General features: G+C 62.6%; 93 protein-coding genes, 1 pseudogene and 1 riboswitch (1 of these 95 cut by a window edge). Of the genes and pseudogenes, 38 read left to right on the top strand and 56 right to left on the bottom strand.

From position 1 onward, the window contains the following. Both A4A58_RS21660 and A4A58_RS21655 read left to right on the top strand, forming a co-directional pair. On the top strand, positions 1–497 hold the 3' end of the coding sequence (locus tag A4A58_RS21660; RefSeq protein WP_068735964.1) for an acyltransferase family protein. The gene continues 676 nt to the left of window position 1, outside the view; only the last 497 of its 1,173 coding nucleotides appear in the window; its start codon lies off the left edge, out of view; it ends in the stop codon at positions 495–497. A 58-nt stretch (positions 498–555) separates the two neighbouring features. Further along, positions 556–1,515, top strand: coding sequence for a 2-hydroxyacid dehydrogenase (locus tag A4A58_RS21655; protein WP_068736309.1), 960 nt, complete (start codon positions 556–558; stop codon positions 1,513–1,515). A gap of 224 nt (positions 1,516–1,739) precedes the next feature. On the opposite strand, the gene purL is transcribed toward A4A58_RS21655, so the two are convergent. Continuing rightward, positions 1,740–3,947 (bottom strand): phosphoribosylformylglycinamidine synthase subunit PurL, encoded by a 2,208-nt coding sequence (gene purL, locus A4A58_RS21650; protein ID WP_433993645.1) that lies wholly within the window; start codon positions 3,945–3,947, stop codon positions 1,740–1,742. A 233-nt stretch (positions 3,948–4,180) separates the two neighbouring features. Between purL and A4A58_RS21645 the strand changes: the two genes are divergently transcribed. The 4 genes from A4A58_RS21645 to A4A58_RS21630 all read left to right on the top strand — a co-directional run bounded on the left by A4A58_RS21645 (position 4,181) and on the right by A4A58_RS21630 (position 7,817). Then, complete coding sequence (locus A4A58_RS21645) at positions 4,181–4,660, top strand: PaaI family thioesterase (protein WP_433993649.1); 480 nt, start codon at positions 4,181–4,183, stop codon at positions 4,658–4,660. Between the two features lie 196 nt (positions 4,661–4,856). Beyond that, on the top strand, positions 4,857–5,603 hold the full coding sequence (locus A4A58_RS21640) for a helix-turn-helix domain-containing protein (RefSeq protein WP_158005719.1): 747 nt from the start codon (positions 4,857–4,859) through the stop codon (positions 5,601–5,603). A 115-nt stretch (positions 5,604–5,718) separates the two neighbouring features. Continuing rightward, positions 5,719–6,624: a PhzF family phenazine biosynthesis protein gene (locus A4A58_RS21635; protein WP_068736304.1), complete on the top strand. Its 906-nt coding sequence runs from the start codon at positions 5,719–5,721 to the stop codon at positions 6,622–6,624. Continuing rightward, positions 6,621–7,817, top strand: coding sequence for a serine hydrolase domain-containing protein (locus A4A58_RS21630; RefSeq protein WP_068735958.1), 1,197 nt, complete (start codon positions 6,621–6,623; stop codon positions 7,815–7,817). The genes A4A58_RS21635 and A4A58_RS21630 overlap by 4 nt, the downstream gene beginning before the upstream one ends. Before the next feature lie 67 nt (positions 7,818–7,884). On the opposite strand, the gene catC is transcribed toward A4A58_RS21630, so the two are convergent. The 4 genes from catC to A4A58_RS21610 all read right to left on the bottom strand — a co-directional run bounded on the left by catC (position 7,885) and on the right by A4A58_RS21610 (position 11,737). Next, on the bottom strand, positions 7,885–8,175 hold the full coding sequence (gene catC, locus A4A58_RS21625; protein WP_068735956.1) for a muconolactone Delta-isomerase: 291 nt from the start codon (positions 8,173–8,175) through the stop codon (positions 7,885–7,887). A 3-nt stretch (positions 8,176–8,178) separates the two neighbouring features. Beyond that, positions 8,179–9,378 carry a muconate/chloromuconate family cycloisomerase gene (locus A4A58_RS21620; RefSeq protein ID WP_283804902.1) on the bottom strand — a complete coding sequence of 400 codons (1,200 nt, stop codon included), beginning with the start codon at positions 9,376–9,378 and terminating at the stop codon, positions 8,179–8,181. Between the two features lie 66 nt (positions 9,379–9,444). Beyond that, complete coding sequence (locus tag A4A58_RS21615) at positions 9,445–10,647, bottom strand: ABC transporter substrate-binding protein (protein ID WP_068736299.1); 1,203 nt, start codon at positions 10,645–10,647, stop codon at positions 9,445–9,447. 91 nt (positions 10,648–10,738) lie between these two features. After that, on the bottom strand, positions 10,739–11,737 hold the full coding sequence (locus tag A4A58_RS21610) for a Bug family tripartite tricarboxylate transporter substrate binding protein (protein WP_081421990.1): 999 nt from the start codon (positions 11,735–11,737) through the stop codon (positions 10,739–10,741). A gap of 146 nt (positions 11,738–11,883) precedes the next feature. On the opposite strand from A4A58_RS21610, the gene A4A58_RS21605 reads away from it, so the two are divergent. Further along, positions 11,884–12,780 carry a LysR substrate-binding domain-containing protein gene (locus tag A4A58_RS21605; RefSeq protein WP_068735952.1) on the top strand — a complete coding sequence of 299 codons (897 nt, stop codon included), beginning with the start codon at positions 11,884–11,886 and terminating at the stop codon, positions 12,778–12,780. A 110-nt stretch (positions 12,781–12,890) separates the two neighbouring features. Here the strand turns inward: A4A58_RS21605 and A4A58_RS21600 are convergent, their stop codons facing one another. The 7 genes from A4A58_RS21600 to purC form a co-directional block, all read right to left on the bottom strand. After that, positions 12,891–14,435, bottom strand: coding sequence for a L,D-transpeptidase (locus A4A58_RS21600; RefSeq protein ID WP_068735950.1), 1,545 nt, complete (start codon positions 14,433–14,435; stop codon positions 12,891–12,893). Between the two features lie 224 nt (positions 14,436–14,659). Further along, positions 14,660–16,114: a GntP family permease gene (locus tag A4A58_RS21595; protein ID WP_068735948.1), complete on the bottom strand. Its 1,455-nt coding sequence runs from the start codon at positions 16,112–16,114 to the stop codon at positions 14,660–14,662. Positions 16,115–16,118: 4 nt separating this feature from the next. Beyond that, positions 16,119–17,138 (bottom strand): patatin-like phospholipase family protein, encoded by a 1,020-nt coding sequence (locus A4A58_RS21590; protein WP_068736297.1) that lies wholly within the window; start codon positions 17,136–17,138, stop codon positions 16,119–16,121. Between the two features lie 337 nt (positions 17,139–17,475). Further along, complete coding sequence (locus A4A58_RS21585) at positions 17,476–18,447, bottom strand: tripartite tricarboxylate transporter substrate-binding protein (RefSeq protein ID WP_068735946.1); 972 nt, start codon at positions 18,445–18,447, stop codon at positions 17,476–17,478. Then, positions 18,444–19,145: a phosphoribosylformylglycinamidine synthase subunit PurQ gene (gene purQ / locus A4A58_RS21580; protein WP_068735944.1), complete on the bottom strand. Its 702-nt coding sequence runs from the start codon at positions 19,143–19,145 to the stop codon at positions 18,444–18,446. The genes A4A58_RS21585 and purQ overlap by 4 nt, the downstream gene beginning before the upstream one ends. Before the next feature lie 15 nt (positions 19,146–19,160). Next, positions 19,161–19,400, bottom strand: a complete 240-nt coding sequence (gene purS, locus A4A58_RS21575) for a phosphoribosylformylglycinamidine synthase subunit PurS (RefSeq protein WP_068735942.1) — start codon at positions 19,398–19,400, stop codon at positions 19,161–19,163. Positions 19,401–19,409: 9 nt separating this feature from the next. Then, positions 19,410–20,177, bottom strand: a complete 768-nt coding sequence (gene purC / locus A4A58_RS21570; RefSeq protein WP_086937119.1) for a phosphoribosylaminoimidazolesuccinocarboxamide synthase — start codon at positions 20,175–20,177, stop codon at positions 19,410–19,412. Positions 20,178–20,519: 342 nt separating this feature from the next. Here purC and A4A58_RS21565 point away from each other — a divergent pair, with 342 nt between their 5' ends. The 3 genes from A4A58_RS21565 (at position 20,520) to A4A58_RS21555 (ending at position 24,606) form a co-directional block, all read left to right on the top strand. After that, entirely contained in the window at positions 20,520–20,843 is a 324-nt protein-coding gene (locus A4A58_RS21565; protein ID WP_068735938.1) for a DUF1476 domain-containing protein, read from the top strand. Between the two features lie 389 nt (positions 20,844–21,232). Then, a complete protein-coding gene (locus A4A58_RS21560; RefSeq protein ID WP_081421989.1) occupies positions 21,233–23,578 on the top strand; it encodes a TonB-dependent siderophore receptor in 2,346 nt (781 codons plus the stop codon). A gap of 2 nt (positions 23,579–23,580) precedes the next feature. Further along, a complete protein-coding gene (locus tag A4A58_RS21555) occupies positions 23,581–24,606 on the top strand; it encodes an extracellular solute-binding protein (protein ID WP_068735936.1) in 1,026 nt (341 codons plus the stop codon). A 189-nt stretch (positions 24,607–24,795) separates the two neighbouring features. Here the strand turns inward: A4A58_RS21555 and A4A58_RS21550 are convergent, their stop codons facing one another. Beyond that, the gene (locus A4A58_RS21550) at positions 24,796–25,818 is read right to left on the bottom strand and encodes an LLM class flavin-dependent oxidoreductase (protein WP_068735934.1); all 1,023 of its coding nucleotides are present in this window, start codon (positions 25,816–25,818) and stop codon (positions 24,796–24,798) included. A 275-nt stretch (positions 25,819–26,093) separates the two neighbouring features. On the opposite strand from A4A58_RS21550, the gene A4A58_RS21545 reads away from it, so the two are divergent. Then, the gene (locus A4A58_RS21545; RefSeq protein ID WP_068735932.1) at positions 26,094–28,094 is read left to right on the top strand and encodes a phospholipase D-like domain-containing protein; all 2,001 of its coding nucleotides are present in this window, start codon (positions 26,094–26,096) and stop codon (positions 28,092–28,094) included. Positions 28,095–28,127: 33 nt separating this feature from the next. Here A4A58_RS21545 and A4A58_RS21540 read toward each other — a convergent pair whose 3' ends face one another. Next, positions 28,128–29,192, bottom strand: coding sequence for an alpha/beta fold hydrolase (locus A4A58_RS21540; RefSeq protein WP_068735930.1), 1,065 nt, complete (start codon positions 29,190–29,192; stop codon positions 28,128–28,130). 219 nt (positions 29,193–29,411) lie between these two features. Between A4A58_RS21540 and A4A58_RS21535 the strand changes: the two genes are divergently transcribed. Further along, the gene (locus tag A4A58_RS21535) at positions 29,412–30,077 is read left to right on the top strand and encodes a hypothetical protein (RefSeq protein ID WP_068735928.1); all 666 of its coding nucleotides are present in this window, start codon (positions 29,412–29,414) and stop codon (positions 30,075–30,077) included. 12 nt (positions 30,078–30,089) lie between these two features. Here the strand turns inward: A4A58_RS21535 and A4A58_RS21530 are convergent, their stop codons facing one another. Further along, entirely contained in the window at positions 30,090–30,968 is an 879-nt protein-coding gene (locus A4A58_RS21530) for an AraC family transcriptional regulator (RefSeq protein ID WP_068735926.1), read from the bottom strand. A 187-nt stretch (positions 30,969–31,155) separates the two neighbouring features. Between A4A58_RS21530 and A4A58_RS21525 the strand changes: the two genes are divergently transcribed. Then, entirely contained in the window at positions 31,156–32,814 is a 1,659-nt protein-coding gene (locus A4A58_RS21525; RefSeq protein ID WP_068735924.1) for a peptidoglycan-binding domain-containing protein, read from the top strand. A gap of 121 nt (positions 32,815–32,935) precedes the next feature. Here A4A58_RS21525 and A4A58_RS29750 read toward each other — a convergent pair. The 6 genes and pseudogenes from A4A58_RS29750 to A4A58_RS21500 all read right to left on the bottom strand — a co-directional run. After that, a pseudogene (locus A4A58_RS29750) lies at positions 32,936–33,034 on the bottom strand (cyanase); the annotation flags it as partial. Between the two features lie 28 nt (positions 33,035–33,062). Next, entirely contained in the window at positions 33,063–34,295 is a 1,233-nt protein-coding gene (locus A4A58_RS21520) for a serine hydrolase domain-containing protein (RefSeq protein WP_158005718.1), read from the bottom strand. Positions 34,296–34,802: 507 nt separating this feature from the next. Continuing rightward, positions 34,803–35,291, bottom strand: coding sequence for a cyanase (gene cynS / locus A4A58_RS21515; protein ID WP_068735920.1), 489 nt, complete (start codon positions 35,289–35,291; stop codon positions 34,803–34,805). Between the two features lie 39 nt (positions 35,292–35,330). Further along, entirely contained in the window at positions 35,331–36,221 is an 891-nt protein-coding gene (locus A4A58_RS21510; protein ID WP_068735918.1) for an ABC transporter ATP-binding protein, read from the bottom strand. A 204-nt stretch (positions 36,222–36,425) separates the two neighbouring features. Beyond that, positions 36,426–37,265: a nitrate ABC transporter permease gene (gene ntrB, locus A4A58_RS21505; RefSeq protein ID WP_086937110.1), complete on the bottom strand. Its 840-nt coding sequence runs from the start codon at positions 37,263–37,265 to the stop codon at positions 36,426–36,428. A 197-nt stretch (positions 37,266–37,462) separates the two neighbouring features. Beyond that, positions 37,463–38,848 carry a CmpA/NrtA family ABC transporter substrate-binding protein gene (locus tag A4A58_RS21500; protein ID WP_068735914.1) on the bottom strand — a complete coding sequence of 462 codons (1,386 nt, stop codon included), beginning with the start codon at positions 38,846–38,848 and terminating at the stop codon, positions 37,463–37,465. Positions 38,849–39,014: 166 nt separating this feature from the next. Here A4A58_RS21500 and A4A58_RS21495 point away from each other — a divergent pair, with 166 nt between their 5' ends. From A4A58_RS21495 to A4A58_RS21475, 5 genes are all read left to right on the top strand, one after another. After that, a complete protein-coding gene (locus A4A58_RS21495; protein WP_068735911.1) occupies positions 39,015–40,916 on the top strand; it encodes a sigma 54-interacting transcriptional regulator in 1,902 nt (633 codons plus the stop codon). A gap of 306 nt (positions 40,917–41,222) precedes the next feature. Continuing rightward, complete coding sequence (locus A4A58_RS21490) at positions 41,223–41,930, top strand: hypothetical protein (protein ID WP_068735909.1); 708 nt, start codon at positions 41,223–41,225, stop codon at positions 41,928–41,930. Between the two features lie 577 nt (positions 41,931–42,507). Further along, entirely contained in the window at positions 42,508–42,687 is a 180-nt protein-coding gene (locus tag A4A58_RS21485) for a hypothetical protein (protein WP_068735907.1), read from the top strand. 32 nt (positions 42,688–42,719) lie between these two features. Next, positions 42,720–43,088, top strand: coding sequence for a helix-turn-helix transcriptional regulator (locus tag A4A58_RS21480; protein WP_204378194.1), 369 nt, complete (start codon positions 42,720–42,722; stop codon positions 43,086–43,088). After that, positions 43,085–44,017 carry a reverse transcriptase family protein gene (locus tag A4A58_RS21475; protein WP_139069899.1) on the top strand — a complete coding sequence of 311 codons (933 nt, stop codon included), beginning with the start codon at positions 43,085–43,087 and terminating at the stop codon, positions 44,015–44,017. Before A4A58_RS21480 ends, A4A58_RS21475 begins: the two co-directional genes overlap by 4 nt. A gap of 127 nt (positions 44,018–44,144) precedes the next feature. Here A4A58_RS21475 and A4A58_RS21470 read toward each other — a convergent pair whose 3' ends face one another. The 4 genes from A4A58_RS21470 to A4A58_RS21455 all read right to left on the bottom strand — a co-directional run bounded on the left by A4A58_RS21470 (position 44,145) and on the right by A4A58_RS21455 (position 47,318). Next, positions 44,145–44,435 carry a helix-turn-helix domain-containing protein gene (locus A4A58_RS21470; RefSeq protein WP_433993644.1) on the bottom strand — a complete coding sequence of 97 codons (291 nt, stop codon included), beginning with the start codon at positions 44,433–44,435 and terminating at the stop codon, positions 44,145–44,147. Positions 44,436–44,475: 40 nt separating this feature from the next. Next, entirely contained in the window at positions 44,476–44,859 is a 384-nt protein-coding gene (locus A4A58_RS21465) for a type II toxin-antitoxin system RelE/ParE family toxin (RefSeq protein WP_086937109.1), read from the bottom strand. A 283-nt stretch (positions 44,860–45,142) separates the two neighbouring features. Next, a complete protein-coding gene (locus A4A58_RS21460) occupies positions 45,143–45,964 on the bottom strand; it encodes an isocitrate lyase/PEP mutase family protein (protein WP_068735900.1) in 822 nt (273 codons plus the stop codon). A gap of 142 nt (positions 45,965–46,106) precedes the next feature. Then, a complete protein-coding gene (locus tag A4A58_RS21455; protein WP_068735898.1) occupies positions 46,107–47,318 on the bottom strand; it encodes a TrmJ/YjtD family RNA methyltransferase in 1,212 nt (403 codons plus the stop codon). Positions 47,319–47,619: 301 nt separating this feature from the next. On the opposite strand from A4A58_RS21455, the gene A4A58_RS30400 reads away from it, so the two are divergent. From A4A58_RS30400 to A4A58_RS21425, 5 genes are all read left to right on the top strand, one after another. After that, entirely contained in the window at positions 47,620–48,177 is a 558-nt protein-coding gene (locus A4A58_RS30400) for a carbamoyltransferase N-terminal domain-containing protein (protein WP_204378193.1), read from the top strand. A gap of 254 nt (positions 48,178–48,431) precedes the next feature. Next, entirely contained in the window at positions 48,432–49,646 is a 1,215-nt protein-coding gene (locus A4A58_RS21440) for an NADP-dependent isocitrate dehydrogenase (RefSeq protein WP_068735892.1), read from the top strand. 94 nt (positions 49,647–49,740) lie between these two features. Further along, complete coding sequence (locus tag A4A58_RS21435) at positions 49,741–51,807, top strand: prolyl oligopeptidase family serine peptidase (RefSeq protein ID WP_068735890.1); 2,067 nt, start codon at positions 49,741–49,743, stop codon at positions 51,805–51,807. 45 nt (positions 51,808–51,852) lie between these two features. Then, positions 51,853–52,380, top strand: a complete 528-nt coding sequence (locus A4A58_RS21430; RefSeq protein ID WP_081421988.1) for a DUF3455 domain-containing protein — start codon at positions 51,853–51,855, stop codon at positions 52,378–52,380. Positions 52,381–52,519: 139 nt separating this feature from the next. Then, positions 52,520–53,224: an SDR family oxidoreductase gene (locus A4A58_RS21425; RefSeq protein WP_068735888.1), complete on the top strand. Its 705-nt coding sequence runs from the start codon at positions 52,520–52,522 to the stop codon at positions 53,222–53,224. 22 nt (positions 53,225–53,246) lie between these two features. Here A4A58_RS21425 and ybaL read toward each other — a convergent pair whose 3' ends face one another. Further along, positions 53,247–54,938 (bottom strand): YbaL family putative K(+) efflux transporter, encoded by a 1,692-nt coding sequence (gene ybaL, locus A4A58_RS21420; protein WP_068735886.1) that lies wholly within the window; start codon positions 54,936–54,938, stop codon positions 53,247–53,249. A gap of 166 nt (positions 54,939–55,104) precedes the next feature. After that, positions 55,105–57,786 (bottom strand): alanine--tRNA ligase, encoded by a 2,682-nt coding sequence (gene alaS, locus A4A58_RS21415; RefSeq protein ID WP_068735884.1) that lies wholly within the window; start codon positions 57,784–57,786, stop codon positions 55,105–55,107. Positions 57,787–58,015: 229 nt separating this feature from the next. Further along, positions 58,016–58,110, top strand: a riboswitch (glycine riboswitch). 141 nt (positions 58,111–58,251) lie between these two features. Here alaS and gcvT point away from each other — a divergent pair. The 3 genes from gcvT to gcvP all read left to right on the top strand — a co-directional run bounded on the left by gcvT (position 58,252) and on the right by gcvP (position 62,704). Further along, on the top strand, positions 58,252–59,400 hold the full coding sequence (gcvT, locus tag A4A58_RS21410; protein ID WP_068735882.1) for a glycine cleavage system aminomethyltransferase GcvT: 1,149 nt from the start codon (positions 58,252–58,254) through the stop codon (positions 59,398–59,400). Positions 59,401–59,411: 11 nt separating this feature from the next. Beyond that, on the top strand, positions 59,412–59,777 hold the full coding sequence (gcvH, locus tag A4A58_RS21405) for a glycine cleavage system protein GcvH (protein WP_068735880.1): 366 nt from the start codon (positions 59,412–59,414) through the stop codon (positions 59,775–59,777). 62 nt (positions 59,778–59,839) lie between these two features. After that, positions 59,840–62,704, top strand: a complete 2,865-nt coding sequence (gene gcvP, locus A4A58_RS21400) for an aminomethyl-transferring glycine dehydrogenase (RefSeq protein WP_068735878.1) — start codon at positions 59,840–59,842, stop codon at positions 62,702–62,704. 159 nt (positions 62,705–62,863) lie between these two features. Here the strand turns inward: gcvP and A4A58_RS21395 are convergent, their stop codons facing one another. Together A4A58_RS21395 and A4A58_RS21390 are read right to left on the bottom strand one after the other, a co-directional pair. Next, the gene (locus A4A58_RS21395) at positions 62,864–63,361 is read right to left on the bottom strand and encodes a ferritin-like domain-containing protein (protein ID WP_068735876.1); all 498 of its coding nucleotides are present in this window, start codon (positions 63,359–63,361) and stop codon (positions 62,864–62,866) included. 115 nt (positions 63,362–63,476) lie between these two features. Continuing rightward, positions 63,477–64,649, bottom strand: coding sequence for a M20 aminoacylase family protein (locus A4A58_RS21390; RefSeq protein WP_068735874.1), 1,173 nt, complete (start codon positions 64,647–64,649; stop codon positions 63,477–63,479). A gap of 165 nt (positions 64,650–64,814) precedes the next feature. Here A4A58_RS21390 and A4A58_RS21385 point away from each other — a divergent pair, with 165 nt between their 5' ends. After that, positions 64,815–66,434: a GMC family oxidoreductase gene (locus tag A4A58_RS21385; RefSeq protein WP_068735872.1), complete on the top strand. Its 1,620-nt coding sequence runs from the start codon at positions 64,815–64,817 to the stop codon at positions 66,432–66,434. A 3-nt stretch (positions 66,435–66,437) separates the two neighbouring features. Here A4A58_RS21385 and hpnO read toward each other — a convergent pair whose 3' ends face one another. Beyond that, positions 66,438–67,829, bottom strand: coding sequence for an aminobacteriohopanetriol synthase HpnO (hpnO, locus tag A4A58_RS21380; protein WP_068735870.1), 1,392 nt, complete (start codon positions 67,827–67,829; stop codon positions 66,438–66,440). Positions 67,830–67,928: 99 nt separating this feature from the next. On the opposite strand from hpnO, the gene A4A58_RS21375 reads away from it, so the two are divergent. Further along, positions 67,929–68,639, top strand: coding sequence for a DUF2147 domain-containing protein (locus A4A58_RS21375; RefSeq protein WP_068735868.1), 711 nt, complete (start codon positions 67,929–67,931; stop codon positions 68,637–68,639). Here the strand turns inward: A4A58_RS21375 and A4A58_RS21370 are convergent. Further along, complete coding sequence (locus A4A58_RS21370; protein WP_068735866.1) at positions 68,629–71,217, bottom strand: MMPL family transporter; 2,589 nt, start codon at positions 71,215–71,217, stop codon at positions 68,629–68,631. The genes A4A58_RS21375 and A4A58_RS21370 overlap by 11 nt on opposite strands. Before the next feature lie 394 nt (positions 71,218–71,611). Here A4A58_RS21370 and ispH point away from each other — a divergent pair, with 394 nt between their 5' ends. Both ispH and hpnH read left to right on the top strand, forming a co-directional pair. Beyond that, complete coding sequence (ispH, locus tag A4A58_RS21365) at positions 71,612–72,556, top strand: 4-hydroxy-3-methylbut-2-enyl diphosphate reductase (RefSeq protein WP_192855923.1); 945 nt, start codon at positions 71,612–71,614, stop codon at positions 72,554–72,556. A gap of 42 nt (positions 72,557–72,598) precedes the next feature. Then, positions 72,599–73,768 (top strand): adenosyl-hopene transferase HpnH, encoded by a 1,170-nt coding sequence (gene hpnH / locus A4A58_RS21360; RefSeq protein ID WP_068735862.1) that lies wholly within the window; start codon positions 72,599–72,601, stop codon positions 73,766–73,768. A gap of 104 nt (positions 73,769–73,872) precedes the next feature. On the opposite strand, the gene A4A58_RS21355 is transcribed toward hpnH, so the two are convergent. The 6 genes from A4A58_RS21355 to A4A58_RS21330 form a co-directional block, all read right to left on the bottom strand. Beyond that, positions 73,873–74,607: a phosphorylase gene (locus tag A4A58_RS21355; RefSeq protein WP_068735860.1), complete on the bottom strand. Its 735-nt coding sequence runs from the start codon at positions 74,605–74,607 to the stop codon at positions 73,873–73,875. Further along, entirely contained in the window at positions 74,604–76,577 is a 1,974-nt protein-coding gene (gene shc / locus A4A58_RS21350; protein WP_433993643.1) for a squalene--hopene cyclase, read from the bottom strand. The genes A4A58_RS21355 and shc overlap by 4 nt, the downstream gene beginning before the upstream one ends. 42 nt (positions 76,578–76,619) lie before the next feature. Beyond that, positions 76,620–77,870, bottom strand: a complete 1,251-nt coding sequence (gene hpnE / locus A4A58_RS21345; protein WP_068735858.1) for a hydroxysqualene dehydroxylase HpnE — start codon at positions 77,868–77,870, stop codon at positions 76,620–76,622. After that, complete coding sequence (hpnD, locus tag A4A58_RS21340) at positions 77,870–78,715, bottom strand: presqualene diphosphate synthase HpnD (protein ID WP_068736287.1); 846 nt, start codon at positions 78,713–78,715, stop codon at positions 77,870–77,872. The genes hpnE and hpnD overlap by 1 nt, the downstream gene beginning before the upstream one ends. A gap of 5 nt (positions 78,716–78,720) precedes the next feature. Next, positions 78,721–79,602, bottom strand: coding sequence for a squalene synthase HpnC (gene hpnC, locus A4A58_RS21335; RefSeq protein ID WP_068735856.1), 882 nt, complete (start codon positions 79,600–79,602; stop codon positions 78,721–78,723). Positions 79,603–79,832: 230 nt separating this feature from the next. Then, positions 79,833–80,075 (bottom strand): cysteine rich repeat-containing protein, encoded by a 243-nt coding sequence (locus A4A58_RS21330; RefSeq protein WP_068735855.1) that lies wholly within the window; start codon positions 80,073–80,075, stop codon positions 79,833–79,835. Between the two features lie 442 nt (positions 80,076–80,517). Between A4A58_RS21330 and A4A58_RS21325 the strand changes: the two genes are divergently transcribed. Further along, positions 80,518–81,018: a hypothetical protein gene (locus A4A58_RS21325; protein ID WP_068735853.1), complete on the top strand. Its 501-nt coding sequence runs from the start codon at positions 80,518–80,520 to the stop codon at positions 81,016–81,018. Between the two features lie 83 nt (positions 81,019–81,101). Here the strand turns inward: A4A58_RS21325 and A4A58_RS21320 are convergent, their stop codons facing one another. From A4A58_RS21320 to A4A58_RS21265, 12 genes are all read right to left on the bottom strand, one after another. After that, positions 81,102–83,441 carry an efflux RND transporter permease subunit gene (locus A4A58_RS21320; RefSeq protein WP_244499826.1) on the bottom strand — a complete coding sequence of 780 codons (2,340 nt, stop codon included), beginning with the start codon at positions 83,439–83,441 and terminating at the stop codon, positions 81,102–81,104. A gap of 247 nt (positions 83,442–83,688) precedes the next feature. Then, entirely contained in the window at positions 83,689–84,456 is a 768-nt protein-coding gene (eutC, locus tag A4A58_RS21315; RefSeq protein WP_086937108.1) for an ethanolamine ammonia-lyase subunit EutC, read from the bottom strand. A gap of 35 nt (positions 84,457–84,491) precedes the next feature. Further along, positions 84,492–86,075 (bottom strand): B12-binding domain-containing radical SAM protein, encoded by a 1,584-nt coding sequence (locus A4A58_RS21310; protein ID WP_068735848.1) that lies wholly within the window; start codon positions 86,073–86,075, stop codon positions 84,492–84,494. A 225-nt stretch (positions 86,076–86,300) separates the two neighbouring features. Beyond that, entirely contained in the window at positions 86,301–87,683 is a 1,383-nt protein-coding gene (locus A4A58_RS21305) for an ethanolamine ammonia-lyase subunit EutB (RefSeq protein WP_068735846.1), read from the bottom strand. A gap of 32 nt (positions 87,684–87,715) precedes the next feature. Then, complete coding sequence (locus A4A58_RS21300; RefSeq protein WP_068735843.1) at positions 87,716–88,915, bottom strand: NAD(P)/FAD-dependent oxidoreductase; 1,200 nt, start codon at positions 88,913–88,915, stop codon at positions 87,716–87,718. After that, positions 88,912–89,790: a transglutaminase family protein gene (locus A4A58_RS21295; RefSeq protein ID WP_068735841.1), complete on the bottom strand. Its 879-nt coding sequence runs from the start codon at positions 89,788–89,790 to the stop codon at positions 88,912–88,914. Before A4A58_RS21295 ends, A4A58_RS21300 begins: the two co-directional genes overlap by 4 nt. Continuing rightward, on the bottom strand, positions 89,787–92,294 hold the full coding sequence (locus A4A58_RS21290) for a circularly permuted type 2 ATP-grasp protein (protein ID WP_068735839.1): 2,508 nt from the start codon (positions 92,292–92,294) through the stop codon (positions 89,787–89,789). The genes A4A58_RS21295 and A4A58_RS21290 overlap by 4 nt, the downstream gene beginning before the upstream one ends. A 31-nt stretch (positions 92,295–92,325) precedes the next feature. Continuing rightward, a complete protein-coding gene (locus A4A58_RS21285; protein ID WP_068735837.1) occupies positions 92,326–95,613 on the bottom strand; it encodes a DUF2126 domain-containing protein in 3,288 nt (1,095 codons plus the stop codon). A 234-nt stretch (positions 95,614–95,847) separates the two neighbouring features. Then, positions 95,848–97,371, bottom strand: coding sequence for a UxaA family hydrolase (locus A4A58_RS21280; RefSeq protein WP_068735835.1), 1,524 nt, complete (start codon positions 97,369–97,371; stop codon positions 95,848–95,850). Positions 97,372–98,220: 849 nt separating this feature from the next. Beyond that, positions 98,221–99,219, bottom strand: a complete 999-nt coding sequence (locus A4A58_RS21275) for a Bug family tripartite tricarboxylate transporter substrate binding protein (protein WP_244499825.1) — start codon at positions 99,217–99,219, stop codon at positions 98,221–98,223. Between the two features lie 175 nt (positions 99,220–99,394). Continuing rightward, complete coding sequence (locus tag A4A58_RS21270; RefSeq protein ID WP_244499824.1) at positions 99,395–100,345, bottom strand: polysaccharide deacetylase family protein; 951 nt, start codon at positions 100,343–100,345, stop codon at positions 99,395–99,397. Continuing rightward, the gene (locus A4A58_RS21265; RefSeq protein ID WP_068735832.1) at positions 100,324–101,484 is read right to left on the bottom strand and encodes an FAD-dependent oxidoreductase; all 1,161 of its coding nucleotides are present in this window, start codon (positions 101,482–101,484) and stop codon (positions 100,324–100,326) included. The genes A4A58_RS21270 and A4A58_RS21265 overlap by 22 nt, the downstream gene beginning before the upstream one ends. A gap of 297 nt (positions 101,485–101,781) precedes the next feature. Between A4A58_RS21265 and A4A58_RS21260 the strand changes: the two genes are divergently transcribed. Genes A4A58_RS21260 through A4A58_RS21245 form a run of 4 tightly spaced genes read left to right on the top strand, consistent with a single transcriptional unit; the run spans position 101,782 to position 104,920 of the window. Then, positions 101,782–102,750 (top strand): ABC transporter substrate-binding protein, encoded by a 969-nt coding sequence (locus A4A58_RS21260; protein WP_068736284.1) that lies wholly within the window; start codon positions 101,782–101,784, stop codon positions 102,748–102,750. Beyond that, on the top strand, positions 102,750–103,571 hold the full coding sequence (locus A4A58_RS21255) for an ABC transporter ATP-binding protein (protein ID WP_068735830.1): 822 nt from the start codon (positions 102,750–102,752) through the stop codon (positions 103,569–103,571). Before A4A58_RS21260 ends, A4A58_RS21255 begins: the two co-directional genes overlap by 1 nt. Position 103,572: 1 nt before the next feature. Continuing rightward, positions 103,573–104,322, top strand: coding sequence for an ABC transporter permease (locus A4A58_RS21250; protein ID WP_068735828.1), 750 nt, complete (start codon positions 103,573–103,575; stop codon positions 104,320–104,322). Positions 104,323–104,326: 4 nt separating this feature from the next. Continuing rightward, positions 104,327–104,920, top strand: coding sequence for a MarR family winged helix-turn-helix transcriptional regulator (locus tag A4A58_RS21245; RefSeq protein WP_081421986.1), 594 nt, complete (start codon positions 104,327–104,329; stop codon positions 104,918–104,920). Between the two features lie 74 nt (positions 104,921–104,994). Here the strand turns inward: A4A58_RS21245 and A4A58_RS21240 are convergent, their stop codons facing one another. From A4A58_RS21240 to hpaR, 7 genes are all read right to left on the bottom strand, one after another. Beyond that, positions 104,995–105,771, bottom strand: coding sequence for an HpcH/HpaI aldolase family protein (locus A4A58_RS21240; RefSeq protein ID WP_068735824.1), 777 nt, complete (start codon positions 105,769–105,771; stop codon positions 104,995–104,997). A 64-nt stretch (positions 105,772–105,835) separates the two neighbouring features. Further along, positions 105,836–106,921, bottom strand: a complete 1,086-nt coding sequence (locus A4A58_RS21235) for a malate/lactate/ureidoglycolate dehydrogenase (RefSeq protein WP_068735822.1) — start codon at positions 106,919–106,921, stop codon at positions 105,836–105,838. 51 nt (positions 106,922–106,972) lie between these two features. Next, entirely contained in the window at positions 106,973–107,716 is a 744-nt protein-coding gene (locus tag A4A58_RS21230; protein WP_068735820.1) for an ABC transporter ATP-binding protein, read from the bottom strand. Then, on the bottom strand, positions 107,716–109,494 hold the full coding sequence (locus A4A58_RS21225; protein ID WP_068735818.1) for a branched-chain amino acid ABC transporter ATP-binding protein/permease: 1,779 nt from the start codon (positions 109,492–109,494) through the stop codon (positions 107,716–107,718). Before A4A58_RS21225 ends, A4A58_RS21230 begins: the two co-directional genes overlap by 1 nt. Next, the gene (locus A4A58_RS21220; RefSeq protein ID WP_068735816.1) at positions 109,491–110,366 is read right to left on the bottom strand and encodes a branched-chain amino acid ABC transporter permease; all 876 of its coding nucleotides are present in this window, start codon (positions 110,364–110,366) and stop codon (positions 109,491–109,493) included. The genes A4A58_RS21225 and A4A58_RS21220 overlap by 4 nt, the downstream gene beginning before the upstream one ends. 244 nt (positions 110,367–110,610) lie before the next feature. Further along, positions 110,611–111,759 (bottom strand): ABC transporter substrate-binding protein, encoded by a 1,149-nt coding sequence (locus A4A58_RS21215; RefSeq protein ID WP_068735814.1) that lies wholly within the window; start codon positions 111,757–111,759, stop codon positions 110,611–110,613. A gap of 159 nt (positions 111,760–111,918) precedes the next feature. Then, positions 111,919–112,440, bottom strand: a complete 522-nt coding sequence (gene hpaR, locus A4A58_RS21210; protein ID WP_068735812.1) for a homoprotocatechuate degradation operon regulator HpaR — start codon at positions 112,438–112,440, stop codon at positions 111,919–111,921. 137 nt (positions 112,441–112,577) lie between these two features. On the opposite strand from hpaR, the gene hpaH reads away from it, so the two are divergent. From hpaH to hpaE, 3 genes are read left to right on the top strand one after another with little or no spacing between them, the layout of a single operon-like run. Next, complete coding sequence (gene hpaH / locus A4A58_RS21205) at positions 112,578–113,384, top strand: 2-oxo-hept-4-ene-1,7-dioate hydratase (RefSeq protein WP_068735810.1); 807 nt, start codon at positions 112,578–112,580, stop codon at positions 113,382–113,384. 17 nt (positions 113,385–113,401) lie between these two features. After that, positions 113,402–113,800: a 5-carboxymethyl-2-hydroxymuconate Delta-isomerase gene (locus A4A58_RS21200; protein WP_068735808.1), complete on the top strand. Its 399-nt coding sequence runs from the start codon at positions 113,402–113,404 to the stop codon at positions 113,798–113,800. Beyond that, positions 113,793–115,334, top strand: a complete 1,542-nt coding sequence (hpaE, locus tag A4A58_RS21195) for a 5-carboxymethyl-2-hydroxymuconate semialdehyde dehydrogenase (protein WP_068735806.1) — start codon at positions 113,793–113,795, stop codon at positions 115,332–115,334. The genes A4A58_RS21200 and hpaE overlap by 8 nt, the downstream gene beginning before the upstream one ends. Positions 115,335–115,343 lie beyond the last annotated feature (9 nt).

Raw genomic sequence — 115,343 nt, 5'->3', positions numbered from 1 at the left:
ATGGCGTGTTCTTCTTCGCCGGCATGGGCATTGGCGCCGCCAATATCGATCAGGGCCTGCTGGCCCGCACCGGCGCACTGGCGCGGCAATGGCTGTGGTGGACCATCGCCGCCGCCGCCTCCTTTGCCTCGCTCGCTTATCTCGTTAACTTCCGCCGCATGAAGCTCGCCAACCTCACCGGCGCGCCGCCGTTCTGGTGGCAGTCGAGCTATGGCGTGATCTACGCGGTCGCCTGCACGCTGATCTGCCTCGCGGTGCTGGCGCTGTTCCTGCGCTTCGGCCAACGCGAGAAGAGCATCTTCGATCCGCTGCGCGGCGATGCCTATGGCATCTTCGTGCTGCACTACATCCCGATGCTGTGGCTGCAATATGCGCTGCTGAACGCGCCGCTCGGCGCCGGATCGAAGGCGCTGATCGCCTTCGCGGGCACGCTGGCGGCGAGCTGGGCGGCGACAAGGGCGCTGCGGGCGATCCCAGGCGTGAAGCGGGTGCTGTAGCTTCGTCACACCGTCTTTTCCGCCTTCCAACATGAACGACGATCTGCAGGACACCAGCATGCGCGCACACAACGGCGACAAGGCGATCAATCTTCTGTTCAACGTCACGCCGGCGCTGTTCGAGGACTATCGCGAACCCATTCTGGATGCGCTCCGGCGCCGGAGCATCGACGCGCGAGCCAGTCTCCTGGGTGACATTGCGCATCAGGACGTGGACTACATCGTCCACGCGACCGGTGGTCCCATCACCGATTTCGCCCCTTTCAGCAATGCGCGCGCCGTATTGAGCCTTTGGGCCGGTGTCGAGAAGATCGTCGGCAACGCGACGCTGCCGCAGCCTTTGTGCCGCATGGTCGATGACGGCCTCCGACAGGGCATGGTCGAATGGGTCGTCGGTCACGCCCTGCGCGCGCATCTCGGGATGGACCGCTATGTCTGTCAAAAGCCGCTGACGTGGGAGCAGCACGTCCCGCCACTCGCCACCGAGCGTTCTGTCACGGTGCTCGGTCTCGGCGAGTTAGGATCGGCCGCGGCAACCGCGCTTGCGCAACTCGGCTTTCGCGTCACCGGCTGGAGCCGTAGCCCGCGCGAGGTTGCGGGCGCTCGTTGTCTTGCGGGATCGGAGAGCCTGCCCAAGGCGCTGGCTTCGGCGGAAATCCTCATCGGCCTCCTGCCTCAAACGCCGGAGACGATCGATCTCCTGAATGCGGAGAGACTGGCGCTGCTGCCGAGGGGCAGCTTCATCATCAATGCCGGACGCGGCACGCTGATCGACGATGACGCGCTGATCGCAGCGCTCGACAGCGGACGCGTGGCGCAGGCGACGCTCGATGTCTTCCGCACAGAGCCCGTACCATCAGGCCATCCGTTCTGGTCGCATCCGGGTGTCACGATCTCACCCCACGTCGCTGCTGCCACGCGCGTTGGAACGGCAGCGGAGAAGATCGCAGAGAATGTGGCACGGTCGGAGAGTGGCGCGCCACTGATGAACTTGGTCGATCGGACGCTGAGCTATTAGCGGTCAGATTGTTGCAGCTAAAACGCAATCGCGCATGGTCTCCCTCCCCCTTGCGGGGAGGGTCGGCCGATAGGCCGGGGTGGGGGTGCCACAGGCGACGGCGCTTGTGGAAGCACCCCACCCGTCTCGAACGCCCGCGCGAAGCGAAGCTTCGCTAGAGCGTTCGATCCACCCTCCCCACTGCGCGCGGCTCCGCCACGCTTGAGGGAGGGAGAAGAAAGATTTTACGACGCCTTGCCGCTCATATAGTTCGGCAACCAGCTTTCATGCGCATGCACGAGCGCCTTGATGTCCACCGCGCGCTCACCGGCAATGGCCACGGCATGGCCGCCGGTCTTGCCGATCTGCACGCAGGGCACGGCAACATTCTTCAGCTTCGACAGCACCGTCAGCAACTGATCTTCCGCGACAGTCACGATATAGCGTGCCTGATCCTCGCCGAACCACCAGGCATGCGGCACCGTCGATGACGGCGCTGCGTCGAGTTTAGCGCCGATGCCCGAAGCCATCGCCATTTCGGTGAGTGCCACCAGGAGACCACCATCGGCGACGTCATGCACAGCGGTCGCGGTGCCGGCATGGATCATACCGCGGACCACGTCGCCATTGCGCTTCTCGGTGGCGAGGTCGACCGGCGGCGGAGCACCCTCTTCCTTGCCGCAGATGTCGCGCAGATAGACCGACTGGCCGAGCCAGCCCCTGGTTTCGCCGATCAACAGGATCGCTTCGCCCGGCGCCTTGAACGCGAGCGTGGCCGACTTGGTGAAATCATCGAGCACGCCGACGCCGCCGATCGACGGGGTCGGCAGGATGCCGCGGCCGTTGGTCTCGTTGTAGAGCGAGACATTGCCGGACACGATCGGGAAGTCGAGCGTGATGCAGGCTTCCGCGATACCCTTCAGGCAGCCGACGAGCTGGCCCATGATCTCGGGCCGCTCCGGATTGCCGAAGTTGAGATTGTCGGTGACTGCCAGCGGCCTGCCGCCGACCGCGGTGATGTTGCGCCAGGCTTCGGCGACGGCCTGCTTACCGCCCTCAACCGGATCCGCCTCGCAATAGCGCGGCGTGACGTCGACGGACATCGCCAGGCCCTTGGGGCCGTCCTCGATGCGCACCACCGCGGCGTCGCCGCCGGGGCGCTGCACGGTGTTGCCGAGAATGACGTGGTCGTACTGCTCCCACACCCAGCGCTTCGAGCACAGCTCCGGCGTGCCGATCAGCTTCTCCAGCGCATCCGGGATCGACGACGGCGCGGCGATATCGCGCGCATGGATCACAGGCAGCGCCGGAGACGGCACATGCGGACGATCGTAGAGCGGCGCTTCGTCGCCGAGCTCCTTGATCGGCAGATCGGCCATCACCTTGCCGCCATGCTTCACAACGAAGCGCAGCGTCGGCGTGGTGTAGCCGACGATCGCGAAGTCGAGGCCCCACTTCCGGAAAATATCCTCGGCCTGCTTTTCCTTCTCGGGCTTCAGCACCATGAGCATGCGCTCCTGGCTCTCCGAGAGCATCATCTCGTACGCCGTCATGCCCTCCTCGCGCGTCGGCACGGCATCGAGGTTGAGTTCGACGCCGAGGTCGCCCTTGGCGCCCATCTCGACGGCAGAGCACGTGAGACCCGCCGCGCCCATGTCCTGGATCGCGATCACGCAATCGGCGGCCATGATTTCGAGGCAGGCTTCCAGCAGCAGCTTTTCGGCGAAGGGATCGCCGACCTGCACGGTGGGGCGCTTCTCCTCGGAATCCTCGTCGAATTCCGCCGACGCCATCGATGCGCCATGGATGCCGTCGCGCCCCGTTTTGGAGCCGAGATAGACGATTGGCATGTTCACGCCGGAAGCGGCAGCGAGGAAGATCTTGTCGGCATCGGCGAGACCGACGGCCATGGCGTTGACGAGATTGTTGCCGTCATAGCGGGTGTGGAAACGTGTCTGGCCGCCGACGGTGGGCACGCCGAACGAATTGCCGTAGCCGCCGACGCCGGCAACGACGCCCGACACGAGATGGCGGGTCTTCGGATGTTCCGGCGCACCGAAGCTCAAAGCGTTGAGGCAGGCGATCGGCCGCGCGCCCATGGTGAACACGTCCCGCAGGATGCCGCCGACACCCGTCGTCGCGCCCTGGTAGGGCTCGATATAGCTCGGGTGGTTGTGGCTCTCCATCTTGAAGACGATGGCCTGATTGTCGCCGATATCGATCACGCCGGCATTTTCGCCCGGCCCCTGCAGCACCCATGGCGCCTTGGTCGGCAGCCCCTTCAGATGAATGCGCGAGGACTTGTACGAGCAGTGCTCGTTCCACATGGCCGAGAAGATGCCGAGCTCGGTGAAAGACGGCTCGCGGCCGATCAATTTCAGGATGCGCTCGTACTCGTCAGGCTTGAGGCCGTGGGAGGCGACGAGTTCGGGAGTGATCTTTGGCTCGGTCATGGGGTCAGTCATCAGTTTCTTGGCTCTGTAAGGCTTCTTCATAAGGAGATCGGAGCATGCGGAAAAGGCCTATTCCGGCCCGTTCCCCGCATGTCCCAAGCTTTGCCCGGGCAATGCCCGAACTGCTCGAAAAACAGCCTGCATAAGGCCCTGCGCCGGCGCCGGATTGCGCCCGCCGGATGGATCGGATTTAACACTTTTCGCAGCCAATCCAAGGAGTTCAGACCGTGAATGTGCCCGCCGATGCCACCATCCCGTTCCATGCCGACGCCTATACCGCGACGGAGGGGGAATTTGCGGGCTGGACCACCTGGAAGCGGGATTCCTTCGAATCGGTCTCCGGCCCGTTCTGGCACAAGGTCGAGGCCGACGGCTCCGTCCGCTGCGCCTTCCGGGTCGAGAAAAAGCACCTCAACGGCATGAAGAACGTTCATGGCGGCTGCTTCATGACCTTCGCCGATTATTGCCTGTTTGCGCTGGCCTCCCGCGAACTGCAGGGCCCCGGCATCACCGTCTCGTTCGGCTGCGAATTCCTTGATGCCGCCCGCGAAGGCGAGCTGGTCGAATGCCACGGCGAAATGACCCGGATCGGCGGCTCATTGATCTTCCTGCGCGGAATCCTGAAGGCCGGCGAACGTTCGCTGTTGACCTTCTCGGGCACCATCAAGCGCGTGAAGAAGCGCCCGAAGCCGGCGGCCATCACGGCGGAGTAGCCCGGCATCGATTGGCGGGCATTGGCGCATCCTGCTAGGTTCGTCGACGACACATGTGGGCCCGAACATGCTGAGTTCATTCGAACGATTACGTCACACGGCAACAGCAGATCTCCTGATCGCGGCGGACGACGAGCATGCGGCTGTCGCCGGTCGCGGCGATTACGCCATGCCGTGGCACTGGCACGATTGCCTGATGTTCATCCTGCCGAGCTGCGGGACGATCGAACTGAAGCACGAAGCCGGACGCGAAGGCAGCTGGCTGTCGCAGGACCGGTTCGCGATCGTTCCGCCGAACCAGGCACATGAGACGCGCGCAGGGATCGGCGCGCACAGCCACGTCGCCATCTACGCAACTGGCTCGATCCTGAAGCGCTTCGAAAGAGAGAACGGCTCGCTGAGCGAATTCCGCCGCAGGACATCAACGACCCGGCTGTTTCGCCGGTCAGACAGACTGCGCGCCCTGCAGGCGCTGCTGGTCGGGGATGGCAGGCACGCCTATGGTAATGCCCATGTCCGGCATGGACTGTCCTCCGCCCTGCTCGTCGAGTGCATTGCTGAAGCCCTTGGCGGCGAAGCCGTGTCCAGTGCCTCACATCGCGAACACGGCATGACGTTGGTCGCGGAGCTGAGGGACTATCTCACCCTTCATGCCGACCGGGATGTTCCGCTCGACGCCTTGCAAGGCCGCTTTGGCGTCTCGCGGCGTCATATCACGCGGTTGTTCCGCGCGGGGACCGGCGCGTCGATTGGCGAATTCCAGCAACGAGTCCGCCTCGACAATGCCAACGAACTGCTGAAGGTAACCGATCTCCCGATCGGCGAGATCGCGCTCCGTGTCGGCTTCGACAGCGGCGCGGCGCTCGCCCATGCGATGCGCCGGGCAGACGGCCAATCGCCAAGCGAAGTCCGCAAGCGAATGGCCCGGCCGATCAAACTCTAGGGCCCGCTGGAACGCGCGCTGCAGCAACATCCTCCGTAGCCTGATGCCGGTGAATTCCGTGCAGCGTTGGCTGACGCGTCTTGCGAACGCGCGAACTGGTTGGAAAGTGCATCACATGGCCACGACGTCCGCCGAACCACAGGTTCGATTTGTCAGCGTCTTTGCGGCAGGCCCGCAGGGCGGCAATCCCGCACCGATCGTGGTCGATGCAGCCAGCATGACGGATGCAGAGATGCAGCAGGTCGCGCGCGCTTACGGTCATGAGAGCGGGTTTGTCTTGCCGCCGCCGCCGGACTCCGACTGCGATTTCGAGTTTCGTTTCTGGGTGCCCAATCATGAGATGTCGATGTGCGGACACGCCACCGTCGGCGCGACATGGCTGCTTCAGCGGCTCGGCCGACTGCAGCGCGATCGGATCACGATCCTGACGAAGAGTGGCCGCGTCCATGCGAGGATCCAATCGACTGGACAGGATATTTCGGTCGAGGTCTCGCAACCTGCGGGTGTCATCGAGCCGCTTCCCGATACGCCCCAAAGCGTCGACGACATTCTCGACGTTCTCGGTATCGGCTTCGACGACCTCGCGCCCTTCCCGATCCAGAATGCACGCACCAGCCGCATCAAGACCCTCATTCCGTTGAAGAGCGTCGCGATCCTCGACGGCTTGAAACCTGATTTCTCGAAGATCGAGCGGCTGTGCAACAGCATCAACTCCACCGGTCTCTACCCCTATGCTGTTTCCGACCAGCAGGCGCAGGTCATAGATGCCCGCCAATTTCCGAGCTCTTCGGGATATCCGGAAGATGCCGCGACGGGCATCGCGGCCTCCGCTTTGTCATTCGGTCTCCTCGCGAACCGGATCGTAGACGCGTCGGAGCGCCAGATCACCATTCGCCAGGGACGCGCCATGAATCGCCCTTCCGCGATCAAGGTGCGCTTCAGCTTCGACGACGGCGATCTCAACGGCTGCTGGCTCGGCGGCGACGTTCAGCCGACCGAATGCGAGAAGATTGCGTCATGACCGGCCCGACACAATCATCGGCTTTCGAAGCCGACTATGGCTTTGCGCGAAGCGACGTTCGTCTCGATAACTGGCGTCAGGCGCCCTGGAATGTCTGGGCATTCCGTCACGTGTCCGAACTCATTCCGGCGGCGCACATCCCTGCAACGCCTGGGCTGATCGAGGATCCGTCCGTCCACGCCGGAGATCTTCTCAAGCAGGCTTTTTCCACCGATGGAGAAACCGCGACGATCGAAGACGTTCTGCGCAGGACCTCGACCGATGCCCTCGTCGTGATGAAATCCGGCCGTGTTGTTGCGGATTACCGTGCGCCGAATTTCACCGGGCGATCGCGCCACATTCTGTTCTCCGCGAGCAAGTCGGTGACATCAGTCGTCGCCGGAATCCTGCATGGCGACGGACTGATCGATCTCGACGAAACCGTCGCGCACTACGTTCCCGAACTCAAATCCTCCGCCTATTCGGACGCCAGCCTGCACGATGTCCTCGACATGCGGGTCAGCCTTGATTTCGAAGAGACCTATCAGGATCCCCGCGGCGATTTCGCGCGGTACCGCCGCGCCGGCCTGCTTGAGCCGTCAGTGCCGGGAGATACTCCGGACTCACTCATTGCCTTCCTCGCTACGCTGCAAAAGGGCCCCGGCGAGCATGGCGGCCCCTTTCACTACTGCTCGCCGAATTCGGATGTGCTGGGTCTGGTGATCGAGCGCGCCTCGGGCCAGCGTTTCGCCGACTTTGCCGCCACGCGTTTGTGGCAGCCGCTCGGGGCGCGGCAGGATGCCTATATCACGGTCGATGCGATCGGCAGCGCCCGGACCGGCGGTGGTTTCTGCATGACACCGCGCGATCTCGCCCGCATCGGCGAGATGATGCGGCTGGGCGGCATCGCCAACGGCCGCCGGATCGTCTCGCAGGACTGGGTGTCGGATACGATCACCAACGGTTCTGCCGAGGCCTGGCGCGCGAGCAAATTCGTCGAATGGTTGCCTGACGGCCGCTATCGCAACAAATGGTATCAGACGGGCGATGCGAGCGGCGCGTTCTTCGCGCTCGGCATTCATGGGCAATATCTCTACGTGAATCCGCGCGCCGAAGTGGTCGTCGCAAAATTCTCGTCGCAGCCGGAGCCGGTGGACAACGACCTGAAACGGCTCAACCTCGCACTGTTCGATACGCTTGCGAGATTGTGCTGAGGAAGCCGTGTGAGCCGTCCATCGCCGCAATGTTGGGATTTGTCGCTGGCGGAGGCCGGCGCCGCGCCTAGCTGTCGTCCGAGCGAACCGACGAAGGATGCCGGCACAAAGGCGTCACGCTGACGCGCATGAAGGGAAAGAGCGGCAATGTCGACAGAATGTCGTGCAGCGCCTCATTGCTCGCCACATCGAAGATGCTGACATTGGCGTAACGTCCGGCGATCCGCCAAAGATGGCGCCATTCGCCTGTCTTTTGCAGCTCCTGCGCGCGTTCACGCTCGGTCTTTTTCAGTTGCTCAACCACCTCGGGGGCGAGACCGAGCGGGATCTGAACGTCCATTTCCACTTGAAAAAGCATCCATCAAACTCCTGTTGTTGCGCCGGCCGGCTGAATGCGCGGCGCGTAGCCATCGCGGCGGAAGAATGCGACGCGGTCCATATCCAGTTCGACGCCGATGCCGGGCGCCGTCGGCACCTGCAACACGAAGTCGCCATAGCGGAGCGGCGTCGCTAGGATTTCCTCGGTCAGAAGCAGCGGGCCGAACAATTCGGTGCCCCATGCGAGTTTTGGCAGCACGGAGAACACCTGGGCCGATGCAGCGGTGCCGACACCGCCTTCCAGCATCGTGCCGCCATACAGGCCGATCCCCGCGGCATCGCCGATCGCAGCCATCTTCACCGCATCGTACAGACCGCCGGCCTGATTGATCTTCAGGGCGAACACGTCGGCAGCGCCCCGCGAAGCAACATCGAACGCATCCGTCGTGCCATGCAGTGCCTCATCGGCCATGATGGGTACGGCATAGCGACCGGCAAGGCGGGCCTGAGCCCCGCGATTGTCGCGCGACAAAGGCTGCTCGATGAGGTCCACGCCGGCCGCCTCCAGCGCGGGAATGCCGCGCCGTGCGTCGGGTTCGCTCCAGGCCTGGTTGACGTCGACCCGCACGCTGGCGCGATCTCCGAGGGCGCGCTTGATGGCCGCCACATGCGCCACGTCATCCTCCACGGACCGCAGGCCGATCTTCAGCTTGAAGATATTGTGGCGGCGCGCATCGAGCATCCGCTCGGCCTCCTCGATGTCGCGCGTGGTATCGCCGCTGGCCAGTGTCCAGGCGACCGGCAAGGTGTCGTGCTGGCGCCCGCCCAGCAACTCCGACACCGGCAGGCCCAGGCGCTTGCCGAGCGCGTCCAGCAGCGCTGTCTCGACCGCGCATTTGGCGAAGCGGTTGCCCTTCACCCGTCGCTTCACGTCGGTCATGAGCGCGGCGACGCGCGACGCATCCATGCCGATGATGGCCGGAGCGATGTAGGTGTCGACGGTCAGCTTGATGCCCTCGGGGCTCTCCTCGCCGTAGCTGAGGCCACCGATGGTCGTGCCCTCCCCGATGCCGACCGTTCCGTCGGAGCAGCGGATCATGACCAGAACCAGGGTCTGGCTGTTCATCGTATGCATCGACAGCCGATGGGGGCGGATCGTCGGCACATCGATCAGGATAGTCTCGACCCCGTCGACGCGGACTGCCACACTGGTGCTCATGAAGGACGTTTTCCTGTTGTCCATGGGTGGGCCTCGAACAGATCGCCGATAGCTTTCCGGCGCCCCGTCGCTTTGCCATCTGCTATCGTGCTACTTCTTGATCAGCGGGCAGCGTGACGCCGAGAGTGGCTGGAACGCGTCGTCGCCGGAGACCGTCGCAAGCAGCTTGTAGTCGTCCCAGCGCGCCTTCGATTCCGACGGCTTCTTCACTTCGAACAGGTACATGTCGTGCACCATGCGGCCGTCCTCGCGGATCCGGCCATTCTTCGCAAACATGTCGTTGATCGGCGTTTCCTTCATGACCTTCATCACGGCCGCTGCATCAGTGGTACCTGCCTTCTTCACCGCGTTCAGGTAGGTCGTGACGGAGGAATAGACGCCGGCCTGCGCCGACGTCGGCGCGCGCTTGGTCCGCTCCATGAAACGCTTCGCGAATGCGCGCGTTTCATCGTTGAGATCCCAATAGAACGCTTCGGCCAGCAACAGGCCCTGCGCGGTTTCAAGTCCGACGCTGTCGATATCGGAAATGAAGGCCAGCAAAGGCGACAGCTTCTGCCCGGACTGGGTCAGGCCGAACTCGGCGGCCTGCTTGATCGCATTGATGGTATCGCCGCCCGCATTGGCGAGGCCGATCACGCTGGCCTTGGTGCTCTGCGCCTGGAGCAAAAATGACGAAAAATCCGAAGTGTTGATCGGGTGCTTCACGCTGCCGACAACCTTGCCGCCCGCCTTGGTGACAACGTTCGAGGTGTCGCGCTCCAGTTCCTGGCCGAACGCGTAGTCGGCCGTGAGGAAGAACCAGCTATTGAGGCCGCGCTTCACCGTGGCGAGGCCGGTGACGCTGGCCAGTGCGTAGGTGTCATAGGTGTAGTGGACGATGTAGGGACCGCACGCCTCGTTGGTCAGCCTCACCGCGCCGGGACCATTGAACATGATGATCTTGCCGCGCGTCCTGGCCATTTCCGCCGCAGCAAGCGCCGTGGCGGAGCCAGCCACATCGACAATGGCCTCGACATTCTGGTTGTCGATCATTTCACGGGTGAAGTTCGCGGCCAGGTCGGATTTGTTGAGATGGTCGGCAACCACGATCTGGACCTTGCGCCCAAGAACCTCGCCGCCGAAATCCTCGACGGCCATCTTCGCTGCAGTCTCGCTGCCCGGCCCCGTAATGTCGGCAAAGAGGCCGGACATGTCGAGGACGGCGCCCAGTTTCAGCGGCCCGGTGTTCTGTGCCATGGCCGAGGTGGCGACGAGCATGACGGATGCCGTCAGGCCTGAGAGTAACTTCTTCACATCATTCTCCATGAGCGCCCTCAGCATGAGCGCTCGTCTATCGCTTGCTATTCGTTAGTGATCGATCGCGGTGTGTGTCAGACGTCCGTCGTCACTGGCTGCCGCGGATGCCTGCGGTGTCGACGATCTGCTTCCATTTGGCGCTCTCCTGCGCCAGATGCGTAGCGAGTTCCTGGGGCGACGACGCGATGACGCGCCCGCTGACATCGGCGAAACGCTTCTGCACATCGGGATCTGCCAGAACCTTGCGGATATCGCCGCTGATGCGCTCCGCCAGCGCCGGTGGCATCTGCCCAGGACCAAAAATGGCCCACCAGTTGGCGAGCTCGAAGCCCGGCAGACCGGATTCGCTGATCGTCGGCACGTCAGGCAGTGCGGCGATGCGCTCCTTCGTGGTGACGGCAATGGCGCGGAGGCTGCCACCCTGCACCTGCGGAAGCGCTGTCGAGGCGTTGTCGAACATCAGGTCGATCCGGCCAGCCATCAGATCCGTCAGGGCCGGCGATGAACCGCGATAGGGAACGTGGGTCATCTCGACATTGGCCTTTTGCCGGAAGACTTCCGCCGCCAGATGCAGGGAGGAACCGACGCCGGCAGAGCCATAGGTGGCGCCACCCGATGCCGCCTTTTCCTTCGCAAAGGCGATCAGATCCTTGACGTTCTTGATCCGCGATGAGGGCGGCACCAGCACCACGTTCGGCGTCTCGAGCGCCAGCGTCAGCGGTGTCAGATCCTTCACCGGATCGTAGGGCATCGACTTGAAAAGCCAAGGATTGACGGCCACGGCGATCGACGCGAGCACCAGCGTATAGCCATCGGGGGCACTCTTGGCGGCAGCGTTGATGCCGATATTCGATCCGGCCCCGCCCCTGTTCTCGACGACGACCTGTTGGCCCCAGGTCTGGCTGAGCTTTTCCGCGATCGTGCGGCCGATGATGTCGGCGGCTCCGCCGGCTGCGAAGGGGACGATCAACTGGACCGGCTTGGTCGGATATTCCTGCGCCGTCGCACGGTTTGCGCCCATGGCGATACAGCAAGCCGCCACCGCGGTGTGGGTCGCCCGGGCAAATAAGGTGCGTCGTGACAGCATGAAAGAGCCTCCCAGTCGGTTCTTATGTTTCGACGGCCACACAAAAAGCGTGCCGGCCAGGTCCGATATTGACAAACACTGGCACGGGACGCGTGATAGGCCAACACAGTCAAAACTATAGATGCGATAGAAGATTGTAATCGGCTATGGACCCCAGACGTCTCGGCTATTTTCTGGCAATCGCGACCCACAAGCGCATGGCGAAGGCTGCGGAAGCCCTCGGCGTCGCCCAGCCGACGCTGTCGCAGCAGATACGCGCCCTCGAGCAGGACCTCGGCACCGTTCTGTTCAACCGAACGCCCCAGGGCATGCAACTGACCGAGACAGGACATGCACTGCGCGAACACGCGCAACGTCTGATGGTTCAGACCGACGCTGCGCGCACCGCGATAGCCGAGCTGGAGGGCGGCATGGCCGGCACACTTCGTGTCGGCGTCATCTACACCTACAGCACGACATTCCTGCCGAAGATCATCGGCAGCTTCGGCGAAAAATACCCTGAGGTTCGGCTCAGCGTGGAGGTCGGCTCCGCAAACGATGTCGAGCGACGCATCCTGTCCGGGGATCTCGATCTCGCGATTGCTTTCGCGCCCCCCCAGCACGCGGAATTGGGCGTCGATCTGTTATTCGAGGAGCGGCTCGTCCTGGTGCTTGCGAAGTCGCAAAATCAGTCACGGCAACAATCGATCACGCTGCAGGCGCTCGCCCAACGTCCGCTGGCACTTTTGACCCCCGCCTTTGCGACCCGCCGCATTCTCGACCAGTCGCTGCCACCGGATACAAAGCTCGACGTGCGCGTGGAGATGAACTCGGTCGAGGCCTTGATCGAACTCGCGAAATCGGGAGGGCTGCCGACGGTTCTTGCCGACCGAAGCCTGAACGCCCGAAAAGACCTTGCGATCATTCCGATCGGACCTCCGTGGATACGCCGTTCCGGAGCCTTGCTGTGGGATGCCCATCGCTACCAGACGGCGGCCGCGCGTGCTTTCATGGCGATCGCCCGCAAGACGACCAAAAGCGCACAGACCACGCGCGCGTCATAGCGAATAACAGTGAACATCGGCATTACCAGAGGAGCGCTGGCTGACGGCGCCGCGCGCGTAGATGCGATCAGGCTGCTCAGCGTCCCAAGCGGGCAATGGCCAGGAACGTCCTACCACCAGCCGGTTTGGGGCTGGCGCTGATACGGCGCGACCCTGCGGCGAGCCTGCACGGGCGCGGGGTCCGCATTCCAGCGCTGGAAGAACGAGCCAAAGCCATCGCCATCCGCATCGTCGCTGCTCGCCATGAGATCGGCAGGTGGCGTCGGCTTGCGCGTGATGAAGCCACCTTGCGGCTGGTTGCTGAGGACCGCGACGAATTCGGTGCGATAGTTGGTTTCGCTGCTGAGCGGCTCGTCGGAGATCACGATCGACGAGCGTGGCAGTGCAGTCGCCGCGATTCGGTCGAGCACCTCCTGCGGAATGGCGATGCGGTCGAGGGCTGCCTTCGCGCTATCGCCTTCGTCGATCGTGACGGCGCTCCAGCGCAAGCCAGCGTCGCTCCGCGCCATTGCGGTGAACACATGCGTGCCGATCGGCCTGCCGGGATCGCGGATCGTGACAGGAACTTCGATGCTTGAATCGAACACCTCGCCGCCGCCGTCCGGCGCCGGCTTGTGCGTATTGCGCCGAACGTAAAGCATCTGCGTCTCGCGGCTGATATAGATCGAGACCGGCTCAAGCGCGAGTTTCGCATCGCTCGCTGCCTTGGCGGTGGCGACCTTTTTGGTCTCGGCCGCCTTGGCAGCGTCCTTTGCGGCGGCGGCAGCATCGAGCTTCGACGCCGTATCGGCCTTTGCGGTTTCGAATTGCGCACCTAGCTCCGCGGCTCTGGCGGCAGCCTTTTGCTTCAATTCCTCAGCCCGTGCGTTGCCCTCGTCGGTCTTTGCCGCAACGACGGCCTTGTCGGCGGATGCAAGCTCGGCATCGGAGCGCGCCTTTAGCGATTGCAGCTTGCGCAGGGCCGCCGGCAGCGGCTTCGTCTCGCGCGCCGAAGTCGCTGCGAGCTTCTTCGCCACGTCGGCAGCCGCAGCGGCCTCCGCAGCCTCACGGGCGACCACCTCGACACGGCCGGGAGCAGCGGCGATGGCTTCCGCCTTTGGCATCAGAAGCGCCGGATGGGAAAACTCGACGGGCGCCGCGTCAATCGGCGAGATGATCACCCGCATCCCGATCCGCGTCTTGTCGAACAACCTGTCCGCGAAGCCGTAGGGCATCCGCACGCAGCCGTGCGATGCGGCATAGCCGGGCAGCGGCCCGCCATGCAATGCAACGCCGTTCCATGTGATCCGCTGCATGTTCGGCATGGCAGCATCGTCATACATGTTGGAGCGATGGTCCTTGTTCTTCTCAAGGACCGCAAAGACGCCTGCCGGCGTCTCGCGACCGGACACCCCGGTCGAGACCGGTGCGCGCGTGATCCAGCCATCGGCGTCGTAGAACGTGACCTGCTGGCTCTTGATCGACACGATCGCCATCATCGGCTCGCCTGCTTCGCGCGGCGCAGTCGCCTCGACGGCGCGGGCGGGACGCGCCTGCTTTGCGGCGGCTCCGGCCGCCGGAGCGGCCACCGCGATCACCGCTGCCAACACCACGACGGGAGATATCCAGTGCCGCATTCCGGCGTTGGGTTGCGCCGTCGCCAATCGATTTGCCATTCAGTGCCCCGGTCAAATGCCTTCCGATCGCGAATCGTACAGGCGTTTGATTGCGATTGTATCAATTCGCCGCCGCTTCGCTTGCCCGATATCTCGTTGACGCGGCGAGCGCGGCGAAAGTTCATTCGTAGCCGACAAACGGCGCCGGACAAAGGTGGCTCACTGCCACACCCGGCACGTGGTCGACTGCGAAATCTGGACAAAACAGCGGTTGGGGCCGGAGTTCAAAATGAGCCCAATGCGGAGCCCATGGCAATCACGGCGGCAAGAGCGACAACCGAGCTCACGATGCCGACCATCACAATGTCGAGATAACTTTGGCGATGCGTCAGGCCGCAGATCGCGAGCAGGCTGACGACAGCACCATTGTGAGGGAGAATGTCCAGGGTGCCGGAGCCGATCACAGCTACGCGGTGTAGCAATCCGGGATCGATCCCCTCCCGCGTAGCAACGTCCATATAGGTCTGACCGAGTGCATCAAGCGCGATTGTCAGTCCGCCGGATGCCGAACCTGTCAACGCCGCGAGCAGGTTCGTGGAAACGGCCAACGACACCAGCGGCCCTCCCTTAATGTCCAGCGCCCAGTCCCGCACCATGTCAAATGCAGGCAGCGATGCGATGACAGCGCCAAAGCCAACGAGGCTCGCGACAGTCAGCGCTGGCAGCACGGATGCATTGGCCCCGGCATCCATCGTCTGTCGCAGCGCAGGCAGTCGCGTCCAGTTGCAGATGACGACTGTCGCGGTCGCTCCTGCGAGCGCGACGACAACGGACCACACGCCGGCAACGGCAGATAGAGACGTGCTGCCCCAGCGCTGCTCGGCCAGGAAGGAGACATCAAGCCGGGGCAGGACGACGAGCGACATCACGAGATTGACGACGACAACGACAACCAGGGGAAGAACGGCATTGACGATAGGCACTTCCGCTTCGCTGCGATGCCCATGGGATATTTCGGCCGGGTCGAATTCGCGCGCCGTCGTAGCACGCCCGCGCAAGCGCTCGTCATCGGCAGCGGCGCTGGTCGCGATCGACAATTCTTCGCCATAACCTTCATTCGCTTGTCGTGCCGCCTTCTCGGCGCGAAGCAACCACCACAGTCCAATACCCAGCATGATCAATGACGCGATCATGCCGAGGCCCGGCGCAGCGAAGGGCGTGGTGCCAAAGAAGGGCATGGGTATCGCATTCTGAATCGATGGCGTACCCGGCAAGGCTGACATGGTGAAAGTCGATGTTCCGAGAATCACCGTCGCTGGCACGAGGCGGCGCGGAATCCCCGCGGCGCGAAACAGCGACTGGGCCATCGGAACGATCACAAAAAATGCGACGAAAAGGCTGACGCCACCATAGGTGACCAATGCCCCCGAGAGCACCACGGCGAGGATGACCCGGCGTTCGCCAAGGCGGCGGGTGATGAAGGTCGCGACCGCAGTGACCGCGCCGCTGTCGTCCATCAGTTTCCCGAATACGGCGCCGAGCAGAAAGATGGGAAAGAACTGAGCGAGAAACTGGGCTGCGCTGCCCATGAAGGTCTGCGTCCAATTGGCAAGCAATGGCTCTCTGCCGAAAGCCGACGCAACCAGTGCGGAGAGCGGAGCAAGCAGCAGAACACTCCAGCCCCGGAAAGCCAGCCAGATGAGAAGACCAAGCCCGACGAGAATGCCGAGAAGCCCCATGACGTCAGCACTCCGCCAACAGGATGTCGAGATCGGCCGTCGAACGCTCGCCAAGATCGGCGCCATGCGCGTCGAGAAAATCACCGGCCGCTTGCCGCCCCTCGTCGCGCAGCTTGGATACGAAGGCCCATTCGGCGTTGAGCTTGGATGATGCGGCGAAAGTCGCGAGCAGATCGCTCTTGATCCGGTGCGTCTTCATGTGAGCCCATCGGGCGCCTTCCCCGGTGCCGGGATCCGCCACCTGACGAAGCAGCGCAATCATCCGCAGTTCCTTTGCCAGCGGCGAGTTGAATGAAATTTCATTGAGACGGTTGAGAATGTCCGCAGCCGTGCGCGGCTCCTCCAGTCGCTCGGTCGGATTGATCTGCACGACGATGGTGTCCTGCGCATCTGTCTCGCGAACAAGCGGCGTGATCGTGGGGTTGCCCGCGTAGCCCCCGTCCCAATAGGCTTCGCCTTCAATCTCGATCGCGCGGAACATCGTTGGCAGGCACGCCGACGCAAGCAGCACATCCGCGGTGATCTCGGCGTTACGGAAAATTCGCCCGCGACCTGTTCGTACCCGCGTGGCCGTTACGAAGAGCTTGATCGGCGCACCGGCAAGACGCTCGAAATCGATGCTCTCGGCCAGTATCTCGCGCAACGGATTGTAGCCGAGCGGATTGAGATCATAAGGCGACAGAACTCGCGACATCAGATCGGCGAAGAGATAGGCCGGAGAAGTGTCGAGCGACCAGCGTCCCATGAGGCGGTCGAGGGGGGAGCGTTGAAACGGACTGAAGGCCGCCGCCCGCGAAACGCGTCGCCAGTATTTGTCCAGGGCCTCGCGTGCTCCGTCGGCACCGCCGGCAGTCCAACCGTCCGCCAGAACGGCAGCACTCATCGCTCCTGCCGATGTTCCGGATATGCCGGCAATTTGCAGCCACGGCTCCTCAAGCAGCCGATCGAGGACACCCCACGTGAATGCGCCATGCGAGCCTCCACCCTGGAGCGCCAAATCCACGAGCACCTGACTTCGGTTCATCATGCAGCTTCTCCAACTGCCGAGACACGCTGGTAGCCAACCGTCGAGCACTTCAGAAACCACGCGCCGCAATAGACGTGGCCATAATAGACTTGGAAAGTCCGCTTCAGGTCGCTTTCGACCGAGCCTTACGACCTTTGCGTGCTATTTGATGCCCACCTCGCTCCAAAAGCAACCCGCCGGGCCTGACCGGAAACATCGTGCTGGATCCGACAATCGCACGCGGCGACCTGCAGAAGGGCCTTGGCAGATATCAGGCCATCGCCCCGTAAATGAGGCCAACGGCGGTGCTGAAAATTTGAGCCGCACCGATGGCACAGCTTCGGGCAAAGGATGATTACGGCGTCAGGAGCTTGTTGTACTTCGCCACATCGCGCGTCACCAGTTGCTGCAGCACCTGCGGCGCATGCTCATCGGCATCGGGCGCCACAGTCGACAAATCGCGGAAACGCTTCTTCACCAGATCGCTTTCAACCGACGCACGTGCCGCCGCGTTGAGTTTGGCGATGATTTCCGGCGGCGTGCCCTTCGGCGCGAACAGGCCATTCCAGCCCTGCGCCTCGAATTCGGGCAGTCCTGCTTCTGCCGAGGTCGGCAGATCAGGCAGCGTCGCCAGCCGTACCGTCGAGCCGACCACGATGCCCTTCACCAGCTTGTCGTCGATGGCCTGCGAGACGGAGGCCGCTGAATCGCAGACGCCGTCGATCTGGCCACCGATGGCATCGGTCAGCGCGGGCGCCGCGCCGCGATAGCCGACCAGCGTTACGTCGATGCCGGCGGCCTGCACGAAGCTCTTGCAGATCAGGTAATTCGAGGAGCCGATCCCGGCATGGCCGAGATTGACCTTACCGGGATTGGCTTTGGCATAGGCGATGAAGCCCTTGAGATCACTCGCCGGGAAATCCTTGCGCAGCGCCACGACGCCGAAGGTCTTGGCCACCATGCCGATGGAGGCAAAGGAGTCCGGCGTGAAGGACAGTTTTGGATAGATCATGTAGGTCGCCGCACTGGTGCCGGCATTGCCGATGGCGATGGTGTAACCATCCGGCGTAGACCGCGCAGCACGGGCCAGCGCGGTGGAGCCGCCCGCGCCGACCACGTTTTCGATGATGATGGTCTGGCCCAGCGTCGCCGCCATCTGCTCGGCCACCGCGCGCGCAATCACGTCCGACGTGCCGCCGGCCGCGAAGGGCACGATCATGGTGATGGGGCGCTTGGGATAATCATCGGCGGATGCCGACACACACGTCCCCAGCACGAGCGCAAGCGTTGCGGCGAGCTTCGACAGCCGCGCCACAGCGGCGATCACGCAGCGCGCTCCAGATGCTCGACAAGACCAGCAAACAACCCGCGGCCGTCGGTGCAGCCCATGATGTCTTCGACGTGATTTTCCGGATGCGGCATCATGCCGAGCACGTTGCCCTTCTCGCTGACGATGCCGGCAATCGATGCGGCGGCGCCATTGATGTTATGCATGTCGCCAACCTCGCCGTTCGGCGAGCAATAGCGATAGAGAACGCGGCCATCGCCTTCGAGGCGCTTCAGCGTTTCGGCATCGGCGGTATAGTTACCCTCGCCGTGGGCGATCGGCACGCGGATCACCTGACCGGCATTGTAGCCACGGGTAAACGCCGTGTCGGATCGTTCGACGCGCAGATGCACGTCGTGGCACAGGAATTTCAGCTTGGCGTTGCGCATCAGGATGCCCGGCAAGAGGCCGGATTCGCACAGGATCTGAAAGCCATTGCAGACGCCCATCACGAGGCCGCCGTCAGCCGCGAACGCCCGCACCGCATCCATCACAGGCGAGCGTGCCGCGATGGCGCCGCAGCGCAGATAATCGCCATAGGAAAAGCCGCCGGGCACCACAACGAGATCGGTGCCTTTCGGCAGCGAGGTCTCGGCGTGCCAGACCATCGTGGACTCCTGCCCCGATGCCAGTTTGAGCGCCCGCGCCATATCGCGTTCGCGGTTGATTCCTGGGAAGACGAGGACGGCTGATTTCATTACGGCTAACCTGGCTCAGAGCACTTCGACGCGATAGTTCTCGATCACCGTATTCGCCAGCAGCTTGTCGGCGGCGGCCTTCAGCGCCTCTTCGGCTTTCGCCTTGTCGGCGCCGGCGAGTTCGATGTCGAACACCTTGCCCTGCCGCACAGAGGCAATGCCATCGACGCCGAGCGACTTCAGCGCGCCTTCGATGGCCTTGCCCTGCGGGTCAAGGATGCCGTTCTTCAATGTAACCGTAACACGCGCTTTCACGTCGATTCCTCAGCTCTTGACCAATACCGGACCGGTGCCCATCGGGCGTTCGTTTTCGGCCAGGATACCGAGACGCTTGGCGACCTCGGTATAGGCCTCCAGCACGCCACCGAGATCCCTGCGGAAACGATCCTTGTCCAGCTTCTCGTTCGACTTGATATCCCACAGCCGGCATGAGTCGGGCGAGATCTCGTCGGCGACGATGATGCGCATCATGTCGTTCTCGAACAGCCGGCCGCATTCCATCTTGAAATCGACCAGACGGATGCCGATACCGAGAAACAGACCCGTGAGGAAGTCGTTGACGCGGATGGCGAGCGCCATGATGTCATCGATTTCCTGCGGGGTGGCCCAGCCGAACGCCGTGATGTGCTCTTCCGAGACCATCGGGTCGTTGAGCTGGTCGTTCTTGTAATAGAACTCGATGATCGAGCGCGGCAGCTGGGTGCCTTCCTCGATGCCGAGGCGCTGCGACAGCGAACCCGCCGCCACGTTCCGCACCACCACTTCCAGCGGCACGATCTCGACTTCGCGAATCAGCTGCTCGCGCATGTTGAGCCGGCGGATGAAATGGGTCGGCACGCCGATGTCGTTCAGATGCTGGAACAGGTATTCCGAAATCCGGTTATTGAGGACGCCTTTGCCCTCGATCACCTGGTGTTTCTTGGCATTGAACGCGGTCGCGTCGTCCTTGAAGTGCTGGATCAGGGTGCCGGGCTCCGGGCCTTCATACAGGACCTTGCCCTTGCCTTCATAAATGCGACGTCGACGGCTCATGGGGATGTACCGGGTGTTGTTGAAATCCATGGATGTGGTGTGCTCCGAATAACGGGGTCGACCCACGACGGAGCTGCCGTGAAGGCCAGGAACGGGAATCAGTACGGGAAACAGAACGAGAACCGGGCCTGCCGGCAACCTACCCGATCAGCCCCGGCGTTACAATCGACCCGGCCCGTCCGGCGGGGGTTTACCCCAACCTCGCACAAGCCTTGCCGGATACCGTTCCGCCTGCGACCTTGCGGCCGATTGTTCCAACGGTATCTCGACCTTATTTAAGCTCCGAACCGCCGTTTACAACGCCGGCCTGACCGCCCACCAACCCCGACGGGAACCTTAACCATGTCATCATTCGACAAGCGCGGCGACGCCTTCGAGAACAAGTTTGCGCTCGATGAAAGCCAGAAATTCAAGGCCGAGGCCCGCCGCAACAAGCTGCTGGGTCTGTGGGTCGCCGAACAGCTCGGCAAGTCCGGCGATGAGGCCGCCGCCTATGCCAAGGAAGTCGTCGCCGCCGATTTCGAGGAAGCCGGCGACGGCGACGTGGTGCGCAAGGTCCTCGCCGATCTCGGTGCCAAGGGCGTCGCGATCACCGAGCCACAGCTGCGCGTGAAGATGGATCAGCTGACCGCTGAGGCCGTCGCACAGGTGAAGGCCGGAACCTGACATCCACAGCTTTGAGTTGCAGCGAGACGCCTCGCTGCGACTCATGACGTTTCACGGAGCCGCGCATCGTATGATGGCGCGGCTCTTGTCTTTTGAAACGTTCCAGACTCGCAGAGTCTCACTGAAGATCCCGAATTGCGATCTGCAAATTCTGAAACGGAGTCGCACAGCGTGCCGATGACGGCTCGCATGCACGTGCTACAAATTGCTCAAAGTGCACGTCGATTGTTCAATTGTGACAACATCCGATCTTTGACTGCATCATCGAAGACACACCACGCTGCCAATAGCTTTGCTTTAGAGCTATTCAAACCCGGATTCGAAGTTTTCATCCCAAGCCACTGCTAGATCGCTTTCACCACATTTCTCGAACGTGAAAGCGACACAAAGTGACGACGGACAACCATTGCAATCTCGACAGCAACGCACGCAGCATCTTCAGAGTGCGCCGCGCGTATTGGTTGATCGGCGCGACGTTCCTGCTGGGCGATTATGCGACCGGGGCCTCGATCGCCAATGCACAGACGAATACGACGCTGCCGCCGGTCACCGTCGAATCGCCGACACAGGCGCGCCGGCCCGCACGTGCTGCGAGCGCCACGCCGAGCCGGGCGCGGGCTGTCGCCGTACGCCGCAATGCCACGCCGCCCCCCGCCCCGCCGACACCGACCGAGCGCGCTATCGCTGCCGCCGCTGCGAAATACGAACAGATCCTCGGCTACCGCGCGATGCCGAGTGGGACCACGCTGCGGTCAGGCCAGCCGCCGCTCAACACGGCCCAGACCGTCAATGTCGTCCCCGAGCAGGTGATCAAGGATCAGTTGCCGCGCAACATCGACGACGCGCTCTCCAATATCAGCGGCATCACCCAGACCAATACGCTGGCCGGTACGCTCGACGCCGTCATTCGCCGCGGCTTCGGCGATAACCGCGACGGCTCGATCATGCGCAACGGCCTGCCGCTGGTGCAAGGCCGGAGCCTCAATCCCGCCGTCGAAAGCGTCGAAGTGCTGAAGGGCCCGGCATCACTTCTGTATGGCATTGTCGATCCCGGCGGCATCGTCAACACCATCAGCAAGCGCCCGGACCTCTATCAGCACGGCTCGGCCACTCTGCTCGGCTCGACCTTCGGTGGCGGCAAGAACGGCGTCGACGGCATCTTCGACATCACCGGACCGATTGGCACCGATGGCCTCGCCTACCGCTTCATTGCCTCCGGCACCAGCGAGGATTATTGGCGGAACTTCGGCACCCGCAAGGACACGCTGATTGCGCCATCCCTGTCCTGGTATGGCGACGACACCACGGTGCATCTGAACTACGAGCACCGCGACTTCTCCTATCCGTTCGACCGCGGCACGTCGCTCGACAGCCGCACTAACACGCCGCTCGCCATTCCGCGGGAGCGCCGTCTCGACGAAGCCTACAACAACATGTGGGGAACGACGGACCTGATGCAGGCCTCGGTCGATCACCGCATCAACAAGAACTGGAAGATCTTCGCCGCCTACAGCTTCAACACCGAAACCTTCAGCGCGAACCAGCTCCGCATCGTCACCGTTAATCCGGTGTCCGGCCTCATCACCCGCAGCAATGACGGCACGCGCAATTCGTTCAGCAATGTCAGCGCCGGCACTTCCTACATGCAGGGCACCGTCTGGACCGGTGGCTTCCGCAACGATGTGGTGTTCGGCGGCGACGCCCAATATCGGACCATCTGGCGACAGGACCTGATCCGGCAGGCCACGCCGAACGTGTTCAACATGTACAATCCAGTCTATGGCCTGCTGTCGCCCGGCACGACGGTGCTCGCGACCGACAGCGACCAGACCGACGCGCTGTCGACGCGCGCACTCTTCCTCCAGGATACGTTCTATCTGACCAACCAGCTCCTGCTGGTTGGCGGCGTGCGCTGGATGGAATACGAGCAGCTTGCCGGCCGCGGGCGAAACCCATTCATTACCAACACCAACCTCGCCGGCGACAAGGTGCTGCCGATCGGCGGCGTGATCTACAAGTTCACCGACGAGGTCTCCTGGTATCTCAGCTACACGGAGTCGCTGAAGCCGACTGCAACAATCAACTTGTTCACCGGTGCTCCCGTCGGTTTCATAGTCGATTCCAACATCCAGCCTGAGGAAGGCGTGCAGTGGGAAACCGGCATCAAGTTCGACATCAACAAGCGGCTGTCGGGCAATGTCGCATTCTACGACATCGACAAGAAGAATGTGCTCGTGTCGATTCCTATCAGCGGCGGCGTGAGTCAGGTGCGCGCGGCCGGCAAGGTGCGCTCACGCGGCTTCGAGGTCGATATCACCGGGCGCCTGACCGACAATATCAGCATGATCGGCAGCTATGGCTATACCGATGCCCGCGTCACCGACGATCCCACATTGATCGGCAAGGCGCTGCAGAACGTCGCGCTCAATACAGCCTCACTGTTCATGGTCTATGACTTCGGCACCATGCTGCCCGGCCGCCTGCGCATCGGCGGCGGTGCGCGCTATGTCAGCGATCGTCCAGGCGATGCCAACAATAGTTTCTACCTGCCATCCTACGTGGTCGCCGATACGTTCGCGAGCTATGAGGTCAAACAGATGGGATTCCCGGTGATCTATCAGTTCAACGTGAAGAACCTCTTCGACCAAACCTACTACCCGTCGGCCGTCAACAATCTGAACGTGGCGATCGGCGATGTGCGCCGGTTCTCGCTGGAAGCGACGGTAAAATTCTGACGATGACCAAACCGCGTCGCGCCACTGCAGGACTGATTGCGCTGGCCGCGACGTGGCTGAGCTTCGGCATGGCCACAAGCCGTGCCGAAGAGATCAATCTCTATTCGACCCGCGAACCACAGCTCGTCGCGCCGTTCATCGCATCCTTTACGGCTGCGACCGGGATCACGGTCAAGCTCACTTATATCGAGGACAATCTCGTCAAGCGCATGCAGGCCGAGGGCGACGCCTCCCCCGCCGACGTGCTGATGACCATCGGCCTCGACAAGACCTCGCAATTTGCGGCGAACGACCTCTCGCAACCGACGGCCTCTGCCCTGCTCGACAAGGCAATCCCGCCGCAGCTGCGCGGCGCGGAGTGGATCGGCCTGTCGGTGCGCCCGCGCGTGGTGGTGGTGCGCAATGACTCACCACAAGGCGCGATCCGCTACGAGGATCTCGCCGATCCCCGTTTTCGCGGCCAGCTCTGCATCCGCTCGCCATTGCATCAGAACAATGTCGCACTGATTGCGGCCTATCTCGTGCACCACGGTGCGGACGCCACGGAAGCCTGGCTGCGCGGCATCAAGGCCAATCTGGCGCATGCGCCGGAAGGCAAGGACAACGACGTCATTCGCCAGCTTGCGGAAGGCCGCTGCAGCATCGGCATCGCCAATACTGTGGCGCTGGCGCAGCTCCGCGATGGCCGCGAGGGCGCGGAGTGGACGACATGGGCGAACAAGGTGAAGACGCTGCCGACGACATTCGCGAGCGACGGCGCACATGTGAACCTCACCGGCGCGGCACTGGCGAAACATGCGCCGCATCGCGCGGCCGCGCTGAAGTTTCTGGAATTCCTGGTGACACCGGCGGTGCAGAAAATCTATGCCGCCGCGGAGCTGGAATATCCGGTGACGGCAGATGCCGAGAGCGCACCGCTGGTGGCAGCGATGGGGGCGTTTCCGAGCGATACGCTTGATATTGATCAGATCGCCGCCAGCCAGAAGGCCGCGATTGCGCTGATCAAGAAGGTTGGTTTCGGGAAGTAAGGCCGAAGCGCGCCGTGATCTTACCCTCCCCCCGCGCGAAGCGAAGCTTCGCTAGGCGGGGAGGGTCGGCGAACGCAGTGAGCCGGGGTGGGGGTGCAACAGACGCTATCGAGCGTGGGGCTCCCCCACCCCGCTCGCTTCGCAAAAGCTCAGCGCGCGACCCTCCCCGCAAGGGGAGGGTAAGAAAGATCACCGCCAGCCCATGCCGGGCGCCACGTGTTTCAGGATCGCCTCGATCACATGCGCATTGTAGTCGACTCCCAGCTGGTTTGGCACCGTCAGCAATAGCGTATCCGCTTCCGCAATCGCCTCGTCGCCCTTGAGCTGTTCGATAAGCTTGTCCGGCTCTGCTGCAAAGCTGCGGCCGAAGATGGCGCGCTCGGTGCCGTGCAGGTAGCCGACCTTGTCCTCGCCCTCATCGCCCCGGCCGAAATAGGCGCGGTCGCGGTCGTCCACCAGCGCGAAGATGCTGCGGCTGACCGAGACGCGCGGGTCACGCGTGTGCCCTGCCGCCTTCCAGGCGTCGCGATAGAGCCGGATCTGCTCGACCTGCTGCACATGAAACGGCTTGCCTGATTCGTCGATCTTCAGCGTCGATGACTGCAGGTTCATGCCCTGCTTGGCCGCCCATTCCGCCGTCGCATTGGTGGAGGCGCCCCACCAGATGCGCTCGCGCAGGCCTTCGCTATGCGGCTCGAGCCGCAGCAGGCCCGGCGGGTTCGGAAACATCGGATTGGGATTGGGCTGCGCAAAGCCCTTGCCTTGAAGGACGTCGAGAAACACCTCGGTGTGCCGCCGCGCCATGTCGGCGTCGCTCGAACCCTCAGGGGGCGCGTAGCCGAAATAGCGGTAGCCGTCGATCACCTGCTCCGGCGAGCCGCGGGATATGCCGAGCTGCAGCCGCCCGCTTGCGATGAGATCCGCGCTGCCGGCGTCCTCCGCCATATAGAGCGGGTTCTCGTAGCGCATGTCGATCACGGCGGTGCCGATCTCGATCTTCTTGGTGCGCGCGCCGACCGCCGCCAGTAGCGGAAACGGTGCGGCGAGCTGGCGCGCGAAATGATGCACCCGGAAATAGGCGCCGTCGGCGCCGAGCTCCTCAGCAGCAACGGCGAGATCGATGGATTGCAGCAGCGCATCGCCCGCCGAGCGCGTCTGTGACGATGCGGACGGGGTCCAGTGGCCGAAGGAGAGAAAGCCGATGTTTTTCATGGGAATGGGTGCTCAAGGGACGGGTTTGCTGAGGACCTATTTAGGCGTGAATTGGGAGGAGAAAAGGGAAACGATGGAAACGCATCGTTTCCGATGAGGCGATCATGTTCGTGGACTGCAGATCCGTGTCCACTTTCGCGCACCCCGACACGACATCACACCGCCCCTCGCCCGCACCCCTTAAACGTGCATCCTGTCACAAATCTTCTATAGGTTGACCAAAACACCGCGTTGGGCGAGCATCAGCGTCACATCGAAAACGGGGGGACAGGGCCATGCGCGTCACAACGTCTGCCGGAGCTTTCGAAGCGAGCGCGATCGCGGGCACACGCGCAATCATGATCGCCCTCAATTGCGACGAGGCCGCGTGCAAGGGGCTGCTGGGATTTGCGTTCCGGCGCGCCAAGGGAGCCGGCAAGCCGGAATTCCTGCGATCGCTGAAGGTGTTCGAAGAGGTCGAGCCAGAGCCCGATACCGAGCACGGAGAGTATTTCACCGACCAATTTCCGATCCAGAGTTTCCTCTGGAGCGACTACACCGCGGACCCCGGCACGACCTATCACTTCGAGGTCATCCCCGTATTTGGCGACCCGACCGCGCCCGAACTGCGCGAGGCCGCGAAGCTCGCCTTCACCGTCACGACGGAGAAGGAGGACGATGGTCAACACGGCATCTGGTTCAACCGCGGCGCCATCGCCAGCCAGGCCTATGCGCGCAAGTTCAAGAACCACAAACCGACCGAAGCGGAGATGGACAATCCGAAGGACGAGCACACGGTCTGGCTCTCGCGCGGCCTGCTGGAGGCCTGCCTGGACTATATCGACACGACGAAGAAGAGCGAGGCGCTGCGCGCCTGCATCTACGAATTCACCTATGCCCCCATCATCGAAGCGTTGAAGGCAAAGATCGATGACGGCTTCGACGTCCGGCTGATCGTGCATGACGACAAGAAGGGCAAGAACCGCAAGGCGATGAAGGCCGCCGGCCTCGACGTCAAGGCAGAGCATAACGGCGAGCCGGTCGTGATCTGGCGCACGCGGCCGCCGATCCCGCACAACAAGTTCATCATCAAGCTCGACGGCGACGCGCCGCAAGAAGTGTGGACCGGCTCAACCAACATCACGCCGTCCGGTTTCCTCGGCCAGTCGAATGTCGGCCACCTCGTCCATGACAGCGACGTCGCCGAACAATATCTGAAATACTGGACGATCCTGAGCGACAACCCGACCGGCAAGCCGGCGAAGGAAGGCGTCGCGGAGATTTCGCCCTACCCGCCTGCCCTCGTGAAGCCGGGATCGCAGACCTGCATCTTCTCGCCGCGCCAGACGGCGTCGATGCTGAACTGGTATGCCGACCGGATGAGCGACGCCACGTCGTCGATCATGTTCACGGCCGCGTTCAATGTCGCCGCCGATTTCATCGAGCCGCTGGCGCGCGACCGCGACTTCCTGCGCTTCGTGCTCAAGGAAAAGCCACCCACCGCCGACGAGCGCAAGGCGCTCAAGGGTGACCGCGACCTGCAGATTTCCTTCGGCGCCGTGCTGGGCGCCGAGTTCAAGGTGGTCGACGGCAAGCTGACCGCCAAGCGCAAGGTGAAGGAATTTCCGCTGGACCGTTGGTTTCTCAAGGAGGAGCTCACCCGCGACGAAGGCAATATCTTCTTCGTCCACACGAAATATCTGCTGATCGATCCCCTGAGCGACGATCCCCTCATCTGCACCGGCTCGGCGAATTTCTCGGAGGGATCGCTGACCACCAACGACGAAAACATGATCCTGATCCGCGGCTCGACCCGCGTGGCGGACATCTACATGACCGAGTTCGACCGCCTGTTCCGGCATTTCTATTTCCGCGACGTCGCCAATGACGTGGCCAGCAAACGCAAGAAAGGCGAGAAGCCGGAAAAGGTGTTCCTCGATCCGGACGACCGATGGACGCAGAGCTATTTCAAGCCCGGCGGATTCAAGTCGCGGCGCCGCGAGATGTTCTTCACGATCCCGGCGTCCAACTGGACCGTCAATGCCGCAACCCATAGCGATGACGAACCGGTGCGTCCGCCAAAGAAGAAGGCAGCGAAGGCCGTAGCGAAGAAGGCGAAGACGAAGACAGCCAAGAAGAAAACAACGAAGAAGACGGCGAAGGCCGCGTCGGCCAAAAAGGCCAAGACCGTCAAATCCAAGAAGGTCGCGAAGGCCAAGACCAAAAAAGCGAAGACCAAAATAGCCAAGACCAAGAAGGCCAAGACCAAAAAGTCAAAACCCAAATCGAAACGTTGAGCACGACAACACGCCGGCGCCCCGTGCCCGGCGCTAGCTCAGCACGCCCGTGCCATCGCGCGGCGCGCCGCCGCGGGTGGCGGCGGCCTTGATGCCCCAGTCGGCCATGAATTTCGGCCGCGGTCTGTCCTGCAGCATGAGCGCGCCGCCGACCAGTGCGCGCGTCGGGATCGCGTCGCGGTCGATCGCGCCTTCGAGGGTCATGGCGAGGTCGCGGGCGAAGACGCGGTTGCCGATGTGCCAGGAATGGGTGAAGTCGCCGAAGAAGGTGCTTTTCTTCGGATCGAGCGTGGCGAAATAGTCCCCGCAATTGACATTGGTGGCTTTCGAATGCGCATCCGCCGGCAGGCCGACGCGGCCCGCGCGCGGCGCCACGCCGAGCCGCTTGGCATTGGAGGCCGCCAGCACGCTGTCATAGGGGTTTGAGTAGTTGGTGAGGCGCAGGATGCGCTTGAACATCGGCCCCGACCAGGAATCATTCACCGAGAGGCTCGACGACGCCACGTCGCCGGCGATGAAGGCGACCTGGCTGACGCGCCAGTTGCTCTTGAACAGCGCGCCGTCCTTCTCCGCCTGCACGAAGGCTTCCATGGCCACATAGGCGCCGGTGGAATGGCCGAGCAGATGGACATTGGTGACGCAGTCCTTCTCCTGCCCCTGCGCCAGCACGGTGATGCAATCGCTCACCAGCTTCACCGCCACTTCGGCGCCCTTGGAGCGGTCCTGCCAATAGGCCAGCGTCTCGTTGTCGCTCGGCCAGTCGAAGCCGATGACGAGGCCCTTCCAGCCCTCGGCCTTGAGATCCTTCGCCAGCTGGCGCTGGCGCTTCATGATGATGTCGAGATCGTTGTTGTAGCCATGGATGAAGACGAGAATGTCGCCGGCCACACTGATCGAATTCTGGTTGGGATCGCCGTCAGCAATATCGCGGACCTCCTTCACCCATTTGGCGAGGTCGGTCTTGCTCGATGTCGCCATCGCCGGCGTCGGGATCGCCACATTGGACGGCACCCGCAGATAGCGGATGGTGCCGACATTCTCGTTGAAGGTAGCGCCCGAGATGCCGCGCGCGGTGATCAGATAATCGACACCTGCCATGAAATCCCCCTGCCGTACCCGCCGGGCATCCCGCCGCATCGCGCCGGCCCCTCTTTGTGAGCTAGGCACGATCGACGTGTGCCAGCCTATCGCGCAATCACAGGTACAGCCAAGTGACCGGATGCGCGCCTCCCACGAAATCGGCGACGACGGACGGCGATGCATCGGACACCGCACGCCCGCTTGCGCAATCCCGCGACTAGGTATATATTCTTTTGCATGACCCATCCTTTCTTCGGCCCCATCATCCGCCTTCGCGTTACGCCCGATGAGCCCGAGGCGCCGGATGCCTTTGCGGGCGGCCCGCGGGTGCGCGGCTCAAAGCGGCCGCATGGGGATGCCAAATGCGCGCAGGTGCGCCGCCTGATCGAGACGACGGTGCTGACCTATGGCGAGATCGCGAAGCAAACCGGCGTCGGCCGCGCCTCGATCTGCCGCTGGACGCGCGACGGCGGCTGGAAGCGCCCGCTCTTCGCGCCCCGCGCCACCGACACCGTGCCCTCCGCCCGCGCCTCGCAGAAACTCAAGCTGCGCAAACTCGCCGAGCGGCTCCACGCGCTGGCGGAGCGCGCCGTGCGCGAGCTGGAAGCGCAGCCCGATGTCGGCATCGACCGTCTGATGCAGGCGCTGCAGGTGCTGAAGATGGCGCGGCTGGAGGCCATGGGCCGCCGGCGCCCGCGCCGTCCTATCGACATGCCCGCGCGCACCGGCCGCGAGATGATGGAGCGCGACGCTGCGATCCGCACCGCGCTGAAGGAGATGCGCCGCGGCGGCGTCGATGTGACACAAATTCCGGACGACGCGATGGCGCTACTGGAAGCGGCGCATACGCCACCGGAGCGGGATCATCCGGCGCTGCGGCCAAGGGGGAGCAGGCGGAGATGATGGCCCCGCCGCTCACACCTCCACCGGCAGATAGAAATCGATCACCGCGCCTTTTTTGGTCGGCGCGAACTCGCTGTCATAACGCTCGAAATCCGGCCGGTCGGCGACCGTGAGCCCGGAGGCCGGCACCAGCTCGCCCCAGATGGTCGCCATCGCGCGCTTGATCTGCGGATGCACCGCGCCGCCGTTCAGCACGATGCGAAACACAGCATAACTCGAAGCCGCGATGCGCTTTGCCGCGAAGCCCGCAGGCAGCGCCGCATCGTCATTGACGCCGACGCCGGCCATGTAATCGAAACTGCCTTCGGCGCGGTCGACATTCCAGACCACGCCATAGGTGGTCCAGCTCGGCGCCTGCCCTTTGAACGGCAACACACCCATCAGCTTCGACCACAGTTGCGGAATCTCGGCCTTATTCGCCTCATCGAACCGCGCCGAAGGACCTGCGACGGTGAAGGCGTCCAGCGCCACCAGGTCCGGCAAGCGAGTGACAGCGACGGCGACGTCATCGGGCATGGTCATCGGATATTGTCCTTCGATGGGAGTGACACTGAAGCCGCGCCGAAACCGCCCGGGCGCGACGCCGAACACGCGGGCGAAGGCGCGGGTGAACGCCTCCTGCGAGTCGAAGCCGCAATCAGCTGCGAGATCGACGAGGCGTAGATCGGGATCGGCCGTCAGCCGCTGCGCCGCGCGCACCAGCCTGCGCCCGCGCACATGCGCCATCACGCCCCGCCCCATCGCGGCCGAGAACAGCCGCGAGAAATGATAGGGCGAGAGGTTGGCTCGCGCGGCGATCACGTCGACGTTCAGGGGATCGTCGAGATGCTGCTCGATCCAGGCGAGGACGGCGGGGAGATCAGGCGCGCGGTGCGGCATGGGCTGGTTCATGCGGCGGGTATCGCATGACGCGATGGGAGCGTCTTGATCGGTCTTGCTGGGGGAAGCTGGATATTCAACCACGTCTCTGCACAAATATAGGACTCGCCCCTATAAACATCTTGTGGTTGCATAAACGCCATAGGGCATGGGCCGAGGATGCGCTGACGTCGTGCTCGCCATCAGGGGAGACCTCCCGATGCTGGCCTATCTGAACGCGTTGCTGGCTTATTTTGGCCTTCTCACGCCGCGTGCGCGCGCCTACGACGTCGCGCTTGAGATGCTGGACCATCTGCACCGCAGCACCGCCCGCCTAAAAGATCCGGACACGACAGCAAGCGATGATGATCCGTCCGGGAGCAAGGAGCGGACCACAGAATTGCTGCTTCGGTCCGAGCAGATCCGGGCCCTCGGGGCCTTCATCGCAAAGCATCATTTGCTCAGCCGCGAGGACGGCAGTTTCAGGGCACTCGATGACCTGATCGCGAGGATCTTGCTGGGCCAGAGCGATGACGACGAGATCGCGTCGGTGCTACGGAATCTCGCCCCCCTGCTCGAACTTCACCGCGCGGTGCTCGCCGGCCGGATGAGACCCGTGGCAGCGCAGCCGGCCCATGCCGCTAACTTGCCACCATATCCGCCGGACGATGGCCCCGACACGCCAAGGCCGTTGCCGCCGGACGACAGCGCGCTGCTCTGGAAGACGACAGAGAAGCTCTACAACTCCTGGCCCGTCAAACTCGTCTACGCTGTGCTGGTCTTTGCTGTCCTGTTCGCAGCCGGTGGGACGCTCCTGATCGGCGGCCAGTCGATACAGTTCCGGAAAAGTATCGAGGACACGGGCAACAGGGAAAAAGCAGATATCGAGCAAAGTGCGAAAACGGTGCGAGAGGGTATCAAGACCAAAAGCGAGGACCTGTTCGGGAATATCGACAGGCAGCGCACCGATATCAATCAGAGACTCAAGGAAGCAAACACTCAGATCAACGATCTCATGAATCGGTCGGAGACGATCAAGGAGGAGGCGGTCAATCGCGTCTTCCAATCCATCCGGAAGAATTTCGCAGGACTGGAACAGAAACTGGAGGCCGACCTCCGGAAAGTCCAGGACGATAACCTGCAGCCCTTGCGCACGCGTGCCGAACAGCTTCGCCGCGATGTCGATAACCTGCTCGACAAGGTTCGCGAGGATGAGAAGGTGATCGCCGGCGCCGGCCCGGCTATCAGGGAGTTGGCCGGACTGACCCAGAAAGTCGACGAGGCGAAAACGCATACGGATGCGATCGGCAAAGCTAGACAATCGGCCGATGACATCCTTCGCAGGATCACCGCAAACCAGCAGGCGGCGGAAGGCGCTGACAAGCGGGTTCAGGACTTGTTGCGCGACGTCGATTCAAGGCTCAAGCCTCAGATCGACAAGACCTATGAGAACGAAGGCAAACTGGGAAGTGTCGAGCGCGGCATAGACGCACTTACCGTTCGCATCGACAGGGCCGGACTGAACGACGCAAGGGTACAAAAAATTCTCGGCGATGCCGGCCGCGCTAGCGATCGGCTCGACGAGAGCGAGCGCCGCGTGAAGGATCTCGAGAAACGCATCGGGCTCATCCCTCCCGACACTGGCCCGAAACAGCCGATCTTAACGGAGAAGGATCTCGACCTTGAAGGCTGGCGGAAGATCCAGCAGGCCCTCGCCGCGCGCGGTTTCTACACGAAGAAAATCGACGGCAAGGTCGGCCGTGGCACCCGCGACGCTATTGGCAAGTACCAGTCTGCACGTCTTGTCCCCGCAACGACGTTTCTCACGCCGGAACATATCGCCGAGCTGCTGGGACCAACCACCACATCGCAAAGGTGAGAGGCTGCGCCCTGCCGCGCAGCGCCCTTCGTCTTTCGCACCCGGACGCGTGCCGCGCAGTCATTGCCGGACGGAGGATGCCCGCATCCGGCAAACCTAGCGCGAACGATCGCCGGGCTCGTCAGTCTTCCTTGAACCCATATTCCGGCACGTTCCCGCTCGCCCCGTAATACTTGTATGGCAGGAATTTGCCGGACATCGTGATCTGGACGCGGTGGCCCGGACGCATGTCCCGCACGTCCCCGCGGTCACTCGGAGACATCGCGCTCCGGCAGCGGTACGTCCGGTCCGAAGCCCGGATGAAGGTGCGCGATGATGTTGCGCGCGACGCCGCCGAGATCGGCCTGCGATGGATGCGGAGCCGAGGCGTCCAGATACTGATTGCTCAGCACCGCCACTCCGCACTGGAAGTCCGGCACGACGATCACGATCGCCTCGAATCCGCCGAGGCTCGTCGCCCCGTTCTTCATGTAGACGGCATGGCCGCTCTGGGTATAGCTCATCTGCCAGCCGAGCCCCATCGGCACGCGGGGAGTGTGGCTGTTGCTCTCGCACAGCGGATACTTGCTCTGTTGCATCTGGGTGGACTGGATCACCTTGCCGAGCGGACCGTTCGGCGCCTCGGCCTGCGCGGCGAGGAAGCGCAGCATGTCGTCGCCGGTGGTCTTGAGGTCAAAGGCCGTGCCGCCCGTCGGCTTGTTGTTCTCGAACACGATCAGACCGGGCGGGTTGGGGAACTGGATCCAGTTCCCGATGCAGCCCTGCGCGACCTTCCACGACGGCTGGATGGTGGCGCCGGTCTGCGTCATGCCGAGCGGACCGGTGATATATTTGGCCAATATCGTGTTGTAGTTGACGCCCCGATCCGGCGAGAACATCTGCGTGACGGCAAAGCCGAGGGTCACGAAGCCGATATTCGAATATTGCCAGCAGCCCGGCGGCGGCGGTTGCGGCGCTGGTGGCGGTGGCGGATAAATGTTCCACCAATTGACCAGCTTCGGATCCGGCTGTCCGTCAGCGAAAAGCTGCTTGCTGTAGGGGATGTCGAGGTCCTGCGGCTGGTCGAACATGCCGGACGTATGCGTGACCAGATCCTGGAGCGTGAGGGCGTAGAGCGTCGGCGATCCGATCTGGCCCGGGCCGTAAGTGTGATCGTAGTTCAGCCATTTGCCGACGGGATCGGTGATGCTCGGGCCGCCCTTCGTCATCATCAGCGCCTGCGCGAGCAGGGTGCTGGTGAACACCTTGGTGACCGAGCCGATCTCGAACACCGTGTCGGTGGTGACGCTGAACGGCGGCGGCGTGGAGCCGGGAAGCGCCGACATGCCGAGCGGATAGACATAGCCCGTGGAGCCGAACGCGTCATGGTCATAGACCGCGATGCAGCAGCCCGGCGCCTGACTGAAATCCAGATAGATCTGCGCCGCGGCCTGAACGATTTGCTGCGGGGATGGCGTCGTGTCGACGGCTGGATCGCTCATTCTCGTCCTCTCCTGGGTGAAGATGCAGTATCGGAAAGCGCAGTCCAATTCGTGCAGATCATCGCCCATGGAGGGGCTCAACAAGCCAATCCCGCGACCGGCTTTATGTCAAGTAGTGTCGAACCATTCTACTGCCCAAGGTTGAGGCACGTCGAGCGGCCAAGCTTGGACGGGGCGGACGCAGCCATCCAACACCTGTTGCATGACCCGCATATGAAGGCGGTGCCCTCCGTTGCACGGACACTCGCCAAGGAAGGGCCTGCGTGAGCGTGAACACGAAGCGGCCGGCCGCAGTGAGCGATGGCGCTGGCGGTTATGCAGGTGAAGGGGAAACGCAAGCGACAGTGTCTCATCCTCGCCTGAACGCAATTGCATTCAGGCTTGAGGAGCGACGTCTTCGCCGCGCCTCGAAAGATGAGGCGTGTGTCGCATCATGGTTCGAGACGCGCGCGGGAGAGAGCAAGCGCTCCGCGTGAAAGCGCGCTCCTCTCCATGAGGGATCAGCCCCTACCCCTCCTTGAAGCCATATTCCGGCACATTGCCCGTCGCGCCGTAATACTTGTACGGCAGGAACTTGCCGGACATCGTGATCTGGACGCGGTCGCCCTTGAGGTTACTGATGCGCTGCATCACCATGTCGAAATCGATCGCCGACATGATGCCGTCGCCGAATTCCTCCTCGATCAGCGCCTTCCAGGCCGGGCCGTTGACCATCACCATCTCGTAGAAGCGATAGATCAGCGGATCCTGCGGCGGCATCTGCACGTTTTCGGCGCGCATCGGGATCTCGTTGAGCATCGCGGTCTCGCTCTTCGAGAGGCCGAACAGCTCGCCGGCATTGGCCGCCTGCGGCTTGGTCAGCTTCATGTTGCCGAGAATGGCGCCGACAATCAGCACTTCGGAATAACCGCCGATCTGCTCGCAGATATATTTCCAGGTCCATTCCTTCTCGCGCTTGATGTCGAGCAGCTTTTCGGTGAGGTCGGATCGCAGCATGGTCGTTTCTCCTTGGTCGTGAGGCTTCGGTTGACGCGGCTAGCGCGTCGCGCTGTGAAGAGACGGCATCGTTGGCGCCTCGGTGAATGCTGGCCTGATCACCGGCACATGGCGCGGGTCGTGGTGCGGCGTGGTGGCGGTGAAGGTCTTGCTGCGCGTCACCAGGAAATCGATGATGTGATTGCGCAGCGCGTAATAATGCGGGTGCTTGTGCAGATCGATGCGCGAGCGATCCCGCGGCAGCGGGTTCTCGACGATCTCCGCCAGCACGGCGCCGGGGCCGTTGGTCATCAGGAAGATCTTGTCGGCGAGATACATCGCCTCGTCGACGTCATGGGTGATCATGAAGGTGGTCTGGCCGGTCTCCAGCGTCACGCGCCGCACCTCGTCCTGCAGCGTCCCGCGTGTCAGCGCGTCGAGCGCCGAAAAAGGCTCGTCCATCAGCATGATTTTCGGCGTGATCGACAGCGCGCGCGCGATGCCGACGCGCTGCTTCATGCCGCCGGACAGTTCCGACGGCCGCTTGTGCTCTGAGCCGGTGAGGCCGACCTTGTCGATATAGGTCTGCGCATGGGCGCGGACTTTTGTTTTGTCCCACTTGCGCCATTTCGACGACACCGCGTAGGCGATGTTGCCCATGACCGTCAGCCACGGCAGCAGCGCGTGGCTCTGGAAGATCACCGCGCGGTCGAGGCTCGTGCCGGCGATCGCCTGGCCATCGACGATCACGGTGCCTTCGGAGGGCTCATCCAGCCCGGCCAGGATGTTCAGCACCGTGGTCTTGCCGCAGCCGGAATGACCGATGATGCAGCCGAACTCGCCTGAGGGCATCGACAGCCAGAGATCCTCGAAGATCGTGGTCGCGCCGGGGCCTTGCGACGCCGGATAGCGCTTGGCGATGCCCTCGATGGAAATGAATTTGGTGGTCATGACGATACTTTCAGCGACGCGCCACTCCTTCTCCCCGCTTGCGGGGAGAAGGTCGGGATGAGGGGGAGCCTCCGCAGGCTCGGAGCGAATGGATAGTCCCCCTCACCCGACTTGCACGCGCTGCGCGCGTTACAGTCGACCTCTCCCCGCAAGCGGGGGCGAGGTGAAGAGGTCGCATTCATGTTTGTTACAAATCGCATCGCATCACTCCGGAAACGTGACCATGCGGGTGAAGCGTGCCAATATCTGATCCAGCAACATGCCGACCACGCCGATCATCAGGATCGCGATAATCACATTTGTGATCGATAAATTATTCCATTCGTTCCAGACGAAGTAACCGATCCCCGTTCCGCCAACCAACATTTCAGCCGCGACGATGACGAGCCACGCGATGCCGATGGAAATCCGCATGCCGGTGAGAATCGTTGGCGCGGCAGCCGGCAGGATCACGGTGAAGGCGCGGCGGAAGGTGCCGACTTCCAGCGTGCGCGCGACATTGATCCACTCCTTGCGCACGGCAGCGACGCCGAACGCCGTGTTGAGCAGCATCGGCCACACCGAACAGATGAAGATCACGAAGATCGCCGACAGCGAGGAGTCCTTGATGGTGTAGAGCGCCAGCGGCATCCAGGCGAGCGGCGAGATCGGCTTCAGCACCTGGATGAAGGGATCGAGCGCCTTGTTCATCAGCGGCGACATGCCGATCAAAAAGCCGAGCGGGATCGCGACGATGACGGCGATGAGATAGCCCAGCCCGACGCGGCCGATCGAATAGCCGAGCTGAATGCCGAGGCCCTTGTCGTTCGGCCCGTTGTCATAGAACGGCCGCTTCAGGTGCTCCCAGAGTTTGGCGCCGACATCGAGCGGCCCCGGCATCGCCGATTTGCCTGAGGTCGCCGTGAGCCCCATCAGTTTTGCGTATTCGGGCGACATGGTGCCGACACTCGCCGTCTGGCGCGTGGCGAGGTGCCACACGCCGATGAAAGCGAGGAAGATCGCGATGGAGACGACGGCGGCGCGGAAGCGAAGGGATTTGATCACTGCCTTCTCCCCGCTTGCGGGGAGAAGGTGGCCCGGCATAGCGCAGCGACGCCGGGTCGGATGAGGGGGACTCTCCGCAAACTGCGGAGCGTGTGGAGAGACCCCCTCACCCGACTTCCACGCGCTACGCGCGCTCCAGTCGACCTCTCCCCGCAAGCGGGGCGAGGTAAGGAAGCGGCGCTCGCGGCGTTCATCGTTTACGTCGCCTTCCGAATTTTAAAACTCGCCAGATACTCCTTCGGCTTCTCCGGATCGAAGGTCTTGCCCATCACGGCGAACGACTTGTAGCTCGTCGCCGGCGGCGTCAGGCCCATCTCCTTCATCACCTTGGCGGTGTCGGCAGCGAGATAGATCTGTTCGGCCACGCCCTTGTAGTCGACGTCGCCCTTGATCTGACCCCAGCGCTGCATCTGGGTCATCATCCACACCGCAAAGGACTGCCACGGGAACGGATCGAAATCGACGCGCTTTGGATCGGTCTTGATGCCGCCGAGCCCGTCGGCATAGGTGCCGGTCAGCACCTGCTCCAGAACCACCGGCGGCGCGTTGAGATAGGCCGCGGGCGCAATGGCTTCTGCAATCGACTTGCGGTTCTCGGCCTTTGACGCATAGGCCGTGGCATCGACGATCGCACGCGTCAGCGCCGCGAAGGAATTCGGCGACGTGGTGATGAACTCCTTGCTCGCCGCAAAGCTGCAGCACGGGTGGCCGTCCCAGATTTCCTTCGACAGGATATGCATGAAGCCGACGCCGTCATAGATCGCGCGCTGGCAGATATTGTCGGGCGCGAGGAAGCCGTCGATATTGTCGGCGCGGAGGTTCGCGACCATTTCCGGCGGCGGCACCGAGCGCAGCTGCACATCGGCGTCGGGATCGATGCCGTGTTCGGCGAGATAGTAGCGCAAGAGATAATTGTGCATCGAATAGTCGAACGGAATGGCGAGCTTGAAGCCTTTCCAGTCCTTCGGATCTCGCTTGTCCTTGTGCTTCATGGCCAGGGTAATGCCCTGGCCGTTGATGTTCTCGATCGCCGGCACCGTGTAGGGGATCGGCTGCGAGCCAAGGCCCAGCGAGATCGCGATCGGCATCGGCGCCAGCATATGCGCGGCGTCGTATTCCTTGTTGATGGTCTTGTCGCGGATGACGGCCCAGCCGGCGGTCTTCACCACTTCCACATTGAGCCCCTGCTTCTTATAGAAGCCGAGCGGATCGGCCATGATGATCGGCGTCGCGCAGGTGATCGGAATGAAGCCGACCTTGAGGTCGGTCTTCTCGAGCTTGCCCGCGCCTTGCGCGAACACTTCAGTCGCCGTCTTGATCGGGAAGAACTGCGACAGCGCCGCCAGCGCGCTGGACGTACCGACCGATTTCAGAAAGGCGCGGCGCGCGATCTCTTTCGGGAACACCGCGCGCATCACAGCCGACGCGACGACGCCCTCGTAGCGTTTGGCCTCGGTCTCAGGAATGTCGCAGCTGAGCTGCAGCGTGGCCTCATGCTCGGACTGGCTGGCGTGCTGGCCGCAACTGCAGGCACCGGCGCGCAAGCGGCGGGCGGGATCGAACGGATTGTCGAATGTGGACATGTGACCTCCTCGGTGACGCTGGGGTCAATTACGCAAGGAGTGTGCCAGCCCCGCACCCGCCGGAATGTCCAATCGCCGCAGGCATTTCGGCCCTATATTGGCGATTACGAGAATTAGTGCTACACGAAATCTCGTAGCCTGATTACGATTTTTCGGAGTTTCGCCGATGGATTTGGCAACGGCCCAGCCGCATGATTTGCGAACCATCGCCTTCGATTATTCGGTCGAGCCGACGCTGCTCCTCGATCCCCACGCCGACCAGATCATCGATGCCAATCCGGCCGCCTGCACCCTGCTCGGCTATGACCGCGCGCTGCTGCGCCAGATCAAGATCAGCGCGCTGCATGCGGGCCAGTTGCCGGCGCTGATCGTGTTCACGCAGGCGGTGCTGGCCAAGGGCTCCTACTGGACCAACACGCTGACGCCGCGCCACGCCACCGGCGAAGCGTTGCAGCTCGAATATGCGGGATCGCTGGTGCCGCAGGGCGGGCGCACATTGCTGCTGCTCACCATGAGCGATCTCGAACAGCGCCGCCGGCGCCATGTCGATGCCGCCGCCGAGGATCACATGCGCGGTGGCATTGCCGCCTGGCAGCGCGTCGAGCGCGTGTTTCAGGACATCGAACGCGAGAACCAGCTGATCCTGCGCGCCGCGGGCGAAGGCATCTACGGCGTCAATGCCGACGGCAAGACCACCTTCGTCAATCCCGCCGCCGAGCGCATGCTGGGCTGGACCGCCGATGAACTCGTCGGCAAGGAAATCCACCCCATCGTGCATCACAGCCATCACGACGGCAGTCACTATCCGGATCACGACTGCCCGATCTATGCGGCGTTTCGCGACGGCGCCGTGCACAATGTCGACAACGAGGTGTTCTGGCGCAAGGACGGCTCGCCGGTCTGGGTCGAATACACCTCCACGCCGATCCGCGACCGCCACATGGTGGTCGGCGCCGTGATCGTGTTTCGCGACGTCAGCCAGCGCCGCGAGGCCGATGAAAAGCTGCATGCCGCGCTGGCCGAAGTCGATCGGCTGCGCGAGCGTCTCGAACTCGAAAACGCCTATCTGCAAGAGGAAATCCGCATCGAGACCAATCCGCGCGGGATCATCGGCCAGAGCGAGGCGATCCAGAAAACGCTGCGGCAGGTCAAGCTGGTGGCGCCGACCACGGCCGCGGTGATGATCACCGGCGAGTCCGGCACCGGCAAGGAATTGATTGCGCGCGCGATCCACGAAGCGTCGGGGCGCCGCGACCGGCCGCTGATCCGCGTCAATTGCGCGGCGATCCCGCGCGAATTGTTCGAGAGCGAATTCTTCGGCCATGTGCGCGGCGCCTTCACCGGCGCGGTGCGCGACCGCATTGGGCGTTTCGAGCTGGCCGATGGCGGCACGCTGTTTCTCGACGAGGTCGGCGAGATCCCGCTGGAGCTGCAGGGCAAGCTGCTGCGCGTGTTGCAGGAAGGCAATTTCGAGCGCGTCGGCGAGGAACGCACCCGCTCCGTCGACGTCCGCGTCATCGCCGCCACCAACCGCAACCTGAAACAGGAAGTGGCGCGCGGGCGCTTTCGCGAGGACCTGTATTTCCGGCTCAACGTATTTCCCGTGGAGTCGGTGCCGCTGCGCGACCGCCGCGAGGACATTCCCCTGCTGGCGCAGCACTTCCTGCTCAGCGAGAAACTGAAGTCCGATCTGCGATTGTCCGAAGGCGATGCGCGGCGGCTGTCGCGCTACGACTGGCCCGGCAATGTGCGCGAATTGCAGAACGTGATCGAGCGCGCGGTGATCCTGTCGCAGAGCGGCCGGCTGCGGATCGACCTGCCCGATGCGCCCGGCCCGCATCACGCCGCAGGCGCGCATCGCGTGAAGCCCGACGCCCGGCCGGCGGTGATGACCTCAGCCGAACTGCGCGATCACGAGCGCAGCAACATTCTCGCGGCGCTTGCCGCGACATCCGGCAAGGTGTTCGGCCCCGGCGGCGCTGCGGAGCTGCTGGACATGAAGCCGACCACGCTGGCGTCGCGGATGAAGGTGCTGGGGATTGCGACAGGACGCGGGCGGACCGGATGAATCCTGGCTGAGATGACACGCCGGCCGTGCGCTCCCTCTCCCCGCAATGCGGGGAGAGGGGTGGGGTGAGGGGCATTGCACAAGCGATGAGGCAATCTCGCACGCGCGGATCGGACCATCCCATCGATACTTTCCGACCCGAGAGCCCGCGCATGCCGCAGCACCGGCGACCGCCCCTCACCCGCCGCGAAGACGCGGCGACCTCTCCCCGCCTAGCGAAGCTTCGCTTCGCGCGAGGCGGGGAGAGGTTAAGTGAAGCCCGCCCCCCCGCTTGCATCTCCCGCAAATGGGTTTATATTCCACTCTATGCCATACCCCTTCGCCCCGCTCTTCGACCCCAGGATCCGCGTCATCGACTCCTCCGCGGAGCCGGTGACGCGCCTTCGGGTGACCGATGATGTGGACAACGGACCGCCGCCGGTTGCGGGCGGACGTCCCAAGGGATCGAAGCGTCCGCATACGAATGCCACGGTCGCCGGGGTGCGCCGCCTCATCGAAGAGACCACGCTGACCCACAGGGAGATCGCGGCGAGGATGGGCGTTGCCAACGGCACCGTCGCGAAATGGACGCGCGACTTCGGCTGGCAGCGTCACCCGTTTGCGCCTGCTGCCAACGATAAGATGCCCACCGCTCGCGCCGGGCGCCGGCTGAAGCTGCGCATGCTCGGCAACAAGCTCCATCTGCTGGCCGAGCGCTGCGCTGCTGAGCTGTGGAGCAGCCCCAGTGTCGATCTCGATCGGCTGATCCAGGCCATGCAGGTGCTGAAGATGGCGCGGCTGGAGTATATGGGCAACCGCCGCCCGCGCCGCCGCCCCGATGGGCCGGCGCGCACCGGGCAGGATTGGATCGACCGCGACACCGCGATCCGAACCGCACTGAAAGAGATGCGCCGCGGCGGCGTCAATATCGACCGCATCCCCGATGAAGCGATGGCCCTGCTGGAAGACGCGCATACGCCGCCGGAGCGGGAACACCCGGCGCTGCGGCCGAGGGGGCCGAGACGGAGGGTGTAGCGCGAACACGATACTGACTTACATGCAGCGCGCCATCGAAACCGCTCTCGGGCCTGCGCCGGACTTCTTCTCGACCTTCAAAGGTTACGGCTGGTATCTCGACGATCTCGTGCTCACGCCCGTCAACCAAATGGTAGGGGCCGAATGCACATGCGCTCGATCTCGGCACGTACAACCGCCAATTTACAAAGTCCCTGCGCCGCAGCGCTACTTGCCTTCGGTTGGTATCCGACGCCACCAACGGATCGTCATGCGTGTTGACTGTCGGATCTCCTGTGGATAAAGTTCACTTAAAGTGATCAAAAGTTGACACTCGGACGCGAATCACACCTAATGGTGACGCGTTTGGTTGACGTCCATGCCGCTGCTACCGGACAACAACTAGTCCTAGAGGTCTCTGACGAGACCTTCCATCGTGGGGGCGTCTCTGGTCGGCTGTGTCCGGCGCGAGCCCGCCGCCGCATTACGCGAGCGCCCAAGGCAGGCGCTCGCTAGGGAGCTTAGAAGTCAATTCGTTCGAGGATGCTTCTGTTCAAAGGCACGTCAGCATTCACTGGCGGGAACAGGAGAATAGATTATGAGCACTACTGCAAGTGATCCACCAGGCGCCGAACGAAATACTGCCAAGTTCTGGAAGTGGGTGCGCGCCCGTTTGCGCAAGCTTGTGACCAGAAAAACACTGTTGATCGCACTGTCCATCATTGTATGGGCAGACCGGTTCTTCCGGGCGATGAAGCGGCTGTTTGGCGACCTCTAAGCTAATTTCCCTCTCTCTGTTGGGAGAACACAATGACGAGCCAAGCGTTGACCCCTAACAATGCTGGATCCTTTTCAGGTTCTAAAATGAATAATCGTGCACTAAAATTGGTGCGGCAGTATCACCGCATGTCGCAGGTGGGGCTCGCTGAAAAGCTGGAGCTTTCGAAATCATTCATCTCCGAGTTGGAAGCTGGCAACCGGAGGCCGAGCATTGATGTGCTCGAAAAGTACGCCGAGCACTTCAAGCTCCCGCTCTCGTCACTCATGCTGTTTTCGGAACAATTAGACTCGAAAGACTGGCATGCACGCTCGCGTGATTTTGTCGCCGCCAAAGTAATGAACATGCTTGAATGGCTAGAAGAAACTAGCGCGGAAGAAGCCTCGGAGAAGCGCGCTTGAAGAAGATCCGTCGAGACCTGAGGCTAAATGAGTGTTTTCTATACGCTATCGATTCTCCCGCCGACCTCGCATGGCGACTTTCTTCGAAAGCCATGAAGCTTGACGCAAAAGACATCGATTTTCTGGTCCGAGGATCGGCTAACTACAAATTTTTCAAGATAAAAGATCGGCCTATTCAGGAGCCTAAAGCCCGCTTACAAGCGGTGCACCTGCGCGTCCATCGATTGCTGTCGAGGGTTGCGGTGCCGGCGTATTTGCACTCGGCCGTCAAAGGTAAGTCTTACCTTTCCAATGCGTTGGCCCACGACGCGAGCCAGCCGCTCATCAAAGTCGACATCAAGAAATTCTTTGCGTCGGTGCCAGAAGACGCGGTTGTCCGTTTTCTGCGCAGCGACTGCAAATGCCGTAGTGATGTCGCGCGGCTTTTTGCCAGCATGCTCGTCTGCAACGGCAAGATCGCGACCGGAAGTAGCGCCAGCCCGATTCTGGCGTATTACGCGTTCAAATCAATGTTTGATCAGATTGCGACGCTCGCAGGCGAACACGGTCTCACCTTCACTTGCTACGTTGATGATATGACGCTTTCCGGCCCAACCGCTACAAATGCAATGGTTATTAAGGTTCGTGCCATCATCGCCAAATTCGGCCTGAAGTCTCACAAGGTCCGGAGATTCAATGCTTCCTCGCCCAAGGTTGTTACTGGGGTCTGCATCATGCCTGACGGCATTCGTGTCCCGCAGAAACTCCACCTCGCTATATCCAGAAATTTTCAGGAGCGCTCCACGGAGACCGACACCAAGAAACGCGAGAAGATAACGGCTAGCTTGCAAGGCCGTCTTGATGCTGCTGGTCGTATCGATGCGAAATTCAAATCTCGCGCCGACACCTTCCGGGCATCGACAAAGAAAGCTCAGCCGAGCGTGCCCTAGCAAGTAGCCCGCATGAGCGCAGCGATATGCGGGAGCAACATCAGCAGGAAAGACCCGCATATCGCTTCGCTCATGCGGGCTGCGCTTGCTGCACATTCCCGTCAGCATCAGCACTTCGTTGAGCGCCTCACGCCGCGACGACGCTAATCCGGGCCGCACCGCGCGAGCGCGGCTTTTTGCGGATGACGATCTCGACGTCCTGATCGAGCGCGTTGAGCAGCGTCATCAGCCGCTCCACCGAAAAGCCTTCCAGTTTGTAGTTGCGCAGCGCCGAAACCTTGGGCTGGTTCAGCCCGAGCCGCATGGCGGCGGCGGCCTGGCTCAGCCGCGCCCGGCCGATGACCGCATTCAGCGCATAAGCCAGCCTGAGCTTGGTCTGCCGTTCCTCGGCATCGGGCAAACCCAGATCCGCGAACACGTTGCCGCTGCCGCGGGTGATGTCGGTTGAATTACTTTTTCTAGCGCTCGCTCTTGCCATGACGGGCCTCGTCGTCCTGTCGCGCAACCTTCAGCCGCCGCGCAATGAGTTCGATATCGCTGCGCGCGGTCCTGATGCCGCGCGGCGACTTCTTCTGAAACGCATGCAACACGTAAACCACGTGCCGAAAGCGCACGGTGTAGACCGCCCGGTAGGTGTCGCCGTCGAAGTCGTCGACCACCTCGAACACACCGGGGCCCTCGCCCTTCCACGGCTTGGCGCGCGGATGCTTGCCGCCGAACTGGGCCAGACCGAGCGCGTTACCGATGTCGCGCTGCACCGGCAACGGGAACGCGCAAAAGTCGTCCTTCGATGAGCCTACCCAGTCGAGCGGCTTTTCGCCGATCGCAAGACGCGTGCGCATGGCAATATCCCAGTTCTGGGATGAAGACAATCGGACAACTATTGTTCTTGATATGTTCTTATCATGATGAGCGCCGGGTGCCAAGTCATGACGCGTCGCCGAAGTCCGCTTCGATCACTGCCTTCCACGCCGAGCAGTTGACCAGCACCGTCTCGGTGAATGACATGGCTGAACACGTCGAGATTCCCAGCCACTCCAATTGGAGTGGCCGAGGTTCGCGTGCGCGAAGAGCGCCCACGCCCTCAGACACACCAATTGGTGTGTCGGGGAATGACAAGTTTTATTACTTCTCCGCGAACAGCTTATTCAGCTCCCCGCCCTTCGCGCCCTGCGCAAACGCCGTGAACGTCCCCTTCCCGGCAATCTCCTGCGAGGCCTGCATGAAGCCCGCCCAGGCCACGCGCGCCAGCGCACCGCCGACGCTGATGCGGCGGACGCCGAGGCTTGCGAGATGCTGCACGGTCATGGTCGGCTGCACCGTGAGGACGTTGAGCGGCTTGCCGCCGATCGCCTTCACCAGCGTGGTGATCTCCTCGTCCGAGGCGACGCCCGGCGCGTAGAGGCAATCGGCGCCGGCCTCCGCAAAGGCTATGAGACGCGCGGTGGTTTTCGTCAGGTCGCGCTCGCCATGCAGAAAGCCTTCGCAGCGCGCGACCAGCATCACAGCGGGATCGACGCTGTCGATGGCGGCGCGGGCGGCCTTGATGCGCTCGACGGCGAGCGTGTCGTCATAGAGCGGCTTGTCCGGTTTGCCGGTGGAGTTCTCGATGGAGAGGCCGGCGATGCCGCTCTTCACCGCGCGGGCGACATTGGCGGCGACGCCGGCCGGGTCATCGGCGAAGCCGGCTTCGAAATCGGCGTTGACAGGCAGATCGGTGGCGGCGGAAAGCAGCGCGAGATGCTCGATGACGTCATCCGCGGTGACCTTGTTATCGGGACGGCCGGTGGACCAGGCATAGCCGGCTGACGTCGAGGCCAGCGCCTTGAAGCCGAGATGCGCGAGATAGCGGGCGCTGCCGACATCCCAGGGATTGGGCAGCACGAAGCAGCCGGACTCGTGGAGCTTGCGGAAGTTTGCGCGCTTCTCGGCGGTGGAGATGGTCATGGGTGCGTCCCTTATTGTGACCGCCGGGTTGATCGCGGCTGGTCGCCATTGTAGCCCGCATGAGCGCAGCGATATGCGGGAATGTCGAGTGCGTTGAAACGCCGGCCCCGCATGTCGCTGCGCTCATGCGGGCTACAGAAAACTAATGCCCCGGCATCCCGCTCGCCAGCAATGCCTCCAGCCGATCCAGCTCCGTCGCGATATCGCTGGTCACGTCATCCGCCCGCATCGCAATCACCCGATAACCGCGTTCTTCGAGCCAGGTCTGCCGGGCGGCGCGGTCGCTGACGATCACCTCGGTCTCGCCGGGATTGACCAGCTCGATGGCGATCCGCTCCGGGAAGGAGACGAAATCCGGGATGTGGCGGCCGACCGGGGTCTGGCGCTTGAACTGGCCGGCGAAGCGGCGGTCGGCGCGGAGCTGATCCCACAAGAGGCGCTCGGCGTCGGTGGGGTTGCGGCGGAGCATGCGCGCGAGACCCCGCACCGTGCCGCTCTCATGCGCCTGAGCGCCCTGCCCATGTTCAGCCAAAAGGGCGCGCAGCCGGGTCGCCTGTTCGCCGTCCAGCACACCGCCTTTGGCGGGTCCCTTGCGGCCCTCCGCGATGGCCATCACCACCCCGTGCAAGGTGTGCATGTCCTGCTTGGTCGGCTCCATCCGCGTGAAGATGTTGCGCAGATTGACCAGCATGGTGTCGCGCTTCTCGGGCGGGCGCAGGAACTCGACCTTGTCGAGCTCGCCGACGAGGTTGTCGAAAAACGCGGCCATCTGGTGCTGCGCGGCCGGCTCCGACCGCTCCGGCATGGCGTAAGGCAGCGCGTTCGAGGTCGCCTGCTTGAACCATTCGTAGCCGCAAAGGAGCACCGCCTGGGCGAGGTTCAGCGAGGCAAAAGCAGGATTGACCGGGAAGGTGATGATCCGGTTGGCGAGCGCGACCTCCTCGTTCTGGAGCCCGTAGCGCTCGCGCCCGAACAGGATGCCGGCGGTGGCCCCTCCGGCGACATGGGCGATGGTCTCGGCGGCCGCGGCCTCGGGCGCAACCACCGGCTTGGCCTGGTCGTGCGCCCGGGCGGTGGTCGCGAACAGCAATGTGCAATCGGCCACCGCCTGCTCGACGGTGTCGAACAGCTCGACCTTGTCGAGGATGTGGTCGGCGCCGGAGGCAGCCCGGCGGGCATGGACGTTCGGCCAGCCATCACGGGGATTGACGATGCGCAGCCGGGTCAGGCCGAAATTGCCCATGGCCCGCGCGCACATGCCGATATTCTCGCCGAGCTGCGGTTCGACGAGGATGACAACGGGGCCGACCAGGTCGGTATGCGCCTTGGTAGAGTCGGTGCCTGAACCGGACATGCACTTCACTTTCTGATTCAATCTCTGAAGATCTTGAATCAACCCGTGAAGGTTTTGATTCAACACCTCATCCGGGCCCCTCGGCGATCGCACATTGGTGAGCGATACAAGGGACTTAGCCGGGCATCTGGATGCGAATAACCCGCTCTCCGGGGCGATTCACGATGCAGCCCTACGACGAATTGCCGGCGGATGCCAGACGTGGCCTGCCTGCCGCCTGACAATCCGGATGAAGGCGGGTTCCCGGCCAAGCGCTCGTGATTTGCCGGTCGTCACAGGGGGTGGGTCATGTGCCGCCCCCGTGAATGACCTTGCAGCCTTCATGCCCCAGCTCATCCTCAGCGTTCACTCCGGCGTCCATGACGCCGCCGCCGCCGTTTTCGAAGATTACGATCTGAAGGCGGCCATCGCACTGGAGCGACTGACCCGGCGCAAGAGCGATGGCAGCACTCACCCCGATGCGGCCATCGACGAAGTGCTGTCGATCGCCGGCGCCACCCGGCGCGATGTCGACGTCGTCGCCACTAGCCGCGCGATGTTTCCCAAGGCCTACTTCCCCCGCCTCGGCGGCCTCCGCTGGCTGCGCGAGCAGTATCGCAGCCGGGTCGGCAAGGACCGCCTGCTGCTCGGCGCCGAGCAGCATCGCTACCGCGCGCCGCGGGCGGAGGACGTCTTCGATGCCGCGGCGTGGTTGCGCGACGGCGGTTTCCGCGACGACGCTGCGGTCCATTTTTACAACCACCACGAAGCGCATGCGCTGCCCACCTCGCGAGCTCGGGACTGTCTATCTCGGTCGCGATTTTCAGGCCCGGCTCGACGGCGGCATCGCAGCCACCCCGGGGATTCGCCGCGTCAATGAGGCGCCGGTCGATGGCGCGGTGAAGCGGCCTGTACCGGCGCGACGCGACGTAACGGCACGGCAGCCTGCCGGTGACCTGGTACGTGGTGGCGGGCACCGCGGCGCAGGCTGCATTTTGAGCAAAAACAGCCTGCGTTTTGGGCTGAAAATTGGGCTGAAACTGCATAACGCCCCGGCTTTCGCCGGGGCAGGCGCGGTGCTATAGCCCCCCTACAAATCATCCCTCCCGCAACGCGCTAAAGGCCCGATACACCATGGCAAAAATCAAGGTAGCCAACCCCGTCGTCGAACTCGACGGCGACGAGATGACCCGGATCATCTGGCAGTACATCAAGGACAAGCTGATCAACCCCTTCCTTGACGTCAACCTGATGTATTTCGACCTCGGGATGGAATACCGCGACAAGACCGACGATCAGGTCACCATCGACGCCGCCCACGCGATCAAGAAATACGGCGTCGGCGTGAAGTGCGCCACCATCACTCCTGATGAAGCGCGCGTGAAGGAATTCGGCCTCAAGCAGATGTGGAAGTCGCCGAACGGCACCATCCGCAATATCCTCGGCGGCGTGATCTTCCGCGAACCGATCATCTGCAGCAATGTGCCGCGTCTGGTCCCCGGCTGGACCAAGCCGATCATCATCGGCCGTCACGCTTTCGGCGATCAGTACCGCGCCACCGACTTCAAGTTCCCCGGCAAGGGCACCCTGACGATGAAGTTCGTCGGCGAAGACGGCGCCGTGATCGAGCGCGAAGTGTTCCAATCCCCCGGCGCCGGCGTCGCGCTGGCCATGTACAACCTCGACGACTCGATCCGCGACTTCGCTCGCGCGTCGCTGAACTACGGCCTGTCGCGCGGCGTTCCGGTCTATCTGTCGACCAAGAACACCATCCTCAAGGTCTATGACGGTCGCTTCAAGGACATCTTCCAGGAAATCTTCGACGCTGAATTCAAGACCAAGTTCGAAGCCGCGAAGATCACCTATGAGCATCGCCTGATCGACGACATGGTGGCTGCCGCCATGAAGTGGTCCGGTGGCTATGTCTGGGCCTGTAAGAACTACGACGGCGACGTGCAGTCCGACACCGTGGCCCAGGGCTACGGCTCGCTCGGCCTGATGACCTCGGTGCTGCTGACGCCGGACGGTTCGGTGGTGGAAGCCGAAGCCGCCCACGGCACCGTGACCCGTCACTACCGCGAGCACCAGAAGGGCAAGGAAACATCGACCAACTCGATCGCGTCGATCTTCGCCTGGACCCAGGGCCTCGCCCACCGCGCCAAGCTCGACAACAATGCCGAACTGGCGAAGTTCGCCAAGACCCTCGAAAAGGTCTGCGTCGACACTGTCGAAGCCGGCTACATGACCAAGGATCTGGCGCTGCTGGTCGGCGCCGATCAGCGCTGGCTCTCGACCACAGGCTTCCTCGACAAGGTCGCGGAAAATCTGACCAAGGAACTGGCGGCCTGATTTCCGCCCTCTCCTGACTGCACCATCCGAAAGTCCGGGTTGCCTCAGGCACCCCGGACTTTCTTTTTGAGACGTTCCGTTTTCGAGGTGACCCATGACTGCGCCAAATCCCGCCGACGGCCATAATGATCCCCTGCTCTGGCTCGAAGAGATCGAGGGCGACAAGGCCGTGGCCTGGGTCGAGGCACAGAATGCGCGCACCGATGGCTTTCTCTGCGACGATAGCTACAAGCGCGACTTCGACGCAGTCATGAAGATCCTCGACGCCGACGATCGCATTCCCTTCGTCGGAAAGTCTGGCGACTATCTCTATAATTTCTGGAAAGACGCCGCTCATCCGCGCGGGCTTTGGCGCCGCACGACGCTGGAGAGCTACAAGACCGACACGCCTGAATGGGACGTGCTGCTGGACATCGATGCGCTGAACAAAGCGGAAGGCATCTCCTGGGCCTTTGCAGGTGCTGCGCGTTCCCCGGACAAGACCCGCGCGCTGATCAGCCTGTCATTCAACGGCACCGACGCGATCGAAGTCCGCGAGTTCGATATTCCCAGCAAGAGCTTCGTTGCCGACGGCTTCATCATCCCAAAGGCCAAGACGCAGGTGAGCTGGGTCGATCAAGACACGCTGCTCCTCGGCAGCGCGCAGACGCCCGAGGATAGCACGGAGGCCGGCTATACCCGCACCGTACGCAAATGGACGCGCGGCATGCCATTAGCTGCGGCTGAAACCGTCTTCGAGGTCGAGAAGCAGGACGTGGCCGCCTGGTTCGGCGTCAACCGCCGACCGAGCCATGAAGGCGTGATGTACTGGCGCGCGCTGGATTTCACGCGCTCGCATATATTCGTCGAACGCAAGCATGGCCCGCATGCTGGAAAGCGCCTGCGCCTCGAACTGCCGGAGGAGATCTCGGTCTCGGCCGAAGCCAATGATCTTCTGGTCAGCCCGAAGCAGGACTGGACCGTCGGCGACCAGACGATCCCGACCGGCGCACTCGCCGTCATCGACCTCGATCGCTTCCTGTCTGGCGCACGCGATTTCGAGATCGTCTTCATGCCGTCACCGACCCGCGCGCTGCAGTCATGGGCGGAGACCCGGCACGGCATCATGCTCGAAATCCTCGACAACGTCCGCGGCCGTCTCGCATTGCTGCAGCGAAGCGAGGCTGGCTGGCGCGAGACGACACTTCCGGGACTGCCCGATAACGCCACGATCTCGGCGCAGAATTTCGGCGGCGAGGACGATCCCGATCTCGGCACCGACATGCTGTTCACCGTCACGGGCTTCGACAGGCCGACCACGACGGCACTGTGGACAGGCCAGGGCGCACCCGAGCCGCTGAAGAGCTCGCCGCCCAATTTCGATCCCGAGGGCATCGAGGTGCAGCAGCGCCATGCGGTGGCGACGGACGGCACCAGGATCCCCTACTTCCTGATCGGCAAGAATCTCTCGGCCGGCGCCCCGCCCCGGCCGACGATTCTCTATGGCTATGGCGGCTTCGAGATATCGCTGACGCCCGCCTATATGGGCATCGCCGGCAAGCTGTGGCTCGAACAAGGTCATCTCTACGCCATCGCCAATATCCGCGGTGGTGGTGAGTTCGGCCCGGCGTGGCATCTGGCTTCGCGCAAGATCACCAAGCATGTGGCCCATGACGACTTCGCGACTGTAGCGCGAGATCTTGCTGCATCAGGTATAACAACGGCGCAGAAGCTCGCCTGCCACGGCGGCAGCAATGGCGGCCTGCTCGTCGGCAACATGCTGACGCGCTATCCGGAACTGTTCGGCGCCATCTGGTGCAGCGTGCCGCTGCTCGACATGGCGCGCTATACCAAGCTGCTCGCCGGCGCGAGCTGGATCGCCGAATATGGCGATCCGGAAATTCCCGACGAGTGGGTCTATCTGCAGAAATACTCGCCCTATCATCTCGCTGCTGCAGGCCAGAATTATCCGCCGATCTTCATCACCACCAACCGCACCGACGACCGCGTCCATCCCGGCCACGCCCGCAAGATGGCGGCGAAGCTGGAAGAACTAGGCTATCCCGTCTGGTTCAACGAGACCGTGGCGGGTGGACATTCCGGCGCGGTAGACAACACCAAGCAGGCGCAGAGCCAGGCGCTGGGCTTTGCGTTTTTAAGGCGGACGATCGGGACTGCGTAAGACGAACGACAGAGCAACTACCAACCAGAGCAAGAGAGGGTTCACATGACCTGCAATACGCCACATGTTTTCAAACGCCCGATCCTGACCACGATTGTCACGCTCTCGCTCTGTGTCGCGGGCGCATTCTCTGCTTTGGCGCAGGTGCCGGATGCGATTGCAGCCCCCGGCGAGAGGCAGATCGCCAAGCTGCATGCTGAAGGCGCGCAGGTCTATGAGTGCAAGGCCGACGCTTCAGGAAAGCTGACATGGACGTTCCGCGAGCCGATCGCCACGCTGATGGCCGATGGCAAGACCGTAGGGCGGCACTATGCCGGACCGAACTGGGAATACAGCGATGGCAGCGCGGTGGTCGGTAAGGTGACCGGCAACGCACCAGGCACCACTGCCAAGGACATTCCGTGGCTCCGCCTCGAAGCCGCCTCGCATCGCGGCAGCGGCATGCTGAGCGGCGTGACCACGGTACAGCGCATCAACACCGTTGGCGGCACGCTCGGCGGCACCTGCAGCGGCGCCGGCACTTTACAGAGCGAGCCCTATTCGGCCGACTACGTGTTCCTGCGCAAAGGCTAAGGACATTTCGCCGGCGGACACTCCGGCGCGGTGGAGAGTACCAAGCAGGCACAGAGCCATGCGCTGGGTTTGCGTTTCTACGCCGAACGATTTGCCGCTAGAGCAAGAAGACCAGAAAAACATTCAGGGAGACCGCCTCATGTCATCTAGCAAAGTCTCCATCATCACGGCCGGTGGAAGCGGCATGGGCGCCGCATCAGCGCGCCGCCTTGCCGCCGATGGTTTCAAGGTCGCGATCCTGTCGTCGTCCGGCAAGGGAGAAGCGCTTGCGCAAGAACTTGGTGGCTTCGGTGTCACCGGCTCCAACCAGTCAAGCGACGATTTGAAGCGGCTGGTGGATGGCACGCTGGAGAAATGGGGCCGGATCGACGCAATGGTAAACAGCGCCGGTCATGGCCCGCGTGCGCCGCTGCTCGATATCACCGACGAGCAGTGGCACACCGGCATGGATGTCTACCTGATGAACGTGATCCGACCGACGCGGCTGGTGACGCCGATCATGCAGAAGCAGAAGTCCGGTGTGATCATCAACATCTCCACCGCTTGGGCATTCGAGCCCTCAGCGATGTTTCCGACTTCCGCCGTGTTCCGCGCCGGCCTCGCCGCCTACACCAAACTGTTCGCGGACAGCTTCGCCGTCGACAATGTGCGGATGAACAATGTACTGCCCGGCTGGATCGACAGCCTGCCCGCCACCGAGGAACGTCGCCAGAGCGTGCCCATGCAGCGTTACGGCAAGAGCGAGGAAATCGCGGCCACGGTCGCCTTTCTCGCCTCGGACGGCGCAGGCTATATCACCGGCCAGAATATCCGCGTCGACGGCGGCATGACGCGGTCGGTGTGATGACCTGATCGCAACGGCGCGACTAAACGGCCGCCGTTGCGCCGATCTGCAGCAGCATCGCCTTGGCGATTTCCTGCTCGCCCATGATCACGACATTGGCGCCGTGATGCTTGAGATGTGCGATCTCTTCTTCGGAATGGGCGCGGGCGATGATTGGAAGCGTAGGGTTGAGCGCACGGGCCTTGGCGACGATCTGACCGCCCTCGAAGGCGTCGGGGATGGCGACGAGCAGTCCCCTGGCGCCCATCACATTTGCAGCCTGCAACATGTCCGGCGCCGCGGCATTGCCGGTGACGACCTCAACACCTTCCTTCTGCAGACGCTCGACAACGCCCGGCGTGTCCTCGATCACCAGCAGCGGCGTGTTGTTCAGGCGCAGCGCCCTGCTGACCACGCTGCCGACACGACCATGGCCGACCAGCACGACGTGATCCTTGAGTTGCGTCTCCGGCAACGGGACGCGCGTGACCGCTTTCTCCTTGCTGTCCGCAGCGGCCGCTTCACTCGCTGCCGCCGCTTTCGCGTCCCTGTCGGCCAATAGGCGATCGAGCAATGCGAAGAACAGCGGATTGAGCATGATCGAGATGATCGCGCCGGCGAGCACGAGATCGCGACCGCGATCGGGCAGCAGGCCGAGGCCCACGCCGAGGCTGACGAGAATGAAGGAGAATTCGCCGATCTGCGCCAGCGAGGCGGAGATCGTCAGCGCCGTCGAGGTCGGATAGCCGAACAGCCGGACGATGCCGAAGGCGGCCACCGATTTGCCAAACAGGATGATGAACACGGTGGCGAGCAGCGGCAGCGGTTCGCGCAGGATGATCGCCGGATCGACCAGCATGCCGACCGAGACGAAGAACAGCACCGCGAACGCATCGCGCAGCGGCAGCGTCTCATTGGCAGCGCGCTGGCTGAGTTCGGACTCGCTGAGGATCATGCCCGCAAAGAACGCACCGAGCGCGAACGACACGTCGAAGACGAGGGCTGCGCCGAAGGCGACCCCGAGCGAGATCGCGAACACCGCAAGGCGAAACAGTTCGCGCGATCCGGTATGCGCCACATAGTGCAGCAGCATCGGGATGACGCGGCGGCCGACCACCAGCATGAAGATGACGAATCCCGCGACCTTGCCGAGCGTGATCAGCACCGGCATCGCAAGTGCTGACATGCTGGCACCGTTGCCCTCGCCTTTCAGAAGACCCGCAATCGCCGGCAACAGCACCAGCGTCAGCACCATCGCGAGATCCTCGACAATCAGCCAACCGATGGCGATGCGGCCGCGTTCGCTGTCCACCAGACGTCGTTCTTGCAGCGCGCGAAGCAGCACCACCGTCGAAGCCACCGACAGCGCGAGGCCGAAAACAAGGCCGCCACCGAACGACCAGCCGAGCGCCTCGCCGAGACCGATGCCGAGCAGTGTCGCCACGGCGATCTGCACGATGGCCCCGGGGATCGCGATATTCTTGACCGACAGCAAATCCTTCAGCGAGAAATGCAGGCCTACGCCAAACATCAGCAGGATGATGCCGATTTCCGCGAGTTCATTGGCGATATTCTGGTCCGCCACATAGCCGGGCGTAAATGGGCCCATGAAGACGCCGGCGAGCAGATAGCCGACCAGTGGCGACACGCGAATGCGCTGTGCGATCAGGCCGAGGATAAATGCCAGTACGAGGCCGACGACGACGGTGGAAATCAGCGGGGTGTTATGCTCCATGCCGCTTTTTGCCGCATGGGCGCGTGGGATGCCACCCTTAACGAGGGCTACTCATGGTCGCAGGCGCGAGCGGTCACGTCATCGCGAGATTGAGTTGTGTGACCCACACTGCCATTCCGGGGCGCGATCTCAGCGAAGCTGAGAGCGCTAGCCCGGAATGACAAGATTAGTTGCCGATCGCCGCTTCGATCGCCTTCAGCGCCACGTCGGCCTTAGCGCCGTCCGGACCGCCGGCCTGCGCCATGTCGGGCCGTCCGCCGCCGCCTTTGCCGCCGAGGGCTTCAGAGGCGAGCTTCACCAGATCGACGGCGCTGAAGCGCTTGGTCAGATCCTCGGTCACACCGACCACGACGCCGGCCTTGCCGTCTTCACCGACATTGATGATCGCGACCACGCCGGAGCCAAGCTGCTTCTTGCCGGCATCGGCGAGGCTCTTGAGATCCTTCATCTCGATGCCCGAGACACTCTTGGCCATTAGCTTGACATCGCCGACAGTCTTGACGTCTGCGGATGCGCCACCAGCGGCCGATGCACCGGCCGCAGCACCGCCGCCCATGGCGATGGTCTTTTTCGCTTCGGACAGTTCACGCTCCAGCTTCTTGCGCTCATCCATCAGCGCGGCAATGCGCGCCGGCATGTCGTCGAGGGTGGTGCGGAGTTCGTTCGCCGCGGTCTTGGCGAGAAGGATCGTCTCATTGGCGTGATGACGCGCATGATTGCCTGTCAGCGCCTCGATACGGCGTACGCCGGACGACACCGCGCTTTCGGCGGTGACCGAGATCATGCCGATATCGCCGGTGCGCTTCACATGGGTGCCGCCGCAGAGTTCGACCGACCAGCCGAGCGCATTGCTGCCGCTCTCGCGCGGCGTCTTGCCCATCGAGACGACGCGGACTTCGTCGCCGTATTTCTCGCCGAACAGCGCGCGGGCGCCGGCCTCGCGCGCATCGTCCACCGCCATCAGGCGCGTGGTGACGGCGTCGTTTTCCAGCACGACATTATTGGCGATGTCCTCGACGCAGCGCAGTTCCTCGGCCGTGATCGGTTTCTGATGGACGAAGTCGAAACGCAGACGATCCGGCGCTACCAGCGAACCGCGCTGCGCGATGTGGTCGCCGAGCACCTGACGGAGCGCTTCATGCAGCAGATGCGTCGCAGAGTGATTGGCGCGGATCGATGAGCGACGGGCGTGGTCAACTTCCAGCGCGAGCGCCGCGCCAATTTTCAGCGTGCCCTGCTCGAGCGTGCCGATATGCACGAACAGATCGCCGGCACGCTTCTGGGTTTCGGTGACGCGGAAGGTTACGCCTTCGCCTGTCATGACGCCGAGATCGCCGACCTGACCGCCGGACTCCGCATAAAACGGCGTCTGGTTGAGAACAATCGCGCCGGTGTCGCCGGCCTTGAGGCTGTCGACTTCCTTGCCATCCTTCACCAGTGCCGTAACCGCACCTTCCGCAGACTCGGTCTCGTAGCCGAGAAATTCCGTCGCGCCGAGTTTTTCACGTAGGCCGAACCACACGGTCTCGGTCGCGGTGTCGCCCGAGCCCGACCACGACGCGCGCGCCTTGGCCTTTTGCTTTTCCATCGCATCGGTGAACGACGCGATATCGACGGAGATGCCACGGTTGCGCAGTGCGTCCTGTGTGAGGTCGAGCGGGAAGCCGTAGGTGTCGTACAGCGTGAAGGCGGTCTCGCCGTCGAACATGTCGCCCTTCTTCAGGGACGCGCTCTTGTCGTCGAGAATGCCGAGACCACGATCCAGCGTCTTGCGGAAGCGCGTCTCTTCGAGGCGCAGCGTTTCTTCGATCAGGCTCTCGGCGCGCACCAGCTCGGGATAGGCCTGGCCCATCTCGCGCACCAGCGCCCACACCAGGCGCCACATCAATGGCTCCTTGGCGCCAAGCAATTGGCCGTGACGCATGGCGCGGCGCATGATGCGGCGGAGCACATAGCCACGACCCTCGTTCGACGGCAGCACGCCGTCGGCGATCAGGAACGACGATGCGCGCAGATGGTCAGCTATGACGCGCAGCGAGGCTTTCATCGGACCCTGCGGATCGGCACCGGTGAGATCGGCGATGGCGCGGATCAGCGCGACGAACAGGTCGATATCGTAATTGTCGTGCTTGCCCTGCAGCACCGCTGCGATGCGCTCAAGGCCCATGCCGGTGTCGATCGACGGTTTTGGCAGCGAGATGCGGTTGCCCGGCGCGAGCTGGTCGAACTGCATGAACACCAGATTCCAGATCTCGATGAAGCGGTCGCCGTCTTCATCAGGCGAGCCGGGAGGGCCGCCGGGAATCTTGTCGCCATGGTCGAAGAAGATTTCCGAACACGGGCCACACGGGCCGGTATCACCCATCTGCCAGAAATTGTCGGAGGTCGGGATGCGGATGATCCTGGAATCCGGCAGGCCGATCTTCTTCCAGAGCGCGAAGGCTTCATCGTCCTCGGAATAGACGGTGACCAGCAGGCGATCTTTCGGAAGGCCGTATTCCTTGGTGATCAGGTTCCAGGCGAGTTCGATCGCGCGTTCCTTGAAATAGTCGCCGAACGAGAAGTTGCCGAGCATCTCGAAAAAGGTGTGATGGCGCGCGGTGTAGCCGACGTTGTCGAGGTCGTTATGCTTGCCGCCGGCGCGGACGCATTTCTGCGATGTCGTGGCGCGCTGATAGGGCCGCTTCTCGACGCCGGTAAAGACGTTCTTGAACTGCACCATGCCGGCATTGGTGAACATCAGCGTCGGGTCGTTGCGGGGCACCAGCGGCGACGACGACACGATGTCGTGGCCATTCGCCGCGAAATAATTCAGAAATGCCGACCTGATCTCGTTAACGCCGCTCATATCAGTCCCATTGCGCCCAAGAACTGGCGCCTAAAAATCGCCCACGGCCCTGCCGTCGGCTGATGCCACAACGGTTGCTTTTAGACCGGCGGCACTAGGCCTGTCCAGAAACTGTGCAAGGGATCATTCAAGTAGATCAGGGGCTTGCCGCAACAGCACAGGGCCGTTGATCGGTGCTGCAACCGCGTTGACAGATTCAGGGAACACATGCTCTTGTGCCAGCGTTGAAAGACGTCACGTCGGGAGAGACCGGCCCCCGTTTGGGCCGGCGCCGAAGGAGCAACCGCCCCGGAAACTCTCAGGCAAAAGGACCGCGTGACAGGTTAGCATCTGGAAAGAGATGCCTTTGAGCCCGAATGGGCCGATGGCGTCCGCCGACGGGATAATACTCTCAGGCACAGCGACAGATGGGGCTCGTACAGGCACTCCGGGAATGGTCCTGGGGAACCGCGAGGACCCGTCACCATGCTAGCGACCGACAAACCCTCAACTTTGAAACAAACGCCGCTGCACGCCCTCCACGTCGCCCGTGGCGGCAAGATGGTGCCCTTCGCCGGTTATGACATGCCGGTGCAATACGCCACCGGCGTGCTGAAGGAGCATCTCCACACCCGCGCGGCCGCGGGACTGTTCGATGTTTCCCATATGGGCCAGCTCACGTTGCGGGCGAAGTCCGGCAAACTCGAAGATGCGGCCTTGGCGCTCGAGAAGCTGGTGCCGATGGACATTCTGGCGCTGGCACCGGGGCGTCAGCGTTATGCCCAGTTCACCAATAAGGCCGGTGGCATTCTCGACGACCTGATGGTGGCGAATTTCGGCGATCACCTGTTTCTGGTGGTGAACGCTGCCTGCAAGGATGAAGACGAGGCGCATCTGCGCGCGCATCTCTCCGACACCTGCATCATCGAGACCCTGCCCGACCGTGCGCTGATCGCGCTGCAGGGTCCGAAGGCGGCGGACGTGCTGGCAAAGTTCTGCCCTGAGGCACCGGCGATGAAGTTCATGGATGCCGGCCCGCATCAGATGAACGGCATTGCCTGCTTCGTTTCACGCTCCGGCTATACGGGCGAAGACGGCTACGAGATCTCGATCCCGAACGATCAAGCCGAGGCTCTTACCTCCGCCTTGCTCAATCATCCCGACGTCCTGCCGATCGGCCTCGGCGCCCGCGACAGCCTGCGTCTCGAGGCCGGGCTGTGCCTCTACGGCCATGACATCGACACGACGACCACGCCCATCGAAGGCGGGTTGAACTGGTCGATCCAGAAGAGCCGCCGCACTGGTGGCGCCCGCGCCGGCGGCTTCCTCGGCAGCGACAGGATACTGGCGGAGCTCGACGGCGGCGCACCGCGCAAACGCATCGGTCTGCTGCCAGAAGGCCGCGCGCCAGTGCGCGAAGGTGTCCTGCTGTTCGCGGATGCGAACTCCACCGAATCGATCGGCAGCGTCACCTCGGGCGGTTTCGGCCCCAGTCTCGGCGCGCCAATTGCAATGGGCTATCTGCCCAACGCGCAGGCAGCCGACGGCACCACCGTTTTCGCCGAACTGCGCGGCCAGCGCATGCCGATGAAAGTGTCACCCATGCCCTTCGTCCCCCACAGCTACAAGCGTTGAGGAACTGACCCATGACCACCCTGTACACCGAAGACCACGAATGGCTCTTGATTGATGGCGACGTCGTCACCGTCGGCATCACGGACTACGCACAGTCACAGCTCGGCGACGTCGTGTTCGTCGAACTGCCCAAAGTGGGCCGTGCGCTGAAGAAGGCCGAAGCCGCCGCCGTGGTCGAATCGGTCAAGGCCGCCTCCGACGTCTATGCGCCGATCACCGGCGAGGTCGTCGCGGTCAATGACGCACTCGCCGCCGAACCGGCGCTAGTGAATTCCGATGCCGACAGCAAGGCATGGTTCTTCAAGATCAAGATCGCTGACAAGAGCGAGCTCGAAGGCCTGATGGATGCCGACGCCTACAAAGCCCACACCGCCTAGTCGTCATGCCCGGGACAAGCCTGGCCATGACGAGCTTCTGAAATTCGTTCGAGGAACAACAGATGACCCTGAACAAATCTTCCGGCGACGTCGCCACCGATTTCGTCCGCCGCCATATCGGCCCTTCGCAAGCCGATATTCGTGTGATGCTTGAAACGGTCGGCGCGAAAAGCCTGTCCGCACTGATGGGCGAGACGCTCCCTGCCTCAATTCGCCAGAAGACGCCGCTCGATCTCGGCCGCGCGCTCAGCGAAACCGAGGCTCTGGCGCATATGACCGAGATGGCGGCCAAGAACGCGGTGTTCACGTCACTGATCGGCCAGGGCTATTCCGGCACGGTTCTGCCGACGGTGATCCAGCGCAACATCCTGGAGAACCCGGCCTGGTACACGGCCTATACGCCGTATCAGCCGGAGATCAGTCAGGGCCGACTCGAAGCGCTGTTCAATTTCCAGACCATGATCTGTGACCTCACCGGTCTCGACGTCGCCAATGCATCGCTGCTCGATGAAGCGACCGCCGCTGCGGAAGCCATGGCACTAGCCGAGCGCGCCTCAAACGTTCAGACCAAAACCTTCTTCGTCGATCATGAAGTTCATCCGCAGACCCTCGCGGTGCTGCGCACCCGCGCCGAGCCGCTCGGCTGGAAGCTTCAGATCGGCAATCCGCTCACTGACCTCGACAAAGCCGATGTGGTCGGCGCGATCCTGCAATATCCCGGCACGACGGGCATCGTGCGCGATTTCAAGCCGACCATCGCCGCGCTCAAAGCGAAGGGCGCGCTCGCGGTCGTCGCCGCCGATCTGCTGGCGCTGACGCTTTTGGCCTCGCCGGGCGAACTCGGCGCAGACATCGCGATCGGCTCGGCACAGCGCTTCGGCGTGCCGATGGGATACGGCGGTCCACATGCCGGCTACATGTCGGTGCGCGACGCGATCAAGCGCTCGATCCCGGGCCGCCTCGTCGGCCTCTCCATCGATTCCCGCGGCGAGCCCGCCTATCGCCTCGCGCTTCAGACCCGCGAGCAACACATCCGCCGCGAAAAGGCGACATCGAATATCTGCACCGCGCAGGTGCTGCTCGCCGTGATCGCGTCGATGTATGCGGTCTATCACGGCCCGGAGGGTCTCAAGCACATCGCGCGCATGGTCCATCGCCGCACGCTGGTGCTGGCCACAGGCCTCAAGAAGCTCGGCTTCGCGCCGGAGAGCGAGGCGTTCTTCGATACTCTGACCATGACCGTCGGTGACAAGCGCGACGGCATAGTCGCTGCAGCTCAGGCCGAAAAGATCAACCTGCGCATCGGTGACGGCACAATCGGCATCGCGCTCGACGAGACCACGACGCCGGAAACCGTTGAAGCCATCTGGCGCGCCTTCGGTGGCAAACTTGGCTATTCAGACGTCGAGCATGGCGTCAGCGACGCCCTGCCCGCGTCGCTGAAGCGCAGCTCGGCCTTCCTCACCCATCCCGTCTTCCACAGCCATCGCTCCGAGACCGAACTCCTCCGTTACATGCGGAAGCTTTCGGACCGCGACCTCGCGCTCGACCGCGCGATGATCCCGCTTGGCTCCTGCACCATGAAGCTGAACGCCACCACCGAGATGATGCCGTTGACCTGGCCCGCCTGGGGATCGCTGCATCCATTCGTGCCCCGCGAACAGGCCGCCGGCTATCACCAGCTTTTCGCGACACTGGAAAAGTGGCTGTGCGACATCACCGGCTATGACGCCGTGTCGCTGCAGCCGAATTCCGGCGCGCAGGGCGAATATGCCGGCCTGCTCGCGATCCGCGCCTATCACGCGGCGCGCGGCGACAGCCATCGCAATATCTGCCTGATCCCGTCATCGGCGCACGGCACCAATCCTGCCTCGGCCAGCATGGTCAATATGGATGTGGTTGTCGTCGCCTGCGACAAGCGCGGTGACGTGGACGTCAACGACCTGCGCATCAAGGCCGAGAAACACGCTGCCAATCTCGCGGCAATCATGATCACCTATCCGTCGACCCACGGCGTGTTCGAGGAGCATATCCGCGAGATCTGCGAGATCGTCCACGCCAATGGCGGTCAAGTCTATCTCGACGGCGCCAACATGAATGCGCAGGTCGGCCTGTCGCGTCCGGGTGATTACGGCGCGGACGTCAGTCATCTCAACCTGCACAAGACGTTCTGCATTCCGCACGGCGGCGGCGGCCCCGGCATGGGCCCGATCGGCGTCAAGGCGCATCTGGCGCCCTATTTGCCCGGTCATCCCTCGGCCAACGGCGATGTGCCGGTGGGTCCGGTGTCGGCCGCGCCCTACGGTTCGGCGTCGATCCTGACCATCTCCTACATCTACATCCTGATGATGGGCGGCGCGGGTCTCACCTCGGCCACCGAGCTTGCGATCCTCAATGCGAACTACATTGCCACACGGCTGCATCCACACTTCCCGGTACTGTATCGCAACGAAAAGGGTCGCGTAGCGCATGAATGCATCATCGATCCACGCGCATTCAAGACGTCTGCCGGCGTCACCGTCGACGATATCGCCAAGCGCCTGATCGACTACGGTTTCCACGCACCGACCATGAGCTTTCCTGTCGTGGGGACGCTGATGATCGAGCCGACGGAATCGGAATCGAAACTCGAACTCGATCGGTTCTGTGAGGCGATGATCGCGATCCGCAAGGAGATCACGGATATCGAGAGCGGTCGCTGGAACGTCGAGGCGTCGCCGCTGCGCCACGCACCGCATACGGTGCATGACATCGCCGAAGACGACTGGAAGCGCGCTTATACCCGCGCGGAAGGCTGTTTCCCGGCCGGCACCTCACGCACCGACAAATACTGGTGCCCGGTCGGCCGCGTCGACAACGTCTATGGCGACCGCAATCTGGTGTGCTCGTGTCCTCCGATGGAAGACTACGCACAGGCCGCAGAGTAAACGAACACCTCCACCCACGCTGTCATCGCCCGGCTTGACCGGGCGACCCAGTAGACGGTGTCGCCAGCGGGTCATCACAAAAGACTCCGTTTACCGAGCCACCCGCTTACGCGGGTGGCAGCAGCAGGTGTCATGTGAAGCTCTGGAAGCAGGCCTGCACTAAGCCGCCGCAGCCAGGTTGACCGCCGATTTCGCCAGCACCGACAATGACTCGTCGGTCTTCTTTTCCTGATTGAGCGTCTCGTCGAGCAGCCGCACCGCGTCCTTCATGCCGAGTTCCGTGGCCCAGGCCTTCAAGGTGCCATAGCGCGAGATCTCATAGTGTTCGACAGCCTGCGCCGCAGCAAGCAGGCCAGCATCGAGCGAACTCGTGCCCTTGTACTCGTCCATGATCTCCTTGCCTTCGTCGAGGATGCCCATGATGGCATCGCAGGTCTTGCCACGGGCGGGCTTGTCGAGCAGTTCGAAGATCTGTTCCAGCCGCTCGACCTGACCTTCGGTTTCGTCGTGGTGCTTTTCGAAAGCGGCGCGCAGTTTGTCTGAGGTTGCGGCCTTGGCCATCTTCGGCAGGGCTTTCAGGATCTGCTTCTCGGCGAAGTAGATATCCTTGAGCGTATCGAGAAAGAGGTCGTTGAGGTCTTTGTCTTTGGTCGCCATGACGCATGCACTCCGTTGAGCCAGGGATCGTTTCCCGCGGCTCAACGTCACCTGATGTGTCTTGTTCCTGAGGTCGTGACGCAACTATCAAAAATCGTTGCGTGGACGCCCGCTGTCAGGCCGCCAGGGTGGTCTCGACCAGCTTCACCCAATAGGACGTGCCATAGACGATGGCGTCGTCGTTGAAATTATAGGCGGGGTGATGCAGCCCGGCGCTGTCGCCGTTACCGCAAAAGATGAAGGCGCCGGGGCGCGCTTCCAGCATATAGGCGAAGTCTTCGGCGCCCATCACCGGCGGCATGTCGATATTGACCTTCTCGGCTCCGGATATTTCGCTGGCGACGCGCACCGCCATGTCGGTCTCGGCGCGATGGTTGACCACGACGGGATAACCGCGGTCATAGTCGAGCACGATCTTCGCGCCGGTCTGCAGCGCGACGCCGTTGACCACCTCGTTCATGCGCTTCTCCATGAGATCGCGCACCTCGGAATTCAACGTTCGCACGGTGCCGCGCAGTTCGGCGGTCGCCGGGATCACGTTGCTGGCATGCCCTGCATGGAATTCGCAGATCGACAGCACCGCGGATTCCAGGGGATTGACGGTGCGCGACACGATCGTCTGCAGCGCCATCACGAGCTGCGAGCCGACCAGCACGGAATCGATGGTCTTGTGCGGATAGGCGGCATGGCCACCCTTGCCCTCGATCTGGATCGAGATGCGGTCCATCGCTGCCATGATCGGGCCCGGGCGCAGCGCGAAGGAGCCGACGGGCATGCCGGGATTGTTGTGCATGCCGTAGACCTGATCGATCTTGAAGCGGTCCATCAGGCCGTCCTTGATCATCGCCGCAGCGCCCGCACCGCCTTCTTCGGCCGGCTGAAAGATGACGACGGCATCGCCGGCGAAATTGCGTGTTTCGGCGAGATATTGCGCCGCGCCCAGGAGCATGGACGTGTGACCATCGTGACCGCAGGCATGCATCTTGCCGGGGGTCTTCGAGGCGTAAGGCAAATTGGTCTCTTCCTCGATCGGCAACGCGTCCATGTCGGCGCGTAACCCGATCACCTTGTGCTCGCCCGAGGCAGGCTTGCGGCCCTTGATGACGCCAACGACACCCGTCCGTCCCAAGCCCGTCACAACTTCGTCGCAACCGAACTCCTTCAACCGCTCCGCCACGAAACCCGCGGTCCGGTGCACGTCATACATTAGCTCGGGATGGGCATGCAGGTCACGGCGCCAGGCCATGATTTCCGGTTGCAGATCGGCGACGCGATTGATGATGGGCATGGGTCAGGGTCTCGATGCAGTGGGACGGCGATATCCTTGTCTAGCATGTCGCGTGCCAACGGCCCACCCCACCGGTCCCATCACACGCTGTACAGACGCCCGCCGCGTCGTTAATCCCTTTCGGCACGGCAGGTGAGACCGTGAAACGGATGCGGCAGGGAAACGATGACGACACGGCTCGAGGGTGATTTCGATTATATCGTGGTTGGTGCAGGTACCGCCGGTTGCATCGTCGCCAATCGCCTTTCGGCAGATCCCGGCAAGCGCGTCCTCGTCCTGGAGGCCGGCGGCAACGACAACTGGATCTGGTTTCACATTCCAGTTGGCTACCTTTTCGCCATCGGCAACCCCCGCTCCGACTGGATGTTCCGCACCGAGCCGGAGCCCGGCCTCAATGGCCGCGCGCTGGCCTATCCGCGCGGCAAGGTGATCGGTGGCTCCTCCGCGATCAATGCCATGATCTCGATGCGCGGCCAGGCCGCCGACTACGATCACTGGCGCCAGCTCGGCCTCAATGGCTGGGGCTATGACGATGTGCTCCCGGCGTTCAAGAAATTGGAAGATCATTTCCTCGGCGCCAGCGAACATCACGGCGCGGGTGGCGGTTGGCGCATCGAAGAGCCACGGCTGTCATGGAAAGTACTCGACGCCGTCGGCAATGCTGCGGCCGAAATGGGTATTCGCAAGACCGCCGATTTCAACACCGGCGACAATGAAGGCATCGGCTATTTTCACGTCAACCAGAAGCGCGGCCGCCGCTGGTCGTCGGCCCGCGGCTTTCTCAAACCGGCCTTGAACCGCCCGAACCTGCGGCTTGAAACCAAGGTGATGGTCGATCGCCTGATCGTCGAAAACGGCCGTGCCGTCGGCGTGCGCTTCATCCAGAACGGTCAGGAGATGGAGGCACGCGCCAAGGGCGAAGTCATCCTGTGTGCTGGCGCGGTCGGCTCCCCGCATCTGTTGCAGCGCTCCGGCATCGGGCCCGCGGAGTGGCTGTCCGCCGCCGGTGTCGACATCACACTCGACCGTCAGGGCGTCGGTCGTAACCTGCAGGACCACCTGCAGCAGCGTGCGATCTACAAGGTCTCCGGCGTGCGCACGCTGAACGAGACCTACTACAATCTGTTCCGCCGTGGCTGGATGGGCATCGATTACGCGCTACGCCGCCGCGGGCCGCTCACCATGGCACCATCACAGCTTGGCATCTTCACGCGCTCCGACGCTCATCGCGAACGCGCCAATATCCAGTTCCACGTGCAGCCGCTTTCACTCGACAAATTCGGCGATCCACTGCATCGCTTTCCCGCGATCACCATTGCCGCCTGCAATCTGCAGCCGACATCGCGCGGCGAAATCAAACTACGCTCGGCGAAGCCCGATGATGCACCGGCAATTGCTCCGCACTATCTCTCGACGGATGACGACCGTCAGGTTGCTGCCGATGCGATCCGCGTGACGCGCAGGTTGATGAAGCAGCAGGCGCTCGCCGCCTATCATCCCGAAGAATATCTGCCGGGGCCATCGGTTGGCGACGATGCGGCTTCGCTGGCCAAGGCCGCCGGCGATATCGGCACCACCATCTTCCATCCTGTCGGGACCGCGAAGATGGGCACGGAATCGGACCCGATGGCCGTGGTGGACGAACGGCTGCGCTTTTACGGGATCGCCGGATTGCGGGTCGTGGACGCCTCGGTCATGCCAACGATCACGTCGGGCAATACCAACACGCCAACCGCAATGATCGCGGAAAAAGGCGCATCGATGATCGTAGCAGATGGACGGTAGGGTTTAAGCTGACTTCCGCACGGCGTTATCGACCAGCGTCTTGCCGAGCGACCAGATCGCACCAGGAACCTTATGGCTATCGGCGATCACGGTACGGAACGAGTTCTCGATCCACTTGCCGTCTTCCTCGGTGACCACCAGCGGCGGCAGCAGCTTGATGGTGTGACTGCCGTGGCCGGAGACCTGGGTCAGGATCTTCTGCTCCTTGAACAGCGGCACGGTGATCAACTGGCAGAACAGACCCTTGCTAGCCGATTCAAGGATGTTCCACGATGCCTTGAGGCGCAGCGACTTCGGCGGGCCGAATTCGACACCGATCATCAGGCCCTTACCGCGTACTTCCTTCAGAAGCTCGAATTCGGGAATCATGTTCTGCAAAGCAAGCCGCAGTTCGGCGCCGCGCTTGGCCGCGTTCTCGACCAGCTTCTCATGCTTCATGATCTCCAGCGTGGCAATACCGGCGGCCATCGCCAGATCGTTCTTGCCGAAGGTCGAACCATGGACCAGCGAGCGATCCATACGGTTGAAGATCTTGTCGAAGATGCTTTTTCGCGTCAGCAGCGCGCCAACAGGAACATGACCTCCTGATAAAGCCTTTGCGAGAAGGATCATGTCGGGTTCGACATTCCAGTGCTCGATCGCCAGAAATTTTCCGGTACGTCCGAGGCCGGTCTGGATTTCATCGGCGATGAACAGCGTGCCGTATTTGCGGCACAGCGCAGCGGCGCCCGACAGGAATTCATCGGTGGGCAGGTTGACGCCTTTGCCCTGGATCGGTTCGACGATGAAGCCGGCAACTTGCTTGGATGACAGCGCCTTCTCCAGCGCTTCGAGGTCGTTGAACGGCACCGTGGTGCAGCCCGAGAGCAACGGGCCGAAGCCGGCGCGGAAATTGGTGTCGTCGGTCAGTGACAGCGCGCCATAGGTCAGTCCGTGATAGGCGTGATCGCAATATACGATCCCGTCGCGGCCGGTCGCATTGCGGGCGAATTTGATCGCGGCCTCGACGGTTTCCGCGCCCGAGTTCGCGAAAAACACCTTGTCCATATAGGGGACGTTTTCCAGCAGCTTCTCGGAGAGGATACCTGCAAGTGTGGAGACATCCATTTGCACCAAATTGGGCATGTCGGCGTCGAGCACGCTTTTGAGCGCATTCCGCATCACCGGATGGTTCCGGCCAATCGCAAAAACGCCAAATCCGCTCAGTAGATCGAGATAACGGGCGCCGTCCCGGTCGAACAAATACTGGCCGGTGCCCCGCTGAAAGCCAACGTCATATCCGATTGTCTTGAGGACTCGAACGAGCTGTTCATTAAGATGGCGCGTATGCATCGAGCTACGCTGCGCCTCCCGTTCAACAAACATCTCGGAAACGTCTAGATTCGGATATACCATGAGTTACATACGTCGGTTGATGGTCGCTTCGTCAACTGAAAACCGTAAATGCGGCGATTTGACTTCGCCGAGAACCGCTACTTAAGCATAGGTCTGAACATGTTGCAGCGCCCACGCATTACTACGCGTACTCTTACATATTGCGGAATCCTTTTTTCGGCAGGCTTGTTTTCGGCAGGGCTGGCTCCCGCATTTGCAGCTGATCCGACCGGCGATTGGAAGGTTGAGGACGGCGTCGCGCATATTCGTGTTGCCGAATGCGGTGGCAGCATGTGGGGGGCCGTAGCATGGGAAAAGACCCCCGGCGGGATCGACAAAAACAATCCAGATGCCGCCAAGAAGGCACGCCCCACTCTGGGCATCGTGACATTGCTGGACATGAAAAAGAATGCCGCAAACGACAAATGGGCGGGTCAGGTCTACAATGCCAAAGACGGAAAATTCTATAAATCGACGATCAAGCTCGGTGACACGGCTGACGAACTTGAAATCGAAGGCTGCGTCCTCGGTTTCCTGTGCGGCGGTCAGACCTGGACGCGCGTAGGCCCGTCGATTCCGTCGAGCCCCTCGAACCTCACCGCCAAGGGTGCCCTGCCCAAGGCGGGCGCTGCCACCAGCGGCAAGATGGCCCCAGCGGCTACTCCGACGGCTTCTGCTGCTGCACCCAAGGCTGCACCGGCTCCTGCGGCCGGCGCACCCAAGGCCACCGCTCCAGCCGGTCAGAAAACCGCTGCAGCAACGGCGCCGGGACAGCCGGCCGATATCGGCGATATCTGCCTGCTGCCCGAGATCAACAAGGTCACTCACTAGTCTCGCGCGGCTTACCCATGAGAGCCGGCTGGAATAGCAGCACGGCCGCCAGCGTCACTACAAAGGACATCGCGAGCAGTTTACCCATGCTCGCGGTGCCCGGATGGTTCGACAGCCACAGGCTGCCGAACGCCGTGGCAGTCGTCAGCGCGCTAAAGAAAATCGCGCGTGTCAGCGATGACTGCAGCAGATTCTTGTAGCCTGCTCGCCACGCCGTCACATAGTAGATCTTGAACGCCACGCCGACGCCGAGCAGCAGCGGCAGCGCGATGATGTTGGCGAAGTTCAGCGGCAAGCCAATCAACACGCAGATCTCCAGCGTGACCGTTCCCGCCACCAGCAAGGGAACGATAGTCAGCAACACGTCGCTGATGCGCCGCAAAGCCAACCACAGCAACAACGAGATCGAAATCAGCGCCCAGAAGCCCGCATGAATGAAGGCGGTGACAATGGTGTCGCCCGACTTCAGGATCGAGATCGGACCACCGACGGCAAGCGGCTCCGACTTCAGCACGGCATCGGCGAACTTGCGCAACGTGTCGTTATCGTTCGGATCGCCGTTGGGCTGCGCCTCAACGCGGATCTGGCCATCTTTGGTCTTCCACGAATTCACCAGTTCGGGCGGCAAGGTCTGCAAACTGATCGGGCTCGCCTGCATCAGATTACGCAACTGCCCCAATGCGAGCTTGAGCGGCACCACAAAGGTCGCCTGCACCTGATCGCGCACAGGCTGGCTAGCATCAGCGGTCTTGGCCAATGCATCCGCCAGACGCTTCGCGGCGACGGCGCCGGGACTGATCTGCGTTCCCGCAAGTTTGCGCAGGCTCGCCGCCGAGTCCTTCAGAGAGGTGACATTTTCCGCATCGGTCGGCGCCTTGTCGATCGACTCGGGGTTCAAAGCCGGCTCGAGAATCTTCGCGCCTTCCTGAATCGCCTTCAGCTTGGCGGGCTGATCCTCAGGGACGAAACTGCCGAGTGAAATCGTACGAGCCACTTCCGGGATCTTGGAGAGACGTTCTTCGACCTGCTTCGCAGCGGCCTCGTTTGGCGCCATGATATTGACCGCATTGGCGCCCGTGTTCGGATCCTTGCGCAGATCGAGGAAGGTCGCGATCGACTCGACATTCGGATTGCGCAGGTTGATCGGATTGAAGTCGAACTTCAGGAAGTAGAGCAGCGGCAGACCGGCGATCGTGAGCGCCAGTGTGATGCCGATAATCCAGAAGCGCTTCTCTTCCAGGAAACGGTCGACAGGCGCCAGGAACGCATAACCGACGGGCTCCTTTTCGCCCGCGGGATTCAAGAGGTCGAGCAGTGCCGGCAGAACGGTGATGCTGGTCAGGAAAGCGATCATCATGCCGGCGCCGGCGATCTTGCCAAGTTCGGACACGCCTTTGTAATCGGTCGGAAGGAACGACAGAAAACCTGCAGCCGTTGCGAAAGCGGCGAGCGACAGCGGTACGGCGCAATATTCGGCGGCCTTCGTCAAAGCCAGCGGCAGGTTGTCATTCTTGTAGCGCTCCGAGCGGTAACGCACGCTGAACTGGATGCCGAAGTCGACGCCAAGGCCGACGAACAATACGGCAAATGCAATCGACAGCAGGTTCAGCGAACCAACCATCATAAGACCGACGGCGGTCGTTGTGACGAGGCCGACGAACAGAGTTGCGAAGACGGCGCCGATGATCTTGGCCGAGTGCAGCGCCATCCAGAGGATGACCAGCACGATCAAAACCGTACCGATACCGTTGACGATGGCTCCATCCTGCACGGTGGAGAATTCCTCGTTTGCGATGGGGACCGGGCCGGTCAACCGCACGCGTGCGCCGTATTCGCCAGCGATGTTCAGGTCGACGGCAGCCTGCCGGATCGCATCTGTCGCGGTCTTGCCGGGCTCAAGCGCGTTGAAGTCGAGGATAGGCTTGATTTCGATGAAGCCACGCTTGTCGCCATCGGTCAGAGGCTTGTCGCTGACCAGCCCGCGCCATGAGAAAGTGCCCTTGCCGTTTTTCAGCACGTCTTCGATGGTCTGCGAGACGGCGTTGAAGGTCGGCGCCGCAGCGTCGAGCTGAAGCTGCCCACGGCGAATGCCGGTGAGGCCGGTTTCCAGGGCGCCAGTGAGACCGCGCAGACTGGGATCGCCGGCCATGATTTCAATCAGTGGAGCAGCTTGCTGGAACTGGCCCGTCAGTTGCGCAACTTCCTTGGTCGGCAGGAACAGCAAGCCGTTCTTTTCGAAGAACGCTCCGCCATCCAATCGGCGAACCGAGTCGAAATCTGTCTTGTTGGTGACCAGCTTCGCTTCCATCGCATTGGCTGCGGCATTGGCAAATTCAGGCGTGGGCGCCTCAACCACCGCGATGATCAGACGCTCCTGGTCGAAGGCCTTGTCGAAAGCAATGTCGCGCTGACGCCAATCGAGATTGGGCGAGATCAGCTTGTTGATGTCTGTATTGATCGAGAAATTCTTCGCCGTGTAATAGCTCGCGCCAATCGAAAGAAGCACACAAACGAGCACCACCGGCAGAGCAAACCGGGTGCAGAAGTTCACGATCGAGACGACAACTCTTGTCAGCACGCTTTTTCTTTCTATTTGGACGAGGCTCGCAAAGAATGCGGTTCACGAGGGAGGGTTCCGCAAACCATTACTTTCGCATTGGATGCGCTTTGCTTTCAGCAATGTGATGGGATGGCATAAAACGTGCTGATCACCGTAGCAACGGTCGTGTTAGCGACGCCTCGTCGCGCCGTAAAGTGACGAACAAGTGAGAGTTTTCAGGTTCTTGTGGCGCAACCGCAAGATATTACCGCAACCCGGCCAGTCGTCGCAAACCACGTTTTCGGTTCGTGATTGCATACTGAGTGATTTTTGTCACACAGAACGGCTCAAATATCCAGCTGGGCTGGATATGTGCCTGATTGTGGTACAGAATTAAGGATTGTACCGGAATCAATTATGGACTTTGTACCACGTGCTTGATCGTCGCCCCCTTGAAATCTTTCTGGCTCAGCCGCGCGGCTTCTGCGCGGGCGTCGTGCGTGCCATCGAGATCGTCGAGCGTGCTCTCGAGCGCTATGGGGCGCCGGTCTATGTCCGCCATGAGATCGTCCATAACAAATACGTGGTCGAGAGCCTGAAGGCCAAGGGCGCCATTTTTGTCGAGGAACTCTCCGAAGTGCCTCCGAACGCCATGACCGTCTTCAGCGCCCATGGCGTCGCCCGGAGCGTCGAGGAGGAAGCGGCCACCCGTGGCCTGCCTGTTTTGGATGCAACCTGCCCGCTTGTCACCAAGGTCCACAACCAGGGCAAGCGGTACATGTCCAAGGGCCGTAAGGTCATTCTGATCGGCCACGCAGGCCATCCGGAGGTTGACGGTACCATGGGACAGGTGCCCGGCCCAGTTTACCTTGTTCAGAGCGTTGAGGACGTCAAGGTACTGACGCTGCCACCGCAGGACCCGGTCGCCTATATCACCCAGACGACCCTCAGCGTGGATGACACCAAGGACATCATTTTGGCCCTGGAACAGCGTTTCAGTGACATTGAGGGCCCCGATACCCGCGATATCTGCTATGCAACACAAAACCGCCAATCTGCGGTAAGAGACCTCAGCAAGCTCGTGGACGTCATTCTGGTCGTCGGGGCGACCAACAGTTCCAACTCGAACCGGTTGCGTGAAATCGGCACCGAAGTGGGTGTCGCAAGTTACCTCATTGCCGATGGCAGCGAACTCAACCCCGCCTGGTTGAAGGATGCGCGTGCCGTAGGCATCACGGCTGGCGCATCCGCGCCAGAAGTGCTTGTAGATGACGTGATCGAGACCTTGCGGCGGATCGGACCGGTTGCGGTGTCGGTGTTGCCTGGACGTGAAGAGAATATCGAATTCAAGCTACCCGCCGACCTGACCGCGGTTTGATCCACCTTCGTCACGATGTGATGCGCAGAGAGAAAATTCGAAATGGCCATTCCGTTTTTTAAAGAAATGAAGATCGGCTCCTATCTCTTGAAGAAGAAGCTGACTGGCCAGAAGCGCTATCCGCTGGTGCTGATGCTGGAGCCACTTTTCCGCTGCAACCTGGCCTGTGTCGGCTGTGGCAAGATCGACTATCCGAACGCTATCCTCAACCGCCGCATGTCGGCGCAGGAATGTTGGGATGCCGCCGATGAGTGCGGCGCGCCGATGGTTGCGATCCCGGGCGGCGAGCCGCTGATCCACAAGGAAATCGGCGAGATCGTGCGGGGCCTGGTCGAGCGCAAGAAGTTCGTCTCGCTCTGCACCAACGCGCTGCTGCTTGAGAAGAAGCTCGACCTGTTCACGCCGTCGCCCTACCTGTTCTTCTCGGTGCATCTCGACGGCCTCAAGGATCATCACGACAAGGCCGTGTCGCAGGAAGGCGTGTTCGACCGCGCCGTCTCCGCGATCAAGGCCGCCAAGGCCAAGGGCTTCGCCGTCAACGTCAACGCGACCATCTTCGACGGCCACGCCGCCGAGGACATTGCCAAGTTCCTCGACTACACCGTTGAGCTCGGCGTCGGCGTCTCGATGTCGCCCGGCTATGCCTATGAGCGTGCACCGGATCAGGAGCACTTCCTGAACCGCACCAAGACCAAGAAGCTGTTCCGCGATGTCTTTGCGCTCGGCAAGGGCAAGAAGTGGAACATCATGCATTCCGGCCTGTTCTTGGACTTCCTCGCCGGCAACCAGGAATACGAGTGCAAGCCGTGGGGTATGCCCGCGCGCAACATCTTCGGCTGGCAGAAGCCCTGCTACCTGCTCGGTGAAGGCTACACCAAGACCTTCAAGGAATTGATGGACACCACCGATTGGGACACCTACGGCACCGGCAAGTACGAAAAGTGCGCCGACTGTATGGCCCATTGCGGCTACGAGCCGACCGCCGCGGACGAAGCCATCAGCAACCCGTTCAAGGCCATGTGGGTGGCGATGCGCGGCGTGAAGACGTCGGGCCCGATGGCGCCGGAAATCGACCTCACCAAGCAGCGCCCGGCGCAGTACGTGTTCTCGTCGGAAGTTCAGAAGCGCCTGTCGGACATCCGCAAGGAAGAAGCTGTCGCCGCTGCCGCCAAGGCAGAGGAAAAGGCGCAGAAAGCTTCGACCGCCGCCTGAGCCGGTTCAGATCGGATATCAAAAAGGGCGCGATGCAAATCGCGCCCTTTTTCTTTGCAGCGATGATAGTGCAGAACGGCCTGTAAGGCCCATCAGAGCGTTGCTCAGACGTCCGCGGAAACCAGGTTGGTGTGCCCGAGCAGATAGCTGCGGCAGTCGCGCAGGCTGCGCAGCGCGCGATTGAAGTCGCGCCCGGTCGAAACCAGCGCCCGAATCACCAGTGGATTGCGGGCAATGCCGCGCAGCACCTTGCGCATGTCGATGTCGCCGTTCGGCTTGATAGCTGTGGTCGCGATTTCAGGCAGCGCGCGGCTGGCAGGATCGCTAACCACGCGCAGCGCGGCAAACGGCAAACCGGCCTTGGCAGCGAATTCAGCCGCGATGTGACTTTCCATGTCGACGGCAGCGGCGCCGAATTCCGAGCGCAGTGCGGCCTTGCCGGCCTGCCCCGTCACGACCTTCTCGACACCAACCAGACCACCACGAAACACCTTCTGGCGGCCAACGCCGGCACCGGCGATCAGTTCGTCGCTAAGGACTTCAGACGCTGACCAACGGCTGTTGCCGGCCACCACTTCCGTGGCCACAACGACAGCGCCTGATTTGAGATCGGGATCGAGGCCGCCGGCGACGCCGAAGCTGATGACGCCGCGGATGGTGGCGGGGTCGAAGTCAGCCAGCAGGCTGCGGAGCTGGACGGGATCACTTGAACTGCAAATGACGGTCATCCCCGGCCCGGCAGCGATCTTCGCTTCCTGGACCAGCCCCGTGACGATCAATACCGGCCGCGGGTCGGTTGTATCGCCCGCGGTCGAAATGCCCCCATCGCCCAAAATCACATCCCAACCCCTACGGTCTTGCTGTTGGTGCTCTTCAAATTCCGGAACCGCGCCAACGCCCAGAGCGGGAAGAATTTCGAGTAGCCATGATAACGCAGATAAAACACACGGGGGAAGCCGGTGGCGGTGTAACGGGCCTCGTCCCAGAGTCCTTTTTCCGTCTGTGTGTCCATCAGGTACCGCGTTCCACGGGCGACAGCCGGATTATCGACCTCGCCTGCCGCCATAAGCGCAAGCAAGGCCCATGCCGTTTGCGACGACGTGCTCGGGGCCGCCTCGAATCCCTTGTAGTCGAGTCGGTAGCTGACCGCATCCTCGCCCCAGCCGCCGTCCTCGTTCTGGATCGACAGCAGCCAGGCCACCGCCTTGCGGAACGCCGGATCCTGGTGATCGATGCCAACAGCATTCAGCGCGCACAGCACCGACCAGGTGCCGTAGATGTAGTTCAGGCCCCAGCGGCCATACCATGAGCCCTCGGCGAGCTGGGTGCGGCGCAGATATTCCACACCGTCTGCCAGCGGCTTCGAGGTCTCGACGGTGTCGCCAAGCTGCGCCAGCATCGAGACACAACGCGCGGTGACGTCCTCGGTCGGCGGATCGAGCAGCGCGCCATGGTCCGAGAACGGGATGTTGTTGAGGTAGTATTCGAGGTTATCGACCTCGAACGCCGCGAATCCGCCGTCGCTGCTCTGCATGCCCAGGATCCATTCCCGGCCGCGATCGAGCGCAACGTCGTATTCCTTGCCGCCGGTCTGACGGCGTGCGCGATCCATCGCCATCATCACCACGGCCGTGTCGTCGAGATCCGGGTAATACGCGTTGTTGTACTGGAACGCCCAGCCGCCCGGACGCAGATCCGGCCGCTTCACCGCCCAGTCGCCCTTCACGTCGAGCACCTGCTTCGTCGCCAGCCAGTCGAGACCTTCTTTCGCCGGACCGAACGCTTCATCGCCGCCGGTCTCCAGCATCGCATGCGCGGTCAGGGCGGTGTCCCACACCGGCGATACGCATGGCTGGCAATAGGCTTCGACCTCGCCGACAATCAGAAGCTTGTCGATACCGCGGCGCTGGATGGCGCGGGGCGGATAGTCGGCGGGGAAGCCGAGCACTTCATACATCATGACCATATTGGCCATCGGCGGATAGATCGCACCGAGACCATCCTCGCCGTTCAGGCGCTCCTCGCAGAACTCGACGGCTTTCGCGATCGAATGGGCGCGGAGTTTCTTTGGGAAATACGGTTCGGCGGCGCGGAGCAGAATGTCGATGCCGGTGAAGAAGGCGAACATCGCGCGACTCTGATGTGGCGCGCGTTTAATGCCACCGATCCTGGATGGATCTTCCAGGAACAGCTCATCGATGCCGACGCCCTTCTTGTTCTGCGCGCGCGGCTTCAGCGCCGCGAGCACCATGAGCGGCACGATCGTGGTGCGCGCCCAGTAGGACATCTTGTTGAGGTGGAACGGAAACCACATCGGCAGCAGCATGATCTCGACCGGCAGCACCGGAGTGGCGCGCCAGGAGAGGATGCCGAACATCGCGAGCAGGAAGCGCGTGAAGACGTTGACGTTGACGGCGCCGCCGCGCGAGCGGATCGCTTCGCGGGCGCGGACCATATGCGGCGCGTCGGTCGAATCGCCGATCATCTTCAGCGCGAAATACACTTTCACGCTGGCGCTCATATCGAAGTCGCCGTCCTGCACCAGCGCCCAGCCGCCATGCCTGCCCTGGGTGCGGCGAAGATAGTTGGCGATCTTGCCTTCAAGCTCGGCATCGACGGGCTCGCCGAGGTAATGCCGCAACAACACGTATTCTGACGGGATCGTGCCGTCGGCTTCGAGCTCAAATACCCAATGGCCGTCAGGCTGCCGGAACTTCAGCAGGCCCTGCTTCGCCGAAGCGATGCTCGTCTCGAGCGCCGCGTTCTGAATTGTGATCTCTGGACTGACCGAATGCATCTCGCTCGCCATATCTCCGTACTCGTCGTGAATGATCGTCTGGCTGCGCAACGGTCAGCGCATCGCCAGAACGAGATCGGCCGCGCGGTCACCCGACCGCACCGATCCCTCAATAGTCGCCGGCAGACCGGTATCGGTCCAATCGCCTGCAAGAAACAGGTTCTTGAAATCGGTGCGCGTGCCCGGACGCAGGGCATCTTGGGCAGGCGTAGCTGCAAAAGTGGCACGGCGCTCGCGCACGATCTGCCAGGCGGGCAGAGGCGCCTGGATATTCGAAATCTTACAGATCTCGTCCCAGATCTGTTGCGCAAACTGTTCGCGCGGTGTGTTCACGAAACGGTCGCCATTGCTGATCGTGATCGACAGGCGATTGTGGAAAGCAAACAGCCATTCCACCACACCGCCAACGACGCCAACCAGCGGCGCGTGGCCTGCTGGAGGAACGTAGTTGAAATGCGCGTTCACGATCGCGCGGAACTCGGTCGGCGTCTTCACGCCAGGCAATAGCGACTTCGCGGCCCACGGCGGAACAGCCATCACCACGACGTCGTCCGAGCCAAGCGTGATGACGTCATCAGCGCCAAACTTCAGCTCGGTGACGCGATCACTACTCATGGTGTAACCGCGCAGCTCATGACCAAAATGAACGCCGGCGCCCTTGGCGCGCAGCAATTCGATCGCAGGCTCGACCAGAACATCGCTAAGACCAGCGCGCGCGATCAGCGGGCGGCACGCCTGCCCGCCTGCCAGCAGCGTTTCGCGCACGATGGCGCCGGCCAGACCAGCCGAACCTTCCGGCGGATCGACATTGAGCGCGGCCAGCAACAGTGGCTGCACCAGACGATCGTAGAGGACGCCTTCACAGCGAATGGCATCGCCAACCAGGCGACTATTCGACGACCAGATCAGCGGCGACAGCGCGAGATAATCGGCGACGCTGGTGTCCGGGACGCGGCGCGTCTTGTCGAACAACCATGTCGGGATCTTGCCATCGCCGAGATCGATCTGCCAGCGCTTGCCGGTCTTGATATCAGCGAATGCGAATTGCGCGCGCGGCGGACCAACGAGCCCGGCTTCGGTGCCGATCGACTTTGCGTAGGCGACGACGTGGCTGTTGCCTGACAGAACCAGATGGTTACCGTTGTCGATCTGGAGCTGGGTCTGCGCGTCGAAATACGACCGGCAGCGGCCACCGGCCTGCTGCGTCGCCTCATGGACGTGGACCTTGAAGCCGGCATTGACGAGACGCACGGCGGCCGACAGGCCGGAAACGCCGGCACCAATGATATGAGCGGTCTTTTGCATCAGATAATCGCGTATCGCAGCAGGATCGCTATCTTGGAGGCCTTGCCGAGACGAACGGGGTCGCGCGGCAAAGCAAAGCCACGCGCCACCAGCAATTCCAGGATGGCGTGATAATATTTCGACATGATCCGCGGCGCGCGCACCACGCGGCGCTTGTTACGCGCCATGATCTCGTCGGACTTTTCGAAATGCGCCTGCGCCCGCTTCACCAGCGGCGCACAGACCTTCGGCAATGCCAGGCTGGCGCGCACCACGTCGGGATCGGTTGAGGTGATGCCGGCGTGATAGAGCAGTTCACGCGGCAGATAGAGACGACCGATACCGGCGTCTTCGTCGATATCGCGCAGGATATTGGTGATCTGCAGCGCACGGCCAAGATGATGCGCAAGCAGAATGCCATCTTCGTCCGGCATGCCGAACACTTTCACCGACAGGCGGCCGACGGCACTGGCAACACGATCGCAATACAGATCGAGCGTTGCGTCATCGGGCGCGCGAATATCCGCGGGGATATCCATCTCCATGCCGTCGATGACGGCGATGAAATCCTCCTTGCGCATGCCGAATTGCTTGATCGGCCCGACATAGTCGCGCACACGCGCCGGCGGATTGCCTGCATAGAGCGCATCGATATCTGCGCGCCACTGCTGCATGTCGGCGAGCCTGACCTCGCGCGGACCATCGGAATCCGCGATATCGTCGACCTGACGGCAGAAGCTGTAGATCTGGAACATCGCGTCGCGCTGAGCGCGCGGCAGAATGCGCATCGCGGCATAGAACGAACTGCCGGCAGCAACGCCCTGAACCTCGCTCTGAGGTTCGCTATTATTCACCTGGCTCGTCATCTGGTTCATGCGCCTGGCGTCGTCGAACGAGGCATCGGCGCGCTGGTGGTGGCGCGGCGCCACAGCCCGCCGGCGATGCCGGCCAGCGCGTAGCCTGCCATGCTGGCCTTCGAGAGATGGACCTTCTCGCTCAGCGGATCGCGCAACTTCAGCATCTTCAGGATCTGCCAGGCGAAGGTCTCGATGACGGCGACATCGCAGCCCAGCCGGACGTCCGCGATATGAACCGTCAGCGTCTCGCTCTCGTGCATCAGGGTCTCGGTCTTGGCGACCAATTCGCGAATACAGGCCAGCAGTGCCGGCGACGCCTTCGCCTGCTTGAGATCCTCCACCGAGGCGCCGTGCCGGTCCAGCGTGTCCTGCGGAATGTAGACCCGATCGAGATCGCGATAGTCGTTGCCACAATCCTGCAGGTGATTGTTGATCTGCAACGCCGCGCACAGCGCATCCGACGCCGGCCAGGTGGCTTTGCTTTCGCCATGCACGTCGAGCATGAAACGCCCGACCGGCATCGCCGAGAACGAGCAATAATGAATGAGCTCATCCCAGTCGGCGTAGCGCAGCTTGGTCACGTCCATCCGGAAGGCCGTCAGGACGTCGAGCGCATGACGCGGGGGCATCTCGCGCATCTGGAGCGCCTCGCGCAGGACGACGGCTTCGGCCTGGCCGTCACCCTGACCGAGCAGGTCGGCCTCCAGCTCGTCGAGCAGAGCCAGTTTTGCAGGCGCATCGAGCAGCGCGTGATCGGCAATGTCGTCTGCGGTCCGGACGAAATTATAGAAGGCAAGAATCAGCGCCCGGTGGCGCGGATGGATAATCCACGACGCGACAGGAAAATTCTCGTCACGATCGGTCTTGCCGGATCGCAGTTCGCTCGCAGGGGTCATCCAGAACTGGCTACGTTGGATTTGAACAGGGTGGCTCGGGGGCCGCCAAGGTCCGGTAATACCGGCAGGCGGGGTCGGCCGCGAGCCCCCATATAGGGCAAATTGGCCCGTGAGACCAATGCCAATATGCCACTTTCGGCCGCAGCCAGTGCCGGGCCGGATCACGTCTTGGCGGGCTCGCGGCGAGACCAAAACGGCGCCACGAGCCCGGAATCTCGCATCGGGGCGGGTTATTGGCCGTGGCTGACCAGCACGTCGTTGCAGGCCTTGCTGATCTTGGGGCGGTTTTCCTTCAGGCAGGACAGAACCACGAGGTCACCCTGATCCATGACGGCGCGGCAGAGCTTCTGCACGTCGCGGGTGCAGGCCTTCTGCTCCGCGTCGGTGCCGCTGCGGGGCTGGTTTTGCTGGGCCAATGCACCGGTCGAGGCAGATGCGGAAAGCACGGACAGTACCAGGAGAAATTTACGCATTGTCTTCCTTCAGTATGGTGGCGAGATTCACAGCCCGTGTGGTGCATAGCATAAACTGAAACATTCGCATCGCCGGGAAGGCTTTATCTTCAGGCACATCGGCGAATTCGCGGCGATGGATGCAATCAGGACACAGAACATTCCCGCCCCCACAGACACGAATAAATGCGGCGAAAGCTTGCGCACATGGCCGCACTGGCTGCAGGACCGGCCGACGCCCCCCCCCCGCAGGACAAGATAAGGTTTTACGACAATTGTTCAGACGCGCATCACCTCCGCCCGTTCCGCTCCGGGAACCTTCGCGCTTGTGGGCGGTGACATGTTACTTTTACAATCGTCCAATTATGATCGCTCTATTGAACCTAAAGATGTGCAGCGACACTTAAGCTTCGATGAGGCGCGGCATAACTCGGTTACACAGCGCTATTTTGGGAAAACTTACATGACATTCCATTCTGCAAAGCGGTTCGGGCACGCCCTCAAGGCCGCTGGCGCTGGCGCGATCCTGCTGCTGTCGGTGTCCGCAGGCCATGCCCAGTCCGGACCGTTCGCCGGCTTCGACGGGGCCTGGAGCGGTACCGGAACGGTCTCCATGTCGGACGGCTCCTCGGAGCGCATTCGATGCCGGGCGACCTACAAGGTGGATGGCGGCGGCAGCGCACTGGCTCAGACGCTGCGCTGCGCCAGCGACAGCTACAAGTTCGACCTCTCCAGCAATGTCACCAGCCAGGGCAACAACGTGTCCGGCAGCTGGAGCGAAGCCAGCCGCAACGTCTACGGCAATCTGGTCGGCAAGGCGGGCGGCGGCCAGATCGACGTCTTCGTCGAGGCCGCGGGCTTTGCGGCCAACATCACGCTGACGACCCGCGGCAACAAGCAGTCGGTATCGATCAGCTCCAAGGGCGAAATTCGCGGCGTTTCGATCAATATGGTCAAGAGCTGACGCCGGCTTGCACACTTCACAAAAAAGCCCCCGGAGCGATCCGGGGGCTTTTTTGTTGATCGTCCTGCTGGGGGCGTAGCTGACTACTTCTCTTGCTTCGCCAGAACCGAACTGCCCGTGAGGCGCTGCTGCAGATTGATCAGCCACATCGCGGTCGGGCGCAGGATGAACAGATCGGCCACCAGTGCCGCGACCATCGAGAAGGCGCTGAGCCAGCCGAACAGCCGCAGCGACGGCAGATCCGAGAACACCGTCACGACGAGGCCGCAGGCCAGCACCACCGTCGTCAGGATCAGCGCGGGACCAACGAGCACCGTCGCACGCTCGACGGCGATCGCGGGATCGGTGCCCGGCGTGTCTTCCAGACGCAAGCGGTTGAGGAAGTGAATCGTCGCGCTGAGGCCGAGGCCGAATGACACGGTGAGTGCCACCACACTGGCAAATTGCAGCCCCTCCCCGAGCAGCCACAGTACGAAGCCGGCCAGCACCACCGGGAAGATGCCCGGCAGGATACAGGCCAGCATCACCACCCATGACCGGAATGCGAGGCCGATGAACACCGCGACCAAACCGAACTCGATGGTGAGGCCGTGATTGAGCTTCTCGATCATGCCGGCGCTGTTACGCGCCGCGATGGCCGAGAGACCAGTCACTGCAATCTCATAGCCGGGGTGCTTGGTGCGAACGGCGTTCAGCGCATTGTCGAGCTTGTCGACCACCGGCAGGATCTTGCTCGAATCGCTGTCGGGCACGCGACCGGACACGACGACCGCCGTCTGGTCTGCCGAGATGAAGCGGCGCACCAGATGTTCGGGAATCACGCTGACATATTCCTTCAGCGTCGCGACATCGGTAGAGCCGGCCTTCTCCGCCAGCCAGCGCCGCAGCGTTTCCAGCGACCAGACGTTGCCAACGCCGGCCTGCTTTTCAACCATGGCGTGGACTTCGGCGATGGTCGCCAACGTGTCCGGGGAATAGAGATCGGCGCCCTTCGGAAATTCGATCAGCACGTCGATTGGATTGGCCCCGGTCAGCTTGGCGTCGAGCCGTCCGCTGGCCGCGACCGCCTGCTCCTTGTCCGGCACCTGATCGGCCAGCCGATAGCGCGGCTCGAGATTGGCGTAAACGATCCCGAGACCAACGACGACGACGAGCGAGATCAGGCTGAACAGACCAGGACGGCCGACCATGCGCACCGCGATCCAGTAACAGAAGGCGCGCAGCGCCTGCACGCCGGCATCGGCGGTCTGAAACTTGGCGGCGAAGATCTTCTCGTTGCGCACCAGCAGCACGCCGAACACTGGCACCAGCGACAGCACCGCGACCAGCGCGATGATGGTCGCCGTGAGACCGGCCTCGCCGAAGGCGCGGATCAAGTCCGAGTCGGAGAACTGCAACGCGAGGAAGGAAATGCCGGCGGTACCATGGGTGAGGACGCAGGCCGGACCCACAACACGAACTGCATTCGTAAATGCCGAATACTTGTCCTCGCCTGCGATCAACCGGTCACGCGCCGCGAAAGTGAGCTGCATCGAGTCGGCAAAACTGATCACCATGATCAGCGGCGTCATCACATTGAGGAACATGTTGAGGCTGAAGCCGGCCCAGCCGAGCGCGCCGAGCGACAACAGGATCGCCAGCAGCGGCGGAAACGCCGCGATGATCATGAACGAGATCTTGCGGAAGAAGACGATCGCGATGACGCAGCCGGCGAGAATACCGGCGATATTATAGATCAGGCCGTCGCGCTCGACCGCGTTGCGGATTTCGAGCTGCATCACCGGCACGCCCGACAATTCCTTGGTCAGACCGCTATTGGCTAGATCGTCATTCATGGTCTTGCGGATATCGGCGACGACGGTGCTGAGCTTGTTGTTGCTGACCACGGCCGGGTCGAGCGACAGCACCACCAGCGCCAGAGTTCCGTCGTCGGACAAAAGCTTGCCGCGGATCAGCTCGTTCTGCTTCACCGTCTCGATGAACTTGTCGTAGTCGGCGCCTTCAGGAAGGTCGTTAGGAAACAGCGCTGCCGGCAACTTGCCGGGGGCCGGCGTCTGGCGCGCCGAGAAGATCGAGATTAGCCCGCGCACGCCATCGACCAATTGCAGGTCGGTGACGAGGTCGCGCATCTTTCCAAGATTGTCGCGCGCAAGCAGCGTCTTGCCTTCGAGCACGACAAGCACGTCGAACTCGGTGGACGGGAAGCGCTTCGTCACTTCCTCGTATTGCTTGTATTCCTTGCTGTCGGAACGAAATAGCTGGCTCAGCGAATCGTCGATCTTGATGCGCTGGATACCGAAGATGGCGCCGATCACCAGCGCGAGCAGGATCACGCAGGACAGGATCGGTGCCTTCACCGCGATCAGACCGATGCGCTCGAGCCCGAAGGCGATGCTGATCGGCCCCTTGCGCAATTTATTCATATCCGCGTCGTGGGGGGGAACCGTATCGTGCATACCCTGTCCAGTCCTGTCGTCAGCGGCGTCTGCCTAGCAAGCGTCGCGGGCAGTAGTAAGGCTGGAATCGGCGAGACCGAACAGCGCTAGCCCTTGAAAACATGCGGTAAATTTGCCGCGGGCAGATGTAGCAGGTCTGTATGACACATCGCAAGGCGGGGAGCGCGCAGAGGTTGCCTTTCAGGTCACAAAATGGAGCGCAGAGGCTGTTGTTTCATGCTGGTGCAACGAGCGGTGCTACCAGTTGCAGACCGCTTTCATCTTTCAGAGCCACACCGGTCATGTTGCGATTCAGCCCTTCGCGCGCCAGCCAGGCAATCTTGCTCGCTGCCTCCTCGAAGGACAGACCGGCCGCCTGGATGTTCGACACGCAGTTGCGCGCAGCGTCCGTCAGACCCGGCTGCGGTGCGAAGGTCAGGTAGGCGCCGAGACTCTGCGGCGCCGAGAGACCCGGACGTTCGCCGATCAGCATGATCGTCATCCGGGCCCTCAATAACGCACCGACCTCGTCGCCAAGCGCGACTCTGGCCCCGCCGGCAACGACAACAGCGCCGATCCCGACCCCCGCCAATTTGGGCATTAAGGTACCCAGCAGGCCAAGCGCATGCGCATTGACCGCAGCCGGAGACAGGCCGTCCGCAATCACGATCACCAGATCGCACGCGACGCTGTCGCGCCCTTCAAGCAACTCCCGTGACTCGCGAGACAGTCGGCGGCCGAGATCGGGGCGCTTGAGGTAATCGGCCCGATCCGCAACCTGACTCGTCACAATCAACGCGTTCGTCCCCTGCCCGGCCAATACCGCCGCGATGGCTTCAGCCTCAAAGGGCGCATGGACCGCATCACGCGCGCGGGCATGATCCAAAGTGAAGTCAAGCAAGGCTTGCGTGGTCAGGCTAGCTCCGGCCCGCCCAAGCCCGACACGCGCCGGGGTTAGCGCGCGCAACTCCGTGAGGGAGAGTTGCGGTGAAGTCGGCGTCATGTCGTGTCGATCTGTCATGACGCCAACACTACCGTTTATTCGGCGGGAACGGCAGCATCCTGCAGCTTCAGCGAATAATAGGACGCGTTGGTCTGACCACCAGACGCGTCCCTGGCGAAGTTAATCAGGTGGTGCGCCACCATGATCCCGCTGATGAGATATTCGATCTCACCCCGCGCCAGCCGCCTGAATGCGAATTTCCAGAACGCGCGCTTGTAGTCGCCGAGCACGCCGACCTTCCAGAAGATGTTACGCAACATCACCAGCCCAAGCCGAATGCTCTTCCAGGTCAGCATGGCGCCGATCGGGGGCTTGATACGGTTCGGATAGGTATGGCGTATCTGGTACTCGAAACGCTCGAGCAGCTTCTCCGGCACATAGGCGCTGCCCATGGCGCGCCGCCAGCTCTTTACAACGTCGTCATAGGGCAACAGGAAGTCGACGTTGGAGTCGCGACCTTCGTCCTCGTTGAGCCGTCCTTCCTTCTTCAACCGATCCCATAGTGGCGTCTGCGGCAGCGCCTGCAGCAGGTTGATGGTCAAAAGCGGAATTTGCGATGCCTCGACGAATTCGAGCAGATGCTGCCCGGTCTCCGGCCTGTCGGTATCCAGGCCGAGAATGATGCCCGACACGACTTCCATGCCGAAACTGTTCAGTGTCTCGATCGCCTCCATGATGGGGACCATCATGTTGTGATCCTTCTTCATCGCCTTGAGGGCGACGGGATCGGGCGTCTCGATGCCGCAGAAGATCGTGCCGAACCAGGCATCCCGCATCAGTGCAAGGATTTCCGGCCGCTTGGCGATGTTGAGTGTCGCCTCGCATGACAGACGCAAGACAAAGCCGGTCCTTTTCTGCCATTCGACCAAATGCGGCAGGAGATCGAGCGCAGCCTTGCGGTTGCCGATGAAGTTGTCATCGACGAAATAGACTGACCCCATGATGCCGCATTCGAGCAGCTTGTCGAGTTCGGCGGTGATCTGCTCCGGCGACTTCAGGCGCGGATTACGCCCGTAGAGGCCGGGAATATCGCAGAACTCGCACTGATACGGACAGCCCGAAGAATACTGGATGCTGCCGAGGAAGTAGCGCGGAATATCAGCCAGTTCATAGGCCGGAATCGGAAACCTGGTCATGTCCAGGCGATCAGTGGTCTTCAGCACGACTTGCCGGTCCGGGCGCGACGTATCCTTTTCCAGGATATCGATCAGTTGATCGGTGGCATCACCGAGTTCGCCGATATGGAGATAGTCGAAAGCCGGATAGTAATCCGGACAGGAGGATACCGAGGGTCCGCCGATAGCCACAGGAAGATCGTAGGAATGTGCGCGGTAGCAGATGTCGTTCATCTGTGTGCGCTGGATGTGCATGCCTGACACCAGCACCGCTTCGGCCCAGAGGAAATCGTTGGGCGTGGCGGCACGGATGTTCTCGTCGATGAAACGGACTTCCCAGTTCTCAGGCATATAGGCCGCAATCAGCAGCAAGCCTTGGGGAGGCATAAAGGCCTGAACGCCGTCGGTCAGAGGATATGAATATTCAAACGTGCCAAATGAAGACGTGTATCGCGGAAAGACGCACAGGATGCGCCGGACCGTCTGCCTGCCCTCAGCTCTCATCAAAATTCCTCTGTGAATGCATCAGCGGTCCCCATAAGCGCTGAACCTTCAATAACGTCGCCGAGATAAAACCGTTCCACTCCTGCCGAATACTTTGGGCGATCTAATCACGACGTCCGAATCTGGGCCAGAATTTCTTCAAGATTGTGGCAGGCGGTGACAAGGTCGTGACCAGCTCCGCGCAAGTGCGCACAAAGCGCCAAGGCTTATGACGGTTTATTGACGTCAGGCGATCAGACGCGCGGCCAGATCGGGCAGCAGGCCTTCCCGATCGCGGATGCGAAGGTCCGCTCCGGAGAGCCCGACCCGTTGCAGCCAATCGTCGAATTCCGGTGCGCGTTTGAGCCCAAAGAGGTCGCGGATATAGAGCGCGTCGTGAAATGACGTCGACTGGTAGTTCAGCATCACGTCGTCGGCGCCCGGCACTCCCATCACGAAGGTCACACCTGCCGCCGCGAGCAGCGTCAGCAGATTGTCCATGTCGTCCTGATCGGCTTCGGCATGGTTGGTGTAACAGACATCGACACCCAGCGGCAGGCCGAGCAGCTTGCCGCAGAAATGATCCTCCAGCCCGGCGCGGATGATCTCCTTGCCGTCATAGAGATATTCCGGCCCAATGAAGCCGACGACGCTGTTCACCAGCAATGGGTCGAACGCCCGGGCCACGGCATAGGCCCGCGCCTCCAAAGTCTGCTGATCGACGCCGTGATGGGCATTGGCCGATAGTGCCGAGCCCTGCCCGGTCTCGAAATACATGACGTTCTGGCCGAGCGTGCCGCGCTCCAGGGAGAGGCCGGCATTATGCGCCTCCTTCAGGATCGCCAGATCGATGCCGAAGCTCTTGTTGGCGGCTTCTGTCCCGGCGATCGACTGAAACACCAGATCGACCGGAGCGCCCTGGTTGATGAGATCAAGACTGGTCGTGACATGGGTGAGCACGCAACTCTGGGTCGGAATATCCAGCTTGGTGATGACATCGTCGAGCAGCCGCACCAATCCGCCCAACACCGCAGGATCGTCGCTCGCCGGATTGATGCCGATACAGGCATCACCCGAACCCAGCATCAAACCATCTAGAATGGACGCCGTGATGCCCCGGATATCGTCGAACGGATGGTTCGGTTGCAACCGCACGCTCATGCGCCCGCGTAGGCCGACGGTGTTGCGAAAGCACGTGATCACCTCGCACTTCCTGGCCACCAGGATCAGGTCCTGATTGCGCATCAGCTTCGAGACAGCGGCGGCCATTTCCGGGGTGATGCCGCGGGCGACGGCCTGAAGGACCCGCGGCGTGGCCGCGTCCGACAGCAGCCAGTCACGAAAGCCGCCGACGGTCAGCGACGAGATCGCGGAAAATGCGGCGGCATCATGCGTATCGACGATGAGACGCGTGACCTCGTCGTCTTCGTAAGCCACAACCATTTCCTGCAGGAATTGCGTGAGCGGCACATCCGCCAGCGCCATCCGTGCCGCGATCATCTGCTCGGCGGTCTCGGCTGCAATTCCGGCCAGCCGATCCCCGGAGCGCGGCGGTGTCGCCTTGGCCATGAGGTCGCGCAGATCCGCGAAGACATGCGTATGGTCACCGATGGCGTGGCGATAGATCATGGCCGGATTGTTGGATATTCGCCGGAGGCTGTCTAGACGTGCCGCCCCGCGGCAACGCCGGACGACCACGCCCATTGGAAATTGAAGCCGCCGAGATGGCCGGTAACATCGATGACCTCGCCGATGAAATACAGCCCCGGTACCGATGTGGCCTCAAACGTTTTCGATGACAGTTCTGTGGTGTCCACACCGCCAAGGGTTACCTCGGCTGTGCGATAACCTTCGGTGCCGTTCGGCCGCACGCGCCACTCCTTCACCGCCGCGGCCACCGACGCCAGAAGCTTGTCGGAAAAATCCGCCAGCCGCGGCGGGCCGGCGATCCTGTCCGCAACCATCTGCCCCAATCGCTTCGGCAGGATATCGCCGAGCACCGTTGCCAGTTCCTGCCGCGGACGTTCGCGGCGTGCGTCCTTCAAGGCGGCGAGCACATCGCGCGTCGGCGCCATGTCGATGACGACATCGAGCCCGTCGCGCCAATAGGACGAGATCTGCAGGATCGCCGGACCGCTGAGACCGCGATGGGTAAACAGCAGCGCCTCGTCGAATCTGGTTTTGCCGATACTGACGACGGCATCGACGGCAACGCCTGCGAGATCCTTGAATTGCGCAAGCGCCGCAACGTCGAAGGTCAGCGGCACCAGTGCGGCGCGCGGCGCGACCATCTTCAGCCCGAATTGTTGCGCCAGTTTGTAGCCAAAGGCACTGGCACCCATTTTCGGGATCGAAGGCCCGCCCGTGGCGATCACCAGCGACTGGCTGCGATACTCGCCCTGATCGGTGGCGACGACAAAGCCGCTATCGTTCTTCGTCACACCGAGAATGCCGACGCCAAGCCGCATCTGCACGTCGCTGCGGCGGTTTTCGTCCAGCAGCATATCGATGACCTGCTGGGACGAGCCGTCGCAGAACAATTGCCCGCGGCTCTTCTCGTGATAGGCGATGCGATATTTTTCGACCAGCGCAATGAAATCCTGCTGGGTGAATCCCTTCAGCGCCGATTTGCAGAATTGCGGATTCTGCGACAGGAAATTCGCCGGCGTCGTATGCAGGTTGGTGAAATTGCAGCGTCCACCGCCGGAGATGCGGATCTTCTCGCCCGGCGCCCTCGCCTGCTCCAGCAGCATCACCGAGCGACCGCGTTGCCCCGCAATGCCGGCGCACATCAGGCCGGCCGCACCGGCGCCGAGGATGATGACGTCGGCCGTGTTATGCGCGCGACGGACGATGGTCATTCCAGCAACAGCACATCGACAGCGACGGCGAGCTTCTGCTTGCGCGCGCCGACGATCACACCATCGACCGGCGACACGTCGGAGAAATCGCGGCCAATTGCCAGTACGATATGATCGTTCTCGACCAAAATGTCGTTGGTCGGATCGAAGCCGATCCAGCCGAGTTCCTCGCCGCACCAGACCGACACCCAGGCATGGGTCGCGTCGGCGCCCTGCAGGCGTTCCTTGCCCGGCGGGGGAATGGTGCGCAGATATCCGCTGACATAGGCGGCAGGCAGGCCGACGCCGCGCATGCCCGCAATCATGATATGCGCAAAATCCTGACAGACGCCGTGGCGCTTATCCAGCACCTCCTGCAACGGCGTCGAAATCACCGTGGCCTTCGGATCGTATTTGAACTCGGTGCGGATGCGATGCATCAGGTCGACGGCACCGGCGAGAATGCCGCGGCCTTCGGTAAAGCTCACCGCTGCATAGTCCGTGACGGCATCGATGATCGGCACCAGCGGACTGGCGAAGACATAGCCGATCGGCGACGCACCGCTGAGGTCGCTGGAATCGAACGACGCCTCGCGGACGCTCTCCCAGGAAGGGCTGTCGTCGCCGCGCCCCGGCGCAAAACGTTCGACATAGACGCGCGACCGGCTGTCGATCCGCAGCACCCGATGCGGGCTTTCGATCAGTACGCTCTCCGTCGGTGTGCCGAAGAAATCCGTCCGCATGGCGCGGGCCGCCGGCAGCGGCTTGATATCGACAATGTGCGAGACCAGTTGCTGTCCGGCGCTGCTATTGGGCTGCAGCCGCAGCGAGCAGCGCGCATAGCTCACCGGGCTTTCATAGCTATAGGTCGTGACATGGCGGATTTCGTAGATCACGCCAACCCCGTGAGCTTTTCCGGGCGCGATGCGCTGGCGCCGTGCGGGAAGTAATGCAGGCCGATCGAATCCGCCAGCGTCAAGAGATCCTGCTCCAGCGCGAACAGCGACTTGGTATGAATCTCGGATGCCTCGCCGGTGACCAGCGACGAACGCAGCGCCACCGCCAGCCGCTGCGGCCGTTCCATCAGGCCGTTCTCCTTCAGCGTCGGCAGGCTGGCGATGTGATCATTTAGTGCCGAGACCTGGAATGCCACCGAGCGCGGGTTATAGGGATCGAGCACCACGAGATCGCGGACCGGTGCCAATAGCGGACCAACGAGATAACGCGAGCGATAGGTGATCTGGCAATCGACCAGCGTCAGCAGGATATCGAGATCGTCGCTCGTCGCCTCGTCGGACGCGAATTGCCGCGCAAAGCGCGTGGTGTTGATGGCGCGTTCGGCACGGCGCCCCATTTCGAGGAAACGCCAGCCCGCGGCTCGGTTCATGTTTTCCTGCGCGAGACCGGCGAAGCTCGCCAGTTCCTGCAGCGTGAGTTCGGCCGCACTGACGACGTCATCGTCATCTTCGACTTCATGCGCAAGCCGCTCGGCCATTTCGGTGATGACCTGCCAGGCGTCGGGGGACAGCCGTTCGCGCAGCGAGGTGGCGGTCCGCAATGCAGAGCGCACCAGCGATAGCGCTGAGCCAAACTGCTCTTCGCCCTGCAATGCCTGAGCCGCGATCTTGGCCGGCTGGGAGCGCGAGGTGAGCGATGTCGCGCCCCAGATCATCAGCATGCGCTGGATGCGCTCGATCGATTGCTGCCCAGTGGCCCCGCCCTTGCCGGGATCGCGCTGCGGCACGCTGAGTGCACGAATCAGACGCAGTGTGGATTCGGCGCGTTCGAGATAGCGCCCGAGCCAGAACAGATTGTCGGCGGCGCGACTCGGCACCCAGCCGGCGATGCGGCGGATACGCACATTGTCGACGGCCGGCAGTAGCGTCGATGCAGCAACGGCCTTGTCGGCCACCACCCAGACGTCGGCTGCGCGCGCGCCGGCACCCATGGAGACTGCGCGGGCATCCGGTTGATCCGCAATACGGCAGAAGCCACCGGGCATGATGGTCCAGCCGTCCGGTGTCGCCGCCGCGAAGACGCGCAGCACGAACGGACGCGGCGCGAGCCGGCCATTGTCCCAGACCGGCGTGGTCGAGAGCTGCACCAGCTCCTGCCCGACATAATCGACACCGCGATTGGCAATCGCCGCCTTCAGACGCTCGCGCTCGCTTGGCGAGAGCTGCGACGGCAGCACGGGCGAGTAGCCAGGGAAACCGGGCACCGCTCCGCCATAGGCGCCTTCGATGGCAAAGTTGTCGAGCCGCGCCAGCACTTCCTCGCGCGCCGATTTCTGGCCACACCACCAGGTGGCGATATGCGGCATCTTGAGTGGTTCGCCGAGCAGCTTCCGGCTCAAGCTTGGCAGGAAGCCCAGCAGTGCGCGCGCTTCCATCACGCCGGAGCCCGGCATGTTGGCGACGACGACGCCATTCTTTCTGACAACGTCGATCAGCCCGGGCACACCGAGCTGCGACGAGGCATCCAGCTCCAGCGGATCGAGCGAATTGGCATCCACGCGGCGCAGCAGCACATCAAGGCGCTTCAAGCCGGCCACAGTGCGGATGTGCACACGATCGCCGGACACTGCGAGGTCATCGCCTTCCACCAGCAGGAAACCGAGATAGCGCGCCAGCGTCGCGTGTTCGAAATAGGTTTCGCTGAACGGCCCCGGTGACAACAGGCCCACACGCGGTTCGTCGCGGTCGGCCGAGGCGCGCAGACTGTCGCGAAACGCCTCGAAGAACGGCGCGACGCGCTCGACATTCATCGACTTGTAGAGGTCGGTGAAGGCACGCGACAGCACCAGTCGGTTTTCCAGCGCATAGCCCATGCCGGACGGCGCTTGTGTGCGATCGCCGAGCACCCACCAGCGGCCGTCGGGGCCGCGGCCGAGATCGGCGGCATAGACGTTGAGATAGCGACCGCCCGGCGGCTTCACGCCGCGCATGGCCCGCAGATATTCCGAGCTTCCGGCAATCGCCGCCGCCGGGATCGCGCCGGACGCGACAAGGTTGGCATCGCCATAGAGATCGCCGAGGATCTTCTCCAGCAACTCCGCGCGCTGCGTCATTGCCGCTGAAATCTGCAGCCATTCGGATTCGTCGATCAGGAGCGGCACATGGCTGAGCGGCCAGATCCGGTCGGCGATTTCGCCGGGCGCGCGGTAGGTGACGCCGGCTTCCCGGAGATGACGGTCGGCGGAACCGAAGCGGCGTTCGATCTCAACGGGCGCCATGGCGCCGAAAGCCTCGAAGAAACGCGTCCAGACCTCCCGCGGCGTGCCGTCCTGGGCGATGAATTCGTCGGGAATTCCGGGCAGCCGCTCGTAGTCGCGGGTCCATTGCGCGACTTTACGATGTCCCGGACGGGGCTTTTTCCCCTGACCGGCCTGTCCCGTCATTCCGACTCTCCAGCCCAAACTGCCTGCATTCTCAATGCAGGAGAGGCGTTCGCAAGTCGAGGGTCAATGGGAATTCAAGTGTGCGTTCTGCCCTTGGCGGGGCGATTTCGCCGGGCGTGTGGCCGATCTCCTCGAAACGGGCCAGCCGCCGGGCCTCCGCCTCATAGGCATTGACCGGTTTTGTCTCGTAATTGCGGCCGCCGGGATGCGCCACATGATAGACGCAGCCGCCGAGCGACCTGCGATTCCAGCTGTCATAAATGTCGAAAACCAGCGGCGCATGGACCGGGATCGTCGGATGCAGGCCGGAGGCCGGCTGCCAGGCCTTGAAACGGACGCCGGCGACCACCTCGCCGGCCCGGCCGGTATCGGTCATCGGCAACGCACGGCCGTTGCAGGTAATGATGTGCCGGCCCGGCGTGAAGCCATTGGCCTTGAGCTGCAACCGCTCCACCGAGGAATCCACATAGCGCACGGTGCCACCGGCCGAGCCCTCCTCGCCCAGCACATGCCAGGGCTCCAGTGCCTGACGGACTTCCAACGTGACGCCGCCATAGGTGACGTGGCCGAACACGGGAAAGCGGAATTCGAGCTGGGCCTCGAACCATTCCTTGGAGAATTCGTAACCGGACCGGCCGAGTTCACTCAGCACGTCCTGAAAATCCTCCCAGAGGAAATGCGGCAGCATGAAGCGATCATGCAGCGCCGTGCCCCAGCGGACGAATTTGCCGTCCTGCGGCGCGCGCCACATCTTCGCGATCAGCGCGCGGATCAGGAGCTGCTGCGCCAGCGACATGCGCGGATCGGGCGGCATTTCGAGCGCCCGGAATTCGACGAGGCCGAGACGACCTGTCGTGCCATCGGGCGAATAGAGCTTGTCGATACAGATTTCGGCGCGATGGGTATTGCCGGTGATATCGACGAGGATATGCCGGAACAGCCGATCGACCAGCCACAACGGCGCCTTCTCGCCCGGGGGCGGCACCTGTGCCAGCGCGATCTCCAATTCGTAGAGACCATCATGCCGCGCTTCATCGATACGCGGTGCCTGACTGGTCGGACCGATGAACATGCCTGAGAACAGATAGGACAGCGATGGATGGCGCTGCCAATACAGCACGAGGCTCTTCAGGAGATCCGGCCGACGCAGGAACGGCGAGTCCGCCGGTGAGCTGCCGCCGACCACGACGTGATTGCCGCCGCCGGTGCCGGTGTGACGACCATCGAGCAGAAACTTGTTGGCGCCGAGCCGCGTCTTCGCGGCCTCTTCATAGAGAAACGTCGTGGTATCGACGGCCTCACGCCAGCTCGAGGCGGGATGGATGTTGATCTCTAGCACGCCCGGATCCGGCGTCACCTTGATGACTTCGACGCGCGGATCGAACGGCGGCGGATAGCCTTCGACATGCACCTGCATCTGCAGTTCTTCGGCCGTCGCTTCGAGCGCCGAGACCAATTCGAGATAGTCTTCGAGCTTTTCCACCGGCGGCATGAAGGCACAGAGAATGCCGTCACGGGTTTCGATCGACATCGCCGTGCGTACGCCGCCGGAACGAATCTGCTGCTCCTGGACGTATTGCGCGGCAGGCTGGTTTTCCGCAGACGCGATTTCGTCGAACACCGGCATGTCGCCGCGCGGCTCCAGCGGATCCTGCTCGACGATGAACGGATATTCCTCTTCGGTGAGGTGCGGCAGAGACGACAACGGCAGGCGCAGGCCCATCGGTGAATCGCCGGGTGTCAGGAACAGGTTGCCGCGACGCAGCTTCCAGCGCTCGGAGCGCCAGCGTCTGTCGGCGGCCGTCTCCGCATTCCAGCGCTGGATCGGCAGCACGAACCCCTTCGGCCTGTCGAGTCCGTGTTCGAAGACCCGCGCCATGCGCGCACGTTCCTCCGGATCGGGCAATTTGGAGTCGCCGGGCACGACATTGTTCGGCAGGTTCGATTCCTTCTGCTCCCAATAGACGGGATCCTCGAAGGCCGGGATGACATAGTCCTTCGGCAGGCCAAGCCGCCGCGCAGTGCCTTCGGCAAAACGCTCGGCGCCGCCGATATCGGCGCTGCGCGGGCCTTCGATCCGTGAGATCAGCGCATCGTTCTTCCAGATCGGCACGCCGTCCTTGCGCCAATACAGGCCGAACGCCCAGCGCGGCAGGCTTTCGCCGGGATACCATTTGCCCTGCCCGTAATGCATCAGGCCACCGGGCGCGAAACGCGTGCGCAACCGGCGGATCAGATCGTCGCCGAGGCCGCGCTTGGTCGGACCGACGGCGGCCGTATTCCACTCCGGCGATTCCATATCGTCGACCGACACGAAGGTCGGCTCGCCGCCCATGGTGAGGCGCACGTCATGCGCTTTGAGATCGGCATCGACCTTCTCGCCGAGTGCGTCGAGCCTGGCCCAGGATTCATCCGAGAACGGCTTAGTGATCCGCGACGCCTCGCGAATACGTTTGACGCCCATCGCGAACGCGAACTCGACTTCGGCAAAGCCGGCCATGCCGGAGATCGGCGCGGCTGAGCGGAAATGCGGTGTGGCCGCGACTGGGACGTGCCCCTCGCCTGTCAGCATGCCCGATGTCGCATCGAAGCCGACCCAGCCGGCGCCGGGGATATAGACTTCGGCCCAGGCGTGCAGATCCGTGAAATCAGCCTCAACTTCAGGCGGTCCTTCGATCGGATCGATGTCCGGCCGTAACTGGATGAGATAGCCGGAGACGAAACGCGCGGCGAGACCGAGATGGCGCAGCGTCTCGATCAGCAGCCACGCGCTATCGCGGCACGACCCGGCGCCGGACAGCAACGTCTCTTCCGGCGTCTGCACGCCGGGCTCCATGCGGATGATGTAGTTGACCTTCTCGCGCAGGCGCGCATTGAGGTCGACGAGGAAGTTCACCGTGTTCGGCGCTTCCTTCGCGATCTCCGCCATATAGGCCGTGAAGCGCGGCCCTGGCTCCGTCGTCGCCATATAAGGCGCGAGTTCACTCTTCAGATCGTCGGTATAGGCGAAGGGAAATGTCTCGGCATAGGGCTCGACGAAGAAGTCGAACGGATTGATCACCGTCATCTCGGCGGTGAAGTCGACCTCGATCTTCAGCTCATTCGCCGGTTCCGGAAAGACGAAGCGCGCCAGCCAGTTGCCCTGCGGATCCTGCTGCCAGTTCACGAAGTGATTGGTCGGCGTGACCTTCAGCGAATAGCTCAGGATCGGCGTGCGCGCATGCGGCGCCGGTCGCAGCCGGATGGTCTGCGGCCCCAGCGTGATCGGCCGATCATATTTGTAATGGGTGACGTGGTTCAGTGCGACGAAGATCGACACAGTGGCGCAACTCCAGCAGCTTTTTTAAGCAGAACACCGGAGGTGCCAGGGATCAAGCTCTAACAACGGGCACGATGTGCCTCGATTGGGGGCGCTTCACCTAACTCAGCCCTCATGGTGAGGAGCGCGCCGCTTGGCGCGCGTCTCGAACCATGAATCGGAGTGCTGGACCATCCTTCGAGACGCGGCGCAAGTGCGCCGCTCCTCAGGATGAGGACAGAGCAGCGGTCACCCTCACATCGTCGCGCCCAGGACCCAGGGCGCGAATTCCGCCCCGCCGAAATCGAAGCTTTCGCTCTTGGTCGGCGCGCCGGACGCCGTCTTGAGCATCAGCTCGAAGATGCGCTGGCCGCATTCCTGCACCGTCTCGTCGCCATCGAGGATGGTTCCGCAATTGATGTCCATGTCCTCTTCCATGCGCTTGAACATCGGCGTGTTGGTGGCGAGCTTGATGGACGGTGCCGGCTTGCAGCCGAACACGCTGCCGCGGCCGGTGGTGAAGCAGACGAGATTGGCGCCGCCGGCGACCTGCCCTGTCGCGGCAACGGGGTCGTAGCCGGGCGTGTCCATGAACACAAAACCCTTCTTGGTGATCGTCTCGGCATAGTTCAGCACGTCGACGAGATTGGTCGAGCCGGCCTTGGCCATAGCGCCCAAAGATTTTTCGAGAATGGTGGTAAGGCCGCCGGCCTTGTTGCCGGGGCTCGGATTGGCATTCATCTCGGCGCCCTCGCGTTCGCAATAGGCATCCCACCAGCGCATCAGCCCGACCAGTTTCTCGCCGACCTCGCGCGACACCGCGCGGCGCGTCAGCAGATGTTCGGCGCCATAGGTCTCCGGCGTTTCCGACAGCACCACGGTGCCACCATGGCGCACGAGCAGATCGCTCGCCGCGCCGAGCGCCGGGTTGGCCGAGATGCCGGAATAGCCATCGGAGCCGCCGCATTGCAGGGCTACCGTCAACTCGCTGGCAGAGACTTCCTCGCGCGTGACGTTGTTGGCATCGGCCAGCACTTCATTGACGAAGGCAACGCCGGCCTCGGTGGTCTTGCGGGTGCCGCCGATCTCCTGGATCTGCATCTCGCGCAGACGTCCTGCGAGCTTCTGCTCCTGCATCAAGCCACCGATCTGGTTGATCTCGCAGCCGAGGCCGAGCACGACCACGTGGGAGAAGTTCACGTGCCGCGCGTAGCCGCCGAGAGTTCGGCGCAGCAGCGTCAGCGGTTCGTCCTGCGTCATGCCGCAGCCCGTCTTGTGCGTGAGTGCGACGACGCCATCGACATTGGGATAGTCGGCGAGCGGGTTGTGGCCGGTGAAGGGATTCTTCTTGAACACATCGGCGACCATGCTGGCGACATGCGCGCTGCAATTCACCGAAGTGAGGATGCCGATATAGTTGCGCGTGGCGACGCGGCCATCGCTGCGCTTGAGACCCATGAAGGTGGCGGGCAGATCGAAATTCGGCGTCGGCTTGACGTCCACGCCATAGGCATAGTCGCGGTCGAAATCGCCCATGCCCATATTCTGCGTATGGACATGCTGGCCCGGCGCGATCGGCTGGGTGGCAAAGCCGATGATCTGCCCGTAACGGCGGATCTCCTCGCCGGTGGCGATGGGCCGGATCGCGACCTTATGGCCCGCGGGGATGCGCTCCGACGTCACGACGCCTGTCGTCACCTCGATACCGGGCAGCAGCGTGGTACGCGCGATCAATACGGCGTCGTTGTCATGCAGACGAATGACGGGGGATGGAACCATCGGGATTTCCTCGCGCGCGTTTTGTGGTCTGGCAGACCTCTTGTTTGGAATGACTCTAGCTCAAAGACGCGGGCGGCGTCAGCCCTGCTTTGGCCCATGATGACGCCGATCAGACATGCGTCATCACCCCCATTGTTTGCGGCGCGGGGGCGCCGTCGTCCTTTGCATTCCCACCCTCTTGTGAGAGGGCGTGCGGAACGCCGGGTGCCCGTTGCACCCTTGGGCCTGATGCGATGCGGTCTTCCGCAATCTAGAGTGCATCAGGACTTTCGGAGGCGCCGAGCGAGTGCCCGACGTTCCGCCTGCGGTGTTTTTTCGGTTGCTTGCACTTTGCCTCGACGAACGCTCCGATCGCGAATTAAAGTCCCAAGGCGATGGGAAGGGAGCCTCAAGCGAGTAAGCCGAACGCGTTTTGACTTGGTCGTCCGTCACACTGTCCAGGAGTCTTTCCATCCGAAGGTCGGCCGTCTCCTTGCCAGTGGCAGTGCTGGCGCAGATCCGTCCTGCCCGAAGACAGACGTTCCCCCATGAACCGCGTGACGCCGCATCTCCGGCGTCCACCGCATCCCACCCCGCGAACGTGACGATCGCGATCGCCCCTCTCGGCGGGGCAGGACGAAGGGGAATATAAACCTGATGGGGATGCTGTCAACGGAGGATAGGAAAAAATGTATGGGGATGTAAGAGCCCGCCCCCGCCCCACACTCGTCATTCCGGGGCGGGACCGGCGCCGAAGGCGACGGGACTGAACCCGGAATCTCAACGTTGAAGTCTCCGTAGAGCCAAACACTCCGGGATTCCGGGTTCGCGTCCGGCAAGTTGCCGGCCGCGCCCCGGAATGACGCCCAACTACTGCGGCTGCGGCCCCAGGCTCGCGGCAAGCTCGGCCCAGACCGGCGCCTCTTCCTTGTAGAGCGCCTGGCTCGCTTCCAGTGTCATCGGGCCCTCGTCGATACCCTGGCTCTTGAGGAGTTCACGCACGCGATCGCTCTTGCCGGCGCCAACGAACAGCGCGGACAGTTTTGCGACCACCTCCGGCGGCGTCTTCGCCGGAGCCACGCAGCCCTGAAAGGTCAAAAGGCTGTGCGCGCGTGAGGTTGCGCCCTGTTCGAGGAATGTGCCGACGTCGGGAAGATCCTTGATCCGGCGGCGCGACACCGCGACGGCGCGCGCTTTCCCGGTTTGCAGCACCGGCAATGCCGCGGCGTAGCTGCCGATGCCGGCGTCGATGGAGCCGCCGGCGAGATCCTGCCACATCGGCGCCTCGCCGCGGTAATGCACCGCTTCCATCTTCAGCCCATACTGCTTGTTGAGTTCGACGATGACCATATGCGCGAAGGAGCCGGACGCATATGTGCCGACATTCACCTTCTCGGTCTTGCGCGCATAGTCGATGAAGTCCTTCAGCGTCTTTGCGCCGACCTTCTCGCTCACCATCAGCGGCAGGCTGCCGCCCGGCATCACCGCGACCCAGGCGAAATCCTGCGGGACACTGTACTTGATGTCCTTGATGAGAACGGGATTGAGCATATAGGCGGTGGTGTTGCAGATCATCAGCGTGTGGCCGTCGGGATCGGAGCGTTTCAGCTCCATCGCCGCAACGGCGCCGCCGGCACCGGCCTTGTTCTCGACCACCACGGTCTGGCCGAGTTCACGCGACAGGTACTCGCCATAAACGCGCGAGAATTGATCGGTCTGGCCGCCGGCCGCGGAGCCCGCGAGAATTTTGATCGGCTTGGTTGGCCAGCTGTTGGCACGGACGAGTGACGGCGCACTCAACAATGCAGCAGCGCCTGCGCCCGCGGTGACGAATTGGCGTCGGTTGAGCAGACGCAAGTTGTTTCGCACGATCATTCTCCCGATTTGATCTTATCTCTGCGGATAAGTGCATCGAGTATGACCGGCTTCCCCTGCGAAGGCAAAGCAGCAGTGGCACGCACAGATGTTCGGAGAACACATGCGGCAACGCCGCCTCTGGCGTGCATGCCATCAGCCGGAATATTGCCCGGCCGTCAGCGGCGCGTCATGGCTTCGGCGGAAAATGCGTTCGCCAATGCTGCGCGACATCGATGCCACGGCAGAACCATACGTCATCATGCGCGCTCATGTGTTCGAGCATCTTGATGAGCCCGCCAACACGGCCAGGACGGCCGATCAAACGGTCATGCAGACCGATGGACAGCAGTTTCGGCGCGCCGGCGACGCCTTCCGCGTAGAGCACGTCGAAGGCATCGCGCATGTATGTGAAGAATTGCTCGCCGGTCGAGAAACCGGAATTCTCGTTGAAGCGATTGTCGTTGGATTCATAGGAGTAAGGCACGACGAGAAACGGACCATGCTCGGTCTTCACCCAATAGGGCAACTCATCCGCGAGCGAGTCGCGATCGTAGAGAAAACCGCCCTCCTCCGCGAGCAGGCGCCGCGTGTTGGGACCGGGGCGGCCGGTCATCCAGCCGAGCGGACGACTACCGGTCAGCTCGGTGAGTATCTCGATCGCCTTGCGGATATGCGCACGCTCGGTCGCTTCATCCACATCGCAATAATCAATCCAGCGATAGCCGTGGCTGACCATCTCATGGCCGCGCGCAACGCAGGCTTTCGCCAGCTCCGGATTCTGCTCCATCGCCCGCGCAACACCGAGAATACTGACAGGCACCTTGAAGCGATCGAGCACATCGAGAATGCGCCAGGCGCCGCGACGGCTGCCATATTCGAACACGGACTCCACCAGCGGAACGCGAACGCCCTCTTTGGTCGGCACGCCGATGTCATTCAGCATGCCTTCGGAGACTGCATCGCCATTCACCAGCGTGGACTCGCCGCCACCTTCGATATTCAGGCTGATGCTGACTGCGATCTTCGCGCCGTTCGGCCAGCGCGGATCTGGCGACGTGGCACCGTAACCGACGAGATCGCGGGCGATCATCGCATCGGGCCGGATATCGCCGGGCTTCATCGCTGCAAATTCGGACATAGGGCCTCCGGAATGGCTCGGTCGAGCGGGACGGTGCAGGCATCGTAGCCGAAGAACCAGTCGGTTTCGGTCGGGCCATGCATCCACGAATTGGCGATGGAAATCTGCTGGATATCGGCGACACGCGGGATGCGGACCATCGTGTAATGCGCGAAGGCCGTGGCGGGGTCGCCGAATTCGGCGATGCAGCGGCTGAGGATCGCGGCGTCCTCGATGGCCGCCGAGCCACCAGCCGCCATGAACGGACGCACCGCATGGCAGGCATCGCCCATCAGCACCACGCGGCCCTTGTGCCAGGTGTCGTTGCGCGGCCGGTCGTAGATCGGCCACACGGCGACATCTTCCGCCGCTTCCGCCGCGCGCCTGAGATCGGGATGCGCGCTGTCGAAGGCGGCAATGAATTCGTCGCGGTCGCCCTTCACCGGTGAACCGTCGCCGTCCCAGCGCGCCATCGGCAGCGCTGCCATGACATAGACCTCGTTGCGGTCGGGCGTCATATAGTAAGCGAGCGTATGCCGGTCGGGCGCCCACCACTTGGTGCAGTCGTCGATGGGGTCACCCTTGATGCGGCTCGCCGGAAACACCGCGCGCGGTGCAGAACGCCCGATGAAGCGCGGCTCTTCCACGCCAAGGATGAGTTCGCGTGTGATGGAGCGAATGCCGTCAGCGCCGATGGCGATATCGGCTTCCGCGCTTGCGCCGTTCTCGAAGCTCAAAGCGAGCGCGTCGCCGCGCTTCTCGATGCCGGTAAGCTTGTGTCCGAAACGGATGGTGCCGGGCGCGAGCGGTCGCTGCAGCAACTGATGCAAATCGGCGCGGTGGATATTGACAAAGGGGCCGCCAAAACGCGCTTCGCGTTCCGCGTCGAAATCGAGCTTGTAGAGCTGTTCGCCCGTATCCCATGCGCGGCTGAGAAACGCATCGGGGCGAATACCGGTGGCGGCGAAGGCGTCTTCGAGGTCGAGCCGGCGCAGCACCTTCGAAACGTTGGCGCCGAGAATGATGCCGGCGCCGATGCGCGAAAAACTCGGCGACTGCTCATAGACCGCGACCGGGAAGCCGGCGCGCTGCAGCAGCCCCGCCACCGTCAATCCGGCGAGACCCGCGCCGAGAACGGCGATCCGTGTTCCGCGATCCATCTCTCACCTCGTTCCAGCGGCGCCACAGCGTCCAAGCAGCAGATCATTCGATAGCTAACGATTTCGCATAGAACGGGCTGCTTGCAGCTGTCAAGCAACGGCATGAGCCGCCTCAGAAACGAGCGATATGCGCGGAGTTTGCGCGATTTTTTGCTGTTCGCGGTGAATTTTTGGGCAGCGTCGCCGTTGATCTTCCTCAAAGCCGCCCTTAGCATTTATTCGATTGCGAACGAATTGGGTGCGCCGCTTGCGCACCGAAAGCCGGCCTCCTCCTCACCCGTCACTGAAGGTCAGACCATGAAATTCCGCGCTCGCCTCACCGCCGCCCTGCTCGCGACCCTGGCAACAGTCGGCGTCTCCAGCGCGCAGGCTGCCGAGATCAATTTCATCACCGATTTCGGCTTCAACGGCCGCCACGCTTATTTCTACGTTGCCCGCGAGAAGGGCTACTACAAGGCCGAGGGCTTCGACGTGACCTTCGTGCGCGGCCAGGGCTCGGCCGACGCCATCAAGAAGGTTGCTGCCGGCGTCGCCACCTTCGGCTTCGCCGATGCCGGTTCGCTGGTGCTGGCGCGCGGCAATGACGGCGTGCCGGTGAAACTGGTCTCGGTGGTTTATGCGAAGCCGCCGCAGGCGATCTTCGCCATCAAGGGCAGCGGCATCAATTCGCCGAAGGATCTCGAAGGCAAGACCGTCGCCGACACCGCATCAAGCTCGGTGCGCCTGTTGTTCCCGGCTTTCGCCAAGGCCGCCGGCATCGACGCCAGCAAGGTGAAGTGGGTGGTCGCCGAAGGCTCGGCGCTGCCATCACTGCTCGCCAATGGCCGCGCCGATGCGATCTGCCAGTTCTCGGTCGGCGAGCCGCTGATTGCAGCAGCCGTGGCGCCGAAGGAAGTCACCCGCATCAACTACGCCGACTCCAATCTCGATTATTACGGCAACGGCCTGATCGCTTCCGAGGAGATGATCGCGAAGAGCCCGGATCAGGTGAAGGCCTTCGTCCGCGCCACCATCAAGGGCATGAAGGACGCCTTCGCCAATCCGGCGGAAGCCGCCACCATCATGGCGAAGTATCAGAAGGAATTGCAGCCGGCGGTGATCGAAGGCGAGACCAGGCTGGTGAAGGAACTCGCAGAGGTGAAGGGATCGCTCGGCCATATCGAGCCGAAGAGCATCGCCAGCACCGTCGATGTGATGTCGGCCAACTTCACGCTGAAGAATCCCGTGAAGCCGGAAGACCTGTTCGCGCCGGGCTTCATCGACTGATGACGGCGATTTCCGCACACAATGATGCGCCGTCGCGGACTGCCGCGGCGGTGGTTCCTGCGATCGACCTTAAGGGCGTCACCAAGACCTATCCCGGGCGCGACGGCAAAGCCACGCATGCGCTCGGCCCGGTCGATCTGCGCATCGATCCCGGCAGTTTCGTCTCGGTGGTCGGCCCATCGGGCTGTGGCAAGTCCACGCTGCTGCGCCTCGTTGCCGGGCTGGAAATGCCGGACACCGGCACCATGCAGCGCTATGGCACGCCGCTCGAGGGCCCATCGCATGAAGTGGGCATCGTGTTTCAGGAGCACGTGCTGTTTCCATGGACCAGCGTGCTCGACAATGTATTGCTTCCCGCCGACGTGCTGGCGCTGCCGAAAGCCGCGGCGCGCGAGCGAGCGCTGAAGCTGCTCGAACTCACCGGCCTGAAGGATTTCGCCCATCAGCGCCCGCAGGCACTGTCCGGCGGCATGAAGCAGCGCGCCGCCTTCTGCCGCGCTATGATCTCCGATCCGCGCCTGCTACTTCTCGACGAACCCTTTGGTGCGCTCGACGCGCTCACCCGCGAGGAATTGTCGCTCGAACTCTCGCGCCTCTGGCAGGAGCTGGGCCGCGCCGCGCTGCTGATCACCCATGACATCGAGGAGGCGATCCTGCTCGGTGACCGGGTGCTGATCATGTCGGAGCGACCCGGCACCATCCGTGCCGACATCACCATCGATCTGCCGCGTCCGCGCGATGCCGACACCGTGAAGCTGCCGCGCTTCCAGGAGATCAAGAACCAGATCCGCGATATTATCTTCAACCGGACGGGTGGCTGACATGATCTCGCGCTTCATCGACCGCGCCGCCACGCCGCTGATCTATCTGGCGCTATTGATCGGCTGGGAGTTGATCGCTGACGTCCTGAAGATTCCGACATGGATCCTGCCGGCGCCCTTGGAGATCTACAGCTCCGCCGTGAAATGGGCGCCGGAGCTGGCATCGAACACGCTGGTGACGCTACGCGAGACCGTGCTCGGCTTCGTGCTGGCGATCGCGCTGTCGCTGCCGCTGGCGATCCTGATCAGCCTCAATCCACTGGCGCGCCGGATCATCTATCCGATCCTGCTCGGCCTGCAGTCGGTGCCGAAGGTCGCCGTGGCGCCGCTGATCATTTTGTGGTTCGGCCTCTCGGAATGGCCGAAGATCCTGGTCGTGGTGCTGGTCTGCTTCTTCCCGATCCTCGTCAACATGGTTGCCGGCTTCGAGGCTGCGCCAAAGACCATGCTCGACCTGATGCGCTCGCTCGGCGCCTCGCCGCATATGGTGTTCCGTCGGCTGCGCGTTCCCGTGGCGCTGCCGCACTTCTTCACCGGCTGCAAGGTGGCGGTGACCTTCGCCGTGATCGGCGCTGTGATCAGCGAATTCGTCGCCGCGCAGGACGGGCTCGGCTATCTGATCCTGACCTCCACCGCGCAGTCGCAGACGCCGCTCGCTTTCGCCGCCATCGCGCTGCTCACCGTGTTGAGTATTGCGCTGTTTCACGGCATCGAGTTTATCGAACGACGCGTGATCGACTGGACGCCGTGAGACCATGACTGACGAGACATCTCGATCGAAACCACCCTCGCGTCGCCCGACGCGCGCGCGCGCGGCAATGCGCGAACAGGTCGATGCCATTTTTGCGCAGTGGCAGACGGAGCGACCGGATATCGACCCCAGCCCGGTGCACATCTACGGCCTGATCGGCCGGATTCAGATGCAATGCACAGCCCTCATCGACGAGGCGCTCGCGCCCTTCGAACTGACGCGCGGCACCTATGACGTGCTGACGGCGCTGCGCCGCGCTGGCGCGCCCTACAGCCTGTCGCCGAAGCAGATCGCCGAATCGCTGCTACTCAGTGGCGCAGGCCTGACCAGCCGGCTCAACAAGCTTGAGGCGCAGAATTATCTAGCACGACTGCCGGAGCCGAACGATCGCAGGACGCTGCGCGTGCAGCTTACGTCGGCCGGCGAGACCATCATCAACGAAGCGATTCCGCGGGTGTTCGACGTGCAGCGAGAGTTGTTGGCACCGCTCGGACTCGAAGGACAGCAGTTGCTGATGCAGGAGCTGATGCGTTTTGCGGATGTGATCGACGGACGGCAGAGCGAGGCGAAAACGGACGCCGGATCGTCCGAGCAATGATCGTCAATCTCTAACACCGTCATTCCGGGTTCGCGCGCATTGCGCGCGCCCCGGAACGACGAGAGTGTGGTGGCTTATGCCTTGCCGCCCGAGCCCTTGCGGGTGTCGTTGACCCAGCTCTTCGCGCCGGTGGCGAGAATGCCGCTGTCGTTGAGCAGTGTCACCAGCTTGAATCCCATGCCGATGTTTTTCGCAGCACCCACGGGGCCCGAGCAGTGGATGCCGGGGTTGAGGCCGCGCTTGTCGCATTCCTTGATCAGCTTGTCGTAGATCTTGAGGATCTCCGGCTCTTCGCGGTCGAGCTTCGGCACGAGACCGTAGGAAAAGCCGAGATCGGAGGGACCGACATAAACACCATCGATGCCTTCGACATCGAGGATGGCTTCCATGTTGTCGACTGCGGTCTTGGTTTCCAGCATCGGCAGGCAGATGATGTCGGCGTTGGCGGTCTTCTGGTAGTCGCCAGCGCCGCCATACATGCCGGAGCGGATCGGACCGTTGCTGCGGGTGCCGCGCGGCGGATACTTGCAATACTGGACGAAGTTTTCAGCCTCTTCCTTGGTATTGACCATCGGGCAGATCACGCCATAGGCGCCGCCGTCGAGCACCTTGCCGATGATGCCGGGCTCGTTCCATGGCACGCGGACCATCGGCGTCACCGGATGCGCACCCATCGCCTGGAAACACTCCACCATCGACATGTAGTCCTGCACGCCGTGCTGGATATCGACGGTGACGCTGTCGAAGCCGCACTGCGCCATCACTTCGGCGGAGAAGCCCGACGGAATCGCCAGCCAGCCGTTGACGGCTACCTTGCCCGCCTTCCAGATTTCTTTGACTTTGTTTGCCATCGTCGATGGTCCTTCTTTTGGTTGGTAGTGATGACTTGAGTGCAGCAGAGTTGAGTTCGAGAAACTACGACGTCGCCTTCTTCACGGCCTCTTCGCTGACGCCGACGTCGCGTGCGGTCTGCACGATGGCAGCCCAGGTCTCGTCCGGCAATGGCACGCCATTGGCGGTGCGCTCGGCGCGGGTCTTGGCCTCGTTGTCGCCGGGGATCAGAACGGCGTCGACGCCGGCTGCCGGCTTCGCGCTCTTGAAGAAGTCGACATAGCGCGCGACTTCGCCGTCGAAGAAGTTCGCGGGGTCGATCACTTTCGGATCGATATAGATCGAGAACATGCCATTGGCGAATGGCCGATCATACTTGGTGGCACCGTTGCCAGTCAGCGCGCCGCCGAGCAGTTCGCAGATCAATGCGAGACCCGAGCCCTTGTGATCGCCGAAAGCGCGGATCGCGCCGGTGCCCTTGGAGTGATCGCGCGGACCTTGCATCTCATGCGGGCCGTAAAGCAGCGCCGGGTCTTCGCTCAGCGTGCCATCGGGAGCAATCAGCGCGCCCTTCGGCAGCTTCTTGCCGCCGCGCGAGGCAACCAGCACCTTGCCTTCGGCCACCACCGAGGTCGCGAAATCGAGCACCACCGGCATCTGTCCGGGACGCGGAATGCCGACGCAATAGGGCGCGGTGGAGAGACGGCGCTCGACGCCGCCATAGGGCGCGACCAGCACGGAGCCAGCAGCCGTGACGAAATGGATCGAGACGAGGCCTTCGGCTGCTGCCATCTCGGCCCAGTCGCCGATGCGGCCGATGTGACCGGAATTCTTGGTGGCGATGGCGGAGAGACCGGCCGCCTTGCACTTCTCGATTCCCAGTTTGACCGCCTGCGGGCCGACCGTCTGGCCATAGCCGAAACGGCCATCGACGACGGCGAGCGACGGCGTATCGACGGGGATTTCGATGGTCTGGTTCGGAGTGATCATCCCGTTGTTGCGCCAGCGGATATAGACGGGCACGCGGATCACGCCGTGGCTATCATGGCCGGTCAGGTTCGCGGTGGTGAGATAGGTCGCGATGCGCCGGGCTTCTTCGGGAGAAGAGTCGGCATGGGCGAACACGTCGGCAACGAAATCGATGAGCTTGTTGACTTGAACTGTAACCATGGTGGGACATTCGTCCTTGTTGATGGGCAGCGAGGCCGTCGGTGCAAGCCCTCAATGGGCCGCAAGACCTGCTGCAGGTTTACCATGACCGCCGAGATAGGCGGCCGCGATGGCCTCATTGGCCCAGAGATCCTCCGGCTTGCCGCCAAGCACGATACGGCCGGTTTCCAGCACGTAACCCTGATCGGCGACGGATAGTCCCATGCGCGCATTTTGCTCCACAAGCAAGACCGTGGTGGAGAGGCGGATTTCCGTGATGATGCGGAACACGGCCTGCACGATGACCGGCGCAAGGCCGAGCGACGGCTCGTCCAGGAGTAGCAACCGCGGCTTGGCCATCAGGCCGCGCGCGACGGCAACCATCTGCAACTGGCCGCCGGACAGCGTCCAGCCAAGCGCACCAGAGAATTTCCGTATGTCGGGAAACAGATCGAACATCGCGTCGGCTTCACCAGACAATTCGGCCTTGCTCGCTTTGCGGTTGGAGCCGCCAAGCATGATGTTCTCTTTCACCGTCAGGCCGGGAAACACCCGCCTGCCCTCCGGCACATGGGAGATGCCCATCCGCACGATTGCCTCTGGGCCCAAACCTGCGATCGACTTGCCGTCGAACAGAATATCGCCCGAGGCCGGCTTGGCCAGACCCGAGATCGCGCGCAGCGTGGTCGACTTGCCGGCGCCGTTGGCGCCGAGCAGCGTGACCACCTGCCCTTCCTCGACATTGAACGACACACCGCGGAGCGCGACGATTTCGCCGTAGCGGACATTGAGATCGTTGATTTCAAGCAGCGGCATCAGTCTGTTCCGAGATAGGCCGAGACGACATCGGGATGGCGCAGCACCGCCATCGACTCGCCATCGGCAATACGCCGTCCGAAATTCAGCACGGTGATGTGCTGGGCTGCTTCCGACACCAGCGTCATGTCGTGATCGATGATCAGAATGGTCAGCCCCTGCGCCGCGATGCGCTTGAGCAGTTCATGCAGTTCGAGCTTCTCGGTCGAATTGAGACCGGCAGCGGGCTCGTCGAGCAGCAGCAGCGTCGGGTTCGCCGCCAATGCGCGCGCGATCTCGATCAGGCGCTGATGGCCGTAGGAGAAGCTGGAAATCAGCTCCATGGCGCGCGGGCCGAGGCCAACGAAAGTGAGTGCCGCCAGCGCCCGCTCGGTCAGCGCGGCTTCATCGCCCTTGCCGGTCAGCGTATTGCCCGGCCGCTCGGCGCCGATGATGACGTTTTCCAGTGCGGTCATCGAGCGGAACAGGCGGATGTTCTGGAAGGTGCGGCCGAGCCCCGCTGCTGCGCGCAGATGCGGCGGCATCGTTGTGACGTCGGTGCCATCCAGCACCACCTTGCCTGAGGTCGCATTGTAGAGACCCGACAGCACGTTGAGCGTCGTGGTCTTGCCGGAACCGTTCGGGCCGATCAGCGCGTGCACGCCGCCGCGGCGCACTGATATGTCGACCTGATCGACGGCTTTCAAACCGCCGAAATGTTTCGACAGGCCGGTGACTTCGAGCACCATCTCGCCGCCGGTCGTCGCCGGCCTGAGCTGCAGCGGCGCGCTTGTCACGGCCACCTTCTTGCTGCTGCGCATGCGATCATAGGCGGCAGTGACAAAGCCCCAGATGCCATCCGGCATGAAGCGGATGATGAGGATCACCGAGAGGCCGTAGATCGCCAGATATAGGCCCGGCACGCTCTTGAGGAAGCGCAGCCATTCCGGAATCAGGATCAGAAGACCCGTGCCGATGGCCGAGCCGATCGGCGACGCCACGCCGCCGAGCAGCGACATCGTCAGGAACACGATGGATTCGGCGAAGGAGAACTGATCCGGACTGATATAGGCGAAGCCGCCGGCGAACAGTCCGCCGCCGAGACCGCCGAGCACGGCCGATATGGCGAAGGCGTAGACCTTGGTACGAAACACATCGATGCCGTTGACGCCCGCCGCGAGTTCGTTGTCGCGCACGGCGCGCATGGCGCGGCCGAGCCGCGTCTCCGGCAGATGCCAGACGATGTAGCCGACCAGCGCCAGCATCGCGACACAGAAGGCCAGATAGGACTGCGACGACAGGAACAGCGAGGGACGGCCGATCTTCGACACGCCGTCCGGTCCCTTGGTGAGCCAGATCGCGTTGATCATCACCAGCGTGACGATCTGCTGGAACGAGATCGTCACCATGGCAAGGTAGTGCCCACCGAGTCGCAGCGTCGACAAGCCGAGGATCGCGCCAGCGACCAGCGCCATCACGCAGCCCGCCACCAGGCAGAGCCAGTAGCTGAGCTGATAGTCTGTGGTGCCGATGCCGACCGCATAGGCGCCGAAGCCGAAGAATGCCGCCTGCGCCAGATTGATCTGGCCGCACAGGCCAAGCACCACCGACAGGCCGAACACGGCGATGGCGAAGGTCGTCGCCTGCATCAGGATGTTGAGGATGTAGCCGTCGAACTGCGCGGAGGCAGCCAGAAAGACCACGATGGCGGCGCCGATGAAATACGGCGCGTGGCGCAGCAGCAGCGGTTTCGGACGCGTGATGACCACTGCCTCGATGTTCTCGCTGGAGGTGCTCATGCTTTCTCCGCGACACGTTCGCCGAAGATGCCCTGCGGACGAAACACCAGGAACAGCACCAGCACGAGGAAGGCGAAGCCGTCTTTATACGGCACGGAGATATAGGCGGCGCCGAAGGTCTCGATGATCCCGAGCGCGAGGCCGCCGATGATGGCGCCTGTGACATCGCCGAAGCCGCCGATGATGGTGGCGGCGAAGGCTTTCAGCGCGATGGTCGAGCCCATCTGGATCGAGACGAACAGGATCGGCGCCACCAGCAGACCAGCAAGACCGCCGAGCACGGCCGAATAGATGAAGGTGACCATGATCATGGTCGAGACGGAAATACCGAGCAGCGATGCCATCTCCTTGTCCTGCGAGGTCGCCTGCAGCTTCTTGCCGATCATGGTGTGTTCGAAAAACCAGTAATTGAAGATCACCAGCGCGATGGTGACCACGATGATCAGGAGATACTGACTGTCGAGATAGACCGGGCCGAGCTGGATGCCGGGGGTCTCGAACCAGCCCGGCAGCACCTGCGGCTGCGGCCCGTACAGCGCGAGCACACCATTGGCCATCAGGATCGAGGCGCCGATGGTGGCGATGATCACAGGCAGATAGGTGCGGTGGCGCAGCGGATAATAGACGCCGAGATTGAAGATGGCGCCGATGACAGCCATGCCCGCGAGCGCAATGATGAAGGATAGCCAGTAAGGCAGTTCCAGATCGACGGCGCAGACCACCATGAGATAGGCAGCGACCATCGAGAACTCGCCTTGCGCGAAATTGACGACGTTTGTCGCTCGGAAGATCAACACGAAGCCCAGCGCGACCAGCGCGTAGACGGCTCCGATGCCGATTCCCGTAAACAGTAACTGCAGTACCAGATCCATCAGGCGTGCTCGGTGGGAGGTGATTTTGCCAAGAACTCGTCATTCCGGGATGCGCCCGCTTGGGCGCAGACCCGGAATCTCGACATGGTGAGCGCGGCAACTGGCGCTGAACATTCCGGGATTCCGGGTTCGCGACCGCCTGACGGCGCTCGCACCCCGGAATGACAATGGTGGGGCGGTTCACGCGCGGAAGACGCGCGTGCCCGGGATGACGATTTAGGCCGTCGGACGACGGCCATCACCGTCAATTATCGAATTCGATGTGCTTGTCGAAGACGATGTTGCCCTTCTCGTTCTTCACGATGTTGTAGCCGTGTAGGCCGTCGCCGTTCTTGTCGAAGTTGTATTCGCCTTCGGCGCCCGGATATTTCTTGACCGTGAGGATCGCCTCGCGGATCTTCTGCGGATCGGTCGAACCGGCATTCTTGATCGCCGTTGCCAGCACGTTGATCGCATCATATGGCCAGGAGCTCTGGTTATCCGGTGCAACCTTGTAGGCATCGCGGTAAGCCTTGCCGAAGGCCTTCGACGCCTCGGAGGAATCTTCCGCGTAATCGGCGACGCCATAGGTGCCGTAGAGCGCGGGACCGGCGAGCTTCAATGCGGTGACGTTGACGATCGAGGGCGAACCGACCCACGGAATGTTGACGCCGAGCTGTCGCAGCTGGCGTGCAAAAATGCCGAGATCGTTCTCGAAGGTGAAATAGGAACCGAGAATGTCGGCGCCGGACTGCTTGATCGCCAGAACGACAGGCGTGAAATCCTGGCTTTGATTGGCATAGCCCTGATCGAGCGCGACGGTCGCACCGAGCGGCCCGAGCGCTTCGGTCAGTGCCTTGCCGCCCGCCGTGCCGAAGGCATCGGTCGAATGCAGCACGGCCCACTTCTTCTTGTCGAGATTCTTGACGCCATATTCGGCGATGACGCGGCCGGAATAGCTGTCATTCGGGCGGAAACGGAACAGCCAGGGATTGCCGAGCTTGGTGAGGTTCGGATCGGTGCCGCCGAACATCACGGGCTTGCCGAGCTTCATCACGTCAGGCGCCATCGCATGCACCTGAGTCGAGCGGATCGAACCGAGGAAACCGACGATTTCGGGATTGGCAGCAAGCTTGGAGAAGGCCAGCACGATGCCGGGATTGGTGGTCTGATCGTCCTCGATGATCAGTTCGATCTGCTTGCCGAGAATGCCACCTGCCTTGTTGATGGCCTCGACTGCGAGCTTGGCGCCGCCGGTCGCATATTTGCCCGCTTCCGCAGCCGGCCCCGTAATCGGCGCGCACATGCCGATCTTGATCGTTCCGCCGCCCTGGGCGCGCGCGCTACCAATAATGTAGGGGGCGGTCAGACCAGCGGCCAATCCTGCCGTGAATCCACGTCTCGTGAGCGTCATCGTTCTCTCCCTAAGAGGCCGGACTTGAGCGCCAGCCTTCTTTGATGGGCGGGAGTTGAGCGAAAAATTCTTCTCCTGTCTACAGCCCAGCGAAATTCGTACGACGAATTAACGCTCGCGTAACGTGCGACGGCCTTGCCGCAAAAATATGCAGACGCGTTATCGATCGAAGAGATCGTCTTCCGCGCCATCGGCAGCAGGCATGGCCAGCAGCGCGGCTTCCAACTCATGCAACAGGGCCTGCAGGTCCGACAGTTTGCGCGCGCCGAAGCGCTTCGTCATCTCGGCATAGATTGCCTCCGATGTGGGCGCGACGGCCTCGATCAATTTCAATCCCTTTGACGTGATCGAGACAACGCTGCGGCGCAAATCGGCCTTCAGCAAGCGCCGCTCGATCAGCCGCCTGCCCTCCAGATCGCGCAGGATCCGCGACAGACTCGGCCCCAGCAGGAAGGCGACACGCGCGAGTTCCGTCACCTCGATCTCGCCCGACGCCGCCAGCGCGCGCAGGATGCGCCATTGCTGTTCGGTGAGATCATGCGCGCGAAGCGATGGTCGAAAATGTCGCATCACCGATTCCCGCGTTCGCAGCAGCGACATTGGGAGCGACTGCGAGAAGTCGCGCATGGGGATTTTCGCGGCGGCCTTGGCGGCGGTCCGTGGCTTTGATGCTGTCGTCATGGTCGCCTCTATAAGATGATTCTGGCGCACCGCAGTGTGCAACGCACAATCGAATTGTCACGTCCAGGGTTTGATCACAATCACTTAACATGTTAATCACTTTGCCGCGCGGCTTTTCTGCGCGGGATGACGACCCGATGGCACTCACCTCTTCAGACATATCAAGCGCGGCAGAGCGCCTGCATCACGCCGAAAAGACGCGGACGCAGATCCGGCAACTGTCGCTGGATCATCCCGGCATCACCATCGACGATTCCTACGCGATCCAGAAAGCCTGGATTGCAATCAAGACCGGTGAAGGCCGCATCGTGCGCGGCCACAAGATCGGCCTCACCTCCAAGGCGATGCAGAGCGCACTGAATATCGATGAGCCGGATTCTGGCGTGCTGCTCGACGACATGTTCTTCGCCGATGGCGGGCTCGTCCCCACCGATCGTTTCATCGCAACCCGCGTCGAGGCCGAACTGGCTTTCGTGATGAAGACGCGGCTCGAAGGCCCGGACTGCACGATGTTCGATGTGCTCAATGCCACCGATTTCGTGGTGCCGGCGCTGGAAATTCTCGATACCCGCGTCGAACGCGTCGATGCCGCAACCAAAGCCACGCGAAAAATCTTCGACACCATCGCCGATAATGCGGCCAATGCCGGTATCGTGCTGGGCGGCCGGCCGATGCGTCCGCTGGAAACCGATCTACGCTGGGTCGGCGTGATGTGCCATCGCAACGGCCAGCTCGAAGAAACCGGCCTGGCCGCCGGTGTGCTGAATCATCCCGCCACCAGCGTCGCCTGGCTTGCCAACAAGATCGCGCCGCATGGGCTCGCGCTGGAACCCGGTCAGGTCGTGCTCGCCGGCTCGTTCATTCGCCCCATCGAGACCCGCAAAGGCGACACGATCCAGGCGGACTATGGCCCGTGGGGCACCGTCAGTTGCTACTTCGCCTGAAATAGGGATCACGCATCATGCCGCATTTCACCATCGAATATTCGGCCAATCTCGACGGCGTCGTGGATATCAGCGCGCTGTGCGAGGTGGTCCGCAACGCCGCGGTGCAGACCGGCATCTTCCCGCTCGGCGGCATTCGCGTCCGCGCGATCCGCTGCGAGCATTATGCCATCGCCGACGGCCGCGCCGGCCTCAGCTTTCTCGATATTCTGCTACGGATCGGCGAAGGCCGCTCGCTCGAGGTTCGCCAGAAGGCCGGCGAACAGATTTTCCAGACGATCTCGCACCATCTCGACAATGTTTTCGCCGGCGGCCGATTTGCGCTGTCCTTTGACATGCAGATCAACGACAGCGCGACGAGCTGGAAGCGCAATCCCATTCACGACCTGCTGAAAGCCGAGGCCAACAATGGCTAAGACACCTGCCGATCCCGCCGCCGTCTTCGCTGCCAATCAGGAACGCGCCGCGCCGCTGCTGAAGAAGCTCACGGCCGACGGTATCGGCAATATCATCGATGGCCGGATCGTGCCGTCATCGTCGGGTGAGGTGTTCGAGACGACATCGCCGATCGATGGCACCGTGCTGGCGCAGGTCGCGCGAGGTACGAAAGAAGATATCGACAAGGCGGCCAAGGCTGCGCAGCGCGCCTTCAAGGACTGGCGCGACATGGCGCCGGCCACACGCAAGAAACTGCTGCACCGCGTCGCCGATGCCATCGGGGACAATGCCGACGACATCGCCGTGCTGGAATGTATCGATACCGGCCAGGCGCATCGCTTCATGGCCAAGGCCGCGATCCGCGGCGCCGAGAATTTCCGCTTCTATGCCGACAAATGCCTCGAGGCACGCGACGGCCTGAACATGCCGGCGGATGAGCACTGGAATGTCTCGACCCGCGTGCCGATCGGCCCGGTCGGCGTCATCACGCCGTGGAACACGCCGTTCATGCTCTCCACCTGGAAGATCGCGCCGGCGCTGGCCGCCGGCTGCACCGTCGTGCTCAAGCCGGCCGAATGGTCGCCGGTCACGGCTGACCTTTTGGCGAAACTCGCGAAGCAGGCCGGTCTGCCCGATGGCGTACTCAACACCGTGCACGGCTTCGGCGAAGAATCCGGCAAGGCGCTGACCGAGCATCCCGCCATCAAGGCCATCGCCTTTGTCGGCGAGAGCGCCACCGGCTCCGCGATCATGGCGCAGGGTGCGCCAACGCTGAAGCGCGTGCATTTCGAACTCGGCGGCAAGAATCCCGTGATCGTGTTCGACGATGCGGACCTCGACCGCGCGCTCGATGCCGTGGTGTTCATGATCTACTCGCTGAACGGCGAGCGCTGTACCTCGTCCAGCCGGTTGCTGGTGCAGGCGAGCATTGCCGATACATTCATCGAGAAGCTCACGGCCCGCGTGCAGGCACTGAAGGTCGGGCATCCGCTGGATCCCAGGACCGAAGTCGGCCCGCTGATCCATGAACGCCACCACGCAAAGGTCTGCAGCTATTTCGACATCGCACGGCAGGACGGCGCCACCATCGCCGTCGGCGGCAAGCCTTATGACGGCCCCGGCGGCGGTCATTACGTGCAGCCGACGCTGGTGACCGGCGCGCACAAGGACATGCGCGTGGCACAAGAGGAAGTGTTCGGCCCGTTCCTCACGGTGATCCCGTTCGGCAACGAAGCCGAAGCCATCGAAATCGCCAACGCCGTGCAATACGGCCTCACCGGCTATGTCTGGACCAATGATGTGGGCCGTGCGTTGCGCGTGGCCGACGCGCTGGAAGCCGGCATGATCTGGCTCAATTCGGAAAATGTCCGCCACCTGCCGACGCCATTCGGTGGCATGAAAGCCTCCGGCATCGGCCGCGACGGCGGCGACTATTCGTTCGACTTCTACATGGAAACCAAACACGTCTCGCTCGCGCGCGGGACGCATAAGATACAGAGACTTGGAATTTAACTCGTCGTT

This window comes from Tardiphaga robiniae (genome assembly GCF_001618955.1).
Classification (GTDB): domain Bacteria; phylum Pseudomonadota; class Alphaproteobacteria; order Rhizobiales; family Xanthobacteraceae; genus Tardiphaga; species Tardiphaga robiniae_A.
Note: the sequence above shows the minus strand (reverse complement) of the source record. Positions and strands in the feature narration are given on the sequence as shown.

Excerpts from the sequence above, each read along its gene's own strand:
- A4A58_RS21655 (WP_068736309.1), top strand. The coding sequence starts at position 556 with ATGCGCGCACACAACGGCGACAAGGCGATCAATCTTCTGTTCAACGTC.
- purL (WP_433993645.1), bottom strand. The coding sequence starts at position 3,947 with ATGACCGAGCCAAAGATCACTCCCGAACTCGTCGCCTCCCACGGCCTC.
- A4A58_RS21640 (WP_158005719.1), top strand. The coding sequence starts at position 4,857 with ATGTTCATCCTGCCGAGCTGCGGGACGATCGAACTGAAGCACGAAGCC.
- A4A58_RS21635 (WP_068736304.1), top strand. The coding sequence starts at position 5,719 with ATGGCCACGACGTCCGCCGAACCACAGGTTCGATTTGTCAGCGTCTTT.
- A4A58_RS21630 (WP_068735958.1), top strand. The coding sequence starts at position 6,621 with ATGACCGGCCCGACACAATCATCGGCTTTCGAAGCCGACTATGGCTTT.
- catC (WP_068735956.1), bottom strand. The coding sequence starts at position 8,175 with ATGCTTTTTCAAGTGGAAATGGACGTTCAGATCCCGCTCGGTCTCGCC.
- A4A58_RS21620 (WP_283804902.1), bottom strand. The coding sequence starts at position 9,378 with ATGGACAACAGGAAAACGTCCTTCATGAGCACCAGTGTGGCAGTCCGC.
- A4A58_RS21610 (WP_081421990.1), bottom strand. The coding sequence starts at position 11,737 with ATGCTGTCACGACGCACCTTATTTGCCCGGGCGACCCACACCGCGGTG.
- A4A58_RS21605 (WP_068735952.1), top strand. The coding sequence starts at position 11,884 with ATGGACCCCAGACGTCTCGGCTATTTTCTGGCAATCGCGACCCACAAG.
- A4A58_RS21600 (WP_068735950.1), bottom strand. The coding sequence starts at position 14,435 with ATGGCAAATCGATTGGCGACGGCGCAACCCAACGCCGGAATGCGGCAC.
- A4A58_RS21595 (WP_068735948.1), bottom strand. The coding sequence starts at position 16,114 with ATGGGGCTTCTCGGCATTCTCGTCGGGCTTGGTCTTCTCATCTGGCTG.
- A4A58_RS21590 (WP_068736297.1), bottom strand. The coding sequence starts at position 17,138 with ATGAACCGAAGTCAGGTGCTCGTGGATTTGGCGCTCCAGGGTGGAGGC.
- purQ (WP_068735944.1), bottom strand. The coding sequence starts at position 19,145 with ATGAAATCAGCCGTCCTCGTCTTCCCAGGAATCAACCGCGAACGCGAT.
- purC (WP_086937119.1), bottom strand. The coding sequence starts at position 20,177 with ATGAGCCGTCGACGTCGCATTTATGAAGGCAAGGGCAAGGTCCTGTAT.
- A4A58_RS21565 (WP_068735938.1), top strand. The coding sequence starts at position 20,520 with ATGTCATCATTCGACAAGCGCGGCGACGCCTTCGAGAACAAGTTTGCG.
- A4A58_RS21555 (WP_068735936.1), top strand. The coding sequence starts at position 23,581 with ATGACCAAACCGCGTCGCGCCACTGCAGGACTGATTGCGCTGGCCGCG.
- A4A58_RS21550 (WP_068735934.1), bottom strand. The coding sequence starts at position 25,818 with ATGAAAAACATCGGCTTTCTCTCCTTCGGCCACTGGACCCCGTCCGCA.
- A4A58_RS21545 (WP_068735932.1), top strand. The coding sequence starts at position 26,094 with ATGCGCGTCACAACGTCTGCCGGAGCTTTCGAAGCGAGCGCGATCGCG.
- A4A58_RS21540 (WP_068735930.1), bottom strand. The coding sequence starts at position 29,192 with ATGGCAGGTGTCGATTATCTGATCACCGCGCGCGGCATCTCGGGCGCT.
- A4A58_RS21535 (WP_068735928.1), top strand. The coding sequence starts at position 29,412 with ATGACCCATCCTTTCTTCGGCCCCATCATCCGCCTTCGCGTTACGCCC.
- A4A58_RS21530 (WP_068735926.1), bottom strand. The coding sequence starts at position 30,968 with ATGAACCAGCCCATGCCGCACCGCGCGCCTGATCTCCCCGCCGTCCTC.
- A4A58_RS21525 (WP_068735924.1), top strand. The coding sequence starts at position 31,156 with ATGCTGGCCTATCTGAACGCGTTGCTGGCTTATTTTGGCCTTCTCACG.
- A4A58_RS21520 (WP_158005718.1), bottom strand. The coding sequence starts at position 34,295 with ATGAGCGATCCAGCCGTCGACACGACGCCATCCCCGCAGCAAATCGTT.
- cynS (WP_068735920.1), bottom strand. The coding sequence starts at position 35,291 with ATGCTGCGATCCGACCTCACCGAAAAGCTGCTCGACATCAAGCGCGAG.
- A4A58_RS21510 (WP_068735918.1), bottom strand. The coding sequence starts at position 36,221 with ATGACCACCAAATTCATTTCCATCGAGGGCATCGCCAAGCGCTATCCG.
- A4A58_RS21500 (WP_068735914.1), bottom strand. The coding sequence starts at position 38,848 with ATGTCCACATTCGACAATCCGTTCGATCCCGCCCGCCGCTTGCGCGCC.
- A4A58_RS21495 (WP_068735911.1), top strand. The coding sequence starts at position 39,015 with ATGGATTTGGCAACGGCCCAGCCGCATGATTTGCGAACCATCGCCTTC.
- A4A58_RS21490 (WP_068735909.1), top strand. The coding sequence starts at position 41,223 with ATGCCATACCCCTTCGCCCCGCTCTTCGACCCCAGGATCCGCGTCATC.
- A4A58_RS21485 (WP_068735907.1), top strand. The coding sequence starts at position 42,508 with ATGAGCACTACTGCAAGTGATCCACCAGGCGCCGAACGAAATACTGCC.
- A4A58_RS21480 (WP_204378194.1), top strand. The coding sequence starts at position 42,720 with ATGACGAGCCAAGCGTTGACCCCTAACAATGCTGGATCCTTTTCAGGT.
- A4A58_RS21465 (WP_086937109.1), bottom strand. The coding sequence starts at position 44,859 with ATGCGCACGCGTCTTGCGATCGGCGAAAAGCCGCTCGACTGGGTAGGC.
- A4A58_RS21460 (WP_068735900.1), bottom strand. The coding sequence starts at position 45,964 with ATGACCATCTCCACCGCCGAGAAGCGCGCAAACTTCCGCAAGCTCCAC.
- A4A58_RS21455 (WP_068735898.1), bottom strand. The coding sequence starts at position 47,318 with ATGTCCGGTTCAGGCACCGACTCTACCAAGGCGCATACCGACCTGGTC.
- A4A58_RS21440 (WP_068735892.1), top strand. The coding sequence starts at position 48,432 with ATGGCAAAAATCAAGGTAGCCAACCCCGTCGTCGAACTCGACGGCGAC.
- A4A58_RS21435 (WP_068735890.1), top strand. The coding sequence starts at position 49,741 with ATGACTGCGCCAAATCCCGCCGACGGCCATAATGATCCCCTGCTCTGG.
- A4A58_RS21430 (WP_081421988.1), top strand. The coding sequence starts at position 51,853 with ATGACCTGCAATACGCCACATGTTTTCAAACGCCCGATCCTGACCACG.
- A4A58_RS21425 (WP_068735888.1), top strand. The coding sequence starts at position 52,520 with ATGTCATCTAGCAAAGTCTCCATCATCACGGCCGGTGGAAGCGGCATG.
- ybaL (WP_068735886.1), bottom strand. The coding sequence starts at position 54,938 with ATGGAGCATAACACCCCGCTGATTTCCACCGTCGTCGTCGGCCTCGTA.
- alaS (WP_068735884.1), bottom strand. The coding sequence starts at position 57,786 with ATGAGCGGCGTTAACGAGATCAGGTCGGCATTTCTGAATTATTTCGCG.
- gcvT (WP_068735882.1), top strand. The coding sequence starts at position 58,252 with ATGCTAGCGACCGACAAACCCTCAACTTTGAAACAAACGCCGCTGCAC.
- gcvH (WP_068735880.1), top strand. The coding sequence starts at position 59,412 with ATGACCACCCTGTACACCGAAGACCACGAATGGCTCTTGATTGATGGC.
- gcvP (WP_068735878.1), top strand. The coding sequence starts at position 59,840 with ATGACCCTGAACAAATCTTCCGGCGACGTCGCCACCGATTTCGTCCGC.
- A4A58_RS21395 (WP_068735876.1), bottom strand. The coding sequence starts at position 63,361 with ATGGCGACCAAAGACAAAGACCTCAACGACCTCTTTCTCGATACGCTC.
- A4A58_RS21390 (WP_068735874.1), bottom strand. The coding sequence starts at position 64,649 with ATGCCCATCATCAATCGCGTCGCCGATCTGCAACCGGAAATCATGGCC.
- A4A58_RS21385 (WP_068735872.1), top strand. The coding sequence starts at position 64,815 with ATGACGACACGGCTCGAGGGTGATTTCGATTATATCGTGGTTGGTGCA.
- hpnO (WP_068735870.1), bottom strand. The coding sequence starts at position 67,829 with ATGGTATATCCGAATCTAGACGTTTCCGAGATGTTTGTTGAACGGGAG.
- A4A58_RS21375 (WP_068735868.1), top strand. The coding sequence starts at position 67,929 with ATGTTGCAGCGCCCACGCATTACTACGCGTACTCTTACATATTGCGGA.
- hpnH (WP_068735862.1), top strand. The coding sequence starts at position 72,599 with ATGGCCATTCCGTTTTTTAAAGAAATGAAGATCGGCTCCTATCTCTTG.
- shc (WP_433993643.1), bottom strand. The coding sequence starts at position 76,577 with ATGGCGAGCGAGATGCATTCGGTCAGTCCAGAGATCACAATTCAGAAC.
- hpnE (WP_068735858.1), bottom strand. The coding sequence starts at position 77,870 with ATGCAAAAGACCGCTCATATCATTGGTGCCGGCGTTTCCGGCCTGTCG.
- hpnD (WP_068736287.1), bottom strand. The coding sequence starts at position 78,715 with ATGACGAGCCAGGTGAATAATAGCGAACCTCAGAGCGAGGTTCAGGGC.
- hpnC (WP_068735856.1), bottom strand. The coding sequence starts at position 79,602 with ATGACCCCTGCGAGCGAACTGCGATCCGGCAAGACCGATCGTGACGAG.
- A4A58_RS21330 (WP_068735855.1), bottom strand. The coding sequence starts at position 80,075 with ATGCGTAAATTTCTCCTGGTACTGTCCGTGCTTTCCGCATCTGCCTCG.
- A4A58_RS21325 (WP_068735853.1), top strand. The coding sequence starts at position 80,518 with ATGACATTCCATTCTGCAAAGCGGTTCGGGCACGCCCTCAAGGCCGCT.
- A4A58_RS21320 (WP_244499826.1), bottom strand. The coding sequence starts at position 83,441 with ATGAATAAATTGCGCAAGGGGCCGATCAGCATCGCCTTCGGGCTCGAG.
- eutC (WP_086937108.1), bottom strand. The coding sequence starts at position 84,456 with ATGACGCCGACTTCACCGCAACTCTCCCTCACGGAGTTGCGCGCGCTA.
- A4A58_RS21310 (WP_068735848.1), bottom strand. The coding sequence starts at position 86,075 with ATGAGAGCTGAGGGCAGGCAGACGGTCCGGCGCATCCTGTGCGTCTTT.
- A4A58_RS21305 (WP_068735846.1), bottom strand. The coding sequence starts at position 87,683 with ATGATCTATCGCCACGCCATCGGTGACCATACGCATGTCTTCGCGGAT.
- A4A58_RS21300 (WP_068735843.1), bottom strand. The coding sequence starts at position 88,915 with ATGACCATCGTCCGTCGCGCGCATAACACGGCCGACGTCATCATCCTC.
- A4A58_RS21290 (WP_068735839.1), bottom strand. The coding sequence starts at position 92,294 with ATGACGGGACAGGCCGGTCAGGGGAAAAAGCCCCGTCCGGGACATCGT.
- A4A58_RS21280 (WP_068735835.1), bottom strand. The coding sequence starts at position 97,371 with ATGGTTCCATCCCCCGTCATTCGTCTGCATGACAACGACGCCGTATTG.
- A4A58_RS21270 (WP_244499824.1), bottom strand. The coding sequence starts at position 100,345 with ATGTCCGAATTTGCAGCGATGAAGCCCGGCGATATCCGGCCCGATGCG.
- A4A58_RS21265 (WP_068735832.1), bottom strand. The coding sequence starts at position 101,484 with ATGGATCGCGGAACACGGATCGCCGTTCTCGGCGCGGGTCTCGCCGGA.
- A4A58_RS21260 (WP_068736284.1), top strand. The coding sequence starts at position 101,782 with ATGAAATTCCGCGCTCGCCTCACCGCCGCCCTGCTCGCGACCCTGGCA.
- A4A58_RS21255 (WP_068735830.1), top strand. The coding sequence starts at position 102,750 with ATGACGGCGATTTCCGCACACAATGATGCGCCGTCGCGGACTGCCGCG.
- A4A58_RS21250 (WP_068735828.1), top strand. The coding sequence starts at position 103,573 with ATGATCTCGCGCTTCATCGACCGCGCCGCCACGCCGCTGATCTATCTG.
- A4A58_RS21245 (WP_081421986.1), top strand. The coding sequence starts at position 104,327 with ATGACTGACGAGACATCTCGATCGAAACCACCCTCGCGTCGCCCGACG.
- A4A58_RS21240 (WP_068735824.1), bottom strand. The coding sequence starts at position 105,771 with ATGGCAAACAAAGTCAAAGAAATCTGGAAGGCGGGCAAGGTAGCCGTC.
- A4A58_RS21235 (WP_068735822.1), bottom strand. The coding sequence starts at position 106,921 with ATGGTTACAGTTCAAGTCAACAAGCTCATCGATTTCGTTGCCGACGTG.
- A4A58_RS21230 (WP_068735820.1), bottom strand. The coding sequence starts at position 107,716 with ATGCCGCTGCTTGAAATCAACGATCTCAATGTCCGCTACGGCGAAATC.
- A4A58_RS21225 (WP_068735818.1), bottom strand. The coding sequence starts at position 109,494 with ATGAGCACCTCCAGCGAGAACATCGAGGCAGTGGTCATCACGCGTCCG.
- A4A58_RS21220 (WP_068735816.1), bottom strand. The coding sequence starts at position 110,366 with ATGGATCTGGTACTGCAGTTACTGTTTACGGGAATCGGCATCGGAGCC.
- A4A58_RS21215 (WP_068735814.1), bottom strand. The coding sequence starts at position 111,759 with ATGACGCTCACGAGACGTGGATTCACGGCAGGATTGGCCGCTGGTCTG.
- hpaR (WP_068735812.1), bottom strand. The coding sequence starts at position 112,440 with ATGACGACAGCATCAAAGCCACGGACCGCCGCCAAGGCCGCCGCGAAA.
- hpaH (WP_068735810.1), top strand. The coding sequence starts at position 112,578 with ATGGCACTCACCTCTTCAGACATATCAAGCGCGGCAGAGCGCCTGCAT.
- A4A58_RS21200 (WP_068735808.1), top strand. The coding sequence starts at position 113,402 with ATGCCGCATTTCACCATCGAATATTCGGCCAATCTCGACGGCGTCGTG.
- hpaE (WP_068735806.1), top strand. The coding sequence starts at position 113,793 with ATGGCTAAGACACCTGCCGATCCCGCCGCCGTCTTCGCTGCCAATCAG.